Raw genomic sequence first — 112732 nt, 5'->3', positions numbered from 1 at the left:
GCTTCCCGGCAGGTGAAGCAGATAGCCCATGGCAGGATTTTCCGCGACGGCATGTTGGACGAGAAAGAGACCGATCAGCGCAGCATAAGCAAGCCGGAAATCTCCGCAGAGAAGGCGGAGGGCGGCGTTGCCGTGAGTTTGTCGGGCGACTGGATCGCCCGCACGGTCGGAACGGTCGAGGACGCCGTCTACAGGACTCTCGGATCCGATCTCGGCAAGTCCATCACGCTGAAGTGCGGCGGCATCGAGCGTGTCGATACCGCGGGCGCCCTGCTGATCGAGAAGCTCGAGCGCGGCTTTGCCGAAAAGGGAGCCGAGGTCGATGTCGACGGACTTCGGCAAGGCAACGGCCCGCTGTTCGACGCGGTGCGCCGCTCCCTCGACATGGAGCGGCCCTCCAACGAAAAGAAGCGCGGCAATATCGTGCTCGACGGGCTCGAGGGCCTCGGTCGCTGGGTTGCCGGTACGGCAGGCGAGTTCGTCGACGGCCTCAACATCCTCGGTGCGTCCCTGTACGGCGCGGGCCGGAGGCTGACCGGCAAGACCCAGTTCCGGCCTGCCGCCATCGTTTCGCAAATGGATCATATGGGCGTGCGGGCCCTGCCCATCATCACGCTCATGAGTTTCCTGATCGGCGGCGTCATCGCGCAGCAGGGTGCGTTCCAATTGCGCTACTTCGGCGCCGAGATTTTCGTGGTGGACCTCGTCGGCATCCTGCAGCTTCGCGAGATCGGCGTGCTGTTGACCGCGATCATGATCGCCGGCCGCTCCGGCAGCGCCATCACCGCCGAGATCGGCTCCATGAAGATGCGGGAAGAGGTCGACGCCCTGCAGGTGATCGGCCTGAACCCCATCGGGGTCCTCGTTTTTCCGCGCCTCGTGGCCCTGGTGATCGTGCTGCCGTTGCTGGCGGTCATCGCCGACCTGGCGGGCATACTGGGCGCCATGGTGGTGACTTTCTTCTATTCGGGCATCACGCCGGAAGCGTTCCTGATGCGCCTGCGCGGCGCCATAGACGTGGCCACCATCTTCGCCGGCCTCATAAAGGCTCCCTTCATGGCCATGGTGATCGGTGTCGTGGCCGCTTCCGAAGGGCTCAAAGTGGGCGGCAGCGCCGAAAGCCTCGGCCTTCACGTAACTGCCTCCGTCGTCAAGTCCATCTTCCTCGTCATCCTGATGGATGCCATGTTCGCGATCTTCTATGCCGCAATCGGATACTGACCTTTCCCGCCCGGAAGAGACGCGGGCAGGCCGCAAGGCCGGCGAGCCGGAGGTGATCATCACCTGCCGGGACGTCACCGTGCGCTTCGGCTCCAAGACGATCCTGGAAGGGCTTTCGATGGACGTCCGGCGCGGCGAGATCCTCGGTTTCGTCGGTGCGTCCGGCACGGGCAAGTCGGTTCTGCTGCGCACCATCCTGGGCCTCAATGCCAAGCAGGCCGGGACGATCGAGGTGTTCGGCATCGACTACGAGCGCGCCAGCGACGCCGAGCGCCTGTCGGTCGAGCAGCGTTGGGGCGTCCTCTTCCAGCAGGGCGCGCTGTTTTCCTCGCTGACGGTGCTGGAGAATATCCAGGTGCCGATGCGCGAGTATCTCGACATCTCGCCCAAGCTCATGGAAGAACTGGCCCGCCTGAAGATCGATCTCGTGGGCCTGGCGGCGGATGCCGCCGGCAAATACCCCTCGGAGCTTTCGGGCGGCATGATCAAGCGCGCCGCACTGGCACGTGCACTGGCGCTGGACCCGGACATCGTCTTCCTGGACGAGCCGACGTCAGGCCTCGACCCGATCGGCGCGGCCGAATTCGACGAACTCATCATGACCCTGCGCGACACGCTGGGCCTGACCGTCTACATGGTGACGCACGATCTCGACAGCCTTTTCCAGGCCTGCGACCGCATAGCGGTGCTCGGCAAGAAGAAGGTTCTGGTAGAGGGCGACCTGCAGACCATGCTGGACAATGACGATCCCTGGGTGCGCAGCTACTTCCACGGCAAGCGCGCCCGGAGCATCGTGACGGACGAGGACGAACCGGCTGACAAGACGGAAGCGGGCCGGCTCGGCCCGGCGGACGGAGAAGCTTGAGACCCATGGAAAACCGCGCAAACTACATTCTGGTCGGTGTCTTCACCCTGGTGATCCTGGCGCTGAGCTTCGGCTTCATCTACTGGTCGGCCAATATTTCGGACTCCAACCGGCGCGTGCCGCTTCTTGTGCGCATCGACGGTTCGGTGTCGGGCCTTTCCGTCGGCAGCCAGGTGCTGTTCAACGGCCTCGCCGTCGGCGTGGTCACGAACCTTCGGATCGATCCGAACAACCCCCGCGTGGTCATCGCGACGACGCAGGTGGATCGAACCACGCCGATCACCACCTCCACGACGGCCTCACTGGGCTCGCAGGGCCTGACGGGCGTCAGCTTCGTCGGCCTTAGCGGCGGCAACGTCAACGACCGCAACATCATCGAATCTGCCATGCGGGAGGGCGTCACGCCCGTCATCCGGGCCAATGCCTCCGACGTGACGGACATCCTCGCGACGGCGCGCGACATCTCCGAACGCGCCAACAACATCCTCGGCGAGTTCGAATCCCTCGTCCAGGAGATCGGGCCGGCCGTGCGCACCACGGCGGGCAACATCGCCTCCACTTCCGAGCATGTGGAGGAGTTCACCGCCAGCCTTGCCGCCAATTCGGACCAGATTCCGGATTTCGTCGCCAGCCTGGGTCGCCTGTCCGAAAGCGCCAATGCCGTCGCGCTGCGCCTTCCTGACCTGATCGACCGGGCGTCCGAATTCATCACCGCGCTCAACGTCGAATCGGTCAACACCACCATCGAGAACGTCGCGGCGATCACCCAGTCCGTGCGCGAGCAGACGGGCAACTTCTCCGCAGCCATCGAGAGCATATCGACGGCAGCCCGCAGCTTCGGCGCGGTAGGCGAGACGATCAGCAACAACATGCCTTCGGTGGAGCAGTTCATGGCTTCGCTGGGGCCGATCTCGACGCAAGCGCAAAGCGTTGCAGGCCGCCTGGACACGACACTGGAATCGGCCGAGCAGTTGATTACCTCGATCGATCCGGCGCAGGTTCGCGCCACGGTCGATGGCGTCCGCGGGTTCGCCGACGCCCTCAACGCGCAGTCCGGCGCGCTCAGCTCGATCTTCGGTGGCACGCAGACGGTGCTGTCGTCTCTCAATACGGCGCTCAACGGCCTCAATGGCACGCGCGCGCAGATCGACGAACTCATCGCCGGCATCGATGCCGACGATGTCTCGCAGGCCTTCAACGACATTACGGCGGCAACGGCCAATATCGCCAGCGCCGCCGATGCCGTGGGCGGTGTCGCGCGCGACATCGGCAACCGCCGGGAAGATATCGACAGCATCATCTCCAATACGCAGGACGTGACGGAAAACCTGCGCACGGCCTCGCAGCAGGTGCAGACGATCCTCAACTCGGTAAACGGCATCGTGAACAGCCCGGACGGGCAGGGCCTGACGGCCGAGGCGCGCGCCACACTGCAGTCGATCCGCCAGACGGCGGATATCGTCCGCGCCAATATCGGGCCCATCGCGGCCAACCTGCAAAGCTTCTCGGGCCAAGGCCTCAACGACGTGCGGACGCTGGTGCGTGACGCGTCGGGCGCCATCACGCGGATCGAGAGGGCGATCACCAACCTCGCCAACAACCCCAGCCGCATCATCTATGGCGGGAGCGGGTCGGGGCAGGTGCGAGAGTTCGACGGGCGGAACCGCCGATGACCATTGGGGAGACACGGACGATGACGCTTTTTGCCAGATCGCTGCTTCCGGCGGCGCTTGCCGCGACATTGGCCGGCTGCGCCTCGTTTTCGCCGCCGCCGCAGACCTTCGAACTGACCGCGCCCGCCGCGCTAGGGGGCTCCGCGCGTGTCCAGCGGTCGCAGATCCTCGTGCCCGAGCCGACGACGACCGGCACGCTGGACAGCGAGCGGATCGTGGTCATGCCGGCGCCGCTGACGGTCGAATATCTCGGCCAGAGCCAGTGGAGCGACAGGCTTCCACGTCTCGTACAACTCCGCCTCGTGCAAGCCTTCCAGAATTCGGGCCGTTTCAGCGCCGTCGGCGTGCCGGGCCAGGGCCTGGCCATCGACTATCAGGTCGTCACGAATATCCGGAACTTCGAGATATCGTACGAAACCGGGCAGCCCGTCGCCAAGATCGCGATCGCGGTGACGGCGCTCGACGACAGGACGGGCTCGGTACGGTCCACCCGCGTCTTCACGGTCTCCGAGCCCATCGCGGGGCAAGGCAACGCGGCGCTGGTGGCAGGCCTGAACGGCGCCTTCGAGCGGATTTCCGCAGAGATCGTGGGGTGGTTCGCACAGGTCGCCTGAACGGGAGTGTCATTTCCAGGGAGGAAGCGGAATGACGGCGGACGACAAGAACCTGACGGTCGGATTCATCGGCCTCGGCTACATGGGCCATGGCATGGCCAGGAACATAGTGGAGGGCGGCTACCCCCTCGTGGGTATGGCCAACCGCAAGCGCGAGGCGATCGAGGACCTCGTTTCGCGTGGCGCGCGCGAGGCCGGCTCCGTGGCGGATCTGGCGCGGCAGTGCGAGGTGATCGTCCTGTGCCTGCCCGGCTCGCCGCAGGTCGAGGATACCATTCTGGGCGATGACGGCATTCTGGCCCATGCGCGTGCCGGTACGACGATCATCGATTCCTCCACGTCCAATCCCGTTTCCACGAAGCGCATCGCCGCCATGGCGGCTGCGGCCGGCCTTCGCTTCGCCGATGCCCCGCTCAGTCGAACGCCGGTCGAGGCCTGGGCCGGTACGCTGGATTCGATGGTGGGGGCGGATGACGAGACGTTCGAGCATATCCGACCGATCGTCGATTGCTGGTCGGGCCGTATCGTGCGCACGGGCGATGTGGGGTCCGGCCATACGATGAAGCTGCTCAACAACTTCGTTTCGCTGGGCTATGCCGCCCTTTACGCCGAGGCGCTGGCCATCGCAGCCAAGTCCGGTGTTTCGGCGCAAACCTTTCATGAGGTCATCGGCGGCGGCCGCATGGACTGCGGCTTCTACCAGACCTTCATGAAATATGTCGTCGGCGGCGACCGGGAGGCGCACAAGTTCACCTTGCGGAACGCGCACAAGGATACGCGTTATCTGGTGTCGCTGGCCAACGAGGGTGGTATTGCCAGCCATATATCGAGCGCCGTCAAGAACTCCTACGCCACGGCGGAGGCCATCGGACGCGGCGACGACTTCGTACCCTTCCTCGCCGATATCGTCGCAGAGCTGAATGGCGTGAAAAGCTAGCAGCCGCTGCAATCAGGCTCATAGGAAAAAGCCCCCGCCATATGCTGGCGGGGGCTCTTTTCTGCACCCAGGCTTCAGTTCTGTCCGAAGCGGCCGGAGGCGTGGGCCAGCATGGTATAGACCTTGCCGGTGTCCGACGTCAGATACTCGCGCACCCGCTGGCCATCCGGCTCGCGCTTGCGCAGATCGTTCATCATGGCTTCGAAATCGCCGATGTAGCGATCCACCGCGTGGCGGAACTCCTGCTCCCGGTAATATTTGCGGCGAATCTCATCGAAGGTTTCCTGTCCCTTCATCGTATAGAGGCGGCGGGTGAAGGCATTCTTCTCGCCGCGGCGATACTTGTCCCAAAGCTCTACCGAGGCATCATGGTCGATGGCCCTGACGATCTCGACCGACAGCGAATTCAGCGATTCGACGACATGGGCTGGGTTGCGTGCGGCAGGCGTGGCCTGTTCCGGCTGGTCGGCGTCGAAGGCGGCGTTCAGCGCCGATTCCAGTTCGTCGGACTGGGCCGCGGCGGCCGCTTCCTCTTCGGCGGATGCGCGGCGGATCAGATCGGACACCCAGCTGCGGCCCTTCGTGGCGCCGGCGGCAGGGGCGGCCGGGCGGGCCGGATAGGCGCTTTCCACCGGGCGCGCGGGCTCCACCGTGCCGCGCATGTCGCGCGCAAGATTGCCCTCCGCCTGGAAAGAGCCGACGGCACGGCGTTCCTGCTGCTCGTCCACTGCACGGGCCTGCACGCGCGGTTCGGCAACCGGCTGCTGGCGTGGCGCCGCCACGGCCTCCCGCTGCGGCTGGGCCGCCTGCTGTGGCATGCGGGCGGGGCGGACGTCCAGCGCACGACCCGACTGCGATACGATCTCCCCCAGCTCCTTGAGAGCGCGGATCTGGTCGGACACCGCGCGGCGCATGGCCTGCGTACTCTGCTTGGCCTCCTCGGGCAGCTCGAAGACGCCGCGCTTCAGCTCCTGCCTGGTCGAATCCAGCTCTTCCTTGAGGCCGGATGCGGTATGGCGCATTTCTTCGGTCGCCTGCATGAAGCGGCGGTTGGCGTCGTCCAGCGCGCTGGCCAGAGCCTCGCGCACCTTGTCGACCGCGGTTGCGGAATTGCGCTGTGTCGCCTCGATCCGGCGGCTGACGATCTCTTCCAGGCCGCGCACAGTCTCGGCGATTTCGCCGGAGCGTTCCGACAGGCCCTTGGCAAGGGCTTCCAGGCCTTCGCGCTTCTCCTGCAGGGAATGGTCCATGCCGGTCTGCAACTGCTCCAGAAGACGGGCGGCTTCCTGCAGAACCTCGCTCTGCTCGGCGAGCCGTCCCGCGATGGCCTCGACGCGCCCGGCGGAGTCCGTCGAGAGGGCATCGAGCTTCTGGATGTTGTCGTCGAAGCGGCCGCTGGAGTTCTCGATCACCGATACGGCCTTGTCCGTGCCGCTGGTGAAGCGCTCGGCGGTCTCGGTGAAGGTCTTTTCCACCGCCGACAGTTCGCCCGTGGCTTCGCCGACCAGTTTGCCCAGCATGCCGCTGACATTGCCGATGCGCTGGATCAACTGGCCGACTTCGAGCACCAGGTTCTCCTGTGCTTCGTTGACAAGGCCGGCGGCATCCTGCGTGCGGCGCTCGAGTTCGCCTGCAACCTGCGACGAGGACGAGGAGATCTCCTCGACCAGTTTGTGGGCATGCCGCGTGAAGGAGGCGAGAAGGGCGGAATTTTCCTGCTGAAGGCGCTCGGCCGCGCTGCGGGCGCTTTCGCCGATGGACGCGGCAAGGCTGTTGCCGTCTTCCGAAAGACGGTCGAGCAGGGGCCGCGCCTCTTCGTCGAGCAGGCGGGCAATTTCGGCGTTGCGGCGCCCGAGCATCTCTTCCAGTTCCTGCACCCGCTCCGCGAAGGCGGCGCCAAGGTCGGCCGCACGGCCGGCAAGCGCCGTCTCGTTGGCCTCCACCCTGCGGGTCAGCTCTTCTGCGAAAGCGCTGGTGGCATCGAATACCTGATCCCGCGCACGGTCCGCCTCGAGCCGGATTGCGGTCGAGACACCGGCCAGCGCCGTCGAGATGTCGCCGGTGTTGCTGAGGAGGATTTCGTGTGCCTGGCGCGCATCGTCGACCAGCTTGGTGGAAATGAAGCGTGAGGTTTCCTCGGCTTCGCCGCGCAGCGTGCCGCCGACCTTGCCGATTTCCTGGCCGATGGAAGCGGCAAGACCGTCCATGAAGCCGGCGAAAGTCCGGGTTCGCTCGTCGAGATCGTCGCGTAGCGTCTGCGCGCGGCTGTCCATGGTCTGCATAGCGTCGGCAATACCGTCCAGCATCTTCGAGGCGCCATCGCCCAGCGTCTCGCGTGCCTCGGCGGCAATGGCGCGGACACGCTCGGCCACCCGGTCCATGTCGCCCGTCATATCGACGGACTGGTCGGCAAGCTCGCGGCGGATCGCCTCGACCTTCTGGTTCAACATGCGGGCGGCTTCCTCGACGCCCTGCGCCATCTGGCGCGCGTTCTGCGACAGGGAATCCCGCGATGCGCCGCCCACATCCGTCAGCATGGCACCTGCGGAGCGTATGGTTTCGGCCAATGCTCCGGCTTCCTCGGCCAACTGGCCACGGGCGCTTTCGGTTTCCACACGGAATTGACCGGCAAGGGAGTCGAGGCTCTGAACGAAATCGCCGGCCATCGCGGCAAGCTTCTCGCGGGCACTCTCGGCTTCGGTGCGCATGGCGAGCGATGCGCCGGCGAGGTGCGTGACGAACTGCTGGTTATCTCCCGTAAGACTCTGGCGCGTCTCCTCGGCCGTCGAGCGCAGGCGCGTGGTGGCCGCCTCCACCTCGGCTGCGAGGCGCTCCAGTTCGCCGGAGAGGCGCGAATGGGCCTGCTCGCTCGACGCGGCCAGCGCGGCGCCCAGCTTTTCGACGCTTTCGGTGAAGCGGGTTGCCTGTTCGTCCAGCTCGCCGCGGGCCGCGGAGGCATCGCGTATCATCTGGCCGGTCGCGCCCAGGATGGAGTCGCGCACCGCCTCGGCGATCTGCGTGGTGCGGCCGGTAAGGGTCTGCTCCACCTTGGCAAGGCCGCGGTCGAGCGTCTCCGACATGGAGGCGGTCCGTTCCTCGAAGAAGCTGTTGATGTTGTCCGTACCGGCAGCCAGGACGGTTTCGAACTCGCGCTGGCGGTTTTCCAACGCCTTGCCCAGCCGCTCGTCCGCTTCGGAGAAGGCGGCGCGCAACTCGGCCACGCGTTCGTCCAGCGTCTGTGCGATGTCGGCATTGTTGCGCGACAGTTCTGTCGACAGCAGGCCGGCCTTTTCGTCCAGGTCGGCGAAGAAGCTGGAGTTGGAGCCGTCGAACAGGCTGCGGATGGCGGAAAGCCGCTCGTCCAGACCCTGCATGAAGCCGCCCTTCAGGTCGCCGCCTGCGCTGCGAAGCTGCGCCGTACGGGCCTCGATGCCGGACATGAGCGTTTGCAGGGCTGTCTCGATCTCGCTTACCGCCTGCGCCGCGGAGCTTTCCATTCCGGCCGCGAAGTTGCGGTTGCCGTCCTCGAGGTTGCGGGCCAGCGAGCCGGCAGAGCGGTCGATATCGGCAAGAAGACTTTGGCGGGACGTCTCCACCGTATCGCGCAGCAGATCCACCTTGGCGCCAAGTTCTGCGATCACGCTGTCGAACATTCCGTCGAAGCCGGCTTCCATGCGGACCGCATGTTCGGCCAGCCTGTCGGACAGGGCCTGCCTGTCGTCTTCGGAACGCGCCAACGCCGTCTCGAGCCGGCGGATGGCGTCCATGTCGATGGCGTGGCTCTGCTTTTCCAGGGTTTCGATGATGCGGCGCCCGGCCGTCTCCAGCGCTTCCTCGCCGCCCGCCATGCTGCGGCCGATCTCGTCCGAGATGGTGCGGGCGCGGGCATCCATGTTCTCGTAGAGGCGCGTCGCTTCGCCGTCGAGCGAGGCGGCGAGGGATTTGGCGCCCTCCTCGATGAAGAGGGTGATGGCGTTGCGGCGCTCGTCCAGAAGCGAGGCGATGAGGCCGATGCGCTGTTCCAGCCCGCTTTCCAGGAGCTCGCGATTCTCCTCGACCAGGTTGATGATCTCGCGCGAGCGCTCCCCGATCTTGTCGGCAAGCACTTCCGTCTTGCCCTCGAAGCCGCGCATGAGGCGACCGTCGACATCTTCCAGCAGCATTGCCAGCCGGTCGACATTGCGGTCGATCGCGCCGGTCAGCGCGTTGCTGTGCTGGTCCAGGGTGGAAACCATGGTCTCGCGCGCGGTGGCGAGCGAGGTATCGAGGCCGGACACGCGTTCCGACAGCGTCGCCGTGATAAGCTCCACGCGCTCGCCGATCCGGCCCGCCAACTGACGCGAACGGTCGTCGAAATCGTCCAGCATGCGCGCGTCGAGGCTGGCCAGCAGATCCGACAGCTTTTCGATGCCGGTTTCGATGGATGTCGTCACCGCGGCACTGCGCTCGTCCATGGCGGACGACAGCGTCTGCTGCGCGAAGGCGAGGGACGTTTCGATGTCGCTGATGCGCTCCACCGCCAGCATGTCGAAGCGGCCTGTACGCTCTTCGAACAGCGCCTGGATTTCTCCGGCCCGCTTCTCGAACACGGCCTCGGCGCGCGACAGGGCGTCCGAAGCGCGTGCCGCGAAATCGGCCTGGCCATCGGCGAAGGCACGGCCAAGCTTCTCGCTTTCGTCGTTGACGGAGCGGCCGAGGCGCTCCACGCCGCCGGCAAGCGAGGCATCTATGCGCTCGATGGAGGTTTCGATGGCCCCGACATGCTGGCCGAGAGAGTCCACAAGCGGCTGACCGTGACGGTCGAGCACGGATTCCAGATGAACGAGGCGTTGCTCGAACCGTTCGAGGATATCCTCGCCTTTGCCTTCCAGCATCAACGAGGTGCGGAGCATCTTTTCGTCGAAGCGGTCGTCGACCATGGTCAGGAAGCGGTCGACCTCCTGGTTGAGTACGCCCAGGCGCTCTTCCATGGAGCCGGTGATGCGCGCAGTGAAGCCTGCTTCCTCGGCGCTGATCCGGTCCGCCTTTTCCGCCAGCATGGCTTCGAGAGACGTGAGGAAAAGGGTGTTGTCCACCGTCCAGCTTTCGGAGCCGACACGCAGCGCCTCGGCGATGCGCTCGTTGGCGCTGGTGATCGCGTTGTGGACACGGTCGCTCAGTTCGGTCGCACCGCGCGTCAGTTCCTCGGCACGCCGCTCCAGCTCGCCCGACCGTTCCTCGATCAGGCGGTTGACCGCCTCCGTGGCCTGCTGCAGGCGCGCGCCGGCCTCATCGGCGGTGGAGGCGATGCGACGCGCCAGTTCCTCGCCCGTCGCATTCAGGGCCGATTGCGTGGACTGGCTCTGTTCCGTGAAGAAATCGGCCAGCTGGCGACCCTGGTCCTCGTAGCGGCGGGAAATCTCGTTGGTGCGGTCGTCCAGCAGGGCGGTGAAGCTCTGCGCAGCGGATTCGATGCGCTCGGCCGCGTGTTCGGATGCGCCCTCGACGTCGTTGGACAGGCGCTGGTGCGAGCCGATCAGCAGCGCACGCACCTGCTCGGCATGGTTCAGCATGGCATCGCGCTCGGAGCTCAGTTCTCCGACAAGGCCGCGAACGCGAACCTCATTGTCGGCGAAGGTGCGTTCCAGCGCGGCGACCTCGTCGGCGATGCGCCGCTCCAGCGCAGCTATCTGTTCGGCCGGCAGCACGGTTGCGGGCGTGGCCAGCTCTGCCTGCCGCTGCTGGGCCGTATCGCCGAGGCGCAGGGCCACTTCCGCAAGGGAGCGGCTCATCAGCCGCAGATCCTGCATGCGACGGACCATGACGCCGAAGCCGAAGATCATGAAGGCCGGCAGCACGCCACCGGCAATGAATGCGGCAGAGGCGTTCAAGGCGTTCTGGCCGGTCAGGCCCTGTCCACCGAAAAGGCCGAACGCCGATACGCTGGCAAGGCCCAGCCAGGCGATGCCGCCGAGGCCGCCCAGCAGAACCGGGCGGCTGGAAGAGCGGCGGCCAAGCATGCCATCGGCCATCACCGGGGCGGAGCGCCGCTCGTCATTGGCCGCGTTCTGCTGGTAGGGCGGGGTCTCGGCACGCGGCCGCGCGGTCTCCGTACGAACCCGCGAGGCTCCGGCAGCGGCGCCCGCCGCAGCCGCGGTGCCCGCGACGTAGGCGGGTGCGCCGACGTCGAAGAGCCCATCCTGATCGGTGATGGTGTCCGGCGCGTCGGGCCGGCCGGCGTCGACCGGCTCTATGTCGGATTCCCAGTCGAATTCGGCCAGCTCTTCGTCGAACATGCCGGGTGCTTCGTCGGCAGCGGCGGATGGCGCCTGGGCTTCCGCTTCGGCCGGCTGTTCGGAGAAGGCCGAAGCCGCTTCCTTTATGTTGCGGTCGAATTCATCGAAGACGAAGTCGAAATCGCCATCGTCCGCATCGGCAGCGGCGTTGCCGGCAGATCCGCGTGGCGAGGGGGCCTCGCCCGAGAAACCGGCTTCACGGAACGCTTCCTCGAGTTCCAGCTCGATCATCGCTTCGTCGGAAAGCTCGACCGTTTTGATCTTCGACATGCTGCGCCGCCTTGCTTCGTGAATTCACATCCGCGCCACTGGCCGGCCGGCCAGACGCGCGAAACGGATCCCCTTTCATCACGAAGCGCGCGAAAAAAGGGCAATACCGCGAGTCTATGGTAGAGAGGCCCCCCATCGTTGGGAACCGCAAAAGCGGACGGCCTGCCCAAAGTCTGAACATAAGGTTAACGCGGCCCGCGAAAAGCCATCGATCGAGACCCGCTGGCCTTTTGCGTCAATACGTTAGCCGTTACCGCCTTGTTTACCATCCTGCCAAGTCGCGGCCTTGGAGGGGGATCCGGCCGCAAATTGGTCCGTTTCCGCCCGGCAGATGAAGTCAAAGGCGATTTACCAAAAATTACAAGGGGGTGGCGCAAGCTGCCTTATCGGGTCGCCGTCGAGGAAGAAGAGCCATGACGCGTAGTGCCACTGCCCTGAAGATGTCCGCAACCAAGCCGGTCATGCCGTCCGAGCCGCGCCCGTCGCGGACGCGTCCGGTGGACCTTGTCTTCCTGTCGCAGAAGACGGGCGGCGACAGGCAGATCGAGCGTGACGTGCTCGCGCTTCTGCGCTCTCAGGTTGCGTTGATCATCCAGCGTGCGCCGCATGCGACGCGCGACGAGGTACGCCAGATGGCTTGTGCCATCCGGGGCGCCGGGCGTCATGTGGGTGCCTTCGCAGTCGCCGACAGCGCCGCTGAACTGGCGCGTGCGGACGAGGCGGGATACCGCACCGCCTATGCCGCATTCATGGATGAACTCGTGACGACGGCAGACTTCCTGAGATCGCTGGACTGACCCGCTTCGCCGAGGGTGATTGACACCGGCGCAACGGCCGGTCCAAACCCGTGCCATGACCGAGATCACCTTCGTTTCACCGGATGGCACCCGCTATCCCGTCGAGGCCGCCGACGGCGCGAGCGCCATGCAGGCGGCAATTCGCCACGACATTCCCGGCATCGACGCCGATTGCGGCGGCGCATGCGCCTGCGCGACGTGCCATGTCTATGTGGACGAGGCCTTCACCGGTTCGCTCCCGGGCCCCGAGGTGATGGAAGAGGATATGCTGGATTTCGCCTATGATGTCCGGCCAAACTCCCGGTTGTCGTGCCAGATCCGCATCGCGCCGGAGCTTGCGGGGCTGGTGCTGCACGTCCCGACACGCCAAGGTTGAGGTGTCGGGCGTTCAGTCCGCGCCGGCGCGAAGGCGGTCTCGGAGCTGGCGCTTCAACCGGAAATCCATCTCGCGCGCTTCCTGACGATCGAAGGCGCGCTGTTCGCTTTCATGCCTGGCCAGATAGCGTTGCGTCGTCGCGGCGACCGCGTCTTCGAGTTGCCGGCAGGTCCGGCGCGTACCCAGATTGCGCACGGCCATCTCCATCCGCTTGACATAGGCGACGGCGATCTCGGCGTGTCGTTCCTCATGGCGTTTCACGTCGCGTTCCAGCGTCTCCCAGATCAGGACCGTGTCCGGATCCGGCTTGCGCGGCTTTTTCCAGCGCGGAAGGATCACCTCGACATCCAGCATGAAGCGGGCTTCGCCCAGTCGGCAGGCCGTTTCGGTCTGCACGTAGGTGACATGGCCATCGAAGGTGACGGAGGTCGCACCGGGGTGGCCGGCATCGCCGCCGCCGGACAACGGGCCGTTACGCGCCAGCGCTGCATCCAGTTGCTCGAGCGTGCTGCCGGTGACGGTGAAATACGTGGTATGGACACGTATATCGGCCGCGGAGGCGGGCAGGGCGCCGAGGGCAAATGACGCCGCCATCAGGAGCGCGAATGCATTCTTCATGTCTCGACTCCTGGCGTGGCTTACGGCATCACGCGCAAAAGTTAGCGCATCGAACTCCGGTTACGAAGCGCCAGGGCCCAAATGGGCGATCAGATTGCCGGGATCGTTAATGCGAGGTGACGACAAATGACGGTTCTGCCTTCGGAAACTCCTGTCTGGCATGTCGCGCATGGGCGCTCGCTCGACCTTTCCGGCCCCGCCCGCATCATGGGTATTCTCAACGTCACGCCGGACAGTTTCTCGGATGGCGGCCGTTTTGGAGGTGACGTCGGGCGGGCGGTCGCCGCAGCACTACAGATGGTGGCGCAAGGCGCGGACATCATCGATATCGGCGGGGAATCCACCCGGCCGGGCGCAACGCCCGTGAGCCCGGAGGAGGAGCAGGCGCGCATCCTGCCCGTCATCGAGGCTTTGGTGCGGGCCAGCGACTGCCTCGTCTCGGTCGATACCTACCGCGCCGAAACGGCGGAGCGCGCGGTTGCCGCCGGCGCCCATATCATCAACGACGTGTTCGGCGCCCAGAAAGAGCCGGACATCGCGCATGTCGCTGCCCGGACGAAGGCCGGCCTGTGCCTGATGCACACGGGGCGCGAGCGGGAAAAGCTGCCCGACGTGATCGAGGACCAGTTCTTCTTCTACAACCGTTCCATGGAGATCGTTACGGCGGCCGGGGTCGAGCGTGGCCGCCTGGTGTGGGATCCGGGTTTCGGCTTCGCGAAGGAGCGAGAGGAGAACATGGCGCTGATGGCGCGGCTGGGCGAGCTTGCGGCGCTCGGCCTTCCCCTGCTGGTCGGCACGTCCCGCAAGCGCTTCGTACGGGGCGCGATCGGCAGGGAAGACCCGGAGGCCGACATCGCCACGGCGGCCACCAGCGTCATTCTTCGCGAACGCGGTGCGCATATCTTCCGCGTGCATGCGGTGGAGCCCAACCGCGATGCGCTACGCGTCGCGGATGCCGTACTGGGTGCCGGTGCGGCAGCATGACGCAGACTCTCATCGGCCTTGGCGGCAATATGGGCGATCCTGCCGCCGCGATGGCGGAGGCGCTTCGTCTGCTTGGCGATACGCCGGGCGTCCGCGTCGTCGCCGCGTCACGGCTGTACAGGACACCGCCCTGGGGAAAACTCGACCAACCGGAATTTCTCAATGCCTGCGCAATCTTGGATGTAGATCTTGAACCGCAGGCGCTGCTGGAGCTGGCGCTGGACCTGGAGACACGGCTGAAGCGCGTGCGACTGGAGAGGTGGGGGCCGCGCACCATCGATATCGACGTGCTGGCCTATGGGCAGTCACGCATAGAGACACCCACATTGACGCTGCCGCATCCGCGCATCCGCGAGCGCGCCTTCGTGCTGATGCCGCTGGCAGAGCTTGCGCCGGACCTCATGATCGAGGGGCAGACCGTGCGCCATTGGCTAGGGCAACTGGATGTTGCGGGCATCGAGCCGGTCACGAAGGACGGGGAGTGGTGGCGTCAGTCCTGAAGGGCGGTCTGGCGCACCGCGCCGTCGCGCTTGAGCACCATGCCGATGACGGGGACGAGTTCGCCGTCCACCTTGACCGAGATCGTGACGTTCAACGCGTCGCCATCGTCAAGCCGGGCCACCATCGCGCCGTTTAGCTGCTTTCGGTCCAGGCCGAAGACCATACGGTCGCCTTCGACGACGCCCGACACGATATCGAGGCCGGCGCCTTTGGCTCCGTCCAGGAATGCACCCTTGTAGGTGCGCCCGTCATGCGTGACGCGGGCCGACATCTTCTGCGAGAACAGGCCGACGCGGCAGCTTCCGTCGAGCTGCATAGCCGAGGGCGCCTTCTCGGTGCCCCCCGCCAGGTCGCAGGTGAACCGCGTGCCCTTGTACTTGCCGGCGACGATCTCGCCGGGGCCGACCCAGCGCCCTCCGATCGTTTCCATGAAGCCCTTGGAAGAGCCGGCGACAGCGCTGCCCATGCCCGCCGACAATGCAACGGCAAGCGAAACCCCGGCGATGACGGTGCGGAACATGGCGAACCCTCGATGCAAGTAACCTGCCGCGATAATCTCCGTTAAGGGTTAATCCTTCCTTTCCGGCGCGGTGTCCGTGGATGCGGCAAGCGCGCGCAGTATCGCGCCGACGCCTGGTCGCTCCACGCTCATGAAAGGCATGGGACGGCAGATATCCATCGCCGAAAGTCCGACCCGTGCCGTCAGGAGCCCGTTGACCACCCCTTCGCCGAGCTTGGCTGACAGCCTCTGGGCAAGGCCCTGGCCCAGAACCTGCTGCACCAGGCCGTCGCCCAGGGCGATCGTGCCCGTGACGGCCAGATGGGCCAGCACGTCGCGCGTCAGACGGATCAGCCCCAGCGTTCCGGGCCGTGCGCCATAAAGCTCGGACATGCGGCGGATGAGGCGCACCGTCTCGAAGAATACGAAGGCAAGGTCCACGATGGCGCGCGGGCTGACGGCGGTGACCACGGAAACGCGCTTGGCCGAGGCCAGAAGCAGCGCGCGGGCGCGTGCATCCAGCGGCGCCAGCAACTCGCGCTCGGCCAGCGCGATCCTGTCGCGCCCGTCGATGACCTCGTCCTTCCACTCCGCAAGCCGCTGCCGCCCGGCGTAGGTTTCGGCATGGTCGCCCAGCATGGAGACCAGCCGCTCCGTGACCCTCTGCGCCGCGCCCTCGTCATTGTCGTCGAAGGCCTTCTGCGCGTCGCGGCGTTCGCGCTCGACGAGGCGCAGCCGCGATATGGCATGGAGCTCTCGAAAGGCGACGCCCACCGCGCCGAGCACCAGAAGGGCAGAGGCGCCGGCCGCGACATAGCCCAGCCATTCGGCCCTTGCGAAGAAGTCGCGGATCAGGCTGTCCAGCGCCAACCCGGTGGCCAGCGATACGACCAGGCCAAGCCCCGCCATGAAAACCTTGCCGAAAGTCAGGCGGCGGCGGCGCGGCCGCATGACGGCCGGCGCCGCGTCGAGTGCGTCCAGGGCTTCCTGCTCCAGCGCCTCATCGGGCTCTATGCGCACGGAAGCCAGGTCGCGGAAGCCGCGCGGGCTGCGCCCGGCCGGTTCTGCCATGGTCTGCGGCAATGCGGGGCGCGTGAAGCTGCGCGGGCTGCGGGGACGATCTTCGCTCATGCGAGGCGATCTCCGATCAGGAACTGCATCGCGCGGTCCAGCCTGATATGGGGCAGCGACAGGGTCAGGCCCGTATCGTCGCGCTCCAGCCTCGGCGGCCGGAAGCGTACGAAGTTCAGCGGGTCTGCCCTGTTGTCGGGATCGAAGAGGCGGCTCGGATCGCGCGGGAGATCGCCCGGAAAGATCGCCGTTTCCGTTTCGCCGTCGAAGGTTTCGCCATCTATCCGCTCGCCGGCGAGGGGCGTGCCGACGATGACCGGCAGGCGCTCGCCGCCATCCTCGACGGTCGCCTCGCGCGTCGCCCGCACCGCGGCCATGGCGACGACGTCCGATTCCGCGCCCGAAAACCGGGCGCGCTCCACGGCAGAGGCGACGATGCGGCGGACTATGGCCTCCAGCCGCTTGTGGCTTTCTCGGTGCAGATGATCGGCCTTGGTGGCGGCGACGAGAAGCCTGTCTATCCGGCGTGTCAGGAGCCCGCCCAGCCAGCTCGCCCGTCCGGGCCGGAAGCAGGACAGGATGTCCGCCAGGGCCGTTTCGAGATCCTGTACGGCTTCCGGGCCGGCATTGATGGCCTGCAGGGCGTCGATCAGGATGATCTGACGGTCCAGCCTTGCGAAATGGTCGCGGAAGAAGGGCTTTACGACGACGCTCTTGTAGGCTTCGTACCGGCGGGCGTGGACGGCGGCAAAGCTGTTCTTCGGCGCGGCGAAGCTGCCGGGCGGCAGCACGAGCGGCGCGAAGGTCAGCGCGGGTGACCCTTCCAGATCACCCGGCATCAGGAAGCGGCCGGGCGGCAATGTCGAGAGCGCGGTGCCGTCCTGCCGGCACCGGCGCAGATACTCGGTGAAGGCCATGCTCAACCGCTGGCTTTCCATCTCGTCGGCCGGCGCCATCGGATCCAGCGCATCGACTATCGCAAGGAAGGGGGCCGCCATCTCTGCCCGCGAGGGCAGGCGCGCCCGAGAGATGGACTCGGCCGAGAAGCTGGCGAAATCCTTGTCCAGCAAAGGCAGGTCGAGAAGCCATTCGCCGGGATAATCGACGATGTCGAGCGAGAGTTTGCCGGCCGAGAAGAGACGCGACCAACCCGAAGCCGACTGATACTCGATCGTCAGCCGCAACTCGGAGATGGCGCGGGTGGATTGCGGCCAGAGCCGATCCTCGACCATCGTGCGCACATGGTCCTCGTACTGGAACCGCGGAACGGCGTCGTCTGGCTGCTCCTCCAGATAGGTGCTTCCGATGCGTCCCTCCGCCTGCGCCGAGAAAACCGGCAGGCGCCCGCCATGCAGCAGGTTGTGCACCAGAGCTGTGATGAAGACCGTCTTGCCGGCCCGCGACAACCCGGCGACCCCCAGGCGCAGCGTCGGATGGAACAGTTCGGTTGCCCGGTCCGTCAGATTGTCGATGGCGTAAAGCGCCTCATCCATCAGGTTGGGCATCGGACCTCGAGTGGCGGTGAGAATTCATGTCGGGCTGAAGATAGGTATTCCTGACGCCCTGTCACGGACGCGCCGGCATGAACAGCGACGCAAGCCGGCCCGAACCCGCTTCGAACGCATCGTGTCCGTCGGTGACATCGATGCCGGCAAAGCCGCCGGTGGCAAGTCCGCGTGCCCGCAACTCCGCATTGCTGCAGGCATCCCGGCACAGCGCGAAGATGAACTCTTCCATGCCCGGGTTGTGACCGACGATCAGGGCGCCATCGGGTGCGCCGCCGCGCAAAAGATCGAAGTAAGCTTCGGCCGGCGCCTCGTACAAGGTGGGAGCGACGAAGATTCGTGAATCGTCCGCCGGGATGCCGATCCGCGCCGCTGTCTCCATCGTGCGGACCGCTGGCGATACGAAAACTGTGGAAAATCGGATCGATCCACTGATTATTTTTGAGGCGACCTCCTCGGCTTGGGCCATTCCGCGGGCGTCGAGGGGCCGGTCGAAGTCGCGCTGGCCGGGAACCGGCCTTGCTGCATGAAAGTGTCTGAGACAATAAAGGCGTGAGGATGGATCGGTCGACATGCCGCCATCATGCCATTTTTCGGGGGCTCGGCAATCCAGCTGACGCAACCGTGGCCTCCCGCTTTTCCAAGATCAGAAAAAGGCCAGCGTTTGCCTGTATTTATGGCATCTACTTCATTTGGACGTGCAACCTATTTGCACCTTGTAGGTAACAGGTTCCAAAGTTATAAGCAGCGCCTCGACGGTTAGAGAGGAAGCGAGATGAGCGAAACTCTGCACATCGGAGGCGATCTTCGGGAGGAGGAGCCTTTCATGAACGACCGTCAGCGGGATTATTTCCGGAAGAAGCTACTCGCCTGGAAGAGCGAGATCCTCCGCGAATCCCGTGAAACGCTCGAAGCGCTTGCAACCGAAAACCCCAACCTTGCCGATGCGGCCGACAGGGCCTCCTCGGAAACGGACAGGGCCATCGAATTGCGCGCCCGCGACCGCCAGAGAAAGCTGATCGCCAAGATCGATGCGGCTCTGCAGCGGATCGAAGACGGCACATACGGCTATTGCGAAGAGACGGGAGAGCCCATCAGCCTGAAGAGGCTGGATGCACGCCCCATCGCGACGCTGTCGCTGGAGGCACAGGAGCGTCATGAACGGCGCGAGAAAGTGTACCGCGACGAATAGCCGGGTCCGCATATCCCGAACCTGAAGACGCAAAGGGGCCGGCATTGCCGGCCCCTTTGCCGTATCGCAACGGCCCGCGCTTTCAGCGCTTCTCGGGCGGGTCCAGGGTAAAGTCGCGCAGGAGCGCGTCCATCTCTTCCTCCAGGCTCATCATTCCGGGCCTGTCCTGCGCCGGCTTCGGCTTGGACGGAGTTTCCGGCCTGGTGGCTGCCTCGGCCGGCTTTTCCGGCTGATCCGCCACGGCCGGCGCGGCGGGCGTATCGATCTTTTCCTTCGACAACTCGGCCATCAGCAACTGGTCGATGTCGCCGTCGGCAGCGGCATCATCCTTTTTCGATTCGACCGCAGCCACAGACTTCGTGTCCGGGGCAGCCGAGGCAGCCGGCGTGGCTGTCGCCGCTGCGGAGGCGGCGCCCGCCGCAGCGCCCAGTGGCGGAAAGGATGCTCCCTTGTCGCTGCGATGCGTCTGTACGCTGGTGGCGAAGCTCTTCACCTGCAGCGGACCCATGGAGCCTTCGGCCTTCCCGGCGGCCGCCGGCTGCGCGACGGGTGCGGCGGACGTCGACGAAGGCTCGGGCCTCGACGCGCCGACATCCGGTTGCGGCGACGCGGACGGGCGACCGGGAAGCGGCGAGGCGCCGCCGCTCCGCACCGTGGAAACCTCGGTCGCAGCCGGCGATCCGGATGCGACGGTGACAGCCGGTGCCGGTTGCTGCGCGCGTGGGCCTTCGGCTGCCTCGATCGGGTGTGCGGCGGGCCGCTGCGGCAGGGTGGGCGTTGCCATGGAGCGCGGCTGCGCGGGCTGGGCCGGCTGCGGGCGAGGGGTCGCGGGCTGCGGCGGCCGGGACGGCGTCATGGCAGGTTCCGTCCGGCGCGGCGGAAGGGGGGGCGAGACGTCCGGCGCTGCGGGCCGTGTCTGTGCAGGCGCGGGGCGCGGCTCGCTGCGCACCGGCTGCGGCGCTTCGACGGGGCGGGCCGCCGGGGCCGCTGCGGATGCGGCAGGGACGGCCGGCACGGGCTCGGCGCGAGGCGCCGGCGGCGTTTCGGCAAAGCTCGGCTCTACCCGGCGCGTGCGCACCGGCATGCGGCTTATGCCCGATTCGACCACGAGGTCGTTCTGGCCGCCGATCAGCACCAGATGCTCGATCTCGTCGCGGCGCAGCAGCACGAGCTGGCGCTTCTGGTCCACGGGCACGATGTCGAGTACCGCCACACGCGGGGCGGCGCTGCGACCGCCGCCCAGGCGGCCACCGGAGGTGAAGCCGCGGACCAGCGCCAGCAGAAGGTAGCCGAGGATCACAAGCACGGCGATGACGATGATGGCGATCACCACCGTAGCGATGCCTTCACCGCCGAGAGCGTTCACGAGTCGCTCGTACATTTTGCCAGTCTCCCTGGTCGTTGCCCCGCCACGGCTTGCCGTCCGCATGCGATGACCGTTACGTCATGTCGGATACGTGCGGCCGCCGCTATGGACAACCCCGTTCCGTTGGATAGGTTCATGTGCCGAAAACGTCGCGGCTTCAAGGGCTGCGACAGCTTCATGCCGTATAATGCGCAAATGTGCTGAACGATATCTTCTACACGAGCGGGGCTCGAAGCGACTTGGTTTCCAACCGATATGACGGCTGACACGCGCATGGCGAACCGCAAGCCGCTGGTGGATCGCAGCGCCGCACATTCGGGTGTATGGCGCCTTTTGGCGCTGTCCGCCTTCATGCTGGTCGTGGCCGCCGCTCTGGCGATCGCCGGGCATGTTTCCGGCGGAATCGCCGTCCTCGGCATTTTCGGCCTTCTGGCGGTCTTCGGCATCCTGTCCTGCTTTGCGCTGGCGCTTGGCTTCCTGCAGGTGTCGAACAGGCTGTCCGATGCGGGTCTTGGCCGCGATTTCCTGGACGCCCTGCCCACCGGCACGCTGATGACGGATCGCAAGGGCCGGATCGTCTATGCCAACCGCGCCTATGCCGAAACGGTCGGTGTCGAAGGGCTTGCGGGAGCGCGGACGCTGGAGCAGCTCCTTTCGCGCGAGGGGGAGGCGTCCGAGGCGGTCTACAGGCTTGCCAACGCGGCGCGGGACGGGCGCGAGGCGCAGGAAGAGTTCCGGCTGTCGCGCCGGCTTGCCGGCGGCGCGGGCGCGGGCTGGTATCGCGTCGGGGTGCGCCCGATGGACAGCGGCGGCCGCAGCCTCAACGTCTGGCAGGTTGCCGATATCAGCGACGAGCGGGCGGAGCAGGAAAGCTTCTTCCAGGAATTGCAGAACGCCATCGACTATCTCGACCATGCGCCGGTCGGTTTCTTCTCGTCGGCGCGCGACGGGTCGATCGTCTATCTCAATGCGACGCTGGCCGGCTGGCTCGGCTTCGATCTCGCCACCTTCGATCCCGGCAGCGTCACCGTGCCGGAACTGGTGGGCGAGGAAGGCCGCGCCTTCCTGTCGGCGACCGGCGAATCGGAGCCGAATCGAATTCATGTCCTGGACGTGGACCTGGTGACCCGCTCCGGACAGCGGCTTCCCGTGCGGCTGATGCGGCAGGCCACGGCCACCGCCGACGAGCGCCTGGGGCATATGCGCACCGTCGTCCTGAACCGCTCGGGCCAGGTGGCCGGCACGGGCGACACGCTGGAAAAGCTGGAGATGCGCTTCAACCGCTTCTTCCACACCTCGCCCATGGCCATCGCCTCTCTGGACTCCCGTGGCCATGTCACCCGCGCCAACGCGGCCTTTTCCCGCCTGTTCGGCACGAAGGTGGCGGAGGGGACGGCGACGCTGGAAGGCGCGTTGCGCGACGAGGGCCGCGAGGCGATGCGCGGCGCCATCGATGCGGCGGCGCGCGGGCAGGCGGGAATCCCGTCGCTCGACGTGGAGGTTGCCGGCGATCCGGCGCGCTCCGTGCGCCTGTATTTCAGCGCGGTCGGAGACGTCGCCGACGACGGCTCGGAGGCCGCGCTGGTGTACGGCATCGATTTCACCGACCAGCGCGCACTGGAAGAGCAGTTCGCCAAGGCGCAGAAGATGCAGGCCATCGGCAATCTCGCCGGCGGCATCGCGCACGATTTCAACAACGTCCTGACGATCATCACCGCGTCCGTGGATTTCCTGCTGCTCAACCACCGGACGGGCGATCCGTCCTTCCAGGACCTGCTGCTCATCAAGCAGAGCGCCAACCGCGCCGCCTCGCTCGTCCGGCAGTTGCTGGCCTACTCGCGCCGGCAGACAATGCGGCCCAAGATGCTGAACCTCACCGACGTCGTGGCGGACATGCATCTTCTGCTGCGTCGGATATCCGGCGATCTCGTCAAGCTGGAGCGCCACCACGCGCGCGACCTCTGGCCCGTCATGGCGGATATCGGCCAGTTCGAGCAGGTGGTGACGAACCTCGTCCAGAATGCGCGCGACGCCATGCCGGATGGAGGGCGGATCGACATTTCCACCCGCAACGTGCCCGCGGCCGAGACGGCCGCCTTCAACTATCCCGAGCTGACCTTCGGCGACTATGTCCTGGTCGAGGTGGCCGACACCGGCTCGGGCATGCCCGCCGAAGTGGCGGAGCGCATTTTCGAGCCGTTCTTCACCACCAAGGAGATCGGCAAGGGCACCGGGCTGGGCCTGTCCATGGTCTATGGCATCATCAAGCAGTCCGGCGGGTTCATCTATGTCGATTCCCGCCCCGGAGAAGGAACGACGTTCCGCATATTCCTGCCGCGGCACATGCCGGCGGAGGTCGCCCAATCGGCGCCGGAGGCCTCGGCGGCAGCGGCAGTACCCGCCGGCAAGCTGGACCTGTCCGGTACCGCGACCATCCTCCTGGTCGAAGACGAGGACCACGTCCGCGCCGGCAATGTCCGCGCCCTCAAGATGCGTGGCTATGATGTGCACGAGGCGTCGTCGGGCGTCGAGGCGCTGGCCATCATGGAAGAACTCGGCGGCAGGGTGGACCTTGTGGTCTCGGACGTGATGATGCCGGAAATGGACGGGCCGACCCTTCTGCGCGAAATGCGCAAGGAGCGCCCGGAGCTGAAGTTCATCTTCGTATCGGGCTATGCCGAGGACGCTTTCGCCAAGAACCTGCCCGAGGGGGCACGATTCGGTTTCCTGGCCAAACCCTTCTCGCTGCGCGAGCTGGCCGTGGCCGTTAAGGAAATATTAGACGAATAGAGAGTCGGACAGGGACGGCGAATCGGCTGTCCGAACCAGAACAAATCAAGAATATCCCTTGAAAATAGAGAACAAAAAGGGTACATGAAGGGTCCATGCGGAAGCGTTGCGTGTCCCCACGTCGCGTGAAATAAGGACCATGCCGATGGCACAGAATTCACTTCGTCTCGTTGAGGATACTTCCGTGGACAAGAACAAGGCGCTCGATGCCGCTCTTTCGCAGATCGAAAGGGCCTTCGGCAAAGGCTCCATCATGCGGCTCGGCGCCACCGAGAAGCTCGACATCGACACCGTGTCCACCGGCTCGCTCGGGCTCGACATCGCGCTTGGCATCGGCGGGCTGCCGAAGGGCCGCATCGTGGAGATCTACGGTCCCGAAAGCTCGGGCAAGACGACGCTGGCGCTCCACACCATAGCCGAGGCCCAGAAGGCCGGCGGCATCTGCGCCTTCGTCGACGCGGAACATGCTCTGGACCCGGTCTATGCGCGCAAGCTGGGCGTCAACCTTGACGAACTCCTGATCTCGCAGCCCGATACGGGCGAACAGGCGCTCGAGATCACCGATACGCTGGTGCGGTCGGGTGCGATCGACGTTCTGGTGGTCGATTCCGTCGCGGCGCTGACGCCGCGCGCCGAGATCGAGGGCGAGATGGGCGACGCGCTGCCCGGACTCCAGGCCCGGTTGATGAGTCAGGCGCTCCGCAAGCTGACCGGATCGATCTCCAAATCGAAATGCATGGTCATCTTCATCAACCAGATCCGCATGAAGATCGGCATCGTCTACGGGTCGCCCGAAACCACGACCGGCGGCAACGCATTGAAATTCTATGCCTCGGTGCGGCTGGATATCCGCCGGACGGGCTCCATCAAGGAGCGCGACGAGATCACCGGCAACCAGACCCGCGTGAAGGTGGTGAAGAACAAGCTCGCGCCTCCCTTCAAGCAGGTGGAATTCGACATCATGTACGGCGAGGGCGTGTCCAAGATGGGCGAGCTGGTCGACCTCGGGGTCAAGTCGGGCATCGTCGACAAGTCCGGCGCCTGGTTTTCCTACAACAGCCAGCGGCTTGGGCAGGGACGCGAGAACGCCAAGACCTTCCTGCGCGACAATCCGGCCGTTGCCGCCGAGATCGAAAGCGCCATTCGCCAGAATTCCGGCCTGATCGCCGAAAAGCTTCTCGAGGCAGACGGGACGGAAGACGAGGAATAGGCCTCCCCTTCGGTACATCCGATTTTGCAGGGGCTTTCGATTTAGGTTGAGCCAAAAGCGCCACTTCCTGTATCGGTTCCTGCGAATGAAGATTGCCTGTCAGGGGTTCTGGGAATGAACGGCGTTAATGAAATCCGGTCCACCTTCCTCGATTACTTCGGGAAGCATGGCCACGAACAGGTTGCCTCATCGCCGCTCGTTCCCCGCAACGATCCGACATTGATGTTCACCAATGCGGGCATGGTGCAGTTCAAGAACGTGTTCACGGGGCTGGAGAAGCGCCCCTACGACCGCGCCGTGACATCGCAGAAGTGCGTACGCGCCGGCGGCAAGCACAACGATCTCGACAATGTCGGCTACACGGCGCGGCATCACACCTTCTTCGAGATGCTCGGGAATTTCTCGTTCGGCGACTATTTCAAGGAAAACGCCATCGAACTGGCGTGGAACCTGATCACACGCGAGTTCGGGCTGGCGAAGGACAAGCTGCTCGTCACCGTCTACCATACGGACGATGCCGCCGCCGACTACTGGAAGCGCATCGCCGGCCTGCCGGAAGAGCGCATCATCCGCATCGCAACCAGCGACAATTTCTGGGCAATGGGCGATACGGGCCCGTGCGGCCCGTGCTCCGAGATCTTCTACGACCATGGGCCAGGCGTCTGGGGCGGCCCTCCGGGCAGCCCGGAAGAAGACGGCGACCGCTTCATCGAGATCTGGAACCTCGTCTTCATGCAGTTCGAGCAGATGGCCGGGGGCCAGAGGGTCGATCTGCCCCGCCCCTCCATCGACACGGGCATGGGGCTGGAGCGTGTCGCCGCCGTGCTGCAGGGCGTGCACAACAATTACGATATCGACCTGTTCCGTCAGCTGATACGCGCCAGCGCGGACATCATCGGGGCGCCGGCCGGCGGCGACCAACTCGCCAGCCATCGCGTCATCGCCGATCATCTGCGCGCGACGTCCTTCCTGATCGCCGATGGCGTCCTGCCATCCAACGAGGGGCGCGGCTACGTCCTGCGCCGGATCATGCGGCGGGCCATGCGCCACGCCAAGCTGCTGGGCGCTCGCGAGCCTGTCATCTACAAGCTGCTGCCGACGCTGGTCGCGGAGATGGGCCGCGCCTATCCCGAGCTGGTGCGGGCGGAGCCGCTGATCTCGGAGACGCTGAAACTGGAGGAAAAGCGCTTCCTGGCCACGCTCGATCGGGGCCTTGCCCTGTTGAACGACGCAACCGATACGCTCGGGGCGGGCGACATGCTGGACGGCGAGACGGCCTTCAAGCTGTACGATACCTACGGCTTCCCGCTGGACCTGACTCAGGATGCGTTGCGCGCGCGCAGCATCGGCGTCGACATCGCCGGCTTCGAGGACGCCATGGCCCGCCAGAAGGCCGAGGCCCGCGCAAGCTGGGCCGGCTCGGGCGAGGTTTCCGACGAGGGGGTATACTTCGGGCTGCGCGAGCGGCTCGGCGCCACCGAGTTCCTCGGTTACGATACCGAGAGCGCCGAGGGCCAGGTGCTGGCGCTCGTGCGGGACGGCAAGGAAGTGGAATCCGCGTCCGAAGGCGAAGAGGTGTCCGTCATCATCAACCAGACCCCCTTCTATGGGGAGTCCGGTGGCCAGGTGGGCGATACCGGCGTAATGAAGGGCGAGGGCGTGCGCTTCGACGTCGCCGATACGCAGAAGGTTGCCAATGGGCTGTTCGTGCATCGCGGCAAGGTTGCCTCAGGCACACTGAAGCCGGGCGCGGCGCTGGAGCTCGAGGTCGATCATCGCCGGCGCGGCAGCATCCGCGCCAATCATTCGGCGACGCACCTGCTGCATGAGGGCCTGCGCGAGATACTGGGGACGCATGTGGCCCAGAAGGGTTCGCTGGTGTCTCCCGACCGGTTGCGCTTCGACTTTTCGCACCCCAAGCCCATGGAGCCGAACGAACTGGCCGAGGTGGAGCGGATGGCCAATGCCATCGTGCGCCAGAACGCCCCGGTCGAAACGCGGCTGATGGCCGTGGACGACGCCATCGCGATGGGGGCGATGGCCCTTTTCGGCGAAAAATACGGCGACGAGGTGCGGGTCGTGTCCATGGGCGCCGGGGAAGAAGGCGCCAGGAAGGGCAAGGTCTTCTCGATCGAGTTGTGCGGTGGAACCCATGTCGGTGCGACGGGCGATATCGGTCTTGTCCATGTCCTGTCGGAATCGGCGGTCGGCGCCGGCGTACGCCGTCTCGAAGCGCTGACGGGCGATGCCGCCCGCGCTTATCTGCAGGAGCAGGACGCACGCGTGCGCCGTATCGCTGCCGCGCTCAAGGTCGGGCCGGCCGAAGCTGCGGACAGGGTGGAAACCCTCGTCGAGGAACGCCGTAAGCTGGAGCGCGAACTGGCGGATGCCCGGCGCAAGCTGGCGCTGGCCGGTGACGGGGCGGCCGCGCCCGCCGCGCCGAAGGAGATCAACGGGGTATCTTTCCTCGGCCGCGTCCTGGAAGGCGTTCCCGCCAGGGACCTGAAGGGCATCGTCGACGGGATGAAGCAGGGGCTCGGCTCCGGCGTCGCGGCAGTGGTCGGCGTGGCCGAAGGCAAGGCCAGCATCGTCATCGGCGTGACGGAAGATGTTTCCGCGCGTTTCAGCGCCGTGGATCTGGTGCGGGTGGCATCGGCGGCGGTGGGCGGCAAGGGTGGCGGCGGCCGCCCGGACATGGCGCAGGCCGGCGGCCCGGACGGGGACAAGGCGCAAGCCGCCATCGATGCGGTGGAGGCGGCGCTCGCCGCCTGAACGCGCCGCCGCAAGCGACCGAATGGGTGCTACAGGCCAAGGGCGGCGTAGAGATCGTCCTGCGGCCGGTAGCCGACCAGCCGCTCCGCCTCTGCAAGGTCCCAGCCGGTGCCGCGATTGCCGGATACGCCGTTGACGGTGATGCAGCGGGCCGGCCAGCCTTCGGCGGATGCGGTGATGGCGTTGGTGAACAACTGCACGAAATCCCGGTTCGACAGCCACATGGCGCGGTACCAGGCAAGGTCGCGCCTGCCGTCTGCGTCCGCCGGCTCCGATGAGGCGAAGGCGGCGTCGCCCGAGACATTGATGGTCTGCGGCAGGTTGTCGCCCGGCTGCACCCAACCGACACGGATATTGATACCCGTCATGCCCGGAGCCCGCGCCACGAGCGCATGAAGTGCGCGCTCGCCCATCAGCTTGGCCGTGGCGTAGGCGGTGGAATCCATCATCTGCGTGCCCGTGTTCCATCGCGTGCCGGGGGCCGGCGGGGTCGCGCCCGTCAGGAAACCCGGCTCGGACCGCGCAAGGGGCGCGTCCTTGTAGCCGCCCATCACATGGTTGGACGAGGCGAACACCACCCGCGACACGCCATGGAAGGCGGCACGGTCGAAGACAGCCATCGTCATGTCGAAGGAGGCGGCGGCATCGGCCCAGGAGGCGTCGGTGTGCGGGTTCTGCGCCGCAAAATGCACAACGGTGTCGCAGCCTTCCATCATACCGGTCCACCGGCCGGCGGCGTCGAGAAGGCTGCCGGCAACCGTTTCGATACGCGGGTCCGCGACGTCGTCGGGTGGGGCAAGGTCTGCCGCCACGATGCGGGTGCAGGCGGGGTCGGCCAGAAGTCCGGCGATGAGTTTACGGCCGAGGCCGCCGCCCGCGCCGGTAATGAAAGTCGCAACCATGGTTCAGGCCCGTATCGAGAGTTCCGGTTTGCCGGCGGGCAGGGGCCCTTCGGGCAGGGTCTGTCCGCCGTCGACGATCAGAGTCGTGCCGGTGACGAAAGACGATTCTTCGCTTGCAAGGAAGAGTACGGCGTCTGCCACTTCCCGTGGCGTGCCCAGACGTCCGAGCGGCACTGAGGCGGCCATGCCGTCGATAAAGGTAGCGCTACGTCCTGCCTGCATGCCCTCGGTCAGGATGTTGCCGGGTTCCACGCCGTTGACGTTGATGCCATGGGGCGCGAATTCCAGCGCAGCCGACCGGATGAAGCCATTGATGCCGGCCTTGGACGCGCCGTAATGCCCATGGCCCGGCGAGGTGACGCGCGGGCCGGTGATGGAAGAGGTGAAGACCATGCGGCCGTAGCCTGCCGCCCGCATCGGCCGCATCGCGGCCTTGGCGGCCAGGAATGTGCCGCGCAGATTGACACCCAGCACGGCATCCCATTCCTCGGGGGAGATATTCTCGATCAGCGTCAGCGGGTAGATGCCGGCATTCTGGATCAGGATGTCGAGCTTGCCGAAGGCGGTCAGCGCCGCGGCTACGATCTCTTCCGCGTCGGCCTCCCGCGATATGTCGGTGCGCAGAAAGCGCGCGACGTCGGGTCCGCCAAGCTCTTCCGCCAACTCATGTCCGGCGTCCTCCTGCAGGTCGCCGATGACGATGCGCGCACCTTCGGCAACGAAGCGCCGGGCGATGGCGCCTCCTATGCCGCGTGCGGCGCCCGTCAGTACGGCGACCCTGCCTGCCAGTCGTGTCATGTAGCTCTCCGCAAGCTGTAGCCTCAGGCGATCTGGCGTCGCAGCGACGTCTTGACCGTGTCCAGCAGGATGGCGGCCAGAACCAGCCCGCCGCGAATGATCTGCGTATAGTGCGGCGGCATGCCCATGACGTTGATCGCCGTGGAGATGGACGACAGCAGGAGCACGCCGGCGATGACCCCGCTGAGCCGGCCGACGCCGCCCTTCAGGCTGACGCCCCCGATGACGACCGCCGCGAAGACGTCGAACAGCATGCCGGTGCCCAGATTGGCCGTCGCGCCGGAGGTGCGGGCCGCCAGCAGCCAGCCGGTGAACCCGGCGATCATGCCCGTCAGCATGAAGACGACGATCATGAGTCGCTTAACGGGGATGCCGGCGCGGTATGCGGCGATGGCGTTGCCGCCCACCATCACGATGTGCCGCCCGAACGGCGTCCTGGCCAGCATGACGGCGAAGACGAGGAAGATCAGGCCGGTGATCCAGGCAAGGACCGGAAGGCCGAGGAAGGAATTGACGGCCACCCAGCGGATTTCGTCCGGCATGCCATAGACGGACCGCCCGCCCGACAGGGCCACCACCAGACCACGCACCCACAGGAACGAGGCGAGCGTGACGATGAAGGAGTTGATGCGCCACACCACGATCAACCATGCATTGATGAAGCCGACCGTTGCGCCGATGACCAGCGAGAGCCCGATGGACAGGAGCGCGGTGACGAAGCCGTTGCCGACAACGATGCCGAGCCCCGCCCCGTTGGTGCCGAACAGCAGCGCCGAGGCCATGGCGGACAGGGCCATTGTCGATTCTATGGACAGGTCCATCTCGCCGCAAAGCACGACGAGGGTAAGGCCGACGGCAAGCACGCCGATGAAGGTGGATTGCTCCAGGATGTTCAGGATGATGCTGACCTGGAAGAAATTGGGTATCGCGATGCAGAAGGCCGCGAAGACGACCAGGAAGACGACCCATACGAGATTGTCGAGTGCGAATTCCGCCAGCACCCGGCTACGGGATCCGCGTGCGGCATCGGCCTGGGGCGAGGCCATATCTGTCGAAGTCATGGCGTTGAGCCTCCGGAAGGGAACGTCGCCGGCCCGCCGCGCACGGGCGGGCCGGCATGCCGGTTACTTGACGGCGGTGACGGGCGTATCGGGCAGCTTGCCATTGCCCCAGAAGGACGGGTCGTCGACGTTGGACTTGTCTATGGCGGCGCCGGGAATTTTCAGGTTGGGCCCCCAGGCCTCCATCGTAAGCTGCGCCTTCTGCCCCAGCACGTCGTATTCGCCGGGCTCGAGCGGCTCTTTGGCGATGATCTTGTCGGCGAACATGGCCAGTCCGGCGGCCTGCGCGAACAGGGGCTGTTCCACTTCCACCTGCTCCCAGCCCTTGCGGATGAGGTCCAGCCCGACGGGAGCGCCGTTGGAAGAAACCAGCATCACCTCGCCCGGCTTCTTGCCGCGCGCCTCCAGTATGGCGCTGACGGGGACGGCCAGATGCGCCGCATGGACGAAGATGAGGTCGATGTCCGGGTTCACCAGAAGCTGGTCCGACGCGATGTCGCCGGCCTTGGTGGCTTCCCACATCAGTGCAGGCTGGCTGATGATGGTCACGTCCGGATAGTCCTTCATGGCTTCTTCGAAGCCCTTCTGGATATCGAGCGTATAGGAGTCGCCCGGATCGCCCAGGATCTGCAGGATCTTGCCTTCGACCTTGCCCTTGCGTTCCGTCAACAGCTTCTGCACGCTTTGCGCGGCGATCTGTCCGATCTCGACCGTGCCGGCGACGGAGGTGAGATCGCTTTGCGTCGAGGTGATCTGCCTGTCGAAGATCATCACCGGTATGCCGGCCTCGCGCGCCTTCTCGATGCCGGGCTTCATAGCCTCGAAATCGACGGCTGCCAGCACGATGGCCTTGGGCTTGAGGTTGATGACGTCGTTCATCTGGCTCTGCTGCAGGTCGGTACGGTTCTGCGCGTCCAGCGACACCGTTTCATAGCCGACCTCGCCCATGAATCGCTGGATGGCATCGACGGATCCGGTCTGGAACTCGTCCAGCAGCGTCGGCACCAGATAGTAGATCTTGCCCTTGCTCTCGGCGAGGGCGGCCGTATGGCTTGCGAGCAGCATCGCCACTGCACAGAGGCTTGAGAGGAAACGAACAGGCTTCATGGCATTGTCCTTTCGTCGGCGGTTGGATCAGTGGATCGCTTCGTTGTGGATTTCACCTGTGATCATGCGGATGACGTCTTCCGGACGCGTATCGCGCGTGCGGACATTGCCGGCGACACGCCCCTGGCGGATCACCACGATACGGTCGGCGACCTGGAAGGCCTGCGCCATGATGTGGGTGATGACGATCACCCCGATGCCCTCGTCGGCGACGCGGCGGATCGTCTCCAGTCCACGCCGCGTCTGCTCGACGCCGAGGGCGGCGAAGGGTTCGTCGAGCAGAACCAGCTTGCCGCCCCAGTGCACGAAGCGGCTGAGTTCGATGATCTGGCGCTGGCCGCCGGACAGGTGCTCGACATTGGTGCGCAGCGATGGAATGCGCGTGCCGGCGCTGGCCAATGCCTTGCGCGTTTCCTCCATCATCGCCTTTTCGCGCAGGAAGGGGATGCCGAAAACCTTTCGTGTCAGTTCGCGGCCCATGAAGAAATTGGCGACGACGTCCACATTGGTGCACAGGGACAAGTCCTGGTAGACGGTCTCGATGCCGGCGCGCTTGGCCTCCTGCGGAGAGGAAAACGCGACGTCCCGGCCCTCGAAGGCCATCGTGCCCGATGAGGGTTGCAGGCCGCCGGACATGATCTTCACCAGCGTCGACTTGCCGGCGCCGTTGTCGCCCAGAAGCGCAACGACTTCGCCGCGATCCATGGAGAAGTCTATTCCGCGCAGGGCCTCGATGGCGCCGAAGCGACGGGTGATGTCGGAAAGCTTCAACAGTTCCTGCGTCGGCACGGCTGTCTCCTTCGAGGTCTTCCCGGGTCAGGCTGCCTTTCGGTCGCGGGCGGCGAACAGGAAGAAGTCTTCTTCTTCCACCAGCCGTGTCGCCTGCTCCACGGCCCCGGATACGGATGTCCTGTCCAGAAGCGCCGTCCGCTCGACCGATACCGGAAACGGCACCAGCGCAGCGATGCGTGCGCCGAGGTCGGCGACGAACGCATCCCCGGCATGGGCAAGGCCTGCCCCGACGATCAGCTTGGCGGGGTTGAACATGCAGCACGCCGCCGCAAGGCCCCGCGCCAGCCGGCCCGTCAGACGGTCTACGATCTGCCCGGCGGCTACGTCCCCGGCGCTTGCGGCCTCGAAGACCATGCGTGCGTCCAGCCTCTCCGTGTCGCCCTCGCAGAGAGCGGCCAGGGCCGTGCTGTCTCCGGCCTCGACGGCCCTCCGGGCCAGCCGCGCGAAAGCCCTTCCGCCGGCCATCCACTCGAACTGGCCGACTCCGGGCGGTGCGGGCTCCATTTCGTCCATGACGATGCTGCCGATCTCTCCGGCGAAGCCGGACGCGCCCTGCAGGATGCGTCCGCCGGCCAGGATGCCGAGGCCGATGCCCTTGCCGAGATGTACGAAGATCGCGTCGTCCAGCCCTTGCGCCACGCCGTGCCGCCATTCGGCCAGCATGGCGAACTGCACCCGGCCGCCCGTGGTGAACGGGCATGCGAATGCGGCGTCGAAGGCGTCGGCCATCGTGTCGGCGAAGGATTGGCCGGCCCACGCCTCCAGGCCCGGCGCCAGCAGGAGCTCGCCGCTCCTTCGGTCCACGAAGCCGGGTAGCCCCATCCCGGCCGCCCACAGCGCACCGACAGGCAGGCTTGCGCGGTCCAGCAGGGTATGGGCGAGGCCGGTGGCCAGGTCGGCAAAGGCCGCCAGATCCGGCAGGCCGCCTGCAAGGCTGGTCTCCGTCAGGTGCAGGATGTTGCCGTCGAGATCCGACAGGCCGGCGCGCAGCCGGCTGACGCCGAGATCGAAGCCGATGACATGTCCGATTGCGGGATTGAAGGAGAGAAGATTGGCCTGGGGGCCCGGCCGCTGGGCGCCCGAGGAGGCCGGCTCGTGCTCGTGAAAGTATCGCCTGTCGAGAAGCTCTCCGACGATGTTGTTGACGGTAGGCTTCGACAGTCCGCTGAGCCGGGCGATCTCCGTGCGCCCCAGTGGGCCGGATGAGCGCAGAGCCCGCAATACATGCAGGGCGTTGGCCTGGCGCATCAACTGCGGGGAGGAGACGACACTCATGCTGCAGCCCTCTAACTGTTAGGAAGGCTAACTGTTAGGAAGCTTTACCGTCAAGACGGTTTGCTGAAACTTTTTGCGCGCACAGATTTGCGGCACTGCGATGGGTGTTACCGCAGTGCCGCAGCGATGCTAGAGGAACATGCCGCCGGATATCTCGATGCGCTGGGCGTTGACCCAGCGATTGTCGTCCGACAGGAGAGCGGCGATCGCCGGCCCGATATCGTCCGGAAGGCCGGGCCTTCCCAGAGCGGTCACGCCTGCGACGAAGTCGTTCGAGGCCTTGTCGTCGCGGATGCGGCCTCCGCCGAAGTCCGTTTCGATCGCGCCCGGTGCGACGGCATTGACGGTAATGCCGCGCGGGCCGAGTTCCTTTGCGAGATAACGTGTCAGAACCTCGACACCGCCTTTCATCGCCGCATAGGCGGAAAAGCCGGGCAGGGCGAAGCGGGTGAGCCCCGTGGACAGGTTCACGATCCGACCTCCATCCGCGATCATCGGAAGAAGTCGCTGCGTCAGAAAGAAGACGCCTTTCAGATGGATGTTCATCAGCCGGTCGAAATCGTCCTCGCTCGTGGTAGCGAAGGGTGTGTTGACGCCGATGCCGGCATTGTTGACGAGTGCGTCGAACGTGGTTCTGCCCCATTCGGACGAGAGCGTTGACCCCACCCGGCCGGCAAAGTCGGGGAAGGTTCCGGCGTCGCCGGTATCGAGCTGCAGCATCAGCGCCCTGCGGCCCAACGCTGCTATTTCCGTCCTGACGGTTTCCGCCTCCGCCCTGTTGCTATGATAGGTGCCGATCACGTCCACGCCGCGGCGGGCCAGCGAAACGGCAGTATTGCGGCCAAGGCCGCGGCTGGCGCCCGTCACGAGGGCGATCTTGGTTGCTGACGTCATTTGCGGTTCCTTGCGCTGTGGATGCCGAACAGATGCCGATTCCGTCCCTGGCGATAAAGCGCCGGCCGGGCTCGGCATCACCCAATTGCCCGTCTACAGCGTGCGGCGGGATAGGGCGCTTCGCCGAGATCTAGAACCAGGTGTCCAAAAGCTCTTCCGCTCGGGCGTCGCGCGCACGGCCGGTTTCGCCGCCCATGACGACTGCGATCAGCCGCTTGTTGCCGCGCTGCGCGGTGGCAACCAGATGGAAGCCCGAGGCGCGGATGTAGCCGGTCTTCAGGCCATCGACGCCAGGCACCTTGCCGAGCAGCTTGTTGGTGGCCTCGTAGCGGCGGCCGTTGAAGCGGAATTCCCGGAGTGTGAAGAAGCTCTGGTAGGCCGGAAAGCGCGTGCGCAACTGGAGCGCCAGCAACGCCATGTCGCGGGCGGTTGAGATCTGCCCCTCGTCCGGCAGGCCCGACGCATTCACGAAATGCGTGCGCGACATGCCGATGGCGCGTGCCCGCGCGTTCATCTGGCGCGCGAAGGCCTGCTCCGACCCTGCGACGCCCTCGGCCACCACGACGGCCACGTCGTTGGCCGAGCGGACGGCCAGCGCGGTTGCCGCTTCGCGCACCGTGATCGACGTACCGGCCGGAAGGCCGAGCCTGGCCGGAGGGCGCGAGGCGGCTTCCGCCGACACGTTCAACGGGCTTTCGAGGGATAGCCTGCCGCTTTCGACGGCCTCGAACAGCAGATACAGCGTCATCAGCTTGGTCAACGAGGCGGGATAGCGCAATTCGTTTGCATTTTCCTGCCACAGGATCCGCCCGGTCGAGGCGTCGAGCACCAGTTCGGACCGGCCGCGCTCCTGAACTGCCGCCATCACGCCGGCCGTCGGCATCGTCGCCGCAGGCGGATTGTCCACCGTCAGCACGTCGCCGCTGCGGCAGGCGGCCAAAGCGAGGGCCAGGGATGCGACGAGGGCGACCCGGCGCAGGCTGCGGGTCAGGCGGGGGTGGAACATGGACGGACTCGATCTGGCTGAAGGCAGGCGGCGATGGACGATGTCTGGCAGATTATGACTAATAAGCCCCTAAAACCAATTGCGTGAAGAGGGATCGGGTGGCATCACCCGGTTCCGTTTCAACCCTCCCGTCTCCGGTTCGGAGCCATCGTCCCCAGGTCCTGCATCCGTGCCCGAACTCGCAACCATCCTGTCGATGAGCGGGATCATCTTACTGTCGGCCGTGCTGCGCGGCTTTACCGGCTTTGGCTTCGGCCTGGCAGCCGTGCCGCTGATGGGTCTGGTGATCGAACCCGCCGGGGCGGTGCTGATCGCGCTGGCGCTGCAGTTCCTGGGCGGAGCCACGGATCTGCGGGCTGGCCGCAAGACGGCCCATTGGCCCACCTTGCGCTGGCTGATGCTCGGCGCCCTGGCCGGAACGCCCGTCGGCATGGCGGCCCTGATGGGCGTTTCATCCGGCGTGGCGCAGCTTCTGATTTCGGCCGTATGCCTGAGCGCGGTCGGCTTGCTGGCCGCGGGGCGCAGCTTCGTCAACCTGCCCGGGCGCGGGGCCACCGTGGCCGTCGGGGCGCTGGCCGGCTTGTTCAACGGCCTTGCCGCAATGCCGGGCCCGCCCGTCGTGGCTTTTTATCTTGCCGCACCGGTCAGCGCGCTGGTGGCGCGCGTATCGCTGATCGTCTTCTTCACGGTCACCGCGGCCCTTGCGCTGGCCCCCACGATCCTCGGCGGCTGGTGGACGCCGGACCTCGCCTTGACCGCAGCGGCCGGCCTGCCGCTGATGATCCTCGGCACCCATGCCGGAAACAGGCTCTTTCGCCTTTACGGCGCACGGCATCATCGCGCGGCGTCGCTGGCCGTGTTCGCCTGCATCGCGCTCATCAGCGGGGTGCACGGCATGGTTGCCGTGTTTGCCGCTTCCGCCTGAACCACCGTAACCGCGATCATGTGGCGCACGTCGTCGGCAGTGCAGCCGCGCGACAGGTCGTTGGCCGGGCGGGCCAGTCCCTGGAGGATCGGGCCGATTGCCTTTGCCCCGCCGATCCGCTGGGCGATCTTGTAACCGATATTGGCTGCATCGAGATTGGGGAAGACGAAGACGTTGGCATCGCCATGCAGTGGCGAGGCCGGCGCCTTCACCGCGCCGACCGCCGCAACGAAGGCGGCGTCGAACTGCAGTTCGCCGTCGATCACCAGCGCCGGGTCCGCCGTCCGGGCCAGGTGCACCGCTTCCACCACCTTCGAAACGCGTGCATGGCTGGCGCTGCCGGCCGTCGAGAAGGACAGCATGGCGACCCGGGCAGGCTCCTGCAGCAGCCCTTCGGCAGAGCGGGCGGAGGCGATGGCGATATCGGACAGTTCAGCCGCGTCGGGATCGATCACCAATCCGCAATCGGCGAACAGGAACGCGCCCTTGTGGGTATGGTGTGCTTCGCACAGCATCATCAGGAAGAAACTGGAGACGCGGCTTGCGCCCGGTGCAAGCCCGATGATCTGCAGGGCTGCGCGCACGGTGTCGGCCGTGGTGGCGACGGCGCCGCCGACCGTGCCGTCGGCATCGCCCCTGCGCACCATCATCGCCGCGAAGTTCAGTGGCCGGCGCATGGCCGCAAGGGCGTCCGCCCCGGTGACACCCTTGTGCGACCGTGCGGCGTGATAGGCGTCGGCGTAGGCGCCGAGCCGTTCGTCCAGTTCGGGATCGACGATGGCCACCGGCATGTCGCCGGCGGCGTCGCGCCAGCTTCGCGCCACCCGGTCCACGGGGCCGAGAAGCGTGATCTCCGCAAGGCCTTCGGAGGCGGCGCGCGCCGCCCCCGCCACGATGCGCCCGTCCATGCCCTCGGGCAGGACGATGCGCCGTGGCGAAAGGCGCGCCTTGTCGACGATGCGGTCGAGCGCCAGCATGTCAGCGGGGCGTCTGCGGCTGCATGTCGGCACGGTCTATGCCGGCCACGGCGACGGGCTTCTTCATGGCGTCGCGGCGGAATGGCTCTCCCAGTTCCTGGTTCAGCACCACTTCGACGAAGGTGGTGATGCCGGCATCCTGGTCGGCCGCCGCCTGTGCGATGGCGGCCGAAAGCGCCGCCGTGTCCTCGACGCGCACGCCCTTGAAGCCGCAGGCTTCCGCGATGCGCGCATAGGACAGTTCGGGGTCGAGCTCGGTGCCGACGAAGTTGTTGTCGTACCACAGCGTCGTATTGCGCTTTTCCGCGCCCCATTGGTAATTGCGGAAGATCACCATGGTCACGGCCGGCCACTCCTTCCGGCCTATGGACGTCATCTCGTTGATGGAGATGCCGAAGGCGCCGTCGCCCGCAAAGCCGAACACCGGCACGTCTGGGCAGCCGATACGCGCGCCGATGATGGCCGGAAAGCCGTATCCGCAAGGGCCGAACAGGCCGGGGGCCAGGTATTTGCGCCCCTGCTCGAAGGTCGGATAGGCGTTGCCGATCGCACAGTTGTTGCCGATGTCGGTGGAAACGATCGCCTCCTTCGGCAAGGCCGCCTGGATAGCGCGCCATGCCTGGCGGGGCGACATGCGGTCGGCGTCGCGCCGGCGTGCCTGCGCGTTCCATTCCGTGCCGGGGTCGTCGTCCTCGTGATCCATGGACGACAATTGCTGCAGCCAGCCGGAGCGGGTCTGGTGGATGAGCGCCTTGCGTTCCTCGCGCCCGGCATCGCCCGCCGTGGGCGAAAGCTGCGACAGGATGGACGCGGCCACCTGCCTTGCGTCGCCGCAGATGCCGACGCTGATCTTCTTCGTCAGGCCGATGCGGTCGGAGTTGATGTCGACCTGGATGATCCTGGCGTCCTTCGGCCAATAGTCGATGCCGTAGCCGGGCAGTGTGGAGAAAGGGTTGAGGCGCGTGCCGAGCGCCAGAACCACGTCGGCCCTGGCGATCAGTTCCATCGCCGCCTTCGAGCCGTTGTAGCCCAGCGGCCCGACGGCCAGCCGGTGGCTGCCGGGAAAGGCGTCGTTGTGCTGGTAGCCGGAGCAGACCGGCGCATCCAGCCGCTCCGCCAGCGCGGCGGACTGGGCGATCGCGTCGCCGATGACGACGCCCGCACCGTTGAGGATGACCGGAAACCGCGCTTCGGACAGAAGGCGCGCCGCTTCGGCGATGGCCTGCGCGCCACCGGCCGGCCGCTCCAGCCGCACCACCTGCGGCAGCTCGATGTCGACGACCTGCGTCCAGAAATCCCGCGGGATGTTGATCTGGGCCGGGGCGCAGCCGCGCCACGCCTTCTCGATGACGCGGTTCAGCACCTCCGCCACGCGGGACGCGTCGCGCACTTCTTCCTGGTAGCAGACCATATCCTCGAACAGGGCCATCTGGGGCACTTCCTGGAAGCCGCCCTGGCCCATCGTGCGGTTGGCGGCCTGCGGCGTGACGAGCAGCATCGGCGTATGGTTCCAGTAGGCGGTCTTGACGGCCGTCACGAAGCCGGTGACGCCGGGTCCGTTCTGCGCGATGGCCATGGCCATCTGGCCGGTGGCGCGGCAATAGCCGTCGCAGATCAAGCCCGCATTGGTTTCGTGCGCGCAATCCCAGAACGTGATTCCGGCGGCGGGGAACAGGTCGGAGACCGGCATCATGGCCGAACCGATGATGCCGAAGGCCTGGTCTATCCCATGCATCTGCAGGACTTTGATGAATGCTTCTTCCGTCGTCATCTTCATGGCGAGCAATACCTTTTGGGGTGTCTGGAACGGGGATTGGGGGCGGGCGGCGAGGCCGCCCGCCTGCCGTCTCAACGGAGGCCTTGCGGCGTCGCGGAACGGGTGTATGGCGCTTCCGGCCTGGGGGCCGCGTCAGGCTTCGGCACGCGGATGGCCATGGCAGATACCATGCTGACGAGCGCGGCGAAGACCACATAGCCGCAGACCAGCCAGGGCGACCCGCCGCCCCTGGCCAGAAGCCAGGTGGCGATGATGGGGGTGATGCCGCTCGCGAAGATGCCGGAGAACTGGTAGACGAAGGATATTCCCGTATACCGCACCCGCGCATCGAACAGGTCCGAGAAGAGCGCCGCCTCCGGCCCGTAGCACATGGCGTAGAGGATGCCGAAGGGCACGACGATGCCGAGCGCGATCAGCGGCAGCGATCCGGACGAGAAGAGCCAGAAGGCCGGGTAGGCCGACAGCGCCAGAAGCAGCGAGCCGATGGCATAGGTTTTCGGCCGGCCCCATTTGTCGGAAAGCCTGCCGAAATACGGAATGGTGAAGATCATGATAAAGGCGCTCAGCGTCACCAGCCACAAGGCGGACGTGCGCTCCACGCCGACATATTGCGACAGGTAGACGATGGAGAAGACGGCGAAGACGTTGAAGAAGACGCCGTCGATATAGCGCACGCCCATGCCCAGGACGACGTTCTTCGGGTAGGTGCGGATCATGTCCATGAAGGGAATGGTCGCTTCGCTCTTCGTGGTCTTGACCTGCTGGAACTCCGGCGTCTCGTGGACCTTCAGGCGAATATACATGCCGACGACCACCAGCAGTACGCTGGCGATGAAGCCGACGCGCCAGCCCCATGCCATGAACTGCTCGTCCGGCAGCATGGACATCAGCGCCGTGACGCCGGAGGCGAGGCAGAGGCCGAGCGCCAGGCCGATCTGCGGCAGGCTGGCGAAATAGCCGCGCTTGTCTTCCGGGGCGTACTCGTAGGCCATCAGCACCGCGCCGCCCCATTCGCCGCCGATGCCGATGCCCTGTGCGATCCGCAGCAGCAGCAGCAGGATGGGCGCGGCAAGGCCGATCTGGTCGTAGGTCGGCAGAAGGCCGATGGCGACGGTGGCGACGCCCATGATCATCAGCGTGATGACCAGCATGCTCTTGCGGCCGAGCTTGTCGCCGAAATGGCCGAAGATCAGGCCGCCGACCGGACGCGCCACGAAGCCGATGGCGAAGGTGGTGTAGGCCAGCAGGATGGATACGACCGGATCGTCGGCGGGAAAGTACAGCTTGTTGAAGACGATTCCCGCGACGATTCCGTACAGAAAGAAATCGTACCACTCGATGGTGGCGCCGATGACGCTGGCGCCGACGACCCGCCTCAATTGGCGGTCTGTAGTTCCCTCTGCCATTTCCGTGTCCTCCCGGCATTGATCTTGTTTTCGTTGTTCATGTCGTCCCGGATCATGTCCGACGCCTTTTCGCCGATCATGATGGCGGGGACGTTCGTGTTGCCCGATACCAGCGTCGGCATGATCGAGCAGTCGGCCACCCACAGGCCGTCCACGCCGCGCACCCGCAGCCGCGCGTCCACCACGGCGCCGGCATCCCCTTGCGGTCCCATCCGGCAGGTGCCGGCCGGGTGGAAGATGGTGGCGCCGTACTGGCGGGCGAAAGCCAGGAGGTCCGCATCCGTGCGCGCCTCCGGCCCGGGCAGTTTCTCTTCCGCGACATAGCCGGCCAGGGGTTCGGTGGCCGCCAGCCGCCTGGCGAAGTTGAGCGCTTCGACGGCGCAGCGCCTGTCGGTCTCGGTGGCCAGATAGTTGGCCCGGATCAACGGAGCGTCGGTCGGGTCGGGAGAGGCGAGGCGGATCGTGCCCGTGCTTTCCGGCCGCAACTGGCAGACGGACAGCGTGAACCCCGGATAGTCGTGGACCTGCCCGCCCGCCATGTCCGCCGACAGCGTGGCGATATGGAACTGGATGTCGGGCGTTCGCGAGCCGGGCAGGACGCGGGTGAAGAGCCCGCCCTGGTTGATGCCGATCGCCAGCGGACCGCCCCGGAAAAGCGCGTATTCGAGGCCCATGCGCAGCTTGCCCGACCAGGAGCGCAATTGATCGTTGGTCGTGACCGGTCGTGTGCAGCGATAAAGAAGCCGAAGTTGAAGATGATCCTGCAGATTGCCTCCGACGCCGGGCAGGTCGGCGACCACCGGCAGGCCGAGAGACGTCAGGTGCGCGGCCGGCCCGATGCCGGAAAGCATCAGGAGTTGCGGTGTCTGTACGGCGCCGGCCGCAAGGACGATGCCGCGCCGTGCGCGGATCGTGGCCGACGCTCCCTTGTGCACCACCGATAAGGCCGTGGCGCGCCGCCCCTCGAAGACCAGGCCCATGGCCTGCGTCTGCGTCAGGATGGTCAGGTTGGCCCGTCGTTCGGCCGGGCGGAGATAGGCTTTTGCCGCGCTCATCCGCAGGCCATTGCGGGTGGTTAGCTGGTAGTATCCGACCCCCTCCTGGGAGGCGCCGTTGAAATCGTCGGTGCGCGGCACGCCGCAGGCTTGCGCCGCGTCGCAGACAGCCTCGATCAGTTCGTGCCGCCGGGGAATGCTGCTGACGTGGAGGGGGCCATCCTGCCCGTGCAACGGATCGCCGGCGAAGCGCGTATTGGTTTCCAGCTTGCGGAAGTAGGGCAGTACATCATCCCAACCCCAGCCCTCGTTGCCGCGGCCGGCCCATCCGTCATAATCCTCTTGCTGGCCGCGAATGACGATCAGCCCGTTGATGGAAGAGCAGCCTCCGAGCACCTTGCCGCGTGGCCAGTAGATGCTGCGCCCGTTCATCGTAGGCTCGGCCTGCGTGCTGAAACGCCAGTTCAGCCGGTCGTTCCACATCGTCTTGCCGTAGCCGATGGGGACATGGATCCATGGGTTCGTATCGCGCGGGCCGGCCTCCACCAGGGCTACCGTACTGCGCCCGTCTTCCGTCAGGCGGTTGGCGAGCACGCAGCCCGACGACCCCGCGCCGACGACGACGTAGTCGAATTCCCGATCGATGTGCATATGCAGTTTCCTCCCTGCGAGAATGAAACTGCGCCGCCCAGAATGAGGAGTCAACCAATTTTTGAGATGAAATGTCTCACTGAATGAGATATATGAGTTATGGTGCGTTATGTTCGCTTGAAAAGCCCTGCCAGTCGGGCTTTTCAGGGAGCGGATTTTTTTCGGAGGCGGCATGGAAGAGAGGGATTCGGGTTCGGCCATGCTGCGGGCGCTGGACATTTTGTCCGCCATCGCAGGCGAGGGGGCTTCGGTGACGGTGCCGGGACTGTGCGATCGGCTGTCGCTTCCGAAGCCTACGGTGCATCGGTTGTGCCAGCGCCTCGAGGTGGAGGGGTGGCTGCTGCGGGAGCCGGACGGGCGAAGTTTCGCGCCGGGGCCGAAATTATCCCGACTGGCCTTCGATACGGTGCGCAATTCCACCAGCGCCGAGCGGCGCCATATCCTGGAGCAACTTGTGGAGGTCGCGGGCGAAACCTGCAACTTCGTGGCGCGCGCGGGCGACACGGCCGTCTATCTGGACCGCGTCGAGGCACGTTGGCCGCTGCGCATGCATCTGGATGTCGGCTCGCGGGTGCCAATGCATTGCACGGCCAGCGGCAAACTGTTCCTGTCCGCCATGCGCGCCGCACAGCGTCGCCGCATGCTGGAGACGCTGCAACTCGACAGGTACACCGCCAATACGCTGACCAGCGTGGATGCGCTGGAAGGAGAGTTCCGCCGCATTGCCGCGCGGGACTACAGCGTGGACGATCAGGAGTTTCTGGAGGGCTTGTGCGCCATCGCCGTGCCGGTGCGCGACAGACGCGGCGTCATCCTGGCCGCCGTGGCGTGCCACGGGCCGGTGCCGCGCTTCGACCTGGAGAAGGCAAGGGCGCTTCTGCCGCAGCTTCGGCAGGCCGCCGGACGGTTGGCCGCGACGCTGCCGGCCTGACGCGGTCAATACTCGATGGTGACGAGCACGCTGTCCGTATAGACGGCCGGAGGCGGCGTCGGCTGCGGCGGCACGCGCCCGTACAACGGAACGCTCTGGCTGACGCCCGTTCCAGTGCCTGTCAGAAGCGTGGTCGCCGTGTTGCCCCAACCCTGCGTGCGCGCCGGGTCCCGGTACAGGCCATAGATCACTTCCCGGCCGTTGGCGGCGCGCATGCGCCGCTCGGTCGGGCTGCCGGCCGATGATTGCCCCCCGCCGAGCGTGATCCGATATGGAGTGCCCGGTGTACAGTGCACCGAAAGGTTTGTGGTGGCGTCGATCGGTTGGCGGATCAATCCGGTCGTGCCGAAATTCAGGGATGCCGCGCCGACCGTGCATTGCGACTCGACCCGTGCGCGCACGTCGAATGCGGTTGTGGCCCGCCCTGTCAGCAGGCCGCAGTTCAACAGTGCCGTCAGGCCGTAATCCACATAGGCGTCGGCCCCTGTGAAGGTTGCCGTGTAAAGGCCCGGTTGCGGTATGGCCGCGCCGCGATAGAGCCGGGCGTAGACCGGCGACGAGTAATTGAGAAGGCTTATCGCCAGGGGTGGACCGAGAGCGGGATTGTCGCGTGATCCGTAGGGCACCGAGTAACCCGAATCGCGATACAGGTCGTATTCGAGGAAGGCCCCGTTTGGGCCGACGAGCCTCCTGCGGGGCGATGAGGCGGCGCCACCGGAGCCGAAGCCGATGCTTGGGCAGAAGATGCCGAGCAGTCCGCAATTGACCGATACCGTTCCGACGGCCGTCGCGGTGGTCGAGCGCAGCGGATCGATAGAGCCGAAATCGATGGACGATACCGACATGGAGCACTGAAACTGCGCCGATGCCGGCAGCGACAGGAAGAAGAAGGCGCAAAGAACAAGGGCAAGGCGTGTCATCCGGCCTCCGCGGCAAGGGGTTCGCATGGGATCGTGCCGAGATCGACCTGCTTTCCCGGCTGCGGGGCGTAGACGAACCACGCGCGGCATCGACGTCCATCCGGAAACTCCAGAAGGGCTTCGTTGCGCGCCGACAACCCGTCGACGAAGACGCTTCCATCGTAGCCGGCAAGGACCGCTTCCGGCACTTCGTTGACGGTGACGAGCGTGCCCACCGGAACCGGCTCGGAGCGGCCACCGGCATCGTGGACGAACTGCGCGAGCGCCGACAGGGATGCCGCCCCGGCGCCGAAATCGATCCGGACGCCACCGCCACGCGGTGGCGCCGCCTCCAGCCGGGTCGCTTCCACGATGACATCGATGGGCATCCGCATCGGGTCGATCCACACGGCGTTGCGCTCGTTGGCGCGCAGGCCGGGAAGGATCATCCGGCCGTTGCGGCCCGTTTGCCCGGCCGGCCGGTTGTCGTGGCTGACGGCGACGCCCGGAGCGCCCACATCGACGATGGCGAAGGCATCGTCGACCCCGTTGGCCAGAAAGACGCCTCCGTCGGTGGCCACGATGGCGCCGTCGACCTGAACCGTAGCGTCGTATCGGTCGTCGAACTGGGAGATCGAGGCAGCGATGCGCGCTTGTGCGCCACGATAGCTGGCGGCGGCGTCGCGCACCGTATGCCACCCTTCGCCGGCCCGCAGCCGCCAGCCATAGTCACCGATGTCCCAGCTTTCGGGGCGCGCGATGTCCACCGTCGCAAGCGTCCCGTCTTCGGCCGAGGAAAGGCCGGTCGTCACGTTGATCCTCTCTCCGAAAGCGAATGTCAGGCCGGCGAACAGGCCAAAGGCGTCGTCGTCGATGGCCTTGAACCCCGTGGCGAACAGGTTCGCCTTCATGACCTGTCGGGACCAGGAGCCGCCGACGATCGCCGTTTCCTGCCCGTAGGCGGTTTCCAGCCGCGTATAGTTGAGATTGAGGATGCTGTCGTCGAAGGGCGACGGAAAGGCAATGGACAACTGGTCGATAGCGCGGGCCGGCCGTGACAGGCTTGCCGGGAAATAAAGGTCTTCGGCCTCGTCCCATAAAGGGTCTGCCGTCACGGATGCGATATCGTCGTAGTTTCCGAAGGTCCGTTGCATACGACCGGACAGGCGCACCGCGCCGAACTCGAGTTCCAGCCCGCCGGCTGCGAGGAAGCCGGTTCCGCGGACGCTGTCGCTTGCCGCGCCGGCCACCGACATGACGCCGTAGGGGCCAACGGCCGCCACCAGCCCCACACCGCCATTCGCCAACCCGTCTCCGCCTTCGACATGGGTTTCCACGGTCAGGCGATCCGTCAGCCCGTAGCGCAGCGTCGCCGAACCCATTAGGCGGTCGTCGTAATCGAAGGAGCGCAGGCCGTACAGCCGCCGCGCGAATCCGGCTTCGAAGGCGTAGTCGACCAGCCCATCGTCCAGCAAATGCGGCGAGGCGAAGAAGGCGGATTCGGTGATGACTTCCTGCCCCTGCACATCGCGAACCACAAGGCGCGCATTGCCTTGCCCGGTGACGACCGGCAGGTTGGTTATCTGGAACGGGCCGGCCGGCACATCGCCGGAATAACGCCGGGCGTTATCGACGTAGAGTTCCACGGTGGAGGGTACGGCCGCGCTGCCGGAGATGGTCGGCACGGGAAAGGTAACGAGATCGGGACGAAGCGCGAAATCCCGCTTCACCTGCACGCCGCCCAGCCGAACGGGACGTGTCCATGACAGGCTCGCATTGATGATATCTCCAGCCGCGTAGCTGCGCATGGCCGCGGTATCGTCATGGCTCCAGGTGGTGTCCAGCCGCCGCGTTCCGTAGGGGCCATCGTTCGTCTGGGCGACGACGCCTCCGGACACGACGCCGAACCGGCCGAACAATCGCGGCTGGAAGAGGCCTGAAACGCCCTGGAAGGCGAACATGTCGGAAGGGCTGCCGCCGCCGGCTCCGGCCAGCAACGAATAATTGACGAGCGCGCCGAAGAGCGGCTCACCGGCCGGCGGGGGATGCGCAGCCGTGCCGGCCCCGCCCGATGCATCGAGGTCGAATGCGGCTCGCGCGTCCTCCTCCGCTTCGAAATGGATGGACTGGCTCTCCTCGTCATAGCGATAGGCGACACCCCTGAGGGCGGACAACATGACGAAACCCTCCGCATCCGGAACATAGCCGACCGTCGCGATGCCGACGCCTTCCAGCTCGTCGGCCTCGCCCATCAGGCCTCCGTCGCCGCCTTCGCGGAAGGCGGCCACGAGGCCGGTCGATGCCTGATTGACGAAAACCTCAAGATAGAGGTCGCGCGCTTCCGCGCGGGCAGTCAGGGCCAATGCGAGGCACAAGCCGGGAAGGAGCGCCGCCGATCGCCTGCAGGCAGCCGCGGACACCAGCGCCACGGGCCTTTCCGTCTCAGTCGCTGAACACGACGGGAATGGAATGGCGCACCACCACCGCGACGGTGCCCGGCTTCATCCTGCGCCGGTCGGGTACCTCGTCGACGAGCAGGCGATAGGATCGCCGCCCTTCGGCGGCCGCGCCGCCGACATGCACGATGCGGACGATGTTTTCGGCCCCCGGCCGCAGGGTCGTCATGGGGGGGCTGGCGACAACGTCGCGCGTTTCCTCCAGGCGGAAGCCGTCGCCGGCGGGTATGGACCGGAACACGCGGACCTGGACCGTGACGGGGGTTTTCTCCTCGTTCCGGACGCGCAGCATGGACGCCGAGTTTCCGGCCATCTCGACCTTCGTCGGCGATACGCGGATGGAGCCCGCATGGGCCGGCAAGGCGATGGCCGCGGCGATGGCGCCGATGGCCGCCAGGGCAAGGTAGTTGATCATAAGCGTGTCCTCCCCCTGCGAAGCCTCAATAGATGATCGTTGCCGTCACGACGTCGGTATAGGTGCCCGCTGCGGGCGCGCTGGCCTGCGCAGGGACGCGCCCGTAGACGGGTATGCTGTCCACCGCGCCGGTGCCGGTACCGGAAAGGGGAGAGCCCTCGGTTGCGTTGCCCCAGATCGTCGTGCGCGCGGCGTCGGTATAGATGCCGTAGGGCACGGTCGCCCCGGCATCTCCCGTCAGAAGGCGCGCAGCCGGTGTTGCACCGGTGCCGGTCCCGCCATTCAGCTCGATCGTGTAGGGAGTGCCCGTGGTGCACTGCACGGTCAGGGTCGATTGCGCATCGACATTGCTGGTGAGGACGCCCGAGGTCGGAAAGGCCAGCGTGCCCCCGCCGATCGTGCATTCGCCCTCGATGGTCAGCGTAACACTGAGATTGGCCGTACTGGTCTGCGCCAAGGCCGTTCCAGCCTGTGTCGCCGCCAGACCGACGAGCGAAATCGCGACAAGCCTCAGCACCATTCCCGTACCCCCGAACCGGTTTCGATCGCCGCATCGGCGGCATGTGTCGGAGCCTAGTTCGAAAGGGGTAGTGGAGGCTGTGCCCGGCAGGGCACTCCTGGTTGCCCGCGGTACAATAGAGCATTGTAAAATAATTTACAGGATGCTCGATCGGTCAGGCGGTGCGATATCTCAGATCGTCCCCCAGCACGCAATGCGCCACGCTGCTTTCCAGGGGCTGCTCGTCGATGTCCAGCAGGGTACGCCGGATTTCCAGCACGAAGGCGGGTGGCGTCAGCGAGAACAGGTCGATTGCCGCATCGCATGCGGTGACGATATCCGCATACTCCCGCTTCGTGACGGCAATGCGTCCGCCGACGATGGCATCCTGTGCCGACGCGGCCAAATCTTCCAGACTCGGCTGATCGCACGGCGCAGGCATCTCGACATATTCGACCGCGAAAGGGCGCCCGCGATAGAACCGAGCGCGCTGCACGAGCAGCATCGATCTCGGCAGCCTTTCGACCGAGCGGATAACGATATCGCCGCCGACGGGAGTGCCGTCCAGATCGACGACGTTCATCAGCGCGGCGGCCCGCCGCGCTGTGTCGAGGCTGACGATCTTGCGGTGTCCACGCACCCGCTCGATGACATGCAGCCGTTCGAGGACTTCGAAGGCACGCCGCACGGTCGCGACGCTGACACCGAACTCTTCCGCAATGAGAGTATCGGGTTTCAGCAGGCGGCCGCGTGGCCAGCGGCCATTGATGACACGACTGTGAAATTCTTCGCACAATTGTCGGTAGGTCGGCTTGTGGCGGGGAAACGGCGAAGCGGGAGGCAAGGCCATATCGAGGTTTCCGGGCTTGGTTGCTCGAAAAACTATTAGAGAGGTCATCTACCCGGAAAGGCAAGCCAACCGATGATTGTAGCGATCAGAATCGATAGGCGACGTTCATGAGTCCGCCATGCACGCTTTCGCCGCCACCGAACGCGCCCTGATACGTCACGCCGAACGCAAGCTGATCGGACAGGAAAAGGCGCAGGCCGGCCTCGATCGAGACGCTGTCTTCGGCCAGCGGCGCCCCCCTTGTGGTGAACGGCAGCCCCCCGAGAAAGGAAAAACGGGTTTGCGGCGTCGTATCTCCGAAAGCATGGCTCCATGCCGCCCGGACATGGACTTCACCCGGCATGGCGTAGCCGAGCGACAGGGGCACGCCGGCCCGCAGCCCGAGCGACGCGAAGGTGACCTGATCGCGCGATCGTTCGGCGGAGAGAGCGGCGTCTCCACCATTTTCGGTGAATCGCTCCGTCTCGACCATGACATGCGAAAGCCCGGCGAACGGCTCCAGGCGCAGCAGACCGGCCTGAAACAGATAGCTTGCCTCGGCGAAGGCGGCTGCGCTGCTGGCATCGTATTCAGCCGCAAGTGCATCGGTGAAGAAGGGAAAGCTCACGCTTCTCGCCGTGTCGATCCGATGCCAACCGTAGGAGACGCCTGCACTGAGGCTGGCGTTGCCCAAGGCGCCGCCGCCGTAGAGGCCGACGAGCAGGCTGTCGACGTCGGCGCTGGAAGCGCGCTGCTCCACGTCGATGGAATTGCGGCCATAGGCGGCAGCGAAGCCGAGCCGGACGAACTCGTCCACCGTTGCATCGACGCCGCCCATGACGCCCGATACGTCGCGCGTCGCACCGGCCGCGTTGCCGTCGCCATCCTGTGTCCCGCGTGCGCCATAGGCGCGCGCCCATCCGGCGGGACGCGTCACGAAAGCCGCGTCCGGACCCGGCTCGACGATGGCGGGCGCGCGGCCGCGGTCCAGCATGGCGCGTTCGAGCTGCCGGCTAATGGCGATCAGCGTGGACCGCATGGAAGCGTGCACCTCGCCGGACAACTGGTCGAAGGCTGCGCGCGCATCGTCCGCATTGCCGGAGAGGACGGCCCGCTGTGCGAGATTGGCGGGCGGAGCGCCGTCCAGGCCCGCGCCTGCATTGCGCTGGTTGAACGTTTCGCCGACATCGGCGAAGGCCACCGCGTTGCGCGACAGTCCCAGCGAGACCGCCCCCGGAGTGTAGGATAGGACCGGTGTCAGAAAGGCATAATCCTCCGCCACCGCGCCGAAGGTTCCGGCGACTCCGCCATCCGCCCTCAGGATGGTGGCTGAGGCGCCTGGTGTGTAGAGCCCGGTCTGGGTGAGGGCCAGGGTTGCGCCGTCGATGGTCGCCACGCCTGCGGCCAAGAGGGAATCGGCTGAGCCGCCGCCATTATCCAGGCGGTAGATGGCGCCGGGCGACAAAGCGAGGTCGCCCGCGATCGCCAGCGTGCCGATGCCCGGCCCGGGTGAAACGGCGCCCGCCGCCTGCACCAGGGTCGGCCCGGCCGTGCCCGTGCCCGCAAGGCTTGCGCCCGGGCCGACCGTGAGCGGCGAAAGCGCGAGGGCGCCGTCGACCTGCAGAATGCCGGCGCTGACGCGGGAAGGGCCGAAGATCGCACTATCACCGGACAGGCGGAACGTGCCTGCGCCCACCTTGTCGATGCCGCCGGCACCGATGAAACGTCCGGAAAAGTCGGTGGACGTATCGTTGCCGCCGAGGTTGAGCGTATTGGCGGCAAGGTCGACCGTGCCGCCACCGGCGAGCGAGCCGATCGTCTGGTCGAAACCGGCGATATCGAAAAGGGCGCCCGGAGCGACGGTGACGGCGGACAAGGTCGCGAAGGCGTTCGCATTGGCTGCCTGAAGCACGCCCGCGCTGACGATGGTGGCGCCGGTATAGCTATTTGCGCCCTGAAGCCGCAGCGTGCCCGGCCCGACCTTCTCCAGCGAGCCGCCGGACCCGCCGGCGACACCGCCGTCCGCAAGGCCGCCGACGGCGGTGTCCAGCCCGTTGCCACCCACCGTCAGCCGGTTTGCGCCCAGCAGCACCTGGCCGGTTCCGAGCAGGGATCCGAAGCTGGTGCCGCCGTTCGAGAGCCCGGAAATGTCGACAACGGCGCCATCGTCGAGCCGCATCTCCGCCAGCCCGCCGGAGGCGTTCGCGGAAAAGACCGTACGGCCGCCCGTCTGCGTCAGGATGATGGCGGTGCCGGCCGTTGCGTCGTCCGTAAAGTCGAGGGTGCCGGCGTTTGCGATTTCCCCGTCCGCCGCCGAAGCCGAGGACGAAAAGCGGACCGCGCCGCCGGCATTGTTGATGATGGTTCCGTCCGCGAGGGCGGATCGGCCTGCGAAGGTCAGGGCGCCGCTGTTGCCGATATCCGCGCCGGCGGCCGTCGCGTTTTCGGTGAAGGCGACCGATCCGCCGACATTGTTGGCGATGAAGCGCGTACCGGCCGAACTCGTGCCCGAGAAGGTCACGGTCCCGCCATTGGACAGGAGGTTGGAGCCGGCATCGGCATTGCCGGAAAATTCGATGCGCCCGGTCTGGTTGTTGGTGATGCTGGCGTTGCCGGCGCTGGCGTTGCCCCGGAAGGCGGCAAATCCGCTATTGCCGATCCGCGCGTTGCCGCCGGTGGCGTCGCCGTCGAAGGTCAATTGTCCGGAGCCATTGTTGACGATATCGGCCTCGGCGGCGCCTGCCGACCCTGCGAAGGCGGTTTCGCCATTGTTCGTCAGGCGGGCGGTGCCGGCGCTGCTGGCATCGAGAAAGCGCGCAGCGCCGCCGGCATTGGTGATGATGCCCGCATTGCCGGCCGTCGAGGTATCCCGAAACTCGACGGCTTGACCGGTGTTCCGCGTGATGCTGACCTCGCCGGCGCTTTGCGTGCCCGAATAGGTGACGAGGTCGCTGTCGGTGATGGCGAATGGAGCAGCCCCGGCTTCTCCGGACATGTCGAAGGGCGGGGCGGATTGGGCGTAGGCCGGCAGGGCGGCCAGCATGGTGGTGCCGAACAGGACGAGGCGAGATGCCCCGAAGCCCCCATGCCGAATCATCAACGCCCCCAGGTGAACTCAACTACAGGTTTGAGTTAACCATGAGGTCGCAGGCTGTGGAATCCGGGCGCCGACGAATTGGATGGCGCTGTTGCCGCTTCGCCGCTGTCTATTCGGCGACCTGCATGAACGATGGCAGGGCATCCTGTGCCGCGCTGAGCCGTGCGTAATGTCCGCCACGCGCCACGAGCGCGTCGTGGCTGCCCTGTTCCACGATGCGGCCCTTGTCGATGACGACGATGCGGTCGGCATGGCGGATGGTGGACAGCCGATGCGCGATGACCAGCGTGGTGCGCCCGCGCGACAGTTCGGCGAGTGCGCCCTGGATGGCGCGCTCGGTTTCCGTGTCGAGCGCCGATGTGGCCTCGTCGAGGATGAGGATCTCCGGATCCTTGAGGAACATGCGGGCGATGGACAGACGCTGTTTCTGCCCGCCGGACAGTTTGACCCCCCGTTCGCCGACGATGGTGTCCAGGCCCTCCGGCAAGGCGGCGACGGTTTCCGTAAGGTTGGCGCGGCGCACCGCTTCCACGATGTCGTCCTCGGTGGCGTCCAGGCGCCCGTATGCGATGTTCTCGCGTACGCTGCCGCCGAACAGGAAGACATCCTGCTGGACCACGCCGATATGTTGCCGCAACGAGGCCATCGTGACGTCGCGGATATCGATGCCGTCGATGGTGATGGAGCCTCCCGTCACGTCGTAGAAACGCGGTACCAGCGAGCAGATGGTCGTCTTGCCGGCCCCGGACGGGCCGACGAAGGCCACCGTCTCGCCGGGCTGCACGGCGAGGTCGATGCCGTTCAGCACCGGCCGCCCCGGCACATAGGCGAAATGCACGTCATCGAAGCGCACGGCGCCGCTGATGCCTTTCAGCGCCTGCGCATTCGGCCGATCCACTATATCAGGCCCGGTATCCAGAAACTCCAGGTAGCGGCGGAAGCCTGCAATGCCCTTCGGATAGGTTTCCAGGACGGCTGCGATCTTCTCCACGGGCCGGAAGAACACGTTGACCAGCAGCAGGAAGCTGACGAAGCCGCCGATGGTCAATCCACCCTGGACGACGAACCACGTGCCCGCCACCATCACGATGATCTGCGTCAGGCGCATGGACATGTAGTTGAGCGACTGGCTGGCGGCCATGATGCGGTAGGCATCCAGCTTGCGGGCCCGATAGCGCATGTTGTCTTCGCGGAAGAGATTGCGCTCGTGCTCCTCGTTGGTGAAGGACTTCACAACGCGGATGCCGCCGACATTCTCTTCTATGCGGGCATTGAAGTCGCCGACGCTTCGGTAGATGGCGCGCCACGTATCGGCCATGCGCGCTCCGTACCGCGCGGTCAGCCACGTGCCGAAGGGCACGATGACGGCGGTTATCATCGCCAGCGGCGGATGAATGAAAAGCATCAGCAGGAAAGCGCCGACGAAGGTCATGATGGCGATGAAGAGATCTTCGGGCCCGTGATGGGCGATTTCGCCGATCTCTTCCAGATCCTTGGTCAGGCGACCCACAAGATGGCCGGTCTTGTTGTTGTCGAAATAGCCGAACGACAATTTCTGCAGATGGTCGAAGGCGCGGGCGCGCATCTCCGTTTCGATGTTGATGCCCAGCATGTGCCCGAAATAGGTGACGACGGCCATCAGCCCGGTATTGACCGCGTAGAGGATCAGAAGACCGACCGTGGCCAGCAGGACCAGGCCCCATTCGCCACGGGGCAGGAGATCGTCCACGAAGACCTTGACCGCGATGGGGAAGCCCAGTTCCAGAAGGCCGGCCAGCACCGCACAACCGAAATCGACGGCGAAAAGGCCCTTCCACGGAGCGTAATAGGCAAAGAAACGTCTGAGCATGGCGCAATCACCGGGATGTCTACCGGCCGGCTCTAGTATTCATGAATTACCATGTCAACTTTGCCGGCGGCATGGACGCTCAAGCGGGATCGCCGAGCGTGTCGGCCATGCGCGCCCCGCGCAGGCCCATGGGCTTGGGCGGATTTTTCGTCGTGTCCAGCGCGGTCTGGTGCTCCATTTCGGCGTTCAGTTCCGCGCCCAGCAGCACAACCATGGCGGACACCCACATCCATGTCATGAAACCGATCGCCGCACCGAGCGAGCCGTAGGTTTCGTCATAGGCGCCGAAATTCTGCGCATACCAGGAGAATGCGATGGAGAACGCGACCCACAGGACGGCCGCCACCAGGGCGCCCCAGGAAACCCAGCGCCAGCGGGCGCGCGCCCGGCTGGGCCCGAAGCGGTAGATGATGGAAAGGCCGCCGGCGACGATGAGCAGGAGGATCGGCCAGCGCAGCAGAAGGAGCCAGCCTTCCACCGGGCCGAGGCGGAGGAAGTCGAGGACGACCGGCAGAAGGATGACGCCGGAGAGCGCCAGAATCAGGAAGAGGATCGTGGCAAGGGTAAAGAACAGCGTGATCAGCGTCAGCATCACGAAGCTGCGCTTTTCTTCCTCCTCGTAGACGATGTTCATCGCATCGAAGAGTGTCTTCATGCCCGCATTGGCGCTCCAGAGCGCGATGCCGAGGCCGAAGACAAGGCCGAAACCGAGCTGGCTGGTGCCCTTGCTGGCAACCCGCTGCATCTGCTCTCCGATGATCTGCACGGCGCCCTGGGGCAACAGATCGTTGAGAAGCTGGAGCTGCGAATTGAGCGCCGCCGTATCGGTGAAGAGGCCGTAGATGGAGACGAGCGCCGTTATGGCCGGGAAGATCGCAAGCAAAGCGTAGAAGGTCACGCCGGCCGCCACCAGCATGAGACGATCGTTCATGAATTCCTGGACTGTGCGCCACAGGATGTCTTTCCATCCCTTGGCCGGAATCTGCTGCGGCCGCGTCACCTGCCGGCCATGCGGATCTTTCAGCGGGTCGTGGTTCTTCGGCGTTCGGGTCTGCCGGTCGGCGTTGCGCACATCGTTGCCGACCGTCCAGGCGATCGCGCCGATCGATACGATCGAGGCTATGCCTGCCGCGATGCCTGCCCAGTTCGCTGCCGTCCGGCCGTCCCGATAGTTCCGCAAGTGCCTGTTCCCCGCCATACGCCGACTGACGGCTCAACGCGTCAGGCCGCGAAGCGATCCATCAGCTCGAATGTGCGATCAGCAGTTCCATCAGGCTTCGGGTCGCCCGCGTGTGGTGCCGCTCCCGGTGGAGAAGGGCAGTGAAGGCGCGGCCCATGTGCGGGATGGCGATGGCGTGTACGCGGCCGGCCGCGACGGCAAGTTCCACAGCCCGGCCCGACAGCACGCTCGCCGCCCGGCTGCTCATGACGGCGGCCAGGATGGATTCGTTGGAAGGCTCTTCCAGAAGGATGCGCAGCCCTGCCAAAGCGACGCCATGGCTGGCGAGATGCTCCTCGAAACGGGCACGGGTGCCGGAGCCGGGTTCACGCAGCACCCAATCGGTTTTGCCATAGAGCGTCGGGTCGACGCATGACAGCCCGGCCCAGGGGTGCCCGGCCCCGACGACGAGGCACAATTCGTCGTCGGCGACCTTGGCCGCCGTCAATGCGGGTTCGTCCACAAGGCCTTCCACCACGCCCACATCCGCCTCGCCCTCCAGGAGGGCGCGGGCCGCCTGCGTCGTGTTGCCGACCGTCAGTTCCACTTCCACGCGCGGATACAGCGTCCGGAGCTGCACAAGGCGCGGCGGCAGCCAGTAGCTGGCCACCGTCTGGCTGGCATGGACGCGCACCCGGCCCATCACCACGTCGCTCCAGTCGGCCAGCGAAAGCTCGGCCGTCTCCACCCGCGCCAAGACCGCCCGCGCCTCGTCCACGAAATGGCGGCCGGCCTCCGTCAACTGGATCCGCCGGCCGACCCGGTCGAAGAAGCGGACGGCGTAGCGGGCCTCGAGGGCGGCAACGGAGGCGCTGACCGCGGATTGCGTCAGGTTGAGCGCGGCGGCGGCACGCGTCATGTGCTGGCTGTTCGCGACCGCCAGAAAGATGCGAAGCTGTTCGAGCGTCATGGCAAAACCTATCGATGAAATCGATCGAAATCAGCATAATTATGCGTTGGATTTGTTGATAGTCTCGCCGCAGATTTGGATCGATTTTCCATGATCGGACCATTCGACGATGACAATCGACCGGCATTCCGCCAAAGCGCGCAAAACGAGACCTGCATTTTCCGGTATCGGGCAAAGTGGCTTTGCCCGGGCCGGCATGGCAACCCTGCCGGGGCTTGCGCTGACGTTCGGCATTGCACTCGTTGCGCTCGTGGTCCAGCGCCTGTCGGGTATCGCGGCGTTGAGCCCCTTGATCGTCGCCATCGTGCTCGGCATGGCCATCCGGAACACGGCCGGTCCTATCGCCGTCGCAAAGCCGGGCATTACCTTTTCGCTGCGGCGCGTCCTGCGCTTCGCGATCGTGCTGCTGGGCATGCAACTGACGATTTGGCAGGTTATGGAGATCGGCCCGACGGGCTTCGCCGTCATCGTGGCGACGCTGGTCTCCAGCTTCGTCTTCATCAAGGCGGCCGGACGGGCCTTGGGTGTGGAACGCAAGCTGGCCGAACTGATCGCGGCCGGTACATCCATCTGCGGCGCCTCGGCGGTGATCGCCACCAATACGGTGACGCGCGCCCATGAAGAGGATGTGGCCTACGCCATCGCCTGCGTGACGGTGTTCGGATCGATCGCCATGCTGCTTCTGCCGGTGCTGGCCCCGATCTTCGATCTTGCCCCGCGCCTGTACGGTCTATGGGCCGGCGCGACCATCCACGAAGTGGCGCAGGTGGTGGCGGCGGCTTTTCAGGGCGGCGAAGTCGCGGGCCAGTTCGGTACGGTCGCCAAACTCAGCCGCGTCATGCTGCTGGCGCCGCTTATCCTGGCTTTGGGCTTCATGCAGATGCGCCGTGCGCGGGGCGGATCGCAGGGCGGAGCCGGGGTGCCCGTGCCCTGGTTCGTCTTCGGCTTCATCGCCATGATGCTGGTGAACAGCGTCGTCAGCGTGCCGGCAAACCTTCACTCCGGCATCGTCACCGCGACGAGCTTCCTGCTGGCTGCAGCGCTTGCCGCGATGGGGCTGGAGACCGATATCGGCAAGTTGCGCGCCAAGGGTATCCGTCCGCTGGCGTTGGGCGCGATCGGAACCGTGTTCATCACCGGTTTCGGCCTGACGCTCATTCTCGTTCTGATGTAAGGCGCAATGCCCGTAAGCGGGCGATGGCGCCGCCGGCGAGCGCGCCGACGCAGGCGCCCGCTGCCTTGAAAAGGGCGTCGTCGATCCGGCCATGGCGGCCAGGTACGAGGTTCTGCGAAACCTCGAGGCCGGCAGACCCGACGACGAGCAGGCCAAGCACCAGCGGAATGCGCTTCGGGTACGCCGCGCCGAACAGGGCGCCGAGAACCAGATAGGCGCCGAGCCGCTCGATATTGACCGGCGCGGCCGAAACGGGCCGCATGGAGATCGGGCTCAGCGTCACGAAGGCGATGAAGGCGAGCGCGCCCCATGCGGCGGCCTTGACGAGGATCTTAGGTTTCATGCGTTCCGGTATGAACCGGAAAGGCGCTATCGGCAATTGCGCAGTTGCGCTTCGTACCGGTTCGCCATCGAAGCGGTGCGACGCGCCGCGCCCTGTATGGCGTTGTTGCTGCGCCAGCTCCCGCGCGCATAGCCGGCATGCCCGGAATAATAGGCGAGATAGAGATTGTACGGGTCGGTGCGGCTGATGCCGTTCCGCCGATGGCTGGTATAATGATACCAGCCGACGAAATGGACCGCGTCCGAAAAATTGTTGCGGCGGGCCATGCTGCGTCCGGTGACGCGCTTGTACTCGTCCCAGGTACCGTCAAGCGCCTGCGCATAGCCGTAGGCCGTCGACTTCCGCTTCCACGGAATGAACCCCAGAATCTTGGTGCGCTGCGGACGGGCGCGCGCCTCGAAGTTGGATTCGGCCTGGATCGTTGCCATCAGGATCGGCACGGGCACGCCGAACTCCTGGTGGGTGCGATCGGCGGCACGCTCCCAATTGTTGAAGAGCCCGTCCTTCTGCTGGAAAATCGCACAGCTGTTGGCCGTGTTGGTCGGCGCGGAGGCGCACGCGGCCAGCGGCAGGACAAGGGCGAGCAACAGATACTGCTTGGCGACTCTTATCATGCCGGCAGGGTAGGGGGTCGAGCTTAACGGGCTGTTTCGATAGTCGTTAGAATTGCATGGCTTTGGTTAAGGTTCGGGCGTAAAGCGCTTGCCATGAGCGCATCGTCCCTGCCTTTGCGGCACCTTATGCTGGCCCTCTGCGTCGTCGCGGTATGGGGCACGAATTTCGTCATCATCCGGATCGGGCTGGACCATCTGCCGCCCCTGCTTTTCGCCAGCCTCCGCTTTCTGCTGGCGGCATTTCCGCTGGTGTTCTTCCTGCCGCGTCCACGGACTTCGCCCGGCAATCTCGCCGCATACGGCATCCTGATCGGCGCGGGCCAGTTCGGCATCCTTTTCGTTGCCATGCGCGGGCACATTTCGCCGGGGCTGGCCTCGCTGGTCATCCAGTGCCAGGTCTTCTTCACCATCGGGCTCGCAATCGTCCTGACGGGCGAGAGGGTGCGCGGCTTCCAATGGGCGGCGCTGCTGCTGGCCGCCAGCGGCATCGTCGTCATCGCGCTCCATACGGAGGGGGATACGAGCGTTCTCGGCCTTTGCCTCGTGCTGGTGGCCGCGATGAGCTGGGCAGGCGGCAATATCGTCGCCAAGCGCAGCGGCGTCACCGACATGCTCCCCTATGTCGTCTGGTCCAGCCTATTCGCCATCCCGCCGCTTGCCGTGCTCAGCGTCATGCTGGAGGGCTGGCCGGCTATCCGCGCCGGCCTTGCCAATGCCGATCTTTCAACCTGGGCGGCCGTGCTTTGGCAGAGCGTGGGCAATACGATGTTCGGCTATGGCGCCTGGGCCTTCCTGCTGGGGCGCTACCCGGCCGCGACGGTGACGCCGCTTGCGCTGCTTGTGCCCGTCTTCGGCATGGGCGCTTCCTACGTGTTTCTGGCGGAGCCACTGCCTGGATGGAAGCTGGCGGCGGCAGCCCTCGTGCTGTGCGGCCTCGCGGTGGGTATCCTGTATCCGCGCTGGCAAGGCCGGCGCATGGCGCGACGGGACGAAGCAGAGCGCCGGTAAGCCACCCGCGACGGAAATCGCTGGTTGCACACCGCATGCCGAACTTGAATGAAAGAGTGGTACGCCCAAGGGGAATCGAACCCCTGTTTGCGCCGTGAAAGGGCGCCGTCCTAACCGCTAGACGATGGGCGCGGCACGAGGGTGTATAGGGTGAGTCGTTTTCCGACGCAACCCGCCTCTGGAACTTATTTGGCCCCGTTTCCGACCAAGGGGTGATGAACGCGATCGCCCGGTTCGACGCCGTATCCGGCCGCCGCGCCGCCGTTCAGTTCCAGCACGTAGCGTACCGGCTCGCCCGAGGGGATGGGGGTAAGGGAGAGCGGCGTCGCATGACGCGCGATGCGCGCGACGGTGCCGTCCTGCCGGATGAAGATCATGTCGAGGGGGATGAGCGTGTTCTTCATCCACATGGAGACATCCCGCACCTCTCCGAAATCGAAGAGCATGCCGTGGTCTTCGTCCATGCTGTTGCGGTTCATCAGCCCGGTCGCCCGGCTTTCCGGCGTGTCGGCGATCTCGACGGAGATGCGATGCGCGCCGCTGCCGGTGAGCAGGGTCGCCGTGGATCCGATGGAGCCGGAGGTGAAGACGAAATAGGAGACGATCGCGAGGACAAGAATGAAGGCGCCGGCGATCAGCCGGTTACGACGCCCATCGGCCGTGGATGACATCAATGCTCTACCCTGTTGCCCGCCCCCGAGGCGGGCCTGATTTCGGCTGCCATGAGGCCCTTGGCCCCGTTGCCGAAGCGTACGAAGACCTCCTGCCCGGGGCGAAGTTCGGTCATGCCGTAGCGGCGCAGCGTTTCCATGTGGATGAAGATATCTTCCGTACCCGCCCCGCGCGACAGAAAGCCGTAGCCCTTGGTGCGGTTGAACCACTTTACGGTGGCCAGTTCCAGGTCGCTCGTCGGCTCCACCTTCAGGCGGGTGCGCGCCGGCGGCATCTGGGACGGGTGGATGGCGGTGGAGTGGTCCATGGACAGGATGCGGAACGCCTGCAGGCCGCGCTCGCCCTGCTGGACCTCGCAGACGAGGCGCGCGCCCTCGCTGACCGTTGTATACCCGTCGCGCCGCAGGCAGGTCACATGCAGGAGGATGTCGCCCGATCCATCGTCGGGAACGATGAAGCCGAAGCCCTTCGCGATGTCGAACCACTTGATGTGGCCGGATACGACGATGCTGTCCACGCCACCCGCCTCCGGTCGCAGCTCCCGTTCGGTAGAAGGTGCGCGTTCTGTCATCGCAAAGGTCCGCCGTCCTGTCCAAGCCGAATCAAGCATGAATGCGGCCACGCGCCAAGCCGTTTTGTATGCGTGCACGCCCTGTGCCTGATCCCTGCGCACATATCGGCGATTTGTGGCAAGGCAAGTGGCGCGCGTCGCCCGTGTCCAACCTGCCGAAAGCCTGGCGTATGGTTCGCGTCCGTGCGATGCAGTCGATCTTTGCCACGGGGCGGGGACGCTCTACTTGTGGCGGCGAACCTCCAACGCATACAGAGAAGCAGGTAACATGCGCTATCTTCATACGATGGTCCGGGTCAGCGACATCGACCGGGCACTGGAGTTCTACGAAGGCGCCCTCGGCCTTGCCGAAGTAAGGCGGATCGAGAACGAGAAGGGGCGGTTCACGCTCGTCTTCTTGGCCGCGCCGGACGACATGGAGGCCGCGCGCCAAAACAAGGCGCCGCTGGTCGAGTTGACCTACAACTGGGATCCGGAAGACTATGCCGGCGGCCGGAACTTCGGCCATCTGGCCTATGAGGTGGACGATATCTACGCCACCTGCGCCCGGTTGCAGCAAGCCGGGATCACCATCAACCGGCCCCCGCGCGACGGCCACATGGCCTTCGTCCGTTCACCCGAGGGCATCTCGATCGAACTGCTGCAGAAGGGCGAGGCGAAGGCCCCGGCGGAGCCTTGGGCGTCGATGCAGAACACCGGTGTCTGGTAACGCTATTGTTTCGCGCAAGCGTTTTGGGTTAACGTCCGGTTGATCGGGCCCGAATTCGGCCCGAATGCTCATGGCATACAGCGCAGTGCCCGGCTTCGACCGGGCGCCGTGCGGGGACAGGAGCCGGCGTCATCGCCGTGCCGTTAATGCATGCTCTGCCTCGGGGTTGGCCGGCATGCCAGAGGGTGGAACGGATCTTGATCGGACATAGCACTTCGGGCCTTCGGTCGGCCCTGCGCAACGGCGTGTTCCTGATGGGCGTCATCGCCTTTCCTGCGCTCTCCGGTTGCATGTCCGCAATCGACGACACGTCCGCTTTCGGTTTCAACACGCCATCTCCGGCCCCTGCGGAGGCCGCCGTCGAAACGGCGGAAGCCAGGCCGGAGGGACAGGAAGACAAGCAGACGGCGGCTGCCGGCCAGCCGGCGGAAACCTCCTCCGGCGTCCCGGCCGAGATGGCGGAAGCCGCCGCCGAGGAAAAAGCGCTGTTGACGCAGGCATCCTCCACCTTTTCCGCTCCGCGGGCCGAGGGGCCTCTTGCGGCTTACTCGCCGCCGGCGCAGCCCCGGCGGCAGGCCGATACGTCGCTGTTCGCCGCACTGTCGCAAAGGGCCGAAAGCGAGCAGCCGGAGCCGCAGGCCGTTGCGGAGGCGGTCGCATCTCGCGTGGTGGTCACGCATACGGACGGAATGGGCAAGCCGTCACCCAGCGCGGAACTGCCGGGGGTGGACGCATCGTCCCTGTTCAAGATCGGCAAACGTGCGTCAGTCGACAGCGAAGAGCTGTTGGACGACATCGGTGGGGAATATCAGATCGCTTCTCTTGGCGGCATGGCCCGGCTGGCGCCGAGCGGGCTTATGGTCGCCCGCGATGATGTGAACACAAGTTGTTTCGGCACCGATCTGGTGCGGATGATCCGGCAAGTTGAAAGCCGCTTCGGCAAGAAGGCCGTCATCACCTCGGGCTATCGCTCGCCGCCGCATAACCGCCGCGTCGGCGGCGCCAAGGCTTCGATGCACATGGCATGCAAGGCTGCCGACTTCCACATTCCGGGCGTCAGCGGCGTCGAGGTTGCACGCTTTGTGCGCTCGCTGCCCTCGCGCGGCGGTGTCGGCACCTATTGCCATACGGCCGCCATCCACGTCGACACCGGCAAGCAGCGCGACTGGAACTGGCCATGCCGCCGGCGCAGCTGACCATCGGCAGCCGGGAACCTTGACGACAGCCCGCGAATTTCAGGGATGTCGAAAAGGAGGCCGACATGGCTGACAAGAAATCCGAAATCGAACGCGAAAACCCCGAAGATGCCGATCAGGGAGGGCGGGTCGACGTCCTGACGAACGCCGTACGCCGCCTGGACAATCGCTTCCGCGGCCGTCCGAACGATCCTTCGCTGATCGGCGAGGACATGCCCGACGAGGACGAGGAGGACGACGTCGAAGGCGTCGACGACGAGCGGGAGGACGACCCGGACAAGGATGATGACTGGCCGGAGCCGAAGGGTACAAAACTCTGGTAAAGCTGTCACACGGCAGACATAAAAGCTTCATCCACACTTGACGAAATACAACCTTGGATAGAGTTCTCAGCCATTCCCGGAACGACGCCAGGGGATGGCTGTGGCTTTTCAGAATGTCTCCATCACATCACGCGGGCACAAACCTGCAAGCAAGCCCGGCCAACGTCTCATCCGCGTCAGCCGTGGCGGAGCGGATGTCTGGATCAAGGATTTCAGCTACGGAACCGTGAGCCCTGGGCAGCGCTTCCATCGCTTCGTGTCCGCCGCCATCCGGCTCGAGCTCCTGCGTCCTTCTCCAACCGTCGACGCGGTGGGCCTGGTCGATCGCGAGTTGCGCAAGCGGCGCGCCTTCGCCGAATGCGGGATCGGCGTTCCGTCCATGGAGCGGGTATCGAAAACGCGTCTTGCGGTGGCGGATGCCGGAGAAACACTGATGGCGCGCATGGACGCGCTGCGGATGGCCGGGCAGGCGGATCGTCACGACGAACTTCTCGTCATTGCAGCGCACGCCCTGGCGCAGGCCCATGCAGTCGGGGTCTGCCATGGGCGGCCGCATCCGCGCGACATGGGGCTGGTGGACGGGCAGGTGCTGTTCTTCGATTTCGAGGAAGAGCCCGAGGCCGTCATGCCGATGGCCTCGGCGCAGGCGCGCGATACGATGCTGCTGTTCACCCAGATCGTGGCGTTGGCCATGAACCCGTCGACGGCAGAGAGGGCTTTCGGCGTGTACCGCGACAATGCCCCGGCCGAGACGCTCGAGGTGCTTGCAAGCCTGCGAACGCTCGTGCGCTACGGGGCCCGGATAGGGCGGGTGACGGCGCGGCTCCACGCCGGCAAGGATCTTGTCCGCTTCCTCGACTCCGTCGAGTTCTTCGAGCGCGCACTTCCGACGGCCACGCTGTCGCGGCCCCGAGCCTAGGCCGAAGATTTTTCCGGCAGGCTTGCCGCGCGCATCTGGGGTGCGCCGCGCTTGCGCTCGTAGGCGAAGCCATCCGCCCATAACCCATGCTCGTGCGAGCCTGGCGCATTCGGGTTCATGGCAATCTCGCCGCGCTCCCGAAAGGCAGAGCGGCCCGCATTCCAGGCGCGCTTCTCCCGTTCCGCATCGAGCATGGACTGGGCAAGTTTCCTGACGGCGTCGTTCATTGCGGTCGGCCTCGCTGCTGTGAGGGGGCCATACTGGCAAAGGGGCGGTTAACGGGCTGTTTCGCTGCTGCGCGGTTGCGTCAATGGCTGCTGCTCGTCCATCGTCGACACGGCCTGCCGGCCGGCGCGTGTGATGGTGAAGGTTATGGCCTGCCTTGCCTGGTCATAGGACGAACGGCAGAAGCCGGCATGCGCGAGCTGTTCCAGAGTGCGCAGCGTGCGGATGCCATGCGGTAGCCCGTGCCACCGCTGGTCGTTGCGGGACACGAGTATGGGCGATTGCTCCAGATGGCGCAGCGCCTGTATTTGCGATTCGGAGAAGATACGCATGCCTCCAAAGCTAGCGGTGGCGCAGCAGCGGGTCTCTTGGCTCAAGGGTTGAACGGGGTTCACCCTTCGGCGCCTTACCCCTACGCCAACAGGTGAGGGTAAGACCCCTGAAGGAATCAGAAGGGGCTGTCGCGCCATGCAACAGCCCCCTGAAACCGGGATGGAGCGACTAGGCTTCAGATGCCCTTGCCGCTCTCTTCTTCCTCGAACGTCACCGCAACATCGCCATTTGCCGAGAGGCGCACCTTGTCGCCCTCGACATCGGCGACGAGCCCGACCGAGATATAATGATGATGGCCTTTGTGCCCCTCGGGATTTTCTTCCCGGGTCAGCTTGATCCGATCGCCTTCGACGCGATCGACCTTGCCCACATGGACTCCATCGGCACCGATGACTTCCATATGTTCACGGATGGATTCCAAACCGCTCATTTCCTGCCTCCGTTACGCGAATGGTCGCATCGGCGTACATGCGTCAGGCAGCGTGCCCGCCAAGCCCTCTCGCGGGCTTTTCTTCCCGTGCGAAGCTGATGCGGCTGCGGCAGCTTTTCCATTGGGTCGGGTCGAAAGTCCGGGAATTGATCTGATCGAGGGCGATCTCGGACTCTTCGAAGGTCAGCCCATCCAGCCAGTAGATGCCCCAATGCAAATCGTATCGCCCATCCACGTTGCGGATGTCGACTTTCGGGGCCAGCCGTCTGATCATTGGTTCCTCCCACGGATTGCGTGGGATCAACGACTATGGAACCTTCGGGTTCCGCCGGATCCGGGGCATTTTCCGTGCCCGGCTAACGGTCCTTCGCAAGTCGTTTCACCCGGGATTACGCCTTGAAGCTTTTTTTCCATGACGCACAGTCGAGCCATCGTCCCACGCAATACCTCGTCCACGGCAAGATCGTGGAGCCTCTGGAGCGCCCCGAGCGGCCGGCGGTGATGCGGCAAAGCCTGGAGGCTTGCGGGCTTCAGGTGGAGGTGCCCGAAGAGGCCGGGCTGGAGCCGATCCTCGCCGTGCATGCGGGCCACTATATCGACTTCCTCGCCTCGGCTTACGACGAGTTCCGGAAACTGCCGAATGCGGGGCCGGAAGTGCTGCCGAACGTCCATCCCTACGGCACCGCAGGCGTCGGGCTGGCGCAGCGTCCGAAGCCTCGCACCAGGGGCATTCTCGGCAGGACCGGATGGTATATCGGCGACCTGTCCTGCGCCATGATGGCAGACACGTTCGAGGCGGCGCTGCGTTCGGCCGACAGTGCCGTCGCGGCGGCACGCGCCGTCGCCGGCGGGGAGCCGGCGGCCTACGCGCTTTGCCGTCCGCCCGGCCATCACGCCTATGCCGACCGTGCGTCGGGCTTCTGCTTCCTCAACAATGCGGCGATCGCCGCGCAGGTGCTGCGCAAGCGCTTCGAACGTGTCGCCATTCTCGACTTCGATACCCATCACGGCGATGGGACGCAGGCGATCTTCTACCATCGGGACGACGTCTTCTTCGCATCCACCCACACCGACCCCAGCAATTATTACCCGCATTATTTCGGCTATGCGGATGAATGCGGGGCCGGGGCAGGGACGGGTTGCAACCTAAACCTCCCGTTGGCGCCGGGAAGCGGCGACGGCGCCTATGCGGACGCGGTCGCGCGGCTAGCCGATGCCGTGGCGGCTTTCGGTGCGCAGGCTTTGGTCATTTCAGCGGGCTGGGACGCCCATCGGGACGACCCGCTGTCCCGGCTCGACGTGACGACGCCCGCTTACGAGACATTGGGGGGCCTGCTGGCGCGGCTGGCCCTGCCGAGCGTCATCGTGCAGGAGGGCGGCTATTCCCTCGCTGCCGTGGCAGAGGCCGCACCGGCTTTCGTCAGGGCATTCGGCGACGGCCATCGCATCGGCTGAGCATCAGCGCGGCACGGGCAGAAGGCCGCGCAGGCCGGTGCCGCCGGCAGCAAAGCGATAGCCCAGTCCGCGGCCGGCCATGAAGCGGGCAACGACCACGGATGTGACGAACCCGATCGTGAACCCGGCAAGGACGTCGCTCGGAAAATGCGCCCGGACCACGATACGGCTCAGCGCAAGGCTGAAACCGACGAGGAAAATGGGCAGGCGCGCCGGGGGAACCAGTATCATGAAGGTGGCGGTAACGGCGCCCATCGTGGTGGCGTGGCCCGATGGAAAGCTGGCGAACTGGTCCCCGAACCGCGCCAGCCGGAAGGCGAAGCTGCCGTAATCTTCCAGAAGGGCCGGTCTCGCCCGGCCGAATACCACCTTGAGTATGTTGGTGAGGATTCCGGCAAGGGCGACGGAGCCGAAAAGGTGGCAGGCATAGGCATAGGTCCGGGCCAGACGCAGGCGTCCGGATGTCTCCAGCCGCCTCCAGTCCACGAAGGTCAGCGCGACGATCAGGGCGAGCATCGGCCAGAGATACCAGCGCACCAGACCCACATCGGTGGCGATGCGCAGGAAGGCAAGGCTGCCTGCCGGTTCGCCGAGCATGGCGAGGCTTATGCGCCTGTCGATCGGGAAACTGGCTATCGCCAGGGCCGCCCCCATGGCCGCGATGCAGATCAATTGAACCGGAAAGACAGGGGGATGCCTGCCGGACGGCGCGCGGCGGACATCGTGCCAGATCCGGCTCAGTTGTGGTCCGATATGGCGCAAGCGATTCCCCTTCCGACAGCTTTCGACACCCGGTTTTCGACCAGATAGGCGAAGGGCGTGGCAGAAACAGGGTTCGTGCGCGGCCGGAGCGCAGACGAGGCTTGCCAAGCCGCACCGGCAAAGCTAGTAAGCCCAAGGCCCTCCGGCGTGCGGGCCTTGAGCGGAGCGTAGCGCAGTCTGGTAGCGCATCTGGTTTGGGACCAGAGGGTCGCAGGTTCGAATCCTGCCGCTCCGACCATGGCATCCAATCGCCGATCGGTCAGCGACAACAAGGATGCCGCCATGGTTGCCCGTATCTATCGTCCAGCGCGTAACGCCATGCAGTCCGGCAAGGCGCGCACCCGCGTCTGGATCCTCGATTTCGAACCGCTGAAACCCAAGGTCGTGGAGCCCCTGATGGGCTACACGTCCAGCGGTGACATGCGGCAGCAGGTGCGCCTGACCTTCGATACGCGCGAGCAGGCCGTGGAATACGCGGAGCGCAACGGAATCGCCTACGAGGTCGAGGATACGCCGCGCATCGCGCGCTCGCGCGTGTCCTATTCCGACAATTTCAAGTACGACCGGGTCCAGCCCTGGACGCACTAACCGAGGCGGCCCTTGCCGCTTCCATGGCCCCGTAGCTCAGTGGATAGAGCACCGGCCTTCTAAGCCGATGGTCGCAGGTTCGAATCCTGCCGGGGTCGCCAATAAAAACAATTACTTAGATGGCATTGTTACGAAGTCATGTTGCATCATGCTGCAACTGGCATTCGAGCGTCGACGCCGGTATTCAACGGGCGCCCTGGCTTGGATTCTCAAGGGCCGACTTTATCCGACTGAATTCAGTTGACGCCGATATTTGTTTGCGCCTGTATTGGATGTCATAACAAGTTCAGGGAAGCTGCCATGTCTATTCGTACGCTTGCACTAGTGGCGGTCCTTGGACTTGGCCTTGCAGGTATCGGTCATATCGTAACAGAAGCGCGGGCCGATCAGCCGGAAATGGAAGCCGCGATATCAGAGCTGCGTTCCGCTTTGGACTCGCTGCGGGCAGCAGAGCCGAATAAGGGCGGTCACCGCGAGCGGGCAATCGAACTTATCGAACAGGCCATTGCCGAGACGCAGGCCGGGATCGATTTCGCTGCCGGGAGGTAGTGCCAACCACTATAGACGCGGTGGGGAAACTGTAGGTGCACCTGCCCCTTGCATGCGGGATCGGGCAGCTAGGCGGTGACGCCTGCTTCCCTTTATCATGATTTGGTGCAAGCATTCGCAAAACGACTGCGAGGTGCCAAATGAATATTCTGCTTGCTCTGGCCCCATTCATTGCCTTCGCTTTCGTCGACCGCTTTCTTGGATCATTCGAAGGGCTGATTAGCGGCACAGTGGCCGCGGCTGTGCTGTTGCTCCGGGATGTGCTTGCACATCGCCCGCTGAAAATTCTCGAGATCGGAACTCTGATCCTGTTTGCCGGACTGACGCTTTACGTTGCACTGAGCGATGTCTCGCTGTCGGTAATGGCCGTCCGCATAATGGTCGATACAGGCCTGCTTCTGATAGTGCTCGCCTCGATCCTGCTGCGCCGGCCATTCACCCTGCAGTATGCAAAAGAAGGCGTTTCCCCGGAAGTTGCCAGCAGCACTGAGTTCCTGCGAACGAATTACGTGATCTCCGGCGCATGGGCAGCGGCATTCGCTGTGATTGTCGTCGCTGATATCTTGCTGTTTGCCGCGCCATCCGTGTCTTCGCACTTCGGGGTATGGATTATCATCCTGGCGCTTGTTGGCGCCGTGAAATTCACGGCGTGGTATCCAAAGCGGGCGCGCGCTGCTCATCCGGCAAGCTTTTAGGGCCACCTTTACGCCAGAAATCTCGTGTCCAACCAGAAGATGTCGCTGGCTATTCATTCGCCGTGACAGGCCGGGCGCGCTCCAGAAGCTGAGCCTGCCCGGACCCGTCGTAGCCGGCAAGGCCGCCGCACGCGGCCCGTGAAAGGACGGCGGTGAAGGCGTCGGCAAGGGCCGTTTCCGGACTAAGACGGAGTTGCTTCAGCGCGGCAAGGATCGCAAGGTCCGATGCCGCCGTCCGGGCCCCGGCCTCCTGTCCGCCGCCGGCAAGGCGGCGCCATCTCTCCAGCATGACGGTGCCGTCTTCAGGCCCCGGGCGCAGGCTGTCGACGATGTATCCGAATGTGTCGGGCGACCGCGTGCGTGCTCTCAGGACATCCAGCGCGATGACGTTGCTGGTGCCTTCCCAGATGGCATTGACGGGGGCTTCGCGATAGGCGCGGGAAAGCAGCCCGTCTTCGATGTATCCGTTGCCGCCGAGGCATTCCATCGCTTCGTAAAGCATCGTCGGCGCGAGTTTGCAGATCCAATATTTGACTGCCGGCGTCATCAGGCGTGCGAATGCCGCCTCGCTTTCGTCTTCCGCCGCAAGATCCCAGGCACGGCACAGGCGGAAGATGAGCGCCGTCGAGGCCTCCGCCATGATGGCGATCTCGGCCAGCACGGCGCGCATGAGCGGCTGATCCATCAACAGTCGGCCGAAAGCCACACGTTGTCCGGCATGGTGAAGGGCCACGGAGAGGCCGAGGCGCATCAGCCCGGCAGAGGCGAGGGCACAGTCCAGCCTGGTCAGGTTGACCATCCGCAGGATCGTGGAAATGCCGGCACCTTCCTCGGAAACCGCGAAGGCCGCCGCGTCGACGAGGTCCACTTCGGCGGACGCATTGGAGCGGTTGCCGAGCTTGTCCTTCAGGCGGCGCAAGTGAAGCCCGTTGGGCGTCCCATCCGGCAGGATACGCGGTGCCAGCAAGGCCGTCAGCCCACCCTGCGCCTGAGCCAGCATCAGGAACGCGTCCGACATCGGCGCCGACAGGAACCATTTGTGCCCGTTCAAGCGATAGCTGCCGTCCGCCTGTTGCTCCGCAATGGTGCGGTTGCTGCGTACGTCCGAGCCACCCTGCCTTTCCGTCATTCCCATCCCGATCGTCAAGCCGGACTTTTCCGCAGCGGGGCGTGAAGAAGGATCGTATCTCCGCGACAGGATGCCGTTGCGCCAGACGTTCGAGATTGTAGGTGCGCCGTCCAGTACTGCCATGCTGGCGTGCGTCATCGTCAACGGACAGAGGTGGCCGCATTCTACCTGCGCCGTCATGTAGAAGCGCGCCGCGCGCGCCACATGGCTGCCTCCTGAATGGGTGGAGGCATGCAGGCCAGCCGTGCAGCCGCGTTCCATAAGGGCGTGATAGGCGGGATGGAACTCGACCAACCCGACCTCCGTGCCCTTCTCATCGAAAGGGCGAAACCTTGGAAGCCACTCGTTGGCCGTTCGCCCGAGTTGCAGCGACGCAGCGCTCCCTGCGGCCTGCCCAAAATCCGCCAACCCGGCTGCATCGACATCGCCGACCGCTTCCCGCAGGCCAGCATCGCTCCGCCACAAGTCGATATCCGCGAATATCCCTGACTGATTGTCTTGAACTTCTTTCACTTCGCCCTCCCGAATTCGGCCAATTGCCGGACCGCACCGGGCGGCTCACGACGCGAAAGTCTACTCCGTGTGGCCGACTTTTGGGGGAGGAATGAGACTTTCGGAGCGCTTCACCTCCGCGTGAGGCGCTATAGGTTGCCGCCCAGATGCTCACTTTAAGAGCAATTATCGAAAGCTATTGTTTTAACTTTATAGAAGTTCGGTACAATGTTTCAGTTGCGTCGTTTTCACCGGGTCGCCCTGGCGTCTTCCTGTCTCGTCCTCGTATCCGGACATTATGCTTCGGCACAATCTTTGGTGGTCGATACTCCGCCTGACTATGTCGTAGGGACCGAGTCCTACGGCAATGTCGAGATCGGGCCGAGCAACATCGGCACCGTCATCGTCGGGCCCGGCGCCACGCTGACTTCGGCCGCCCCCATCTTGATCGGCCGTGACGCTGGCTCCAGCGGCACGCTCGTCATCGGCGCGCCGGGCGGCGGCTCGCCGGTTGCGCCGGGTGTCGTCAACGCTCCGTCGATCGATTTCGGCGCCGGCGCCGCCCAGTTGCTCTTCAACCATGACGATCTCGCCTATGATTTCGGGGCAAGCCTTGTCGGCGGCCCGAATGCCATCGTCCGCCTCGAATCGGGACGAACGATCCTGACGGGCGACAGTTCGGGTTTCGCCGGCACGGTGGAAACCGTCGCCAACGTGCACGACAAGGTCCTGCAGGTCGACGGCATTCTAGGCGGCACCCTGAATATCGCCCCGGGCTCGGAGCTCGAGGGCATCGGAGCCGTCCAGAACGTCATTGTTGCCGGGTCCATCAGGCCGGCCGGCAATGGTGCGTTCGGCACCCTGACGATCAATGGCGATTATGTCGGGCAGGACAACTGGGTGGAAATGGATACTGTCCTGGGCGACGACACGTCGATAACAGACCGGCTCGTCATCCGGGGAAACAGCAGCGGTACCTCGACCCTGATCGTCAACGACCGTTCCGGCATCGGGGCGCCGACAAACCAAGGCATCCTCCTCGTCCAGGTCGATGGCGCATCGAACGCCGTATTCGCGCTGGATGGCTACTATACCGACCAGAACGGCCGTAGCGCGATCATCGCCGGCGCCTATTCCTATTCGCTGTACAAGGGGAGCGTCAGCGACCCGGCCAATGGCAACTGGTATCTGCGTTCGATCGCGAAGGATGCGCCGCCGACCCCGGTAGACCCGACAGATCCGACGGATCCCACGACCCCGGTCAATCCGACGGATCCATCTGTGCCCGTTACACCGACCGACCCGAGCGTTCCGGGCGGACCCGGCACCCCAACCGATCCGATCGGTTCGGATCCGGCCAGCGATCCGCTCTATCAGCCCGGCGTGCCGCTCTACGAGGCTTATCCCTCGCTGCTTCTCGATATGAACCGCCTGCCGACGCTGCGTCAGCGCGTGGGTAACCGGATATGGTCCGGCACCGCCGATCCGAAGCCTTTCCGGAAGGGGGCGCTGTCGACTACGCCGCCGCAGGATCTGGTCGACGGGCGCGCCGTCTGGGGACGCATCGAAGGCCGTGGCTTCGATATCACGCCGGATCGGTCGGCTAGCGGATGGCAGTCGGATGGCTCCCTGTGGCGTATCCAGGCCGGGGTCGACTTTCCGGTTTATGAGGCGGCCGGCGGGGACGTCCTCGTCGGCGGCGTCTGGCTGCATCACGGACGCGGCTCGGCCGATGTCGAATCCTTCGCGGGCTCCGGCACGATCGACACGACGGGCTCGGGCGTCGGCGCGTCGCTGACTTATTATGCCCAGAACGGCTTCTATGCGGACGCGCAGGTGCAGGGCACCTGGTACCAGACGGACATCTGGTCCGACACGCTCGATATGGTCGAGGCCGACAGCAATGACGGCTTCGGCTGGTCGGCCAGCGTGGAAGTGGGCCGCAGCTTCGATATCGCCTATGAGTGGTCGGTAACGCCGCAGGCGCAACTGATCTACAGCAGCGTTGATTTCGACGACTTCACCGATGCCACGGGTGCCGGCGTTCGGCTGCTGCGCGGCGACAGCCTGGTCGGCCGGTTGGGTATCTCGCTGGATCACGAGACGACGTGGCAATCCGCTGGTGGCGACACCCGCCGCCTGCAGACCTATGGTCTCGTGGATGTCCGCCAGGAGTTCCTGGATGGCACGAGGATCGAGGTCGGGGGCATCCCCCTGGACTCCAGCAACGGCGATACGTGGCTCGGCGGTGCGCTCGGCGCTACGTACAACTGGTCGGACGACGCATGGTCGGTGTACGGGCAGGTGGGTGTCGCCAGCGATCTCGGCGATTTCGGCGACAGTGTCGAAGTCTCCGGCACGGCAGGGTTGCGCGTCAGGTTCTGACGCGGTCCATTCGGCGAGTTGCGGCTATGGCCGCCTCGCCATATATCCAGCCATTCCCAAAGGCGGGCGAAGGCCTGAAGCATGACTGGACCGGCGTGAATGGACAAAGCTCTCCCGACCACTCGAACACCGTCGATGCCGGCGGACCATCCACGAGTGCCGTCGGCACGCGTCGGCATCCTTCTGGCCAATCTCGGGACGCCCGACGGCTACGACTACTGGTCCATGCGCCGATACCTGAACGAGTTCCTGTCCGACAGGCGCGTCATCGACTATCCGCGCTGGAAGTGGCAGCCGATCCTGCAGACGGTAATTCTGGCGAAGCGGCCGTTCAGTTCCGGAGCCAACTACAAGTCGATCTGGAACGAAAGCCTGAACGAAAGTCCGCTTCTGACGATCACGCGCCGGCAGACGACGAGGCTGCGCGAGACGCTCACCGCGCAATACGGCGATGGCGTGGTGGTGGATTTCTGCATGCGCTACGGCAACCCGTCGGTGGAGTCGGCCGTATCGCGGATGGTGGAAGAGGGGTGCACGCGCATCCTGTATTTTCCGCTGTATCCGCAGTATGCGGGGGCGACCACGGCAACCGCCAACGACCAGTTCTTCCGCGCCTTGATGAAGCAGTTCCGGCAGCCAATTCCCCGCGTGGTCGACGCCTATTTCGAGCATCCGCTCTATGTCGAGGCGCTGGCGCAATCCGTCGAGCGCGCCTACGCGCAGGCGGACAGCCGGCCCGAGAAGCTCGTCGCTTCGTATCACGGAATGCCGAAGCGCTACCTGATGCAGGGCGACCCGTACCATTGCCAATGCCAGAAGACGACGCGGCTCCTGCGCGAACGTCTGGGATGGGCAGAGGACAGCATCGATACGACCTTTCAGTCGGTTTTTGGCCCGGAGGAATGGCTCAAGCCCTACACCGTGGAGCACGTGGCTGACCTCGCCAAACGGGGTATCCGCCATGTCGCGGTAGCCTCGCCTGCCTTCAGCGCGGATTGCATCGAGACACTGGAAGAAATCAACGGCGAGATCCGGGAAGCCTTCCTGCATGCCGGCGGACGGGAGTTCACCTACATCCCATGCCTCAACGACGATGACGCCCATATCCTGGCGCTGTCGACGATCATTGGCGAAAACCTGTCCGGATGGCTGGATATGGGAGGCTGATGCATGAGACGCGTCATCCGCTAGCGGCACGGCGTACCAGAACGGGCACGTCGGCCGGCCGCCCGCCGTTTATGGGCGTCATGTCCTGCGGGCAGGAGGACAGGGCCACGACGCAATCCATGAGGGCGCGCAGCGTCACGAAATCTCCGGGGGCGCCTGCCGGCGCGCCCTGTGTCAGGCTGAAATCCGCGCCGATCGGAATGTTCATGAAAAGGTTCAGCGGTTGCGGAACGCGTGCGAGCGTGAAGCCTGCCGAGTCCATCGCCTGCCGCAGATTGTCGGCGCAGCTTCGATGCGGCTCCGTGCAGCCGAGATTGACGTAGCGTTGTGCGTCACAGGCCGCCATGATCGTGTCGTGGATGCCGGGGGATTGGTCGGCGACGACCGCAAGTATGGGAACGCGGCGATCGGTGACATAGGTGCCGCCCGCCTGGGCGCAGAGACGCCCGTTCTCTACGCGGCTGTGCTCCATCGACATGGCATGCGCCGGCTCGTGTGCACAGAAGGCCCAGGTATCCACTACCTGTGTACCGCTTTCGTTGACGATGGTGATCTCGTCGCCCTTCGACAGGCGGATCGCGAGCCCATGGCCGGCCTCGACGATGAAGCTTTCCGATCCGTCCGTCATGCCGGCACCGCCATTGCCCGGTCGCGCTGTTCCGCCCACCAGGGCTGGTTGCAGATGAAGCCGAGGAAACCCGTGACGACGAGGGCGCCCAGATAGGCCGTCGCACCGGTGCCGACGTCGAGCGGCGGATTGACCTCGACGAAGTCGAAGCCGCGGATGCGGTGCCGTTCCGCGATGGCCTTCAGGCTGTCCATCAGTTGCGGGAAGGTGAGGCCGTCCGGCTCTGCCGATACGCAGCCGGGCACGAGCGACATGTCCAGCGCATCGACATCGATCGTCACGTAGACGTCCGAGCCTTCGGGAAGAAGCGCGGCAATGCCGTCTGCGCCCAGGCGGCGGGTTTCGCTCATGCAGACGACCCGGTTGCCGCGCGCGCGCAACTCCTCGACATGCGTGCGCGTGGTGCGCAGCCCGCGAATGCCGACCTGGGTCAGCGAAAGGCAGGTCTCCATGCCCGTGATATGCCGGAAGGCGTGGCTGTTGGTGCGGTCGAGATCCTCGTCGATTTCGGCGTAATCCTGGTGCGCGTCGAACTGTATGACGTGCATTGGCGTGTCGAAGGCCTCGAAGATCGGATAAGTGACGGAATGGTCGCCGCCCAGCATCACGGGAAACAGGCCGGCATCCAGCATTTCGCGCACGCGGGCGGTAATCACCTCGAAGGTGCGTCCCGGATTGGCCGGGCGAATATCGACGTCGCCGCAATCGACGATCAGCCCCCGCGACAGTTCGGCGCCCAGATATTCCTCTCCCGTATCGGGATCGTAGAGCGGATCGCCATAGGGAAACCGCAGCGAATGCTCGCGGATGGCGCGCGGCCCCATGCGCGACCCCGGCAGGAAGGGCGAGCCTTCGTCGAAGGGAATGCCGAGAACGCCGATGGCGGCGCCGGCGTAGTCGGCGGGTGTCGCGGCGATGCGCGAACGCAGATAGCTGGGTATGCCCGTATAGGCCCGGTTGACCGTTTTCATGACGCGGCTCCTGAGGATGGGGTTGTATCGCGGAACTGGGGATGGAAGGCCGAAACCTTGTCGAAGAAGTCGGCGACGCGCGCATTGTCGCGCGAGCGTATGATCGTGCGCGGATCGCCATCGGCGATGATCCGGCCACGATCCATGAACATGAGGCGCGAGGCGATATCGCGGGCGAAACCCAGCTCATGCGTGACGACCAGCATGGTCATGCCACCTTGTGCGAATTCGTGCAGCAATTGCAGAACCTCGCCCACGAGCTCGGGATCGAGAGCCGAGGTCGGCTCGTCGAACAGCATGATCTCCGGCCCCATGGCCAGTGCCCGTGCTATGGCCACGCGCTGTTTCTGCCCGCCGGAAAGCGCGCCGGGTTGGCGGTCGGCAAGCGGCGTGATGCGCAGCCGGTCGAACAGGCGGCGTGCTTCCGCCTCCGCATCCGCGCGCGTGCGTCCGGCCACCACCATCTGGGGGCGAACCACATTTTCCATTGCGCTGAGATGCGGCCACAGGTTGAGCTGCTGGTACACCATGCCGATCCGCGGGCGGATGCGATCGATCTCTCGTGCGCTCTGCCGCCGGATCGCTCCCTGCGGGCTCAACTCCCGGCCGAGGAATCTGCCGCCAACTTCGACGAAGCCCTCGTCGGGCGGATCGAGCCAGAGAAGCGTGCGCAGGAGGGTGGATTTGCCGCAGCCGGATGGGCCGACGAGGCTGGCGACCTGCCCGCGCGGAATATCGAAATAGACGCTGTCGAGCGCGACGACGTCGCCGAAGCGCCGTGTCAGGTTGGTGGCGCGCAGGGCAGGGGCCGTCATCGCGCCGTCCTCCCCTCGAGGATGAGGTAGCGTGCCACGAGCGGCGACAGGCTGCGGCTGCCGCGTCCGGCGCCGAGACGGCGTTCCAGCCGGCCGGCAAGGAAACCAAAAATGCCGGTGATCAGCCAGTAGAATGCGGCGACCGCGATGAACACCTCGAAGGGGGCGAAGGTATTGCCCTGCACGACGAGGCCTTGGAACGTCAGTTCCGCGACGGTGATCGACGACAGGACGGAGCTCTCCTTGATCATCGTCATCGTACAGTTCACCACCGGCGGCACCATGGGCGCCAGAACCTGTGGCACCACGACGTTGCGCGCGGCGGCAGAGGGCGACATCCCGATGGCGCGCGCCGATTCCCATTGGCCACGGGGCAGCGACAGGACGCAGGCGCGGATGATCTCGGTGTAGTAGGCGCCGGCGAAGAGCGACAGGGCGACCGTGCCGTTGAACAGGGCCGGCATCCGCAGCCCGGCCGCCGGCAGGCCGTACTGCGTCAGGAAAACCAGGACGATGAAGGGGATGCCCCGCATGATCGTGACATAGGCGGCGACAAGCCAGCGCAGCGGCGCGATGGGCGACAGGGCAGCGATGGCGGCCAGCGTGCCGATGGTCATGCCGGCAAGGAAGGCGACGAAGGTTATCCGCAGCGTAAGCCAGGCGCCCTGAACGAAGAGGGGAAGATTGTCGACGAGGATGGCGAGGTCGAGGGGCATCAGCGGCGCTCCCTTGCGAAGCGGCGTTCCAGAAGCCAGCCGACGAAGGTGAGCGTCAGGTTGATCGCAAGGAACATGAGCGCAGCGGCGACGATGGGCTCGAACGGGCGGAAACGCGCCGCGCCGATCTGCTGTGCGACGCGCAGCGCCTCCACCACCGTGATGACGGCCAGAAGGGCCGTTCCCTTGACGATGACGGTACCCTCGTTGACGAGCATCGGCGAGATGCGGCGAAACAGTTGCGGCAGGATGACCCGGGCCCAGATGACCGGTCTCGAAAGGCCGAGCGCGGTCGACGCCTCGACCTGTCCCGCGTCGATCTCGGGCAGGGAGCCGCGCATGATTTCCGAAATGAAGAAGCTGGAATTCACAGCGATGGCGGCGATGCCCGCCACTTCCGGCGCGAGGCGGAAACCGGTTGCGGCGGGCAGGCCGTAGTAGACCAGGAATATCTGGATCAGGATGGGCGTGCCCCGGATGAAGGACAGCATCACCGCGATGACCGCGTTGACGGGCCGGACCTTCAGGGAGCGGACGATGGTCAGGAGCGTGCCGCCGACCAGCGCCAACGCCAGGGCGATAGCCGCGATGCGCAGGTTGACAAGCGCCGCCTCGCCGACGCGGGGCATGGCGGCGAAAACCAGATCGATGTCGAAATTCATGGAAAGCCACCTTGCCGGATGCAATGCCCCTCGGCGGGGCATCGGCCAATCGCGATGTCAGAGAGCGTCGGGCGGCAGGTAGCCTTCGTCCGGAATTTCCATGCGGAAGCCGAACCACTTCTCCTGAAGCTCGTAGAGGCGGCCGTCGTCACGCATCTTGTAGATGACCTGCGAGATGAAGTCGCGCAGGTCGGCGTCCTCGGGCCGTGTCACCCAGGCCTGGTAGGTCCATTGCACGCCGGTCTCGACCGGGGCGCCCACCTCGAACGTATCGGGATGCTCCTTCACCAGCACGGCGATGGAGGGCAGGGACTGGATCACCGCATCGATCTCGCCGGAGGCGAGCGCCGTGTAGCAATCGGTGTAGGCGGTATAGAGCTTCAGCTCCGCAAAGCCTTCGCCGGCGCCCTTCAGCCGCTCGTCCAGCGCGCGTGCGATCGGCTCGGCCGAGGATGCAAGCTGCGTGCCCACCACCTTCCCGGCCAACCCGTCTTCCGTTGGCGTGGCCTCGCCCTTCCGCACCAGGATGTAGGGCTGGCCGTTGGCGATGGGCGCGGTATAGGCATATTTGCGGGCGCGTTCCTCGTTGATCGAGACGGTGGTCGCCACGAAGTCGAAATTGCCGGCCAGAAGGCCCGGCAGGATGCCCTGCCACGGAAGGTCGAGCTGGTTCAGCTTGACGCCGAGCTCCTCGACGACCACGTCGAGTATATCCTTGCCGTAGCCGACGATCTGCCCGCTTTCGTCGACGAACTCGAACGGCGGAAAAGCCGCCTCGGTACCGACCGTCACCGTGCCGGCCGAGCGGATCTTGTCGAGCGTACCGCCGGCCGCGAAGCCGGACATGGGGAAGGCTAGGACGAGGCCTGTCGCCCCGACCAGAAGGCCGAGTTGGCGTCGGGTCATGTTCATGCGCTTTTGCTCCTGGCTGGGGGATCGAAACAGGTTCACCGGTCGAAATATCCGGCGCGGACGGCCGCGCCGATAAGGTTCACCGCCAGTCTCCCGGCGACTACGGAGGTGATGTTGTTGACGTCGCGCGCGGGGGTGATCTCGACGATATCCATGCCGACGACGCGGCCCTTGCCGACAAGGCCGTGGATGAGCCTGCGGCATTGATGGAAGGTCAGCCCGCCGGGGGCGGGGCCTTCGACGCCGGGCGCCTCCGATGGGTCGAGGCCGTCTGCGTCGATGGTGATGTAGTAGCGGCCACCGGCCGGAATGCGCGCCAGCACGGCATCGATGCCACCGTCATGCACCTCGAAGGCGGGGATGATCTGTGCCCCGTAGGCCATGGCCGCCTCGTACTCTTCCGGCCGGCCGCTGCCCTGGGCACGGATGCCGATCTGGAAGATCTCACCGATATGCGGCATTTCCGACGCCCTGCGGATCGGGCTGGAGAGGCCGTCATGAACGCCATTCACCTCGTTCCGCCAATCGATGTGCGCATCGATCTGCACAAGGGTGATCGGGTCTCCGCCAAGCTCCGACAGCGCACGGAATATGGGAATGGGAATGCCGTGGTCGCCGCCGAAGGTTATGGGCATCGCCCCGGCCCGGAGGATCTTTCGCACCGCTTCCTCGGCTCTGGCGAAATGCCCGCCGCCCGGCACTTCCAGGTCGTAGGGCACGTTGCCGACATCCACCGCGCGAACCGGCCGGTTGTCGTAGATCGGGCCGCCCACATCGAAGTCGTGCCGCTCGAGCGAACGCGAGACGCGATCCGTCATGCGGCGGATCGTGTCGGGCGCGTTGATCTGGTCGTTGCTGAGCGCGTCGGGCGTATAGGCGCTGCCATGGGGTATGCCCAGAAAGGCGATGTCGGCCGTGAGGGCGTCGAGGTCCGTTTCTACGGGGGAGTACAGGAAACTGCCGTATGACATGGCAGCGGGAACCGTCAGGGGCATTGTCGTCATCTTGGCATCTCTTCGGGCAGGCGCTGAAAACGAACGGTCGCTTCCGCATTGCGGCAGACCGTCGGCATGATTAAGAAATAACCAGACCTATTTTTTAATCTTTCATGGGGTGTGCCCGTTGAGAAGGACGAGTTTCGAGCCGCGGTTGCGGAATCTGCAACCAATCGTTCCGGCGTGATCGACAGCCGATGGCGCCGCGCCTTCTCAATCCGACGCATCGGCAGATCGGTGCCTTGTCGACGATCGACCTGCGGAACATGCAGCTTTTCCGCCAAGTTGCGGATGCCGGCGGCATCACGGCGGCCGTGGAGCGGTTCGGCATCGAGAAGACGGCAGCCAGCCGCGCCGTTCGTGCACTTGAGTTGAGGTTCGACGGCTCTTTATGCGCGCGCGGCCCCAAGGGGTTCGCGCTCACCGACTACGGGCGCGAGGTCTACGCGGCTGCGGCCGCCCTGGACGATGCCATGGACACGGCGCGCAACCGTATCAACCGTGCGCACCGGACGCTGGAAGGAGAGGTTCGCCTTGGCCTCTGCGACAACTGCCTGACCAACACGGACGCGAAGATTTCAGATGCGATCGAACTGTTCCAGCGTATGGCGCCTTCGGTGCGCCTGTCGCTGTCCATCTATCCGCCGGACCAACTCGTGCAGGCCATAGGGGACCGCGAGGTGCATCTGGGCGTCACCTCGGCCGAGCATGCGACCGGCGATACGCTGGTGGGCGAGCCGCTTTTTCTGGAGAAGACCCGCCTGTATTGCTGTCCGCGGCCCGGGGAGCCGGCGCCGCATCTGCACAGGCTCGCAGCGCGCGGCTACGGGGTGGTGGTTCGCCGTTTCACCAAGGAGGGTCCGGGCCGAATGTCCCGGCGCATCGCGGCGGCGTGGACATGCGAGGCAAGCGGCCTTGAGGCGGTCGCGACCTTGATCAACACGGGCCGATGCGTGGGCCTTCTGCCCGACCATTTCGTGGAGGGCACGCGGATGCGGCGGGCCTTCATCGTGGTTCCCGGCTCGGAAGACCTGGTGACCGTAACCGTCTTCTCGGTCGTGCACGAGAGAGACAGGATCGTGTCGCAGGCCGTGTCGGCCTTGCGCGAAATCCTGATCGACGTCGCGCGCAAAAATGGCACGGCCGCCAAGGCGCGGGAGATGCTGGGCTGAAGCGACGGGAGGGTATGGGCTGGAGGCCTCGGCCGGAATCGAACCGGCGTGCAAGGATTTGCAGTCCTCTGCGTAACCACTCCGCCACGAGGCCCCAACGGCGCTGTACCTACTGGCAGCCGGTGGGATGCGCAAGGGGCATTCTCATCGAATTCGCGGTTCGAGCCTCGCTATCTAGTGGCGGTGTCCCTTGCCCGTCGGCTCGATATGCGGAAGCTGCCCGACGATTCGTTGCGGACGCCCCTTACGCCGTCCCCAGCGCACCGTCGTACGCCGCCGCCAGCGGCGGACAGAGGCGAAATCGACAGAAAGGATCAGCAGGCCGACAGGAAGCATCCAGATGCCGAGGACGGGCAGGAAGCTGAAGACGCCTCCCGTCACGAAGGCGGCGCCCGTGGCGACCCGCGCCGGACGTGAAGCGGGCAGGCGTACGCTGCGACCGAAGACTTCGATCGCATTGCCGCGCAGCCTGACATAGCTGCCGCCGTTTCGCTTTTCCTTGTCCATGTCCGGTGATCAATCTTTCAACAAAAGTGCGTGCGCCCCACCAGTCCCTATAAGCGGGTAATCATGGCAACTTCTAGGGAGCCGACGTGACGAACGGGCCGATTTTTTTGCGATAGGGTGCTTGGCAAGACGGCGAGGGGTTTGCTATAGGCACCCTCGCTCAGGCAGAGCCAGAGCATTCCCCGGTAGCTCAGCGGTAGAGCAATCGACTGTTAATCGATTGGTCGCTGGTTCGAATCCGGCCCGGGGAGCCACTCCTCCTTATCTGCAGAAATATGGTGCCTGTGCAGCGCGGCTGCAAGCCGGCCTGGCCGCGTGCGGGGCGGTGAACGTTTGCGTGTGATTTCAGCCGGTCCGTCGGCCCTTGCACCCTACCGCCAGCGGATTTATGGAAGCCTGCATATCGGATCGCAGGAGACCGCCAGCATGGATTTCTCAGAGGCGCGTATCAAGATGGTGGACAATCAGGTCCGCACCTCGGACGTTACGGACCACGCGGTCCTGCGCGCCATGCTGACCGTGCCGCGCGAGCGCTTCGTCCCCGAGGACAAGCGGATATTCGCCTATATCGGCGATGAGATCTCGCTCGGCGGCGGCCGCTACCTGATGGAAGCCGCGCCTTTCTCCCGGCTTCTGCAACTGGCCCGGATCCGGCCCACGGACGTCGTCCTCGATGTCGGGTGCGGCCTCGGTTATTCCGCTGCCGTTCTTGCTGAAATCGCCGGCTCGGTCGTGGCGCTCGAGGAAGACGAGGCGCTTGCGGATGCGGCCACCCGCAACCTGAACGCCACCAACACCTTGTCCTCGGTCGTCGTCAGCGGCCCGCTGAACGAGGGGTATGCCAAGGAAGGCCCGTTCGATGTGATCCTTTTCGAAGGGGCGGTCGATGCGGTTCCGCCCGTCTTCTTCGACCAGCTTCGCGAGCGTGGGCGCCTCGTCGTCGTGGAAGGCCGCGGCAACGCAGCCGCGGCGCGGCTGTACTCCAAGGAGGACGGGATCGTCTCCAGCCGTTTTGCTTTCAATTGCAGCTTGCGGCCGCTGCCGGGTTTTGCCGCCAAGCCGCAATTCGTGTTTTAGGCAAGCAATTCGCGGTAGTGATAAAGGCGGCTGCGGACCGGATGGCGCATAACTGTTATCCATCGGTCACACCTGCAGCCCAAAAGGTGAATTGCAATTGGGTTCGCACTGGCGTCCGGTTAACGCAAAGTGCATTTCTTTGATGCTGAGGGGCGTGGCGCGTCGGTTGTCGTCGCCTGCGAGTAAATATGGGAGCGTCCGGTACGCTTCCGTCAAGCGGGGTATATCAATGCGGAAGAGTTTCTTCCTCACGTCGGCGATGTCGCTGGGCCTTCTCGTTGCCGGTATGGGAGGCGCAAGTGCCGACACCCTGCGCGAGGTTCTCGCCAAGGCCTACTCCAACAATCAATCGCTGAACGCGTCTCGTGCGGCCCTGCGCGCGACCGACGAGAACGTGCCGCAGGCACGCGCCGGCTTGCGGCCCACGCTTTCGCTGGGAGCCAGCGCCAGCGCGACGCGAAGCCGGACGACGCGTGGCGACGGCCTCCCTCGAATCAACGGCCGCGGCGGTGTCCTGAGCAGCGGCATCGAGCTGAACCAGGTTCTCTTCGACGGCTTCCAGACGCCGAACAATATCCAGTCAGCCCAGGCCGCCGTGCGCGCCGGTCAGGCGGATCTTGCCAACACCGTGCAGAATACGCTTCTTGACACGGTCACGGCCTACATGGACGTGATCCGGGATCGCCAGATCGCCGAGCTCCGCCGCCAGAACCTCGCCTTCCTTCGCGAGCAGGTGCGCGCTGCAAATGCCCGCTTCGACGTCGGCGAGGGTACGCGCACCGACGTCGCGCAGGCCGAGTCGGAAGAGGCCCTGTCGACGGCGCTGCTGAACAGCGCGCTCGCGCAGGTCGCCTCCAGCGAGGCGGTCTACCTGCAGGTGATCGGCGACCCCGCCGGAGACCTGTCGCCCGGCACGCGCCCGCCTTCGCAGCTCGAGCCGCAAAGCATCTCCAACGCGCTGGCGATCTCGCAGGCCGAACACCCCGCCATCGCCGCCGCCCTCTTCGCCGTCGATTCCGCCGCCTATGAGGTGAAGTCGCGTGAAGGCCGCGCCTTGCCGCAGGTGAGCGTGGGCGCTTCGGTCGACAACAGCTATTCCTCGACCTCGCCGGCCGGCGCGACCGGACTGCCGGGCGTCGACATCGATGTCGGCTCCAGCAACGAATTGTCCGCCAGCGTGGGCGCCACGTTGACGATACCCCTTTACCAGGGTGGTCTCGTCGCCTCGCAGGTGCGCCAAGCCAAGGAAGTGCTCGGCCAGCGCCGTATCGAGGTGGACAGCATCCGCGATCAGGTCCGCGCGGCCGTGGCATCCGCCTGGGCGCTTATTCAGGCGGCCGAAGCCAATGTGACCGGCTATCGGGCCCAGGTCGCGGCGGCCCGCCTGGCTTTGAACGGCGTTCAGGAAGAGCGCACGGTGGGCCAGCGCACCACACTCGACGTTCTCGACGCGCAGGCCGATGTCATCAGCGCGCAGATCCTGCTTGCCGGTGCGCAGCGCGACGTCATCGTGCGCTCCTATGAGCTGCTGTCGGCGGTCGGCCGCCTGTCGGCGACCCAGCTGGCGCTGAACGTCCAGACCTACGATCCGGAAATTCATTATCAGGCCGTGCAGAACAAATGGCACGGCATGAAGACTCCCGATGGTCGCTGACCACTAAGAAAGTGTTGAAAAATCCCCTCAAGGTTTAGTCGATAACCTTGGGGGGGATTCATGTGCGGCGGCTTGTCGGTTACGCTCTTCCCCATGATTCTCGCGGCCTTCGCGAGGCAATATCGGGGATTGCAGGATGCGTAGGGCAAATGGCGCAGCCGAGCCGTCGATGGACGAGATACTGGCGTCCATCCGGCAGATCATCGAAAGCAGCGACAGCGAGCGGATCTCGACGCGGAGCGTCGAGCCGGCTTATGCGGATGGCGTGGCCGGCACGGCGGCCGGAGCAGCCAACTGGAACGAGCAGGGCGAGGCGGCCTACACGCTACGGCCATCCTATGAGGGGTCCGTCGCCTATGATCTCGTCACCGACGATCGATGGTACCAGGAAGAGGCTGCCACCGAGCCGGAAGAGGAGTCCGGTGCCGAAGAGGGGCCCTGGGCCGGCGACAGCGACCCGCAGCCAGCCTTCGTCGCCGAGCCGGAGGAGTCGACACTTCCCGGCCATGCCGCCAATAACGACGATCCGCGCATGCGCGAGTATCGGGACGCCATCCTCCAGGACCAGCGATTCGACGACGCTTTCGCCAATTCCGAACCGCTGATCTCGGAAGATTCGGAAGCCGCGATCAACGCGTCCTTCGCCGAGCTGACGGAGGCGATCCGCGCCGGTGAACTGCGCTCCCTGGAAGAGATGGCGCAGGAGATGCTGCGGCCGATGATGCAGCAGTGGCTTGAAGAGAACCTGGCGCGCACCGTGCAGGAGATCGTGCGCGAGGAAATAAGACGCGCCGTTACCCGGGGGCGTTGATTCCGGCCCGGGCAAGCGCGCCGGCAAGCCGAAGCCACGGCCGTTTCCGTTGACAGGGCCGAAAGCTTGCCTGTAACCGATGGCCCACCAAGTCTGGCCGCAACGGACCCGCATCATGATCGAGAAGACATACGACGCCGCTCAGGTCGAGCCCCGTATCGCAAACCTGTGGGACGAGGCGGGTGCGTCGCGCGCCGGAGCCGGAGCGCGCCCGGACGCAAAGGCCTATTCGATCGTCATTCCCCCACCTAATGTGACGGGCTCGCTGCATATCGGCCATGCCCTCAACAATACGCTGCAGGACATTCTTGTGCGGCACAAGCGCATGCTGGGAGCGAATGTGCTATGGCAGCCCGGCCTGGACCATGCGGGCATCGCGACGCAGATGGTGATGGAGCGCCAGATGGCGGCCCGGGGAGAGCCCGGACGGCGCGAGATCGGCCGGCAGGCTTTCATCGACAAGGTTTGGGAGTGGAAGGCCGAGTCGGGGGGTTCCATCCTGGGCCAGCTTCGCCGGCTCGGGGCCTCATGCGATTGGTCCCGCGAACGCTTCACCATGGATGAGGGCCTGTCGCGCGCCGTGCGCAAGGTCTTCGTGCAATTGTACCGCGAAAGCCTGATCTACAAGGACAAGCGGCTGGTCAATTGGGATCCGAAGCTGCGGACCGCCATTTCGGACCTGGAGGTGGAGCAGCGCGAGATCCACGGGCATCTGTGGCACATCCGGTATCCGGTCGACGGGCAGTCCTACGACGCGTCCGACCCTTCGAGCTTCGTGGTGGTCGCCACGACCCGGCCGGAAACCATGCTCGGCGACAGCGGAGTGGCCGTCAATCCCGAGGACCAGCGCTACGAGGATCTTGTCGGACGCAAGGTGCGCATACCGCTCGTCGGGCGGCTGATCCCCGTCGTCGCGGACGATTATGCCGATCCGGAGGCGGGCTCCGGCGCGGTGAAGATCACCCCCGCGCACGACTTCAACGATTTCGAGGTGGGCCGCCGCAACGACCTGCGCGCTATCAACATCCTGGCGCCGGACGGCACCATATCCCTGCGCGACAATGTCGACTTCCTGGAGGGGCTCTACGCAGAAGACGGCGAGCGGGCCATCGGCATGTTCGAGGGGCTGGACCGCTTCACGGCGCGCAAGCTGCTTGTCGATTGGCTCGAAGAGGAAGGCTACCTCGCCAGGGTGGAGGACCATGTCCACATGGTGCCGCACGGCGACCGCGGCGGCGTGCCGATCGAGCCGTACCTGACGGACCAGTGGTACGTGGATGCGGCGACGCTCGCAGAGCCGGCGATCGCCAGCGTGCGCGCCGAACGCACGAAGTTCGTGCCCCGCAACTGGGAGAAGACCTATTTCGACTGGATGGAGAACATCCAGCCGTGGTGCATCTCTCGGCAATTGTGGTGGGGCCACCAGATTCCCGCCTGGTACGGCCCGGACGGGGAAATCTTCGTCGCCGAAGAGGAAGAGGAGGCCTTCGCCACGGCATTGGCCCATTATGTGGTGAACGGAACGCTCACGGATGCGGCGGCGCGCGCGTTGGCCGACGATCCGGACGGTATCCAGCAATTGCTGACGCGGGACGAGGACGTGCTGGACACGTGGTTCTCCTCGGCGCTGTGGCCCTTCTCGACGCTGGGCTGGCCTGACGAGACGAAGGAGGTCGCCACCTACTATCCGACCAGCGACCTCGTTACCGGGTTCGACATCATCTTCTTCTGGGTGGCACGGATGATGATGATGGGCCTCCATTTCATGGACAAGGAACCGTTCGACACCGTCTACGTGCACGCGCTGGTGCGCGACAAGACGGGCGCCAAGATGTCGAAGTCGAAGGGCAACGTCATCGACCCGCTCGAGCTGATCGACGAGTACGGGGCCGACGCGCTCCGCTTCACGCTAGCCATCATGGCGGCGCAGGGGCGCGACGTGAAGCTGGATCCGCAACGCATCGCCGGCTATCGCAATTTCGGCACCAAGCTCTGGAACGCCACGCGCTTCGCCGAGATGAACGGTGCGGTGCACGGCCAGGCCTTGTCCGCAGAGGATGTCCGGCTTCCGCTGAACCGGTGGGTGCTGACCGAATTGTCGCGCACCGTATCGAGCGTCGACGAGGCGCTGGCCGCCTATCGGTTCAACGATGCGTCCGGTGCGCTATACCGATTCGTCTGGAACACCTACTGCGACTGGTACCTGGAACTCGCCAAGCCTGTCTTCATGGCCAACGATCCGCAGGCCCAGCAGGAAACACGGCTCGTCACGGGCTATGTCCTCGACAGGATCTACGCGCTGCTTCATCCGTTCATGCCCTTCCTGACGGAAGAGCTCTGGTCGGTGACCGCGCCCGGGGATGGTGGCCGGCCCGCCATGCTGTGCCTGTCGGAATGGCCCAAGGACGATTTCACGGACGAAGCATCCGCCGCCGATATCAACTGGTTGATCGACCTCGTGACCGAAATCCGCTCCGTGCGGGCTCAGATGAATGTGCCGCCGGCCGCCGAAATCCGGCTCCTGGCTCTCAACGCCGACGAGGCCACGTGCGAAAAGCTGGTCCGTCATGAGGCATCGCTGCGGCGGTTGGCACGCCTGGCCGATATCGAGAATGCGGCGCAGTCTCCGGATAATGCCGCACAGATCGTCAGTGCCGGCGTCGCATACGCGCTTCCGCTGGAGGGCATCATCGACATCGCAGCCGAGAAGGCGCGGCTTGCCAAGGCCATCGCCAAGTTGAACGATGAAATCTCACGCATAGACAAGAAGTTGCAGAACGAGCGTTTCGTGGCCAACGCTCCCGAGGATGTGGTCGAGCAGGAGCGTGACAAGCGTTCGGCCTACGAGCAGGAGCGCGATGCGCTTGCACTGGCGGCACAAAGCCTTGGCTGAACCTGTTGTTCCGTTGCAACATACATAGCTAACTCTTCCGTAAACGGAAGAACGATGCAGGCAGGTGGCGGCAGCTTCCTGCCTGTTTTTTGTAAGATAAACAAAAGGAAATGGAAGATTTCTAATATCGGGCCTTAGTATTCAGGATTTGTCTGCACCGATACCGCCGGTGTTGCAAATTCTGCGCGACATCATACCGTCGCATGAAAGGAATGTCGGCGCTTGGCGGCATCCATAAGGGGGGGAATTCAACATGCGTAAACTGGGTGGGCTTCTGGCATCGGCCGCGATGTTCGTGGCAGCGGGATCGGGCGCCGCTTCGGCGGCGGGCTTCCAGCGTGGTATCGCCGATACGGATATCCTGTACGAGCCGGGGATGTTCTCGGCTCGCTTCGGCCTGACCTATGTCAGCCCCGAGCGCGGTTTCTCGTCCATCGAAGGCGTGTCCGGCGATTACGGCCAGTATACCGGCAGCTACCGCCTGCCGAGCCCCGCCATCAAGTTCGGGAACGGGCCCTTCGCCTGCGCCGGCACCTACATCGAAAGCTTCGCGGCGGAAGCGAATTACTCCGGCTTGCCGGGCGGTGCGCAACCTGCAAGCGACACCGGATCGGCCGTGCGCGACCTCGGCTTCGATTCCAACGAGTGGGGCCTTACCTGCCGCGCCAGTTACGATGCGGATATCGGCCGCTTCAGCCTGTTGGGCGGCGTTTTCTTCGAGGACTTCAACTTCGAGGGTACCAGCCTTGGCTCGACCCCGACGGGCACGACGCTCCCGAACGGCCTTCCCGTCCGCCTGCCGATCTCGCTCTCGGTCGATGCCCGCAGCGACTATGAGACCGGCTATCGCGTCGGCCTGGCCTACGAGAAGCCGGAGATAGCCCTTCGCGCGCAGATACTCTATCGCTCCGAAGTGAAGCACGATCGGCCTGAAGGCACCGGTGTCGCAACTGTCAGCGGCCCTGCCTTCGTCATCAACCCGCTGACGGGCGCCACGATCCAGCTTCCCAGCTCGCCGCTCATTCCGGCTCCCGGTACGGCCGTCACCAGCGGCGAGGCGTTCCTGAACACGGTAACGAGCCCGCAGAGCCTGTATGTGAATTTTCAGACCGGCATTGCGGAAGATACGCTGCTGCTGGCCAGCTTCCGCTGGACGGATTGGAGCACCAACCGCAACGTCCTGACCAACTACGTCTCTGCCCGTGGCACGAGCCAGAACGACAGCCCCTACTACTGGGATGACGGCTACACCGTACAGGTCGGCCTCGGCCGCGCCTTCAACGACCAAATCTCAGCAGCCGTCATGCTGGGCTATGACAGCGGTGTCTCCACCGGAGCGGAAACGACCTATACGGACCTCTATACGGTGTCCGGCGGCGTCTCATTCAAGCAGAACTTCGGCGAGATTCGCGTCGGCGGCCTGGTCGGCTACTGGACCGATGGATCGCAGTCGGTGGACAGGGGCGCCATCTTCAACGCCGAAGTCGGGGACGACTGGGTTTACGCTGCAACCGCATCCTTCAAGCTGAACTTCTAAGATCGGCAATAAGTGATTGCTGAAACTGGGGTGCGCGAGTATTTTGCGCACCCTTTCTGCCGTTTGGGTATCGCCTGGGATTGGTAACGAAGCGTTTTCCATCCCAGCTCCGCAGCAACCTATGTTGTCCGGCGGCAACACCATTGCAAAACAGCATCGGCTATAGATTCGAACACTGGCAATGCCGCGCTGCTGCCATAAACGGGCATCACTTCAAATGCCGACACGGCAGATTGAAGCTTCCGTCATGGAACCTGCTGCCGGCATCGATGGAACGGGTGGAGCATCGCGGTGAGGCATGTCGTGGGACGGGTAATGGGTTGCTTGATGGTGCTGACCGCCAGCACCGCCGCCCCGATTCCAGCCCATGCTCTGGATGCCCCGTTCGACGAGATCACCGGCATGTCGCCGGGAGAGGTCTTCGCGCTCGGTTTCAATGCCTACAAGCGCGGCGAGAAGGTGGAGGCGTTCGAGGCTCTCCGCTTCGCCGCCGACCAGGGCCACCCCGGTGCCCGCTGGAAACTCGGGCAGATGTATGCCGATGGCGACGGCGTGCCCGAGGACGACTATCAGGCGTTCCAGATGTTCGAGCGGATCGTCCGCGACCAGGATGACGAGACGTCCGGATCCACCAACGCGGCCTATGTGTCCAGCGCGGTGATCGCGCTGGCCGAGTATTTCCGCAAGGGAATACCCGGCACGCCCGTTCACGAGGATGCAGCGCAGGCGCGTGCCTTGTACAGCCACGCCGCTTCCTATTTCGGCGATGCGCGCGCCCAGTTCGAGCTTGGGCGCATGCTTCTGGCGGGCGAGGGTGGCAAGGCCAACGCGCGCCAGGCCGCGCGATGGCTCAAGCTGGCTTCTCACAAGGGCTTTCCGCGGGCCGAGGCGCTGCTGGGCTACCTGATCTTCGATGGCAAGGCCATCGCCATCCGGCCGGAGCCCGTGCGCGGCCTCGCCATGCTGACGCGCGCATTGCGCGACGCCGCTCCGGACGAGCGAAGCTGGATCCAGCCCTTGCAGGAAGAGGCGTTCTCGCTCAGCAGCGAGGACGAAAGGCGCACGGCACTGGCCTTCTCTCAGTCCGAAGGTCCCCTGATCGACCTTCCCTGATTTTTCGTCAGTGGAACTCCGCCACAACGGGGACGTGATCGGAGGGCTTCTCCCATCCGCGCACATGCGCATCGATACCCACCGAACGCAGCCGCGATGCCGCTTCCGGCGATAGAAGCAGATGGTCGATCCGGATGCCGTTGTTCTTCTGCCAGGCGCCCGCCTGGTAATCCCAGAAGGTGAAAATCTCCTTCCGGTCGGTCGTGGCGCGGACGGCGTCCGTCATGCCGAGGTTGACGAGGCGGCGATAGGCGGCCCGGCTTTCGGGCTGGAACAGCGCGTCGTCGACCCATGCAGCCGGGTTCTTCGCGTCCTTGGGCTCCGGAATGATGTTGTAGTCTCCGGCCATCACAAAGGGGATTTCCTCTTCCAGCCGCCGCGCCGCATGGGCCTCGAGCCGGCGCATCCAGGCCAGCTTGTAGTCGAATTTCTCCGTTCCCATGGGGTTGCCGTTCGGCAAATAGAGGCACGAGACGCGAATTCGGCCCCCATCGGCCAGGGGAAACAGCCCTTCGATGAGTCGCGACTGGACATCGTCGTCGTCGCCCGGCAGGCCGCGCTCGGCGCCCATCTCCAGCGGCGCCCGACGCGACAGGAGCGCAACGCCGTTGAAGCCTTTCTGGCCGTGGGTTTCGACGTGATAGCCGAGTGCTTCGATCTCGTTGCGGGGAAACCCTTCGTCGACGCTTTTGATTTCCTGCAGGCAGGCGATGTCGGGCTTGCGTTCGGCGAGCCACGCTAGAAGCGCGTCGATCCGCGCCTTGACGCCATTGATGTTCCAGGTCGCGACCAGCGTCATATGGAGAAGCTCGTACCACAGCCACAGGACGCCACGGCGTTGGGATTGCGGATCTGGAAGGATTGCCCCATCAGATCGTCCACGAAGTCGACGACCGACCCTTCCAGATAGGGAAGGGATATCTGGTCGATGAGCACGCGGGCGCCATCGCGCTCGATCACGAGATCGTCCGGTTCGCCGGTCTCGGTAAGATCGTATTTGTACGAGAAGCCGGAGCAGCCGCCGCCCTCGACCGATATGCGAAGCGCATTGGCGCCGCCGGCAGAGCTGAGGATGGTGGAGATGCGCTTGATCGCGGCGTCCGATACCTGAACCGTGGTGCCGTCGCTCATGGACGTTTCCGGGGCATCCGCCCCGGCCTCTTCTTGTTGGAACAACGCTCCTAAAGTATGGACGCCCCAGCGCCGGGTCAACGGCGCGCCGGCGGGTATGGGCCGCAGCCGAAAGGAAGCCGATGGCGCACGATCTTGAGCACGGGTTCGGACGCGAGCCGCTGGCGTCCTTCGCCACGGACGCGGCCGGCTCTCGCGGGCGGCTCGTGGCGGAAGCCGCCAGCCCGACGCGTACGCCGTTCCAGCGCGATCGCGACCGCATCGTTCATTCCACCGCATTCCGTCGTCTCAAGCACAAGACGCAGGTGTTCGTCTCGCACGAGGGAGATCATTTCCGCACCCGCCTGACGCACACGATCGAGGTTTCGCAGATCGCCCGGGCGCTGGCCCGTGCGCTGCGGCTGGACGAGGACCTGACCGAGGCGCTGGCCCTTGCGCATGATTTCGGCCACACCCCGTTCGGCCACGCCGGGGAACGGGCGCTGGACCGGTGCATGGACGGGCAGGGTGGCTTCGATCACAATGCGCAGACATTGCGGATCGTGACCGCGCTGGAGCGCCATTACGCGGCCTTCGACGGGCTCAACCTGACATTCGAGACGCTGGAGGGGCTGGTCAAGCATAATGGCCCGCTGACCGGGCCACGCTCCGGGGGGCGGCCCGTCGCGCCGCCCATCCTGCAATTCGATGCGGTCTTTCCGCTGGACCTCGGCCGGTTCGCCAGCCTGGAGGCGCAAGCCGCGGCGATATCCGACGATATCGCCTACAACACGCACGATCTGGACGATGGATTGCGCGCCGGACTGATCGAGTTGGGCGACCTGGAGGAGCTTCCGCTGGCCGGCTCGATCCTTGCCGAGGTGCGACAGGCGTGGCCGGGCCTTTCCCCCGCGCGCACGGGGCACGAGATCATGCGACGGCACATTACACGCATGGTGGAGGACGTCCTGTCGCAAACGACGCTGCGCCTGCGCCAGGACGGCATCCGCTCGCTTGGCGACGTGCGCGACAATGCGCGCGAAATCGTGGCCTTTTCCGGTGGCATGCGACGCGCCGTCGATGAAACGCGCAGTTTTCTGTTCCGCAGGGTTTATCGCAACGAGACGGTGATGCGCGTGATGCGGCGCGCCGAAGGCGTGGTCGAGAAATTGTTCGAGGCCTATCTGGCCGCGCCCCGCGAGATGGGAACAGGATGGGGCGCCGAGGAGACCACGGGCGCCGGCGCACGAACTGTGGCGGATTATCTTGCGGGGATGACGGACACCTACGCCCTGGCGGAATACCGCCGTCTGTTTGACGAAACCGTCGATTTGCGTTAGGCGCGCCGGTCTGAACAGGCTGGGAACGTCATGAACGTCTTTACCGATTTCGAGGCGCGGGTGCGCAGTGCCGTCGCCTCCGTCGACGCATCCGCGGAGCTTTCCGAGGCCGAGCTGGCGCGCGTAACGGTAGAGCCCCCGCGCGATCCGAGCCACGGCGACCTGGCGACCAATGCTGCGATGGTGCTCGCCAAGCCCCTGGGGCGAAAGCCGCGCGAGCTGGCCGAAGAGCTTGCCGAGCGACTGCGTCCGGATACGGACGTTCTGGCCGCTGAAGTGGCCGGCCCCGGCTTCATCAATCTGCGCCTGTCGCCCGCCTATTGGCATCGCCATCTCGCGGCGCTGCTGGCGCTGGGCGAGGATTACGGGCGCGGCGCCCCCACGGGCCGCCGCGTGAACGTCGAATACGTTTCCGCCAACCCGACCGGCCCGCTGCATGTCGGCCACTGCCGCGGCGCGGTGGTGGGCGACGCCATCGCGAATATCGGCGCCTTCGCCGGCGACGAGGTGGTCAAGGAATACTACATCAACGATGCGGGGGCGCAGATCGGCGTGCTCGCGCGGTCGGCCTACCTGCGCTACCGCGAGGCGCTTGGCGAGGAGATCGGGGAGATCCCGGCCGGCCTCTATCCCGGCGACTATCTGAAGGCCGTGGGTGTGGCGCTGGCGATCCGCTACCAGCGCACGCTTCTCGATATGCCCGAGGCCGAATGGCTGCCCATCGTATCGGACTATTCGATCGACGCGATGATGCTGTCGATCCGCGATGACCTGAAGCTCCTCGGCATAGAGCATGACGTCTTCTTTTCGGAGCGCACGCTGCACGCGGACAATGGCGGGCGTATCGCCACCGCCGTCGAGGCCCTGCGCGAAAAGGGCTACGTCTACCAGGGCACGCTGCCGCCGCCGAAAGGGCAGACGCCGGAAGACTGGGAAGACCGCGAGCAGACCCTGTTCCGCTCCACCGAGGTGGGCGACGACATGGATCGGCCGCTGGTCAAGTCTGACGGCAGCTACACCTATTTCGCGGCCGACGTCGCCTATTTCGCCGACAAGTTCGCGCGCGGCTTCGACGAGATGGTCTACGTGCTGGGCGCCGACCACGGCGGTTACGTCAAGCGTCTGGAGGCGGTGGCCCGTGCAGTTTCCGGCGGAACGGCCAAGCTGGACGTGGTGCTGTGCCAACTGGTCAAGCTGTTCCGCAACGGCGAGCCGGTCCGCATGTCGAAGCGCGCCGGCGACTTCGTCACCCTGGCCGACGTCGTGGCCGAGGTCGGGCGCGACCCCGTGCGCTTCATGATGCTGTTTCGCAAGAGCGACGCCCCGCTGGATTTCGACTTCCAGAAGGTGACCGAGCAATCGCGCGAGAATCCCGTCTTCTATGTCCAGTATGCCTACGCCCGGACAGCCTCCATCATGCGGCAGGCCGAGGCGGAGGGGATCTCGGATATCAACTTCTCGTCGCTGGATGCCGAGACCGTCTCCCGCCTATCCGACGACAGCGAGCTGGCGCTGATCCGCAAGTTGGCGGAGTTTCCCCGGTTGGTCCGGCAGGCCGCGGAAGCGAAAGAGCCGCACCGCGTCGCATTCTACCTGTACGATGTCGCGCAGACGTTCCACAGCCAGTATAATCGCGGCAAGGATCAGCCGGATTTACGCTTTGTTAGGTCTGACGATCCGATATTGACCGCAGCGCGTCTCGGGCTTGTACAGGCAGTTGCGCTCGTCATCGGCCGTGGGCTTGCGCTGGTCGGCGCATCCGCACCACGGGAAATGCGCTGACGAGCCATCATGTTTTCACCAAGATCATCCCCTAGCGCGTTGTATTATTAGCGGAAGTTCCGCCTTGCCGAAGGCAGGCGGGCCGGGAAGGGGACCCCGCCTCAGGCAAGGCCAGTACGTGTGCCGGCTTGCGCCGCCGCTGTGACCTGCCATGGGCGTGGCTTCTATTCCCGCAAGAGCATGGTAGGGAGTCAGCGTGAGGGAACCGCCAGTTTCTCGCTTCATCAGTCGGGCGACCCCGCAGGCATCCGGCGACATGCCGGCGGAGCCGCGCGCAACTGCCGGCCAGGTGCCCGTCCAGGTGCCTGGGCAGCGCGCCGTGGGCGCTCGTCAGCCACGCGAGATGGATGCGGCCCTGTTCAACCTCAGCGAGCCGGCCCAGCCGCGCGACGCTTCCCCGGCCGAGACGGCGTCCTTCGTTCCGGCCTCGCATGTTTCCGCCTATGCGCAGCAGCCCGAAGCTGCCCCGGTGCTGGACGATTTCGACAGGCTGATCGCCAGCGAGATGGCGGCCATGGGGGCGGGGGCATCCGCCGCCCAGGGGGCGCAGCCTGCTGCCTTTTCCGATTACGATATCGCCTTCACCCACAACGGTGCCGGCGCGGTACCGGTCGACACGGCTTACGAAGCCGCCGGCGCGGATGATTACGACCAGAGCTACGACGATCCGGCACAGGCCACCGGCGCGCCGGTGGCGCGTCGTCGCGCGCGTCCGCACGGACCTGCCGCAGTCGGCGGCGGTGTCCGACGCGGCGTCACCTTCGTCTCCGGCGTGGCCGGCGTCGCCCTCATCAGCATTGCCGCCGCCGTCGCCTGGAACAGCCTGTTCGGCGGCGGAGGCGGCAGCGGCGAACCGCTGGTCATCGCAGCCGATACCCAGCCGTACAAGACCCGGCCGGAAGATCCGGGCGGTCGGGAGATCCCGAACCAGAACAAGGCCGTCTACCAGCGCGCCACCGGACAGAGTGCGCAAGCGCCGACGCAGGAGGCGCTGATCGCCTCCGAGGAGGAGCCCGTCGACATCTCCGCCGAAGACGCGTTCGAGTTGCCGGGCGTGGCGATCGGCCAGAACAGCATACCGCTGAACGAAAGCGACCTCGATGCGCGGATGGCCGCGCTTGCCGGCGATGACGGCGCCGCAGCCCCTGCGCCCGAAGGGGCGACGGGCGTGCTGGAGCCGCGCCGCGTTCGCACCGTCGAAGTGCGCCCGGACGGAACGATCGTCGGAGCCGCGGCTTCGACGCCGGCCGCCGCCGCATCCGAGGGCGATCCGTCTGCCGGGCAGGCATCGGCCGAGGCAGACCCGATGGCGGCGCTGATCGCATCCGCCACGGCCGAGCGGGATGCGCTCGCATCCGGCCAGGTCTCGCTGCCGACGTCCATGCCGGCGGCCCAGCCGCTGCCGGTGGAGCCGCCATCGGCCGAGGCGCTGCCGCCGGAGGTCAGCGTCGTGCCGACGCCTGCGCCCGCCCGTCGTCCGGCCGCCGCTCCGGAGCCTTCCGCCTCGGCGGCTTCCACTGTAACGGCGCTCGCGCCGGAGCCTCGCCCCGCTCCGATGCCGGCGGCGCCGACCGGATCGGGGTTCTACGTCCAACTGTCGGCCCAGCCGAGCGAGGCACAGGCGCGGCAAGCCCTGCGCGATGCTTCGCTGCGCTACGCCAACATCCTCTCCGGGACGCGGCTCAGCATCCAGAGCGCCGCGGTGGAGAATCGCGGGACATTCTATCGCGTCAGGGCCGAAGCGCCGAGCTTCGCAGAAGCGGAGCAGGTCTGCAGCCGGTTGCAGCGCGCCGGGGCCGAATGCTTCGTGACACGCTGACCGGGATGGACAGGAAAGCTTGGATATCCGGCTGTTCGGGGGCGGTACTGACGCCGGACGAGCGCCGTTTCTTCGCTGATGAGCGGCCCTGGGGCTTCATCCTGTTCGGCCGCAATGTCGAAAGCGCCGAGCAACTCACGGCACTTTGCGCAGAGTTGCAGGAGTTCGGCGACGGGCAACCGATTCCCATCTTCATCGATCAGGAAGGCGGGCGCGTGCGCCGGTTGAAGCCGCCATTGGCCCATCCGCTGCCGGCCGGGCGCGCCCTTGGTGCCGTCTACGACCGGGATCGGCAGGCCGGGATCGCCGCCGCCACCGCGCATGGCCGCCTTCTGGCGGCGGACCTGAGGCGCTACGGCATCAATGCCGATTGTATTCCGTGCCTCGACCTCGCCTTCGACGGCGCGCACAGCGTCATCGGCGACAGGGCCCTGTCCGCCGATCCGGACGCCGTCGCCGCGCTTGGCCGCGCAATGGCGGAAGGCGCGCTGTCGCAGGGCGTGCTGCCGGTCATGAAGCACCTGCCGGGCCATGGCCGCGTCCAGGTCGACAGCCATTACGATCTTCCGCAGGTGGACGCGGACCGTGCGGTGCTGGAGGCGCAGGACATGCGGCCCTTCAAGGCCCTGTCCGACCTTCCGGCCGCCATGACCGCCCATATCCTCTACGAGGCGATCGACCGGACGAGGCCCGGAACGCTGTCGCCGACGGTCATACGGGATACGATCCGCGGCGCGATCGGGTTCGACGGGCTTCTGATGACCGACGATATCTCGATGAAGGCGCTGTCCGCGCCCATTGCGGTATCGGCGGCGCAGGCGATCGAAGCCGGCTGCGATATCGTTTTGCATTGCAATGGCGACCTGGCGGAGATGCGCGCCGTGGCCGGCGCGGTGCCTTCCCTTTCGGGGCAGGCCAAGCGCCGCGCGGCGCATGCGGCGGCACTGATCGGCCAGCCGGTGGACGCTCCTGTCGATGTCGCGGAAGTTTGGTCGGAATATCAAGGGCTTGTCGAGGCGGTTGCCTGACGTTCCGTCGTTTATTGGCCATGATCGCGCCGTAAACGGGAATTTCATCGCGCCGTCCGGGATTATGTCTTCATTGGCCACCATCTCGCGTTGATCTGCGGTGGATAATGGTGTTTGAAGTTGTCAGGCCATGCCGGGCGGCGGGGCATTCGAAATCGCATCCAGGAGAAGCAGAATGGGCAGTCTCAGCATCTGGCATTGGTTGATCGTCCTCGCGGTCGTATTGCTGCTGTTCGGCCGTGGCAAGATCCCCGAATTGATGGGCGACGTCGCCAAGGGCATCAAGAGCTTCAAGAAGGGCATGGCCGACGAGGACACGCCCGAGGCGGCGCAGGAGCGTCGCAACCTGGAGCACAAGGAGGGCGAAATCCTCCACCGCGACACCACGGCTGAAAAGACGCATAGCTGATCCCGCGCTTTCGGCGGGCTTCGGCCCGCCGGCCGGTAACGCATATTCCGCTACGTTAGGCGCCCCATGTTTGAAGTCGGTTGGCTGGAACTGCTGGTCATAGCAGTCGTCCTTATTGTCGTGGTGGGCCCGAAAGATCTGCCGGGCATGCTCCGCACCTTCGGCCGCGTGACGACCCAGTTGCGCCGGATGGCGGGCGATTTCCGCAAGCAGTTCGACGATGCATTGCGCGAGGCCGAGCTGGAGGACGTACGCAAGGCCGCGAGCGACCTCAAGAAGCTCGATCCCCGCAACGACATCCGCAAGGCCATGAACCCCATGAAGTCCGTCGGCGACGAGATTCGCTCGTCGCTCAAGGCCGCGACGCAGGCGCCGCAGCCCAAGGTTCCGCCGGCCGACGAGGGCGCCCGCCCCATGGACGCTGCCGAACCGGCTGCCGCCGTCGCGCCGTCCGAGCCGGCTGCCGCCCAGCCGTCCGCGCAATCATCGGAGCCGCCGGCCACCGCCGCCGAAGCTGTGCCCCCCGCCGGGCCCGGCGAGCAGAAACGCAATGCCGGAGAGGTCGCATGAAGACCGGTCAGGATGAAATCGAGGCCTCCTCGGCACCGCTGATCGAACATCTGATCGAGTTGCGGCGCCGCCTGATCTGGAGCCTCGTCGGCTTTTTCATCGCGTTCCTGTTCTGCTTCGCCTTCGCCAAGCAGATCTTCAACCTGCTCGTCATCCCGTACCAGATCGGGACGGCGTGGGCCGGACTGGACGCGACCAAGGTCGAGCTCATCTACACCGCGCCGCAGGAATTCTTTTTCACGCAGGTCAAGATCGCGGCTTTCGGCGGGTTCTTCCTGGCTTTCCCGATCATCGCCATGCAACTCTACAAGTTCGTTGCGCCAGGCCTCTACCGCGACGAAAGGGAGGCTTTCCTGCCGTTCCTGGTGGCAACGCCGATCCTGTTCCTGATCGGCGCCGCGCTGGTCTACTTTTTCTTCACGCCGATGGTGATGTGGTTCTTCCTGTCCATGCAGCAGGCCGGCGGCGGCGGGCAGGCCACCATCGCGCTGTTGCCGCGCGTGTCGGAATACCTGTCGCTCATCATGACGCTCATCTTCGCCTTCGGCCTGGTGTTCCAGCTTCCGGTCGTCTCTTCGCTGCTGGTCCGCTCGGGCATCGTCTCGGCCGCGGGCCTGGCGTCGAAGCGCAAATACGCGATCGTCATCGCATTCATCGTCGCGGCGGTCATCACGCCGCCCGATCCGCTGTCCCAGATCGGCCTTGCGATACCGACCATCATTCTCTACGAGATTTCCATCTTTACGGCCCGGATGATCGAGAAGAAGCGTGCCGAACGCCTCGCCGACAGGGAGGCGCAGGGCTGATGTGACGGCCATGGGCTCCACCTTCTCGGATATTCGGGCGATCGGTGGGGCGACATGCTGGACATCAAGTGGATACGGGACAATCCCGAGGCTCTCGACGCGGCGTTGAAGGACAGGGGCGCAGCGCCGCTGTCAGCCGAGATCCTGCGTCTCGACGAGACGCGGCGCGATCATCTTCGACGCCTTCAGGAATTGCAGGGGCGCCGCAACGAAGTCTCGAAGGAGATCGGCAAGGCCAAGGGTGCTGGCGATGCCGCGCGCGCCGAGGCCCTGATGCAGGAAGTGGCCGACATCAAGGGTGCGGTACAGGAGGGCGAGGAGACGGAACGTCGCCTCGACGCCAACCTGCAGGACGTCCTGTCGCAGGTTCCCAACATACCGCTGGATGACGTGCCGGTCGGGGCGGACGAAGCCGAAAATATCGAAGTGCGCCGCGTGGGCGACAAGCCCGTGTTCGATTTCACGCCGCTCGAGCATTACGACCTCGGCGAAGCGCTCGGCCTGATGGATTTCGAGGCCGCGGCCCGTATGTCCGGGGCCCGCTTCACCGTTCTGCGGGGCAAGCTGGCGCGGCTCGAACGCGCGCTCGGCCAGTTCATGCTTGACAATTCCACCGGAAACTTCGGCTACCAGGAGGTGTCGCCGCCATTGCTGGTGCGTGACGAGGCCCTGTTCGGAACCGGCCAGTTGCCGAAATTCTCGGAAGATCTGTTCAACACGACGGACGGTCGCTGGCTGATCCCCACGGCGGAAGTGTCGCTGACCAACCTCGTGCGGGAGCAGATCCTGGACGAGGCGGCGCTGCCGCTTCGGGTAACGGCGCTGACGCCGTCCTTCCGCTCCGAGGCGGGCTCCGCCGGCCGCGACACCAAGGGCATGCTCCGGCAGCACCAGTTCTACAAGGCCGAACTCGTCTCGGTGACGACGCCGGAAAACTCCGCCGCCGAACTGGAGCGCATGACCGAATGCGCCGAGCGCGTATTGCAGATGCTGGGCCTGCATTACCGCGTCGTGACGCTGTGCACCGGCGACATGGGTTTCTCGTCCCGCAAGACCTACGATATCGAGGTTTGGCTGCCGGGGCAGGACACGTTCCGCGAAATCTCCTCCTGCTCCGTCTGCGGCGATTTCCAGGCGCGCCGCATGCAGGCGCGCTACCGCCCGGCCGGTGAAAAGCAGCCGCCGCGCTACGTACACACCTTGAACGGCTCCGGCACCGCCGTCGGACGCGCGCTCATCGCCGTGATGGAAAATTACCAGACGGCGGATGGCGGCATCATAATTCCTGAAGCATTGCGCCCCTATATGGGCGGCCTGGAACGGATCGAGAAAGACGCCTGAGGCCCATGAGAATTCTGCTGACCAACGATGACGGCATCCATGCCGATGGCCTTGCCGTCCTTGAGCGGATAGCCGGACAGCTTTCCGACGAGGTGTGGATCGTCGCGCCCGAGACCGACCAGAGCGGCCTGTCGCATTCGTTGACGCTCTCGTCCCCGTTGCGCCTGCGCCGTATCGCCGAGCGGCGATTCGCCTTGTCGGGCACGCCGACCGATTGCGTCATCATGGCGGCGAAGCATCTGATGCCTGCGCCGCCGGACCTCGTCCTTTCCGGCGTCAACGCGGGCCAGAACCTGTGCGACGACGTGACCTATTCGGGCACCGTCGCCGGCGCCATCGAGGGCACGATGCTCGGATTGCGCTCGATCGCGCTCAGCCAGGCCTTCACGCCCGGCTCGGACAGGGAAGCCCTCTGGGAGACGGCCGAGCGTCATGCGCCGGACGTGATCCGCACATTGCTGTCCGTTCCCTTCCGCCCGGGAACGCTGGTCAACGTCAACTTCCCGCCGGTGCGGCCCGAGGCGGTTGCCGGCGTCGCCGTCACGCGGCAGGGCAAGCTCGATTACAGCCTCGGCCTGGAAGAGCGGCGCGATGGCCGCGGTTTCCCGTACTACTGGCTGAAATTCGGCCGCGAGGCGGGGGCCGACATGGAGCACTCGGACATCGGCGCCATCCGCGACGGCCGCATATCGGTGACGCCGCTGCAGCTTGACCTGACCGATCACGCGATGCGGCGCGAGATGGAGAGCCTCTTTGTCTGACACGCGTGGTTCCCGCCCCGGCACGGAGGCGGACCGCGAGCAGCTTGCGGCCTTTCTCCTGTCCATGCGGTCGCGCCTCGGCGCCGACGGGCGGATGCTTTCGGCGCTGGAGACCGTTCCCAGGCGCGCCTTCCTGCCGGGCGTCCGGGGCGATCTCTATGCCGCCCAGTCATTTCCGCTTTCCTGCGGCGAAACGATGCCCAGCGCCGAACTGACGGTGCGCTGCCTGATGGCGCTGAAGGTGCAACCGGACAGCCGTATCCTGGAAGTCGGAACGGGCAGCGGCTATTGCAGCGCGCTTCTGGCGCGGCTGGGCGCGCGCGTCACCACGATCGAGCGGTATCGCACCCTGCACCAGGAGGCGAGCGAACGGGCGAAGGCGCTCGGCTTCGAGAACATCACCTTCCTTCATGACGACGGCGCACGCGGCCATGGCGAAGGCGGCCCCTACGATCGCATCATCGTGCATGCCGCCATGCCGGCCGTGCCCAAGCCCTTCGTCGAGCAGTTGGCCTCGCACGGCGTGCTGCTGTGTGCCGTGGGGCCCGGCAGCGGCATGCAGCGGCTGGTGCGGCATGAGAAGGCGGGCAGCAGGCTGGAGGAGGCAGTCGTCGGAACGGTGTGGTGGCAGTCGTTGAAGCCGGGCAGGGCAGCGGCCCTGTGAGGCGCCTGTTTTTACCCGCCTCTCCCGAAGTTGAACAAACTTCCTCGTAATCGATTGCCGGGCTTAACCACGCGGTAAGATTAACGCGCTCTTATGTGTCCACTGTGATGGCGTAGGCACGGGGACGGAAATGACATTCGGCGAATTGAAAGTGACACGTGGCAAGCTCATGCGCATTGCCGGCCTGCTGGCTGTCACGACAGCCGTCGCCGGTTGCAGCAGCGACGCGACCCGTCTGCAGGACAGCTTCTACACAGGGGCCATTCCGCAGAGCGCATCGCAGCAGCCGGCTTATGCCCAGGCGCCGCAGCAGCCGGCCTACGGGGCGTATCCGAGCCAGCAGGGCGGCGACACCTATACGCCGCAGCCGTCTGCCGGCTCGCCCGTCAGCCGGTCGGAGCTGCCGCCGCCTCCGGCCGCATCGGCTGCCACCGCGCCGCAGGCCGCAGCCCCGACGCAGACCGCATCTCGCGCGCCATCGGGTGGCGGGATCAAGGTGGAATCCGGTGACTCGCTCGGCGGCATCGCCCGGCGCGCCGGCGTCAGCGTCGCCGATCTGCGTGCGGCAAACGGCCTGACGACCGACAATATCCGCATCGGCCAGGTGCTGCAGCTCCCCGCCGGGGCGAATGCCGGCGCCGCCAACACCCGTGTCGCCTCTCTCGGCACGCCGCCGACCACGTTGCAGGAGCAGGCGGCACGCGTGACGCCCAGCACGGCGCCGGCAACGACACCGGCCCAGACGGCTCCGGCACAGGCCGCCGCACCGGCGACGCCGGCGCAGACTCCGCCGGCCAGCCAGCCGCAGCAGAGCCAGCCGGCCGCCGTGGCCAGCACCACGGTCGAGGAACAGACCGAGCAGCAGACGGCGGCGCTGGCGCCCGAATCGACGGGTATCTCGCAGTTCCGCTGGCCGGTTCAGGGCCGCGTCGTAAAGAGCTTCGGCGACAAGGTCGGCAGCCGCCGCAATGACGGCCTCAACATTTCGGTGCCGCGCGGCACCCCGGTCAAGGCTGCCGAAAACGGCGTCGTCATCTATGCGGGCGAGGGCCTGAAGGAATTCGGAAAGACGGTTCTGGTCAAGCACGACAACGGCCTCGTCACCGTCTACGGCCATGCCGACGAGATCCTCGTCGAGCGCGGCGCCACGGTGCGCCGTGGCCAGGACATCGCGAAAGCGGGGATGACCGGCGATACGGACGCGCCCATGCTGCACTTCGAGGTGCGCAAGGACTCGTCCCCGGTCAACCCGATGACCTACCTCCAGTAGCGTACTGCGTCAGTTGGAGCGTCGGCCCGGCTCGTCGTCCCGAGCCGGGCCTTTTGTCTTACATGTCGTCAGTCGATGCGGTGACCGCGCTCGGCTGCGTAATCCTGCACGAACTGCCAGGCCACCCGGCCGGACCGGCTCCCCCGCGTGGTGTACCATTCCAGCGCCGCGCGCCGCGCATCCTCGGCATCGTGCGGAACCGCATAGGCGGCGAGATAGCCGTTTACCATGGCCAGATACTCGTCCTGCGAACACGCATGGAAGCCGATCCAGAGGCCGAACCGATCCGATAGGGAAACCTTCTCCTCGACGGCCTCGCCGGGCGAGATCGCAGTGGACTGTTCGTTTTCCATCATCGAGCGCGGCAGAAGGTGCCTGCGATTCGACGTGGCATAGAAGACGACGTTGCGAGGCCGTCCCTCCACGCCGCCATCCAGGACCGCCTTCAGCGATTTGTAGCTGGTGTCGTCGTGGTCGAACGAGAGATCGTCGCAGAACAGCAGGATCCGGTACGGACTTTCGCGCAGATAGCCCATCAGCGCCGGCAGGTGGTCGATATCCTCGCGATGAATCTCGATCAGCTTCAGGCCGGCCTGCGGCACGGAGGCATTCACTTCGGCGTGGGCCGCCTTGACCAGAGAGGATTTGCCCATGCCGCGCGCGCCCCACAGAAGAGCGTTGTTGGCGGGCAATCCTTCGGCGAAACGCCGCGTATTCGTCAGGAGAATGTCGCGGGCGCGGTCGATTCCGGTCAGGAGCGATATCGGCACGCGGCTCACCTGGGCGACCGGGCGCAGCGTCATCGGCGGCTCGAAGACGAAGCAGTCGGCGGTCGCAAGGTCCGGGGCGCGGGCCGGGGCAGGGGCGATGCGTTCCAGTGCGGCGGCAATGCGCGACAGGGTCGATTCGAGGTCCTGTCGCCGATGGGTGTCCATGATTGCGCTCTCCTGCTGACTGCCGGTTGCGGCGATCATCACGCCGACGCGATGGGTGGATGACGCAGCCTTATTGCATTCGGACCGACCGTTCGTATATTGCGGCCACTTCGTAAAGAGCCCTCGAACGCTGATCAATCAGGAGACACCATGTTCGTATCCCCGGCTTACGCCCAGACCGCAGGTGCCGCCGGCGGAACGGAAAGCCTGCTCATCACCATCCTGCCCTTCGTGGCCGTCTTCGCCATCATGTACTTCCTCATCATCCGGCCGCAGCGCCGCCAGATGAAGAAGCGCGACGAGATGCTGCGAAACATCCGCCGCGGCGATACCGTGGTGACGGGTGGCGGCATCATCGGCAAGGTGACCAAGGTTCTCGACAATGGCGAGGTCGAGGTGCAGATTTCCGAACAGGTCAAGATACGCGTGCTCCAGTCGACCATCGGCGATGTCCGAGTGAAGGGCGAGCCGGCGGCCGCCAACACGAAATAGCCTTTGTTTCGCCTGACAAGCGGTTGAATTGCCCGGGGTTTTCGGCCCCGGGCGCTTGCGTTCAGCAATCCATTGATACGGTGTGCGCCGCTGAGGCGGCGTAAAGCCCTTTCCCGGAACGGCCATGCTCTACTTCTCGCGCTGGAAATCCATTCTCATCTGGTTGGTCGTTGCGGTAGGCGTTCTTTTCGCCCTTCCCAACATACTGACCCAGCGCCAGCTGGAGGCCATGCCGAACTGGTTGCCCGACAGGCCGATGACCCTGGGCCTGGACCTTCAGGGCGGCTCCTACATCTTGCTGGAGGTCGATCGCGCCTCGCTGGTGGCTGCGCGCCTCAATTCCGTGCGTGACGACGCGCAACTACAGCTCCGCAACGGCAATGTCGGCTTTACCGACATGCGCGAGGTCGATGGCGGCGTCGAGTTCCGGCTGCGCGATCCGGCGCAGGCGGCGGCGGCCCGCACCGCGCTTCGCCCGCTGACGGACCCGATCTCGTCCGGGATGATGGCCGGAGGCACGATCACCGAGGTGGATCTGGCCGAGCCGCAATCCGGCGCCTTCCGCCTGACCCTGACCGAGCAGGGCATCAACCACCGTCTGTCGACGGCCGTCTCCCAATCCATCGAAGTCGTGCGACGCCGCGTCGACGAGCTCGGCACGACGGAGCCCGTCATCCAGCGTCAGGGCGTGGACCGCATCATGGTGCAGGTGCCTGGCCTGCAGGATCCGGCACGCCTGAAGGCCCTGTTGAACCAGACCGCGCAGCTGACCTTCCGCCTCGTCGATCTGCAGCACTCGGCCGAGGCCGTCGCGGCCGGGCAGCAGCCGGCGCCCGCCGGGTCGGAACTGCTCTACACCACCGATAATCCGGCGATGCCGATCCTGGTGCAGCGCCAGGTGATGGTGTCGGGTGAAAATCTGACCGATGCGCAGGCCGGCTTCGACCAGCAGACCAATGCGGCCGTCGTCAACATCCGCTTCGATTCGCGCGGCGCGCAGCGCTTCGGCGCGGTGACGCAGCAGAATGTCGGACGCCCCTTCGCCATCGTCCTCGACGAGAAAGTCCTGTCGGCGCCCAATATCCGTGAGCCGATCCTGGGCGGGCAGGCGCAGATATCCGGCAACTTCACGGTGCAGACGGCCAACGATCTCGCCGTGCTGCTTCGGGCCGGCGCGCTGCCGGCAAACCTGAATATCCTGGAAGAACGCACGGTCGGGCCGGGCCTCGGGGCAGACTCCGTCGCAGCCGGTCAGATGGCCGGCCTCATCGGCGGCATCTTCGTGATCGTGTTCATGTTCGCGGCCTATGGCTTCCTGGGCCTCATCGCCAACATCGCGCTGATCATCAACATCGTTCTCCTCGTCGCGCTGCTGTCGTTCCTGGGGGCGACGCTGACATTGCCGGGCATCGCCGGCATCGTGCTCACCATGGGCATGGCGGTGGATTCCAACGTGCTCATCTACGAACGAATCCTGGAAGAGCGAAAACAGGGACGCTCGGTGATCCAGTCCATCGACGCCGGATTCCACAAGGCATTCGGCACCATCATGGATGCCAACATCACATCGCTCATCGCTGCCGCGGTCCTGTTCTTCCTCGGCTCCGGCCCGGTGCGGGGCTTTGCCGTCACCCTGGCGCTCGGCATCCTCACCACGATCTTCACCGCCATCACCCTGACGCGCTGGATGGTGGCCTACTGGGTCAAGCATCGTCGTCCCAAGGAAGTGCGTCGCGGCTTCTTCACCTTCGTTCCGGAGAAGACCAATGTGCGTTTCATGGCGGTGCGCCGTATCGGTTTCGCAATCACCATCATCCTGTCGCTGGCCTCCATCGGCGGGCTGGCCACGCTAGGCCTCAACTACGGCATCGACTTTACCGGCGGCACCGTCATCGAGGCCCAGTCCAAGGGGCCGGAAGCCGACGTCGGCGCCATCCGCGCGGCCCTTGCGCCGATCATCGAGGGTGAAGCGCAGGTGCAGGAGTTCGGCTCCCCGCGCGACGTGCTGATCCGCTTCGGCGCGCAGAGCGTCGACCAGGAGACGCCGCAGACCAGCATCAACGCCGTCCGCGGAGCCTTGTCCGCCGACTATGATTTCCAGCGTGTGGAAGTCGTCGGTCCTTCCGTTTCCAGCGAATTGGCCTTGGCGGCGATTCTTGGCGTGGTGGGCGCGATGTTCGGCATCATGGTCTATGTGTGGGTACGCTTCGAGTGGCAGTTCGCCATCGGCGCCATCGTTTCCACCGCGCACGACGTCATCATGACCATCGGTTTCTTCGTGCTGATGCGGGCCGAGTTCAACCTCACCAGTATCGCGGCGGTGCTGACCATCGTCGGTTATTCGCTCAACGACACCATCGTCGTCTTCGACCGCATGCGCGAGAACCTGCGCAAGTACAAGAAGATGCCGCTCGACACGCTGATCGACCTGTCGCTCAATGAAACGTTGAACCGTACGATCATGACGGGCGCCACCATGATCCTCGCCCTCGTCGCGCTGTATTTCTTCGGCGGGGACGTGATCCGCAATTTCGTGGCGCCGATGATCGTCGGCGTGATCGTGGGCGTCTACTCGTCGGTCTTCATCGCCGGCCCGATGCTGATCTACTTCAAGCTGCGGCCGGAAAAGGCCGCGATGGACAAGGCCGAATCCGCTTCCGCCGGCACGGCGAAGGAAGCCTGAGCCTTGGCGGCCGAGACCGCGGAGACGAGGGATGCGCACCTGCCGCGTCAGGTGCCCATCGACGCCTACGGCAACGGGGGCTTCCGCTTTGCCGGCATGTCGCATCGTGGTTCCCTCCTGTGCCTGCCGTCCGGCCTCTATGGCTGGACGGGAACGGCACAGGCCCCGTTTTCGGGTGAGCGTCTGCTGAAGGCCCTCGAGGAATCCGACATCCGCTTCATGCTGTTCGGCACGGGGAGCGACATCAGACGTCTCCCGCCGGCATTGGCGGCCCGCTTCAACGCAGCCGGCATGTCCTGCGACGCCATGTCGACAGGGGCTGCGGTGCGGACCTACAACATCATGCTTCTCGAGGGTCGCCCTGTCGGCGCGGCCCTCGTCGCGGTGGACTGACGTTGGAAAAGGGCCTCGCCGCCGATTTCGGCGAATGTCGCCGGCTGGTCGACGATGTCGACGCGGACCGCGCCGTATCGCTGGCCTATGCGCCAGACGACCGCAGGAATGCGCTGGCGGCCCTCTATGCCTTCGATATCGAGACGGGGCGCGTCCGGGCGCAGGTAAGCCAGCCGCTGCCGGGGGAAGTCCGCCTGCAATGGTGGCGGGACAGAATAGCCAATCCGCAGGATGAGGGGCAGGGCGCACCAGTCGCGCATGCGCTGCTGGATACGATCCGGCGATACGATCTGCCGGGCGACGCCTTCGAACGCTATCTCGAGGCCCGCATCTTCGATCTCTACGACGACCCGATGCCCACGCGGGCCGAGTTCGAAGCCTATGCCGGAGAAACGGCCTCCACGATCATCATGCTGGCGACGATGATTCTGGGCGGCAGGCCCGATACGGTCGTGGCCGACGCTGCCGGTCATGCCGGTGTGGCAACCGTCGCATCCGGACTTCTGCGCCGCGAGTCCCAACTCCGGCGGCTGGGGCAGCATCTCATTCCCGGCGATCTCCTGTCCGCCGCGGGCACGGACCATGCCGGCTGGGCCGCCGGGCCGGAGGGGTTGGAGGCGGCGCGGCTGGCGCTGGCGGCATATGCGCGCGACCATCTCAACGAGGCAACGAACCGCCTTCCTCGCGTCGCGCCCGCGATCAGGCCCGCCTTCCTGCCGGCTCTCGCCGGCGGAGCAGCCCTGCGCATGGTGGAACGCAGCGGCGGCCGGCCCTATGTCGAGTCCCGATTTGCGGCGATGCATCGCCTGTGGAGTTACTGGCGGGCCATGCGCGCCTGACGGCATATGGAAAGGGCAGACATGGTGTCCATGCGGCGCGGCGGCCGGGCCGCATTCCTGACGGCGCTGCCGTCACGCATCCTCACCGCCGCAGGCGGAGCGGTGTCGCGCTTTCCGTCTACCGTTCTCTGCCTCTGTGTCGCCGCGCTGCTGGCCAACGCGTGGATTGCCGGATACGGGGACCTGTCGGGCAGCCAGCAGCGCCACATTCTGGCGGCCTTGTCCATTGCCGTGTTGTGGTCGGTCGGAATCTCGGCTGCCTATGCCGCCGCAGGGCGTTCCGGCGCGGTTTCGCATGTCGCCTCGGCTGCCGGGGCGGCGGTGGCCGGCTGCGTCGCCTGGTTTCACGAGCCGTTCGAGGATGCATCCTCCGTTCTGCAACTTGCATCGCTGCTGCTCATGTTCGTCATGCCGTTCCTACGCCGGCCGGAGCCGGTCGGCCTGTGGACTTTCGTGCTGCGCGGCTTCGCCGCCTTCGGCCTTGCCTTCGTGGCGGTGCTTGCCTTCGTATCCGGCATGGTGCTGCTGGTGGAACTGTTCCGGCTCCTGTTCAGCGTCGGGCCGGGCTGGAAAACCTATGCCCATGTCTATGCGACTGCGTTGCTGCTGGTCGGCCCCGTGGCGACCCTCGGCCTCTTTCCCGACGCCAGGCAAGGTCCGCCCTCCGCCCGGCTGGCGGGGCTGGTGCGGAGTTTCCTGACCTTCGTGGCGGTTCCGCTCCTGATCGCTGCGCTGATCGTGCTGCATCTCTACGCAATCCGGGTCGCGGTAACGGGAGACCTGGCAGGGCGCGACATGGTGTGGATCGTGCCGGTTCTTCTGCTCGATCTTGCCTTCGTCCGCTTCCTGGCCGTGCCGTTTGCCGGCGCGGAGGCGCCGGTGGCGGTGCGGGCGGTCCGGCGGTTCTGGCCGCTGGCATTGCCGGTTCCCCTGGTGCTTTTCATGCTGGCATTCGTGGGCGAGTCGGCACGCGGGTGGACGCTGGAACTCTACTACGCCCTGCTGTTCTGCCTGGTTTGTGCCGTCCTCGGCTTCATGCAGCTTATGCCGGCGTCGCGGGGTGATCCGCGCTGGTTCCTCGGCTTGCCGGCGGTCGCGCTGGTTGCCTCGCTCTTCGGTCCATGGGGCGCGGCGGCGGTGACGTCGCAGATGCCGGCCCCACAACAACCGACGCCGGCCGTGTCGTTCAGCGACTACAATGCGCCCGCCGCACCCGCCTTGCCGGCCGGGGAGTTCGATCTCGTGCTGCCGGACGTAGCCATCGGGCAAGAGGCCGGCAACGCCAGCCTGGACTTCACCGTCCGCTTCGACGGTGGCGACCTCGTGCTGGACTATTCGGGCGCCGAGCCGGTCCGGTTCGCGATGGCGCCCGCCCTGCAGGCGATCTCCGCGCAACCGGATGCGCCCGCGCGCGGCACGCTGAGAGCCGCGTCCGGCGAGACGCTCTTCTACGATGTGAAGTTCCTGCGGCTGGTGGACCGTCAGCCGCAGATCGGCCGGATGACCATCCTGCTGCGCGCAGCCGACTGGCAGTAGAGGGCAAGCCGAGGCGGGGCCTCAGCCTGCCTCGGCCAGCCCGTGCGCCGCGTTCCAGGCTGCGAAGTCGGACAAGGCGCGCCCGGCCATCGCCTTCTTCTTGGCGACGGTCTTTTCCTTGCCGCGAAGACGCTTGCCCTCGATCTTTGGCGATTCCATCGGGGGAAAAAGCCCGAAATTGACGTTCATCGGCTGGAACGACCGTTTGCCGGGCTCCTCGTCGGTGCTGATGTGGCCACCGGTGATGTGGTTCAGGAGGGCGCCCATCGCCGTCGTCACGGGTGGCGGCGTCGCTGCCCGGCCGTATGCTTCGGCGATGGCGAAGCGTCCGGCCATCAGGCCGACGCTTGTCGATTCGACATAGCCTTCGCAACCGGTGATCTGGCCGGCGAACCGAAGATCGGGCCGCGCCTTGAGGCGCAGCGACCCGTCCAGCAGCACGGGCGAGTTCAGGTAGGTGTTGCGATGCAGGCCGCCCAGCCTTGCAAATTCCGCCGCTTCCAGTCCAGGGATCATACGGAAGATACGCGTCTGCTCGGCGTATTTCAGCTTGGTCTGGAATCCGACCATGTTGTAGAGGGTGCCGAGCGCGTTATCCTGCCGCAGCTGCACCACCGCATAGGCCTTGATGTCCGGCTGATGCGCGTTCGTCAGCCCCATCGGTTTCATCGGCCCGTGGCGCAGTGTTTCCGGCCCGCGTTCCGCCATGACCTCGATGGGCAGGCAGCCGTCGAAATAGGGCGTACCCTCCCATTCGCGGAACTCGGTCTTCTCGCCTTCCATCAACGCCGCGATGAACGCCTCGTAGGTCGGCTTGTCGAGCGGGCAGTTGATGTAGTCCTTGCCGGTGCCGCCAGGGCCGACCTTGTCGTAGCGGCTCTGAAACCATGCCTTGTCCATGTCGATCGAGTCGAAATGCACGATGGGCGCGATGGCGTCGAAGAAGGCGAGCGAATCCGCGCTGGTCTCCCGTGCGATCGCCTCCGCAAGGCCTGGTGCGGTGAGCGGGCCGGTCGCGACGATGGCTGCGCCCCACTCGGCCGGGGGCAGGCCCGTCACCTCTTCGCGGCGGATTTCCACCAGCGGGTGGGCCTCCAGCGCCTGGGTGACCGCGCGTGCGAAGCCGTCGCGGTCGACGGCGAGGGCGCTGCCGGCCGGGACCTGGTTGGCGTCCGCGGCACGCATGATCAGGCTGCCGGCCAGGCGCAACTCGGCATGAAGCACGCCGACGGCATTGCCTTCGGCGTCGTCGGAGCGGAACGAGTTGGAGCAGACGAGCTCTGCGAGATCGTCCGTCTTGTGCGCGTCGGTGCCGCGCACGCCGCGCATCTCATGGATGATGACGGGAATTCCGGCCTCGGCGATCTGCCATGCGGCTTCCGAACCGGCGAGGCCGCCGCCGACGATGTGGATGGGTCTGTGTGCCATGGCGAATGCTCTACAGCATTACCCCGAAAAAACAACAACACCCGCCGGGGGAGGACCGGCGGGTGTCGTTTGGAAACCTGCGATTTTGGGAGGAGGAGTTCGCAGGTTCTATTCGCAGCGGCTATTGGGAGGAGGAGAAGCCGCGGCGAAAACCGTCAATTTCAAGGTTCAGCGCGTCGCTGCCTTCGCGATGGAAGGAATGTCCGCGCGGGAGATGCCAAGATCGGCAAGTTCGCGCTGCGAGAGACGGTTCAGTTCCGTGCAGGTCTCGCGGTAACGGCGCCAGCTGGCGTAGGAGCGAACGATGTTCATGTGACCCAACAGCCTTTGACTGTATTTGTGTTTAAATCGATTGAAGCTTTAGGTCCGTGTGGTCCGTTGCTTCGATGGTTGGAATGTAGCCGCGCGCCTCGTGCATCACCAGAGCCGGTTTCGCATAGCAGCCTTGCGGATGGTGCAACGCAACACGCTCGGCGACGGTATCGCTGCGGCGTTTCCTGTTTGACGTCAAATCTGGCAGTGATATAGAGACGCGCGCTACGCGATGAGCCAAGGCGCTGTGCGGGTGTGGCGGAATTGGTAGACGCACTAGATTTAGGTTCTAGCGCCTATGGTGTGGGGGTTCGAGTCCCTCCACCCGCACCAGCTCCTGGAGTTTCTCGCATCGGAATTGAAATCGACTTCGGCGGTCTTCCGTCGGTCAACCTGAAATCGAAGGGTTTAGAATGCAGGTAACGGAAACCAAGGCCGAGGGCCTTAAGCGCGAGATCGAAGTCGTCGTGCCGGCCGCGGACCTCGAGGCACGGCTCCAGACCCGGCTGTTTGAAGCGAAGGATCAGGTGCGCCTCAAGGGCTTCCGGCCCGGCAAGGTGCCGGTGTCCCACCTGCGCAAGACCTACGGCCGTTCGCTGATGGCCGAGATCGTCAACCAGATCCTCAACGAGACGCCGCGCAAGGTCATCGCCGACCGCAACGAGCGCTCCGCCATGCAGCCCGAGGTCGCGATGACCGAGGACGAAGGCGAGGCCGAGAAGGTCCTGGGCGGCGGTACCGACTTCCGCTTCACCCTGCGTTACGAGACGCTGCCGTCCTTCGACGTCAAGGACACGTCGGACATCGCCATCGAACGGCCCGTGGTCGAGGTGGCGGACGAGGAAGTCGAGGAGCAGGTCAAGCGCATCGCCGAGAACGCGCGCACCTATTCCGACAAGGACGGCGCAGCAGAGAACGGCGACCGCGTCACCATGGACTTCGTCGGCAAGATCGACGGCGAAGCCTTCCAGGGCGGCTCGGCGGAAGATTCCAACCTCGTCATCGGCTCGGGTCAGTTCATTCCCGGCTTCGAAGACCAGCTCGTCGGCGCCAAGGCCGGTGACGAGCGCGAGGTGAAGGTTTCCTTCCCCGAAGATTACGGTGCGGCGCATCTGGCCGGCAAGGAAGCCGTCTTCGACGTCAAGGTTAAGGCCGTCGCTGCCCCCGGCGAGCTCGAGCTGAACGACGAACTCGCCAAGCAGATGGGCCTGGAGTCCATCGAGAAGCTGCGCGAGATCGTGCGTGGCCAGATCGAGAGCCAGTTCGGCGCCATGACGCGTCAGAAGGTCAAGCGCCAGCTTCTGGACGCCCTCGACAAGGACTACGATTTCCCGCTGCCGGAAAAGCTCGTGGAAGCCGAGTTCAACAACATCTGGTCGCAGGTCAGCCGCGAGCTCGAGCAGAGCGGCAAGACCTTCGAGGACGAGGACACGACCGAGGAGAAGGCCCGCGAGGATTATCGCAAGCTGGCCGAGCGCCGCGTTCGCCTTGGCCTCGTCCTGTCCGAGATCGGCGAGAAGGCCGGCGTGACCATCTCCGACGAGGAACTGCAGCGTGCCCTGTTCGAACAGGTTCGCCAGTATCCCGGCCAGGAGCAGCAGGTCTACGACTACTTCCGCAAGACGCCGGAAGCGATCCAGAGCCTGCGCGCGCCGATCTACGAGGAGAAGGTCGTCGACCACCTGCTCGGTTCGGTCAAGGTGACGGACAAGACCGTCAGCCGCGAAGAGCTCATGAAGGAAGACGAGGAAGAGGCCAGCGCCGCCGCCTGACGGCGGCTCGCCGCTTCCGCAGATACACGAAGGG

General features: G+C 65.4%; 102 protein-coding genes and 6 tRNA genes. 55 read left to right on the top strand and 53 right to left on the bottom strand.

Annotated elements, in window-relative coordinates; genetic code table 11:
* Window positions 1-51: 51 nt before the first annotated feature.
* Genes NDN16_RS08345 through NDN16_RS08325 form a run of 5 tightly spaced genes read left to right on the top strand, consistent with a single transcriptional unit; the run spans window position 52 to window position 5310 of the window.
* On the top strand, window positions 52-1221 hold the full coding sequence (locus tag NDN16_RS08345; RefSeq protein ID WP_251113163.1) for an MlaE family ABC transporter permease: 1170 nt from the start codon (window positions 52-54) through the stop codon (window positions 1219-1221).
* Window positions 1202-2086, top strand: coding sequence for an ABC transporter ATP-binding protein (locus NDN16_RS08340; protein WP_251113162.1), 885 nt, complete (start codon window positions 1202-1204; stop codon window positions 2084-2086). The genes NDN16_RS08345 and NDN16_RS08340 overlap by 20 nt, the downstream gene beginning before the upstream one ends.
* A gap of 5 nt (window positions 2087-2091) precedes the next feature.
* Window positions 2092-3759 (top strand): MCE family protein, encoded by a 1668-nt coding sequence (locus NDN16_RS08335; protein WP_251113161.1) that lies wholly within the window; start codon window positions 2092-2094, stop codon window positions 3757-3759.
* A gap of 20 nt (window positions 3760-3779) precedes the next feature.
* Window positions 3780-4373: an ABC-type transport auxiliary lipoprotein family protein gene (locus NDN16_RS08330; protein WP_251113160.1), complete on the top strand. Its 594-nt coding sequence runs from the start codon at window positions 3780-3782 to the stop codon at window positions 4371-4373.
* A 31-nt stretch (window positions 4374-4404) separates the two neighbouring features.
* On the top strand, window positions 4405-5310 hold the full coding sequence (locus tag NDN16_RS08325; RefSeq protein WP_251113159.1) for an NAD(P)-dependent oxidoreductase: 906 nt from the start codon (window positions 4405-4407) through the stop codon (window positions 5308-5310).
* A 74-nt stretch (window positions 5311-5384) separates the two neighbouring features.
* Here the strand turns inward: NDN16_RS08325 and NDN16_RS08320 are convergent, their stop codons facing one another.
* Entirely contained in the window at window positions 5385-11855 is a 6471-nt protein-coding gene (locus NDN16_RS08320; RefSeq protein ID WP_285292524.1) for a hypothetical protein, read from the bottom strand.
* Window positions 11856-12268: 413 nt separating this feature from the next.
* Between NDN16_RS08320 and NDN16_RS08315 the strand changes: the two genes are divergently transcribed.
* Window positions 12269-12652: an Hpt domain-containing protein gene (locus NDN16_RS08315; protein ID WP_251113158.1), complete on the top strand. Its 384-nt coding sequence runs from the start codon at window positions 12269-12271 to the stop codon at window positions 12650-12652.
* A gap of 55 nt (window positions 12653-12707) precedes the next feature.
* Window positions 12708-13028 (top strand): 2Fe-2S iron-sulfur cluster-binding protein, encoded by a 321-nt coding sequence (locus tag NDN16_RS08310; RefSeq protein ID WP_251113157.1) that lies wholly within the window; start codon window positions 12708-12710, stop codon window positions 13026-13028.
* A gap of 12 nt (window positions 13029-13040) precedes the next feature.
* On the opposite strand, the gene NDN16_RS08305 is transcribed toward NDN16_RS08310, so the two are convergent.
* On the bottom strand, window positions 13041-13646 hold the full coding sequence (locus NDN16_RS08305; RefSeq protein WP_251113156.1) for a DUF922 domain-containing Zn-dependent protease: 606 nt from the start codon (window positions 13644-13646) through the stop codon (window positions 13041-13043).
* Window positions 13647-13772: 126 nt separating this feature from the next.
* On the opposite strand from NDN16_RS08305, the gene folP reads away from it, so the two are divergent.
* Both folP and folK read left to right on the top strand, forming a co-directional pair.
* The gene (gene folP / locus NDN16_RS08300) at window positions 13773-14630 is read left to right on the top strand and encodes a dihydropteroate synthase (RefSeq protein WP_251113155.1); all 858 of its coding nucleotides are present in this window, start codon (window positions 13773-13775) and stop codon (window positions 14628-14630) included.
* Window positions 14627-15130: a 2-amino-4-hydroxy-6-hydroxymethyldihydropteridine diphosphokinase gene (gene folK, locus NDN16_RS08295; protein ID WP_251113154.1), complete on the top strand. Its 504-nt coding sequence runs from the start codon at window positions 14627-14629 to the stop codon at window positions 15128-15130. The genes folP and folK overlap by 4 nt, the downstream gene beginning before the upstream one ends.
* Here the strand turns inward: folK and NDN16_RS08290 are convergent.
* From NDN16_RS08290 to NDN16_RS08275, 4 genes are all read right to left on the bottom strand, one after another.
* Complete coding sequence (locus tag NDN16_RS08290; protein ID WP_435301074.1) at window positions 15121-15651, bottom strand: hypothetical protein; 531 nt, start codon at window positions 15649-15651, stop codon at window positions 15121-15123. The genes folK and NDN16_RS08290 overlap by 10 nt on opposite strands.
* 48 nt (window positions 15652-15699) lie before the next feature.
* Window positions 15700-16761 (bottom strand): YcjF family protein, encoded by a 1062-nt coding sequence (locus NDN16_RS08285; protein WP_251113153.1) that lies wholly within the window; start codon window positions 16759-16761, stop codon window positions 15700-15702.
* Entirely contained in the window at window positions 16758-18206 is a 1449-nt protein-coding gene (locus tag NDN16_RS08280; RefSeq protein WP_251113152.1) for a YcjX family protein, read from the bottom strand. Before NDN16_RS08280 ends, NDN16_RS08285 begins: the two co-directional genes overlap by 4 nt.
* A gap of 61 nt (window positions 18207-18267) precedes the next feature.
* Complete coding sequence (locus NDN16_RS08275) at window positions 18268-18780, bottom strand: SixA phosphatase family protein (RefSeq protein WP_251113151.1); 513 nt, start codon at window positions 18778-18780, stop codon at window positions 18268-18270.
* A gap of 201 nt (window positions 18781-18981) precedes the next feature.
* Between NDN16_RS08275 and dksA the strand changes: the two genes are divergently transcribed.
* On the top strand, window positions 18982-19398 hold the full coding sequence (gene dksA, locus NDN16_RS08270; protein WP_060606958.1) for an RNA polymerase-binding protein DksA: 417 nt from the start codon (window positions 18982-18984) through the stop codon (window positions 19396-19398).
* 82 nt (window positions 19399-19480) lie between these two features.
* Here dksA and NDN16_RS08265 read toward each other — a convergent pair whose 3' ends face one another.
* A complete protein-coding gene (locus tag NDN16_RS08265; RefSeq protein ID WP_251113150.1) occupies window positions 19481-20779 on the bottom strand; it encodes a flagellar biosynthetic protein FliO in 1299 nt (432 codons plus the stop codon).
* A gap of 240 nt (window positions 20780-21019) precedes the next feature.
* Here NDN16_RS08265 and cckA point away from each other — a divergent pair, with 240 nt between their 5' ends.
* The 3 genes from cckA to alaS all read left to right on the top strand — a co-directional run bounded on the left by cckA (window position 21020) and on the right by alaS (window position 27536).
* The gene (gene cckA / locus NDN16_RS08260; RefSeq protein ID WP_435301073.1) at window positions 21020-23554 is read left to right on the top strand and encodes a cell cycle histidine kinase CckA; all 2535 of its coding nucleotides are present in this window, start codon (window positions 21020-21022) and stop codon (window positions 23552-23554) included.
* A 145-nt stretch (window positions 23555-23699) separates the two neighbouring features.
* Window positions 23700-24764, top strand: a complete 1065-nt coding sequence (gene recA / locus NDN16_RS08255) for a recombinase RecA (RefSeq protein WP_251113148.1) — start codon at window positions 23700-23702, stop codon at window positions 24762-24764.
* A gap of 114 nt (window positions 24765-24878) precedes the next feature.
* The gene (gene alaS, locus NDN16_RS08250; RefSeq protein WP_251113147.1) at window positions 24879-27536 is read left to right on the top strand and encodes an alanine--tRNA ligase; all 2658 of its coding nucleotides are present in this window, start codon (window positions 24879-24881) and stop codon (window positions 27534-27536) included.
* A gap of 29 nt (window positions 27537-27565) precedes the next feature.
* Here the strand turns inward: alaS and NDN16_RS08245 are convergent, their stop codons facing one another.
* The 8 genes from NDN16_RS08245 to NDN16_RS08210 form a co-directional block, all read right to left on the bottom strand.
* Window positions 27566-28438 carry an NAD-dependent epimerase/dehydratase family protein gene (locus NDN16_RS08245; protein WP_251113146.1) on the bottom strand — a complete coding sequence of 291 codons (873 nt, stop codon included), beginning with the start codon at window positions 28436-28438 and terminating at the stop codon, window positions 27566-27568.
* Window positions 28439-28441: 3 nt separating this feature from the next.
* The gene (locus NDN16_RS08240) at window positions 28442-29236 is read right to left on the bottom strand and encodes an SDR family NAD(P)-dependent oxidoreductase (protein WP_251113145.1); all 795 of its coding nucleotides are present in this window, start codon (window positions 29234-29236) and stop codon (window positions 28442-28444) included.
* A 23-nt stretch (window positions 29237-29259) separates the two neighbouring features.
* Window positions 29260-30297 carry an ABC transporter permease gene (locus NDN16_RS08235; protein ID WP_251113144.1) on the bottom strand — a complete coding sequence of 346 codons (1038 nt, stop codon included), beginning with the start codon at window positions 30295-30297 and terminating at the stop codon, window positions 29260-29262.
* Window positions 30298-30360: 63 nt separating this feature from the next.
* Entirely contained in the window at window positions 30361-31404 is a 1044-nt protein-coding gene (locus NDN16_RS08230) for a sugar ABC transporter substrate-binding protein (protein ID WP_251113143.1), read from the bottom strand.
* A gap of 27 nt (window positions 31405-31431) precedes the next feature.
* A complete protein-coding gene (locus NDN16_RS08225; protein ID WP_251113142.1) occupies window positions 31432-32193 on the bottom strand; it encodes an ATP-binding cassette domain-containing protein in 762 nt (253 codons plus the stop codon).
* Window positions 32194-32220: 27 nt separating this feature from the next.
* Complete coding sequence (locus NDN16_RS08220) at window positions 32221-33471, bottom strand: ROK family transcriptional regulator (RefSeq protein WP_251113141.1); 1251 nt, start codon at window positions 33469-33471, stop codon at window positions 32221-32223.
* A 129-nt stretch (window positions 33472-33600) separates the two neighbouring features.
* The gene (locus tag NDN16_RS08215; protein WP_251113140.1) at window positions 33601-34365 is read right to left on the bottom strand and encodes an SDR family NAD(P)-dependent oxidoreductase; all 765 of its coding nucleotides are present in this window, start codon (window positions 34363-34365) and stop codon (window positions 33601-33603) included.
* A 130-nt stretch (window positions 34366-34495) separates the two neighbouring features.
* On the bottom strand, window positions 34496-35371 hold the full coding sequence (locus NDN16_RS08210) for a D-alanyl-D-alanine carboxypeptidase family protein (RefSeq protein ID WP_251113139.1): 876 nt from the start codon (window positions 35369-35371) through the stop codon (window positions 34496-34498).
* Between the two features lie 169 nt (window positions 35372-35540).
* Here NDN16_RS08210 and NDN16_RS08205 point away from each other — a divergent pair, with 169 nt between their 5' ends.
* Window positions 35541-36296, top strand: coding sequence for a sulfite exporter TauE/SafE family protein (locus NDN16_RS08205; RefSeq protein ID WP_251113138.1), 756 nt, complete (start codon window positions 35541-35543; stop codon window positions 36294-36296).
* Here NDN16_RS08205 and pta read toward each other — a convergent pair.
* From pta to NDN16_RS08185, 4 genes are all read right to left on the bottom strand, one after another.
* Complete coding sequence (gene pta, locus NDN16_RS08200; protein ID WP_251113137.1) at window positions 36206-37273, bottom strand: phosphate acetyltransferase; 1068 nt, start codon at window positions 37271-37273, stop codon at window positions 36206-36208. The genes NDN16_RS08205 and pta overlap by 91 nt on opposite strands.
* A 1-nt stretch (window position 37274) precedes the next feature.
* On the bottom strand, window positions 37275-39050 hold the full coding sequence (gene xsc, locus NDN16_RS08195; RefSeq protein WP_251113136.1) for a sulfoacetaldehyde acetyltransferase: 1776 nt from the start codon (window positions 39048-39050) through the stop codon (window positions 37275-37277).
* Between the two features lie 71 nt (window positions 39051-39121).
* The gene (locus tag NDN16_RS08190; protein WP_251113135.1) at window positions 39122-40456 is read right to left on the bottom strand and encodes an MFS transporter; all 1335 of its coding nucleotides are present in this window, start codon (window positions 40454-40456) and stop codon (window positions 39122-39124) included.
* A complete protein-coding gene (locus NDN16_RS08185) occupies window positions 40426-42102 on the bottom strand; it encodes a GMC family oxidoreductase (protein WP_251113134.1) in 1677 nt (558 codons plus the stop codon). The genes NDN16_RS08190 and NDN16_RS08185 overlap by 31 nt, the downstream gene beginning before the upstream one ends.
* Window positions 42103-42274: 172 nt before the next feature.
* Between NDN16_RS08185 and NDN16_RS08180 the strand changes: the two genes are divergently transcribed.
* Window positions 42275-43033 carry an IclR family transcriptional regulator gene (locus NDN16_RS08180; RefSeq protein WP_251113133.1) on the top strand — a complete coding sequence of 253 codons (759 nt, stop codon included), beginning with the start codon at window positions 42275-42277 and terminating at the stop codon, window positions 43031-43033.
* 5 nt (window positions 43034-43038) lie between these two features.
* Here NDN16_RS08180 and NDN16_RS08175 read toward each other — a convergent pair whose 3' ends face one another.
* The 9 genes from NDN16_RS08175 to NDN16_RS08135 form a co-directional block, all read right to left on the bottom strand.
* Window positions 43039-43953, bottom strand: a complete 915-nt coding sequence (locus NDN16_RS08175; RefSeq protein WP_251113132.1) for a Csu type fimbrial protein — start codon at window positions 43951-43953, stop codon at window positions 43039-43041.
* On the bottom strand, window positions 43950-46361 hold the full coding sequence (locus NDN16_RS08170; protein ID WP_251113131.1) for a fimbria/pilus outer membrane usher protein: 2412 nt from the start codon (window positions 46359-46361) through the stop codon (window positions 43950-43952). Before NDN16_RS08170 ends, NDN16_RS08175 begins: the two co-directional genes overlap by 4 nt.
* 13 nt (window positions 46362-46374) lie before the next feature.
* Complete coding sequence (locus NDN16_RS08165; RefSeq protein WP_251113130.1) at window positions 46375-46803, bottom strand: fimbrial biogenesis chaperone; 429 nt, start codon at window positions 46801-46803, stop codon at window positions 46375-46377.
* Between the two features lie 25 nt (window positions 46804-46828).
* Window positions 46829-47323: a Csu type fimbrial protein gene (locus NDN16_RS08160; RefSeq protein ID WP_251113129.1), complete on the bottom strand. Its 495-nt coding sequence runs from the start codon at window positions 47321-47323 to the stop codon at window positions 46829-46831.
* Between the two features lie 154 nt (window positions 47324-47477).
* The gene (locus NDN16_RS08155; RefSeq protein WP_251113128.1) at window positions 47478-48152 is read right to left on the bottom strand and encodes a DeoR family transcriptional regulator; all 675 of its coding nucleotides are present in this window, start codon (window positions 48150-48152) and stop codon (window positions 47478-47480) included.
* An 85-nt stretch (window positions 48153-48237) separates the two neighbouring features.
* Complete coding sequence (locus NDN16_RS08150; protein WP_251113127.1) at window positions 48238-51228, bottom strand: autotransporter outer membrane beta-barrel domain-containing protein; 2991 nt, start codon at window positions 51226-51228, stop codon at window positions 48238-48240.
* Window positions 51229-51337: 109 nt separating this feature from the next.
* Complete coding sequence (locus tag NDN16_RS08145) at window positions 51338-53077, bottom strand: ABC transporter ATP-binding protein (protein WP_251113126.1); 1740 nt, start codon at window positions 53075-53077, stop codon at window positions 51338-51340.
* Window positions 53078-53156: 79 nt separating this feature from the next.
* Entirely contained in the window at window positions 53157-54257 is a 1101-nt protein-coding gene (locus NDN16_RS08140; RefSeq protein WP_251113125.1) for a YihY/virulence factor BrkB family protein, read from the bottom strand.
* A gap of 61 nt (window positions 54258-54318) precedes the next feature.
* A complete protein-coding gene (locus NDN16_RS08135) occupies window positions 54319-55206 on the bottom strand; it encodes a LysR family transcriptional regulator (RefSeq protein WP_251113124.1) in 888 nt (295 codons plus the stop codon).
* Between the two features lie 196 nt (window positions 55207-55402).
* Here NDN16_RS08135 and NDN16_RS08130 point away from each other — a divergent pair, with 196 nt between their 5' ends.
* Entirely contained in the window at window positions 55403-56380 is a 978-nt protein-coding gene (locus tag NDN16_RS08130; RefSeq protein ID WP_251113123.1) for a YeiH family protein, read from the top strand.
* On the opposite strand, the gene NDN16_RS08125 is transcribed toward NDN16_RS08130, so the two are convergent.
* Window positions 56361-56723, bottom strand: a complete 363-nt coding sequence (locus tag NDN16_RS08125) for a VanZ family protein (protein WP_251113122.1) — start codon at window positions 56721-56723, stop codon at window positions 56361-56363. The genes NDN16_RS08130 and NDN16_RS08125 overlap by 20 nt on opposite strands.
* 26 nt (window positions 56724-56749) lie before the next feature.
* A complete protein-coding gene (locus NDN16_RS08120) occupies window positions 56750-57337 on the bottom strand; it encodes a hypothetical protein (protein WP_251113121.1) in 588 nt (195 codons plus the stop codon).
* Window positions 57338-57430: 93 nt separating this feature from the next.
* On the opposite strand from NDN16_RS08120, the gene NDN16_RS08115 reads away from it, so the two are divergent.
* Window positions 57431-58345: an EamA family transporter gene (locus tag NDN16_RS08115; protein WP_251113120.1), complete on the top strand. Its 915-nt coding sequence runs from the start codon at window positions 57431-57433 to the stop codon at window positions 58343-58345.
* 57 nt (window positions 58346-58402) lie between these two features.
* Here the strand turns inward: NDN16_RS08115 and NDN16_RS08110 are convergent.
* From NDN16_RS08110 to NDN16_RS08100, 3 genes are all read right to left on the bottom strand, one after another.
* A tRNA-Glu gene (locus tag NDN16_RS08110) sits at window positions 58403-58477 on the bottom strand.
* Between the two features lie 53 nt (window positions 58478-58530).
* Window positions 58531-59016 carry a DUF192 domain-containing protein gene (locus tag NDN16_RS08105; protein WP_251113119.1) on the bottom strand — a complete coding sequence of 162 codons (486 nt, stop codon included), beginning with the start codon at window positions 59014-59016 and terminating at the stop codon, window positions 58531-58533.
* Complete coding sequence (locus tag NDN16_RS08100; RefSeq protein WP_251113118.1) at window positions 59016-59588, bottom strand: cold-shock protein; 573 nt, start codon at window positions 59586-59588, stop codon at window positions 59016-59018. Before NDN16_RS08100 ends, NDN16_RS08105 begins: the two co-directional genes overlap by 1 nt.
* A 268-nt stretch (window positions 59589-59856) precedes the next feature.
* Between NDN16_RS08100 and NDN16_RS08095 the strand changes: the two genes are divergently transcribed.
* The 4 genes from NDN16_RS08095 (at window position 59857) to NDN16_RS21090 (ending at window position 62735) form a co-directional block, all read left to right on the top strand.
* A complete protein-coding gene (locus NDN16_RS08095) occupies window positions 59857-60297 on the top strand; it encodes a VOC family protein (protein ID WP_251113117.1) in 441 nt (146 codons plus the stop codon).
* Window positions 60298-60494: 197 nt separating this feature from the next.
* Window positions 60495-61493, top strand: a complete 999-nt coding sequence (locus tag NDN16_RS08090; RefSeq protein WP_251113116.1) for a YcbK family protein — start codon at window positions 60495-60497, stop codon at window positions 61491-61493.
* Between the two features lie 65 nt (window positions 61494-61558).
* Window positions 61559-61816, top strand: coding sequence for a hypothetical protein (locus NDN16_RS08085; RefSeq protein WP_251113115.1), 258 nt, complete (start codon window positions 61559-61561; stop codon window positions 61814-61816).
* Window positions 61817-61916: 100 nt separating this feature from the next.
* Window positions 61917-62735 (top strand): serine/threonine protein phosphatase, encoded by an 819-nt coding sequence (locus tag NDN16_RS21090; protein ID WP_353050205.1) that lies wholly within the window; start codon window positions 61917-61919, stop codon window positions 62733-62735.
* On the opposite strand, the gene NDN16_RS08075 is transcribed toward NDN16_RS21090, so the two are convergent.
* The 4 genes from NDN16_RS08075 to NDN16_RS08060 form a co-directional block, all read right to left on the bottom strand.
* A complete protein-coding gene (locus tag NDN16_RS08075; protein WP_251113114.1) occupies window positions 62732-62962 on the bottom strand; it encodes a hypothetical protein in 231 nt (76 codons plus the stop codon). The two genes, NDN16_RS21090 and NDN16_RS08075, sit on opposite strands and share 4 nt — an antisense overlap.
* A 48-nt stretch (window positions 62963-63010) precedes the next feature.
* On the bottom strand, window positions 63011-63292 hold the full coding sequence (locus NDN16_RS08070) for a hypothetical protein (protein WP_251113113.1): 282 nt from the start codon (window positions 63290-63292) through the stop codon (window positions 63011-63013).
* Between the two features lie 176 nt (window positions 63293-63468).
* Window positions 63469-63723 (bottom strand): DUF2171 domain-containing protein, encoded by a 255-nt coding sequence (locus NDN16_RS08065; RefSeq protein ID WP_251113112.1) that lies wholly within the window; start codon window positions 63721-63723, stop codon window positions 63469-63471.
* 43 nt (window positions 63724-63766) lie between these two features.
* The gene (locus NDN16_RS08060; RefSeq protein WP_251113111.1) at window positions 63767-63997 is read right to left on the bottom strand and encodes a hypothetical protein; all 231 of its coding nucleotides are present in this window, start codon (window positions 63995-63997) and stop codon (window positions 63767-63769) included.
* Window positions 63998-64119: 122 nt separating this feature from the next.
* On the opposite strand from NDN16_RS08060, the gene NDN16_RS08055 reads away from it, so the two are divergent.
* Complete coding sequence (locus NDN16_RS08055; RefSeq protein ID WP_251113110.1) at window positions 64120-65178, top strand: histone deacetylase family protein; 1059 nt, start codon at window positions 64120-64122, stop codon at window positions 65176-65178.
* Window positions 65179-65181: 3 nt separating this feature from the next.
* Here the strand turns inward: NDN16_RS08055 and NDN16_RS08050 are convergent, their stop codons facing one another.
* The gene (locus tag NDN16_RS08050) at window positions 65182-65940 is read right to left on the bottom strand and encodes a phosphatase PAP2 family protein (protein ID WP_251113109.1); all 759 of its coding nucleotides are present in this window, start codon (window positions 65938-65940) and stop codon (window positions 65182-65184) included.
* A 161-nt stretch (window positions 65941-66101) separates the two neighbouring features.
* Between NDN16_RS08050 and NDN16_RS08045 the strand changes: the two genes are divergently transcribed.
* From NDN16_RS08045 to NDN16_RS08025, 5 genes are all read left to right on the top strand, one after another.
* Window positions 66102-66178, top strand: a tRNA-Pro gene (locus NDN16_RS08045).
* 44 nt (window positions 66179-66222) lie between these two features.
* Window positions 66223-66528, top strand: a complete 306-nt coding sequence (locus NDN16_RS08040; protein WP_251113108.1) for an ETC complex I subunit — start codon at window positions 66223-66225, stop codon at window positions 66526-66528.
* Window positions 66529-66553: 25 nt separating this feature from the next.
* A tRNA-Arg gene (locus NDN16_RS08035) sits at window positions 66554-66629 on the top strand.
* Window positions 66630-66828: 199 nt separating this feature from the next.
* Window positions 66829-67077: a hypothetical protein gene (locus NDN16_RS08030; protein ID WP_251113107.1), complete on the top strand. Its 249-nt coding sequence runs from the start codon at window positions 66829-66831 to the stop codon at window positions 67075-67077.
* Window positions 67078-67217: 140 nt separating this feature from the next.
* On the top strand, window positions 67218-67772 hold the full coding sequence (locus tag NDN16_RS08025) for a hypothetical protein (RefSeq protein WP_251113106.1): 555 nt from the start codon (window positions 67218-67220) through the stop codon (window positions 67770-67772).
* Window positions 67773-67821: 49 nt separating this feature from the next.
* On the opposite strand, the gene NDN16_RS08020 is transcribed toward NDN16_RS08025, so the two are convergent.
* Window positions 67822-69414 (bottom strand): acyl-CoA dehydrogenase family protein, encoded by a 1593-nt coding sequence (locus tag NDN16_RS08020; protein WP_251113105.1) that lies wholly within the window; start codon window positions 69412-69414, stop codon window positions 67822-67824.
* A 297-nt stretch (window positions 69415-69711) separates the two neighbouring features.
* Here NDN16_RS08020 and NDN16_RS08015 point away from each other — a divergent pair, with 297 nt between their 5' ends.
* Together NDN16_RS08015 and hemH are read left to right on the top strand one after the other, a co-directional pair.
* Window positions 69712-71778: an autotransporter outer membrane beta-barrel domain-containing protein gene (locus NDN16_RS08015; RefSeq protein ID WP_251113104.1), complete on the top strand. Its 2067-nt coding sequence runs from the start codon at window positions 69712-69714 to the stop codon at window positions 71776-71778.
* A gap of 99 nt (window positions 71779-71877) precedes the next feature.
* Complete coding sequence (gene hemH / locus NDN16_RS08010; RefSeq protein WP_251113103.1) at window positions 71878-72945, top strand: ferrochelatase; 1068 nt, start codon at window positions 71878-71880, stop codon at window positions 72943-72945.
* A 13-nt stretch (window positions 72946-72958) separates the two neighbouring features.
* On the opposite strand, the gene NDN16_RS08005 is transcribed toward hemH, so the two are convergent.
* From NDN16_RS08005 to NDN16_RS07975, 7 genes are read right to left on the bottom strand one after another with little or no spacing between them, the layout of a single operon-like run.
* Complete coding sequence (locus NDN16_RS08005) at window positions 72959-73573, bottom strand: DUF1989 domain-containing protein (RefSeq protein WP_251113102.1); 615 nt, start codon at window positions 73571-73573, stop codon at window positions 72959-72961.
* A complete protein-coding gene (locus NDN16_RS08000; RefSeq protein WP_251113101.1) occupies window positions 73570-74544 on the bottom strand; it encodes an arginase family protein in 975 nt (324 codons plus the stop codon). Before NDN16_RS08000 ends, NDN16_RS08005 begins: the two co-directional genes overlap by 4 nt.
* Window positions 74541-75359 (bottom strand): amino acid ABC transporter ATP-binding protein, encoded by an 819-nt coding sequence (locus NDN16_RS07995; protein ID WP_251113100.1) that lies wholly within the window; start codon window positions 75357-75359, stop codon window positions 74541-74543. Before NDN16_RS07995 ends, NDN16_RS08000 begins: the two co-directional genes overlap by 4 nt.
* Window positions 75356-76075 carry an amino acid ABC transporter permease gene (locus NDN16_RS07990; RefSeq protein ID WP_251113099.1) on the bottom strand — a complete coding sequence of 240 codons (720 nt, stop codon included), beginning with the start codon at window positions 76073-76075 and terminating at the stop codon, window positions 75356-75358. Before NDN16_RS07990 ends, NDN16_RS07995 begins: the two co-directional genes overlap by 4 nt.
* Window positions 76075-76737 (bottom strand): amino acid ABC transporter permease, encoded by a 663-nt coding sequence (locus tag NDN16_RS07985; RefSeq protein WP_251113098.1) that lies wholly within the window; start codon window positions 76735-76737, stop codon window positions 76075-76077. Before NDN16_RS07985 ends, NDN16_RS07990 begins: the two co-directional genes overlap by 1 nt.
* Before the next feature lie 57 nt (window positions 76738-76794).
* Complete coding sequence (locus NDN16_RS07980) at window positions 76795-77649, bottom strand: transporter substrate-binding domain-containing protein (protein WP_251113097.1); 855 nt, start codon at window positions 77647-77649, stop codon at window positions 76795-76797.
* A 35-nt stretch (window positions 77650-77684) separates the two neighbouring features.
* Window positions 77685-78653, bottom strand: coding sequence for an agmatinase (locus NDN16_RS07975; RefSeq protein WP_435301072.1), 969 nt, complete (start codon window positions 78651-78653; stop codon window positions 77685-77687).
* A gap of 188 nt (window positions 78654-78841) precedes the next feature.
* Here NDN16_RS07975 and NDN16_RS07970 point away from each other — a divergent pair, with 188 nt between their 5' ends.
* Window positions 78842-79816, top strand: coding sequence for a LysR family transcriptional regulator (locus NDN16_RS07970; RefSeq protein WP_251113096.1), 975 nt, complete (start codon window positions 78842-78844; stop codon window positions 79814-79816).
* Between the two features lie 20 nt (window positions 79817-79836).
* Here NDN16_RS07970 and NDN16_RS07965 read toward each other — a convergent pair.
* Both NDN16_RS07965 and NDN16_RS07960 read right to left on the bottom strand, forming a co-directional pair.
* Window positions 79837-79910, bottom strand: a tRNA-Cys gene (locus NDN16_RS07965).
* A gap of 80 nt (window positions 79911-79990) precedes the next feature.
* Window positions 79991-80323 (bottom strand): hypothetical protein, encoded by a 333-nt coding sequence (locus tag NDN16_RS07960; RefSeq protein ID WP_251113095.1) that lies wholly within the window; start codon window positions 80321-80323, stop codon window positions 79991-79993.
* Window positions 80324-80502: 179 nt separating this feature from the next.
* Between NDN16_RS07960 and NDN16_RS07955 the strand changes: the two genes are divergently transcribed.
* The 7 genes from NDN16_RS07955 (at window position 80503) to NDN16_RS07925 (ending at window position 89408) form a co-directional block, all read left to right on the top strand.
* Window positions 80503-80577, top strand: a tRNA-Asn gene (locus NDN16_RS07955).
* Window positions 80578-80749: 172 nt separating this feature from the next.
* Entirely contained in the window at window positions 80750-81400 is a 651-nt protein-coding gene (locus tag NDN16_RS07950) for a protein-L-isoaspartate O-methyltransferase family protein (RefSeq protein WP_251113094.1), read from the top strand.
* 229 nt (window positions 81401-81629) lie between these two features.
* The gene (locus tag NDN16_RS07945) at window positions 81630-83054 is read left to right on the top strand and encodes a TolC family outer membrane protein (protein WP_251113093.1); all 1425 of its coding nucleotides are present in this window, start codon (window positions 81630-81632) and stop codon (window positions 83052-83054) included.
* 136 nt (window positions 83055-83190) lie between these two features.
* Window positions 83191-83865 carry a PopZ family protein gene (locus tag NDN16_RS07940; protein WP_251113092.1) on the top strand — a complete coding sequence of 225 codons (675 nt, stop codon included), beginning with the start codon at window positions 83191-83193 and terminating at the stop codon, window positions 83863-83865.
* A gap of 115 nt (window positions 83866-83980) precedes the next feature.
* Window positions 83981-86758 carry a valine--tRNA ligase gene (locus tag NDN16_RS07935; protein ID WP_251113091.1) on the top strand — a complete coding sequence of 926 codons (2778 nt, stop codon included), beginning with the start codon at window positions 83981-83983 and terminating at the stop codon, window positions 86756-86758.
* 253 nt (window positions 86759-87011) lie between these two features.
* A complete protein-coding gene (locus NDN16_RS07930) occupies window positions 87012-88295 on the top strand; it encodes a long-chain fatty acid transporter (protein WP_251113090.1) in 1284 nt (427 codons plus the stop codon).
* 315 nt (window positions 88296-88610) lie between these two features.
* Window positions 88611-89408 (top strand): tetratricopeptide repeat protein, encoded by a 798-nt coding sequence (locus tag NDN16_RS07925; protein WP_251113089.1) that lies wholly within the window; start codon window positions 88611-88613, stop codon window positions 89406-89408.
* A gap of 7 nt (window positions 89409-89415) precedes the next feature.
* On the opposite strand, the gene xth is transcribed toward NDN16_RS07925, so the two are convergent.
* Window positions 89416-90207: an exodeoxyribonuclease III gene (xth, locus tag NDN16_RS07920; RefSeq protein ID WP_251113088.1), complete on the bottom strand. Its 792-nt coding sequence runs from the start codon at window positions 90205-90207 to the stop codon at window positions 89416-89418.
* The gene (locus NDN16_RS07915; RefSeq protein WP_251113087.1) at window positions 90204-90539 is read right to left on the bottom strand and encodes a HesB/IscA family protein; all 336 of its coding nucleotides are present in this window, start codon (window positions 90537-90539) and stop codon (window positions 90204-90206) included. Before NDN16_RS07915 ends, xth begins: the two co-directional genes overlap by 4 nt.
* Window positions 90540-90661: 122 nt before the next feature.
* Here NDN16_RS07915 and NDN16_RS07910 point away from each other — a divergent pair, with 122 nt between their 5' ends.
* From NDN16_RS07910 to NDN16_RS07860, 11 genes are all read left to right on the top strand, one after another.
* Window positions 90662-91858 carry a deoxyguanosinetriphosphate triphosphohydrolase gene (locus NDN16_RS07910; protein ID WP_251113086.1) on the top strand — a complete coding sequence of 399 codons (1197 nt, stop codon included), beginning with the start codon at window positions 90662-90664 and terminating at the stop codon, window positions 91856-91858.
* Between the two features lie 30 nt (window positions 91859-91888).
* The gene (argS, locus tag NDN16_RS07905) at window positions 91889-93640 is read left to right on the top strand and encodes an arginine--tRNA ligase (protein ID WP_251113085.1); all 1752 of its coding nucleotides are present in this window, start codon (window positions 91889-91891) and stop codon (window positions 93638-93640) included.
* 196 nt (window positions 93641-93836) lie between these two features.
* Window positions 93837-95459, top strand: coding sequence for an SPOR domain-containing protein (locus tag NDN16_RS21085; protein WP_251113084.1), 1623 nt, complete (start codon window positions 93837-93839; stop codon window positions 95457-95459).
* Window positions 95441-96487, top strand: a complete 1047-nt coding sequence (gene nagZ, locus NDN16_RS07895; protein ID WP_251113083.1) for a beta-N-acetylhexosaminidase — start codon at window positions 95441-95443, stop codon at window positions 96485-96487. Before NDN16_RS21085 ends, nagZ begins: the two co-directional genes overlap by 19 nt.
* A gap of 175 nt (window positions 96488-96662) precedes the next feature.
* Window positions 96663-96896 (top strand): twin-arginine translocase TatA/TatE family subunit, encoded by a 234-nt coding sequence (locus tag NDN16_RS07890; protein ID WP_251113082.1) that lies wholly within the window; start codon window positions 96663-96665, stop codon window positions 96894-96896.
* Between the two features lie 66 nt (window positions 96897-96962).
* Window positions 96963-97466: a Sec-independent protein translocase protein TatB gene (gene tatB / locus NDN16_RS07885; protein WP_251113081.1), complete on the top strand. Its 504-nt coding sequence runs from the start codon at window positions 96963-96965 to the stop codon at window positions 97464-97466.
* Complete coding sequence (gene tatC / locus NDN16_RS07880; protein WP_251113080.1) at window positions 97463-98272, top strand: twin-arginine translocase subunit TatC; 810 nt, start codon at window positions 97463-97465, stop codon at window positions 98270-98272. The genes tatB and tatC overlap by 4 nt, the downstream gene beginning before the upstream one ends.
* Window positions 98273-98326: 54 nt before the next feature.
* Window positions 98327-99613, top strand: a complete 1287-nt coding sequence (gene serS / locus NDN16_RS07875) for a serine--tRNA ligase (RefSeq protein WP_251113079.1) — start codon at window positions 98327-98329, stop codon at window positions 99611-99613.
* A gap of 5 nt (window positions 99614-99618) precedes the next feature.
* Window positions 99619-100374, top strand: coding sequence for a 5'/3'-nucleotidase SurE (surE, locus tag NDN16_RS07870; RefSeq protein WP_251113078.1), 756 nt, complete (start codon window positions 99619-99621; stop codon window positions 100372-100374).
* Window positions 100367-101038, top strand: a complete 672-nt coding sequence (locus tag NDN16_RS07865; protein WP_251113077.1) for a methyltransferase domain-containing protein — start codon at window positions 100367-100369, stop codon at window positions 101036-101038. The genes surE and NDN16_RS07865 overlap by 8 nt, the downstream gene beginning before the upstream one ends.
* A 151-nt stretch (window positions 101039-101189) precedes the next feature.
* On the top strand, window positions 101190-102308 hold the full coding sequence (locus NDN16_RS07860; RefSeq protein ID WP_251113076.1) for a peptidoglycan DD-metalloendopeptidase family protein: 1119 nt from the start codon (window positions 101190-101192) through the stop codon (window positions 102306-102308).
* A gap of 68 nt (window positions 102309-102376) precedes the next feature.
* Here NDN16_RS07860 and NDN16_RS07855 read toward each other — a convergent pair whose 3' ends face one another.
* A complete protein-coding gene (locus NDN16_RS07855) occupies window positions 102377-103243 on the bottom strand; it encodes an ATP-binding protein (RefSeq protein ID WP_251113075.1) in 867 nt (288 codons plus the stop codon).
* 150 nt (window positions 103244-103393) lie between these two features.
* Between NDN16_RS07855 and yajC the strand changes: the two genes are divergently transcribed.
* From yajC to NDN16_RS07830, 5 genes are all read left to right on the top strand, one after another.
* The gene (gene yajC, locus NDN16_RS07850) at window positions 103394-103735 is read left to right on the top strand and encodes a preprotein translocase subunit YajC (protein WP_039190044.1); all 342 of its coding nucleotides are present in this window, start codon (window positions 103394-103396) and stop codon (window positions 103733-103735) included.
* Between the two features lie 124 nt (window positions 103736-103859).
* On the top strand, window positions 103860-106418 hold the full coding sequence (gene secD, locus NDN16_RS07845) for a protein translocase subunit SecD (RefSeq protein WP_251113074.1): 2559 nt from the start codon (window positions 103860-103862) through the stop codon (window positions 106416-106418).
* A 3-nt stretch (window positions 106419-106421) separates the two neighbouring features.
* Window positions 106422-106811, top strand: a complete 390-nt coding sequence (locus tag NDN16_RS07840) for an Mth938-like domain-containing protein (protein WP_251113073.1) — start codon at window positions 106422-106424, stop codon at window positions 106809-106811.
* A gap of 2 nt (window positions 106812-106813) precedes the next feature.
* Complete coding sequence (locus tag NDN16_RS07835; RefSeq protein WP_251113072.1) at window positions 106814-107650, top strand: phytoene/squalene synthase family protein; 837 nt, start codon at window positions 106814-106816, stop codon at window positions 107648-107650.
* A 21-nt stretch (window positions 107651-107671) separates the two neighbouring features.
* Entirely contained in the window at window positions 107672-109186 is a 1515-nt protein-coding gene (locus NDN16_RS07830; RefSeq protein WP_251113071.1) for a DUF4153 domain-containing protein, read from the top strand.
* Window positions 109187-109207: 21 nt separating this feature from the next.
* Here NDN16_RS07830 and trmFO read toward each other — a convergent pair whose 3' ends face one another.
* Together trmFO and NDN16_RS07820 are read right to left on the bottom strand one after the other, a co-directional pair.
* The gene (trmFO, locus tag NDN16_RS07825) at window positions 109208-110614 is read right to left on the bottom strand and encodes a methylenetetrahydrofolate--tRNA-(uracil(54)-C(5))-methyltransferase (FADH(2)-oxidizing) TrmFO (protein ID WP_251113070.1); all 1407 of its coding nucleotides are present in this window, start codon (window positions 110612-110614) and stop codon (window positions 109208-109210) included.
* A gap of 168 nt (window positions 110615-110782) precedes the next feature.
* Complete coding sequence (locus NDN16_RS07820; protein ID WP_073469294.1) at window positions 110783-110926, bottom strand: DUF1127 domain-containing protein; 144 nt, start codon at window positions 110924-110926, stop codon at window positions 110783-110785.
* Window positions 110927-111175: 249 nt separating this feature from the next.
* Here NDN16_RS07820 and NDN16_RS07815 point away from each other — a divergent pair.
* Together NDN16_RS07815 and tig are read left to right on the top strand one after the other, a co-directional pair.
* A tRNA-Leu gene (locus NDN16_RS07815) sits at window positions 111176-111259 on the top strand.
* Between the two features lie 80 nt (window positions 111260-111339).
* The gene (gene tig, locus NDN16_RS07810; RefSeq protein ID WP_251113069.1) at window positions 111340-112698 is read left to right on the top strand and encodes a trigger factor; all 1359 of its coding nucleotides are present in this window, start codon (window positions 111340-111342) and stop codon (window positions 112696-112698) included.
* Window positions 112699-112732: the final 34 nt, after the last annotated feature.

This window comes from Aureimonas altamirensis (assembly GCF_023702225.1).
In the GTDB taxonomy this organism is placed as follows: domain Bacteria; phylum Pseudomonadota; class Alphaproteobacteria; order Rhizobiales; family Rhizobiaceae; genus Aureimonas; species Aureimonas altamirensis_B.
This window is presented reverse-complemented; position numbering and strand designations above follow the sequence as displayed.

What these genes read in the sequence shown, in the direction of transcription:
- NDN16_RS08345 (WP_251113163.1), top strand. Translation starts at nt 52, where the DNA reads ATGTTGGACGAGAAAGAGACCGATCAGCGCAGCATAAGCAAGCCGGAA.
- NDN16_RS08340 (WP_251113162.1), top strand. Translation starts at nt 1,202, where the DNA reads ATGCCGCAATCGGATACTGACCTTTCCCGCCCGGAAGAGACGCGGGCA.
- NDN16_RS08335 (WP_251113161.1), top strand. Translation starts at nt 2,092, where the DNA reads ATGGAAAACCGCGCAAACTACATTCTGGTCGGTGTCTTCACCCTGGTG.
- NDN16_RS08330 (WP_251113160.1), top strand. Translation starts at nt 3,780, where the DNA reads ATGACGCTTTTTGCCAGATCGCTGCTTCCGGCGGCGCTTGCCGCGACA.
- NDN16_RS08325 (WP_251113159.1), top strand. Translation starts at nt 4,405, where the DNA reads ATGACGGCGGACGACAAGAACCTGACGGTCGGATTCATCGGCCTCGGC.
- NDN16_RS08320 (WP_285292524.1), bottom strand. Translation starts at nt 11,855, where the DNA reads ATGTCGAAGATCAAAACGGTCGAGCTTTCCGACGAAGCGATGATCGAG.
- NDN16_RS08315 (WP_251113158.1), top strand. Translation starts at nt 12,269, where the DNA reads ATGACGCGTAGTGCCACTGCCCTGAAGATGTCCGCAACCAAGCCGGTC.
- NDN16_RS08310 (WP_251113157.1), top strand. Translation starts at nt 12,708, where the DNA reads ATGACCGAGATCACCTTCGTTTCACCGGATGGCACCCGCTATCCCGTC.
- NDN16_RS08305 (WP_251113156.1), bottom strand. Translation starts at nt 13,646, where the DNA reads ATGAAGAATGCATTCGCGCTCCTGATGGCGGCGTCATTTGCCCTCGGC.
- folP (WP_251113155.1), top strand. Translation starts at nt 13,773, where the DNA reads ATGACGGTTCTGCCTTCGGAAACTCCTGTCTGGCATGTCGCGCATGGG.
- folK (WP_251113154.1), top strand. Translation starts at nt 14,627, where the DNA reads ATGACGCAGACTCTCATCGGCCTTGGCGGCAATATGGGCGATCCTGCC.
- NDN16_RS08290 (WP_435301074.1), bottom strand. Translation starts at nt 15,651, where the DNA reads ATGTTCCGCACCGTCATCGCCGGGGTTTCGCTTGCCGTTGCATTGTCG.
- NDN16_RS08285 (WP_251113153.1), bottom strand. Translation starts at nt 16,761, where the DNA reads ATGAGCGAAGATCGTCCCCGCAGCCCGCGCAGCTTCACGCGCCCCGCA.
- NDN16_RS08280 (WP_251113152.1), bottom strand. Translation starts at nt 18,206, where the DNA reads ATGCCCAACCTGATGGATGAGGCGCTTTACGCCATCGACAATCTGACG.
- NDN16_RS08275 (WP_251113151.1), bottom strand. Translation starts at nt 18,780, where the DNA reads ATGTCGACCGATCCATCCTCACGCCTTTATTGTCTCAGACACTTTCAT.
- dksA (WP_060606958.1), top strand. Translation starts at nt 18,982, where the DNA reads ATGAGCGAAACTCTGCACATCGGAGGCGATCTTCGGGAGGAGGAGCCT.
- NDN16_RS08265 (WP_251113150.1), bottom strand. Translation starts at nt 20,779, where the DNA reads ATGTACGAGCGACTCGTGAACGCTCTCGGCGGTGAAGGCATCGCTACG.
- cckA (WP_435301073.1), top strand. Translation starts at nt 21,020, where the DNA reads ATGACGGCTGACACGCGCATGGCGAACCGCAAGCCGCTGGTGGATCGC.
- recA (WP_251113148.1), top strand. Translation starts at nt 23,700, where the DNA reads ATGGCACAGAATTCACTTCGTCTCGTTGAGGATACTTCCGTGGACAAG.
- alaS (WP_251113147.1), top strand. Translation starts at nt 24,879, where the DNA reads ATGAACGGCGTTAATGAAATCCGGTCCACCTTCCTCGATTACTTCGGG.
- NDN16_RS08245 (WP_251113146.1), bottom strand. Translation starts at nt 28,438, where the DNA reads ATGGTTGCGACTTTCATTACCGGCGCGGGCGGCGGCCTCGGCCGTAAA.
- NDN16_RS08240 (WP_251113145.1), bottom strand. Translation starts at nt 29,236, where the DNA reads ATGACACGACTGGCAGGCAGGGTCGCCGTACTGACGGGCGCCGCACGC.
- NDN16_RS08235 (WP_251113144.1), bottom strand. Translation starts at nt 30,297, where the DNA reads ATGACTTCGACAGATATGGCCTCGCCCCAGGCCGATGCCGCACGCGGA.
- NDN16_RS08230 (WP_251113143.1), bottom strand. Translation starts at nt 31,404, where the DNA reads ATGAAGCCTGTTCGTTTCCTCTCAAGCCTCTGTGCAGTGGCGATGCTG.
- NDN16_RS08220 (WP_251113141.1), bottom strand. Translation starts at nt 33,471, where the DNA reads ATGAGTGTCGTCTCCTCCCCGCAGTTGATGCGCCAGGCCAACGCCCTG.
- NDN16_RS08215 (WP_251113140.1), bottom strand. Translation starts at nt 34,365, where the DNA reads ATGACGTCAGCAACCAAGATCGCCCTCGTGACGGGCGCCAGCCGCGGC.
- NDN16_RS08210 (WP_251113139.1), bottom strand. Translation starts at nt 35,371, where the DNA reads ATGTTCCACCCCCGCCTGACCCGCAGCCTGCGCCGGGTCGCCCTCGTC.
- pta (WP_251113137.1), bottom strand. Translation starts at nt 37,273, where the DNA reads ATGCTGGCGCTCGACCGCATCGTCGACAAGGCGCGCCTTTCGCCACGG.
- xsc (WP_251113136.1), bottom strand. Translation starts at nt 39,050, where the DNA reads ATGAAGATGACGACGGAAGAAGCATTCATCAAAGTCCTGCAGATGCAT.
- NDN16_RS08190 (WP_251113135.1), bottom strand. Translation starts at nt 40,456, where the DNA reads ATGGCAGAGGGAACTACAGACCGCCAATTGAGGCGGGTCGTCGGCGCC.
- NDN16_RS08185 (WP_251113134.1), bottom strand. Translation starts at nt 42,102, where the DNA reads ATGCACATCGATCGGGAATTCGACTACGTCGTCGTCGGCGCGGGGTCG.
- NDN16_RS08180 (WP_251113133.1), top strand. Translation starts at nt 42,275, where the DNA reads ATGGAAGAGAGGGATTCGGGTTCGGCCATGCTGCGGGCGCTGGACATT.
- NDN16_RS08175 (WP_251113132.1), bottom strand. Translation starts at nt 43,953, where the DNA reads ATGACACGCCTTGCCCTTGTTCTTTGCGCCTTCTTCTTCCTGTCGCTG.
- NDN16_RS08165 (WP_251113130.1), bottom strand. Translation starts at nt 46,803, where the DNA reads ATGATCAACTACCTTGCCCTGGCGGCCATCGGCGCCATCGCCGCGGCC.
- NDN16_RS08160 (WP_251113129.1), bottom strand. Translation starts at nt 47,323, where the DNA reads ATGGTGCTGAGGCTTGTCGCGATTTCGCTCGTCGGTCTGGCGGCGACA.
- NDN16_RS08155 (WP_251113128.1), bottom strand. Translation starts at nt 48,152, where the DNA reads ATGGCCTTGCCTCCCGCTTCGCCGTTTCCCCGCCACAAGCCGACCTAC.
- NDN16_RS08150 (WP_251113127.1), bottom strand. Translation starts at nt 51,228, where the DNA reads ATGATTCGGCATGGGGGCTTCGGGGCATCTCGCCTCGTCCTGTTCGGC.
- NDN16_RS08145 (WP_251113126.1), bottom strand. Translation starts at nt 53,077, where the DNA reads ATGCTCAGACGTTTCTTTGCCTATTACGCTCCGTGGAAGGGCCTTTTC.
- NDN16_RS08135 (WP_251113124.1), bottom strand. Translation starts at nt 55,206, where the DNA reads ATGACGCTCGAACAGCTTCGCATCTTTCTGGCGGTCGCGAACAGCCAG.
- NDN16_RS08130 (WP_251113123.1), top strand. Translation starts at nt 55,403, where the DNA reads ATGGCAACCCTGCCGGGGCTTGCGCTGACGTTCGGCATTGCACTCGTT.
- NDN16_RS08125 (WP_251113122.1), bottom strand. Translation starts at nt 56,723, where the DNA reads ATGAAACCTAAGATCCTCGTCAAGGCCGCCGCATGGGGCGCGCTCGCC.
- NDN16_RS08120 (WP_251113121.1), bottom strand. Translation starts at nt 57,337, where the DNA reads ATGATAAGAGTCGCCAAGCAGTATCTGTTGCTCGCCCTTGTCCTGCCG.
- NDN16_RS08115 (WP_251113120.1), top strand. Translation starts at nt 57,431, where the DNA reads ATGAGCGCATCGTCCCTGCCTTTGCGGCACCTTATGCTGGCCCTCTGC.
- NDN16_RS08105 (WP_251113119.1), bottom strand. Translation starts at nt 59,016, where the DNA reads ATGTCATCCACGGCCGATGGGCGTCGTAACCGGCTGATCGCCGGCGCC.
- NDN16_RS08100 (WP_251113118.1), bottom strand. Translation starts at nt 59,588, where the DNA reads ATGACAGAACGCGCACCTTCTACCGAACGGGAGCTGCGACCGGAGGCG.
- NDN16_RS08095 (WP_251113117.1), top strand. Translation starts at nt 59,857, where the DNA reads ATGCGCTATCTTCATACGATGGTCCGGGTCAGCGACATCGACCGGGCA.
- NDN16_RS08085 (WP_251113115.1), top strand. Translation starts at nt 61,559, where the DNA reads ATGGCTGACAAGAAATCCGAAATCGAACGCGAAAACCCCGAAGATGCC.
- NDN16_RS08075 (WP_251113114.1), bottom strand. Translation starts at nt 62,962, where the DNA reads ATGAACGACGCCGTCAGGAAACTTGCCCAGTCCATGCTCGATGCGGAA.
- NDN16_RS08070 (WP_251113113.1), bottom strand. Translation starts at nt 63,292, where the DNA reads ATGCGTATCTTCTCCGAATCGCAAATACAGGCGCTGCGCCATCTGGAG.
- NDN16_RS08065 (WP_251113112.1), bottom strand. Translation starts at nt 63,723, where the DNA reads ATGAGCGGTTTGGAATCCATCCGTGAACATATGGAAGTCATCGGTGCC.
- NDN16_RS08060 (WP_251113111.1), bottom strand. Translation starts at nt 63,997, where the DNA reads ATGATCAGACGGCTGGCCCCGAAAGTCGACATCCGCAACGTGGATGGG.
- NDN16_RS08040 (WP_251113108.1), top strand. Translation starts at nt 66,223, where the DNA reads ATGGTTGCCCGTATCTATCGTCCAGCGCGTAACGCCATGCAGTCCGGC.
- NDN16_RS08030 (WP_251113107.1), top strand. Translation starts at nt 66,829, where the DNA reads ATGTCTATTCGTACGCTTGCACTAGTGGCGGTCCTTGGACTTGGCCTT.
- NDN16_RS08025 (WP_251113106.1), top strand. Translation starts at nt 67,218, where the DNA reads ATGAATATTCTGCTTGCTCTGGCCCCATTCATTGCCTTCGCTTTCGTC.
- hemH (WP_251113103.1), top strand. Translation starts at nt 71,878, where the DNA reads ATGGACAAAGCTCTCCCGACCACTCGAACACCGTCGATGCCGGCGGAC.
- NDN16_RS08005 (WP_251113102.1), bottom strand. Translation starts at nt 73,573, where the DNA reads ATGACGGACGGATCGGAAAGCTTCATCGTCGAGGCCGGCCATGGGCTC.
- NDN16_RS08000 (WP_251113101.1), bottom strand. Translation starts at nt 74,544, where the DNA reads ATGAAAACGGTCAACCGGGCCTATACGGGCATACCCAGCTATCTGCGT.
- NDN16_RS07995 (WP_251113100.1), bottom strand. Translation starts at nt 75,359, where the DNA reads ATGACGGCCCCTGCCCTGCGCGCCACCAACCTGACACGGCGCTTCGGC.
- NDN16_RS07990 (WP_251113099.1), bottom strand. Translation starts at nt 76,075, where the DNA reads ATGCCCCTCGACCTCGCCATCCTCGTCGACAATCTTCCCCTCTTCGTT.
- NDN16_RS07985 (WP_251113098.1), bottom strand. Translation starts at nt 76,737, where the DNA reads ATGAATTTCGACATCGATCTGGTTTTCGCCGCCATGCCCCGCGTCGGC.
- NDN16_RS07980 (WP_251113097.1), bottom strand. Translation starts at nt 77,649, where the DNA reads ATGAACATGACCCGACGCCAACTCGGCCTTCTGGTCGGGGCGACAGGC.
- NDN16_RS07975 (WP_435301072.1), bottom strand. Translation starts at nt 78,653, where the DNA reads ATGACGACAATGCCCCTGACGGTTCCCGCTGCCATGTCATACGGCAGT.
- NDN16_RS07970 (WP_251113096.1), top strand. Translation starts at nt 78,842, where the DNA reads ATGGCGCCGCGCCTTCTCAATCCGACGCATCGGCAGATCGGTGCCTTG.
- NDN16_RS07960 (WP_251113095.1), bottom strand. Translation starts at nt 80,323, where the DNA reads ATGGACAAGGAAAAGCGAAACGGCGGCAGCTATGTCAGGCTGCGCGGC.
- NDN16_RS07950 (WP_251113094.1), top strand. Translation starts at nt 80,750, where the DNA reads ATGGATTTCTCAGAGGCGCGTATCAAGATGGTGGACAATCAGGTCCGC.
- NDN16_RS07945 (WP_251113093.1), top strand. Translation starts at nt 81,630, where the DNA reads ATGCGGAAGAGTTTCTTCCTCACGTCGGCGATGTCGCTGGGCCTTCTC.
- NDN16_RS07940 (WP_251113092.1), top strand. Translation starts at nt 83,191, where the DNA reads ATGCGTAGGGCAAATGGCGCAGCCGAGCCGTCGATGGACGAGATACTG.
- NDN16_RS07935 (WP_251113091.1), top strand. Translation starts at nt 83,981, where the DNA reads ATGATCGAGAAGACATACGACGCCGCTCAGGTCGAGCCCCGTATCGCA.
- NDN16_RS07930 (WP_251113090.1), top strand. Translation starts at nt 87,012, where the DNA reads ATGCGTAAACTGGGTGGGCTTCTGGCATCGGCCGCGATGTTCGTGGCA.
- NDN16_RS07925 (WP_251113089.1), top strand. Translation starts at nt 88,611, where the DNA reads ATGGGTTGCTTGATGGTGCTGACCGCCAGCACCGCCGCCCCGATTCCA.
- xth (WP_251113088.1), bottom strand. Translation starts at nt 90,207, where the DNA reads ATGACGCTGGTCGCGACCTGGAACATCAATGGCGTCAAGGCGCGGATC.
- NDN16_RS07915 (WP_251113087.1), bottom strand. Translation starts at nt 90,539, where the DNA reads ATGAGCGACGGCACCACGGTTCAGGTATCGGACGCCGCGATCAAGCGC.
- NDN16_RS07910 (WP_251113086.1), top strand. Translation starts at nt 90,662, where the DNA reads ATGGCGCACGATCTTGAGCACGGGTTCGGACGCGAGCCGCTGGCGTCC.
- argS (WP_251113085.1), top strand. Translation starts at nt 91,889, where the DNA reads ATGAACGTCTTTACCGATTTCGAGGCGCGGGTGCGCAGTGCCGTCGCC.
- nagZ (WP_251113083.1), top strand. Translation starts at nt 95,441, where the DNA reads ATGCTTCGTGACACGCTGACCGGGATGGACAGGAAAGCTTGGATATCC.
- NDN16_RS07890 (WP_251113082.1), top strand. Translation starts at nt 96,663, where the DNA reads ATGGGCAGTCTCAGCATCTGGCATTGGTTGATCGTCCTCGCGGTCGTA.
- tatB (WP_251113081.1), top strand. Translation starts at nt 96,963, where the DNA reads ATGTTTGAAGTCGGTTGGCTGGAACTGCTGGTCATAGCAGTCGTCCTT.
- tatC (WP_251113080.1), top strand. Translation starts at nt 97,463, where the DNA reads ATGAAGACCGGTCAGGATGAAATCGAGGCCTCCTCGGCACCGCTGATC.
- serS (WP_251113079.1), top strand. Translation starts at nt 98,327, where the DNA reads ATGCTGGACATCAAGTGGATACGGGACAATCCCGAGGCTCTCGACGCG.
- surE (WP_251113078.1), top strand. Translation starts at nt 99,619, where the DNA reads ATGAGAATTCTGCTGACCAACGATGACGGCATCCATGCCGATGGCCTT.
- NDN16_RS07855 (WP_251113075.1), bottom strand. Translation starts at nt 103,243, where the DNA reads ATGGACACCCATCGGCGACAGGACCTCGAATCGACCCTGTCGCGCATT.
- yajC (WP_039190044.1), top strand. Translation starts at nt 103,394, where the DNA reads ATGTTCGTATCCCCGGCTTACGCCCAGACCGCAGGTGCCGCCGGCGGA.
- secD (WP_251113074.1), top strand. Translation starts at nt 103,860, where the DNA reads ATGCTCTACTTCTCGCGCTGGAAATCCATTCTCATCTGGTTGGTCGTT.
- NDN16_RS07830 (WP_251113071.1), top strand. Translation starts at nt 107,672, where the DNA reads ATGGTGTCCATGCGGCGCGGCGGCCGGGCCGCATTCCTGACGGCGCTG.
- trmFO (WP_251113070.1), bottom strand. Translation starts at nt 110,614, where the DNA reads ATGGCACACAGACCCATCCACATCGTCGGCGGCGGCCTCGCCGGTTCG.
- NDN16_RS07820 (WP_073469294.1), bottom strand. Translation starts at nt 110,926, where the DNA reads ATGAACATCGTTCGCTCCTACGCCAGCTGGCGCCGTTACCGCGAGACC.
- tig (WP_251113069.1), top strand. Translation starts at nt 111,340, where the DNA reads ATGCAGGTAACGGAAACCAAGGCCGAGGGCCTTAAGCGCGAGATCGAA.